The sequence below is a fragment of the Patiriisocius sp. 208BN25-11 genome, assembly GCF_058147145.1.
This window is the reverse complement of the sequence record NZ_JBYVJY010000008.1, coordinates 5,001-120,343: the sequence shown is the minus strand read 5'-3', so window position 1 is coordinate 120,343 and position 115,343 is coordinate 5,001. Positions and strand designations below refer to the sequence as shown.

Here is a 115,343-nt window from a genome sequence, read left to right as displayed (position 1 = left end):
ACTTTATAAACATCACTCCCTACATTAAGCACTAGGTAATATCTTTTACCATATCGGTTTTTACGAATTAAAAATTTTGGATTACTTTTTAATGTAACATTCTCAACTTTTAAATCACTTTGCTAAGGAGATGTTGCTTGAAAAAAACTAGCGAATAGCATTAATAGTGACAGTAAAATGCCTGCCACATATTTTTTCTTCTTAGTAGTAAAAGAAGCAGGACTTTTAGTTTTTGTCATCTCAAGATAGCACTGTTATCTACTATAATTTGGAGCCTCTTTGGTTATTGTTACATCATGAGGATGACTTTCATTAATACCACTAGCTGTTATTTTAACAAACTTTCCAGTCTCTTTAAGTGTTTCTATATCTACAGAACCACAATACCCCATACCAGCTCTTAAACCACCTATAAATTGCGTCATACTCTCTACTAGCTCTCCTTTGTAAGGCACACGACCTACGATTCCTTCAGGAACTAATTTTTTAATATCGTCTTCTACATCTTGAAAGTAACGATCTTTAGAACCTTGCTTCATCGCTTCTACAGATCCCATACCACGGTAACTCTTAAACTTTCGACCTTCGTAGATTATAGTTTCTCCTGGAGATTCTTTGGTTCCCGCTAATAAAGATCCTAGCATTACACAATCTGCTCCAGCAGCAATTGCTTTAGGAATATCTCCTGTGTATCGAATACCTCCATCTGCAATTACAGGGACTCCGGTTGCTTTAATTGCTGCAGCAACTTCTAGCACTGCGGAGAATTGCGGAAACCCTACACCAGCTACGACACGTGTGGTGCAAATTGATCCTGGTCCGATACCCACTTTTACAGCATCGGCACCAGCTTCGACTAGATACTTTGCTGCTTCTGCGGTGGCGATATTCCCTACCACTACATCTAGTGTTGGGAATTTTTTCTTTACTTCTCTTAGAACAGTAACCACTCCTTTGGTATGGCCATGGGCTGTGTCAATAATTACAGCATCAACATGTGCATTGACCAGAGCCTCTGCACGTTCTACAGCATCGGCTGTAACTCCTAAGGCAGCAGCTACTCGCAATCTACCATAGTTATCTTTATTTGCCGTTGGCTTTAAAGTAAGCTTTGTAATATCTCTAAAAGTAATTAATCCTAACAAAGTCCCATCTTCTTCTACAACGGGTAATTTTTCAATTTTGTTTTCTTGTAAAATAGCTTCTGCTTCTTGCAATGACGTACCTTTAGCAACCGTAACCAAGTTTTCTGAAGTCATAATATCCTCCAGTTTTCTTTCGTAGTTTTTCTCAAATCGCAAATCGCGATTGGTGACAATACCAATTAATTTACCCGCATCGTTTGTGATAGGAATTCCTCCAATACTATACTCACGCATCGTATTTTGAGCATCTCCAACCGTATTGTCTTTTTTAAGCGTCACAGGATCTTGTATCATCCCACTTTCTGCACGTTTTACTTTTCGTACTTCGGCAGCCTGTTGTGCGATGGTCATGTTTTTATGCAACACCCCAATACCACCCTCACGAGCCATAGCAATAGCCATAGCACTTTCTGTCACTGTATCCATAGCAGCAGATACAATAGGAACATTTAAAGTGATATTTCTTGTAAAGTTGGTTTTAATAGAAACCTCTCTGGGAAGTACTTCCGAAAATGCCGGTACTAAAAGTACATCGTCGTAGGTAAGTCCTTCTCCTAGAATTTTATTTTCGTGTGCGGTCATTGCAATTAAGATTTCACTTTCAAAAGAGCAGAAAGTAATTAGTGATTAATTGCGTGCAAATGTACTATTAATTATTGTAACGACGCAGCCCATAGAACAAGAGTTCTCCTTAACTTAATGACTGACTTTTTAAATACTACAACTTAAACTGCAGTAATGCATAAAAAGTTCTTGGCTGACTTGGTATAATACCGGGCCCTGGATACCCAGTAGCTCTCCTCGTGAAATAACTATTGTCTAGTACATTATTGATTCCAGACTCTAATTTGAACCATTTATAACTATAAGAAAGTGATAGATCTAAAATATCATACGAAGGTATTTCACCTACAATCCCACTCTGACTAGACAAATCTCTGGGAGAATTGGTTGCATCTGTAAACTGTTCTGTTAAATAGGTATATTGAATACTGCTCAAAAAGTTTTTATACCCAAAAGAAAGCCCTGTTTTTAAGTTAATTTTTGGAATAAACTCAACTTGTTTTCCTTCTACATTGTTTTCTTCAGAGCGTGTGTATTCACTTTCTGTGTAAGCAAGATTTACAAAGGTGTTCATTCTGAAATTTTCGTTGGTTGAAAAGGTTTCCCAAATATTAAAATCTACAAAACTCTCTAGACCATAGGTAATAGCATCTCCAATGTTTCCTCTAAACCGCTCCTCTTCAATATCACTTACCTCCCGAACAATGACTCCTAACCTGTCTTGATAACTTAATAAAAATGCACCTACATCGTAAGACAGATATTTTTTAAACCTACCACGCGCTCCCAAATCGAAAGTATACCCCTGCTCATCTGTAATATTTGGATCAACCGTTAATGATGGATTTGTTATGCGAATATCATTAAACGTAACAGATCTATAGTTTTGACTAACATTAGCATATAACTCTGTAGCATTACTTAGTTTATAACTACCACCTATACCAAATAACACGAAGTTTCTTTCAAAATCGCGGTTATCAGGAATGGTTTCATTAAGTATCGGGTTTCCAGCTAAATCAAAAATAATGTTTTTAAAAGCACCTTGACTTTCCGTTTTGATATACTCTACTCTAAATCCAGGAGTAATACTTAGTTTTTCTGAAATTTTAAAAATATGCTCCCCAAAGAAGGCAAGATTCAAATTTGGAAACGTAAAATTACTTTGTCGGGCATAGTCAGGAAATGATGCATCTGCAAAATTAAAATCAGCATCTGTACCATTGGTGCCTGGTCCTTGACGTTCAGAATTGTTAGACTGATAATATTTAGCACCTACTAGTAATGTCTGCTCTGTTTTAAATAAATTGTAGCGTGTTAACACACGAGCTTCTGCGCCCCAATTTTTAAAATTTCCCACAATGAGTTCTCTTGGAGCTTCTAAATCATCTACTTGTGAAACCCTGTTTTCTCTAAAACCAACAGATCTCCTCGCTGCATCCAACGCAAATACATTAAAGCTAATGTCTGTTTTTGGTGATAGTGCATGATCTAATCGTAACGAATATAATTTCCAGTCTACATCAAACCAATTTCGGGTTCTGTTACTAAACGTAGGATCTTCCTCAAATTGAGCATCGGTAAGACCACCAGGTTGTTGGGCTAGATAATCTAAAAAACTAAACTCAAACGTCACCTTCGTATTATCACTAAATGCATAATCTACATGCGCATAGGCGTTATAGGATTTAAATTGAGAATTAGGTCTAAAATCATTTCCTGTTTTGTAATTAAAATAGCCATAGTAACCTATTTTACCAGTAGTGCCACTCAAACTATTAAAACTAGTAAACAAGTTATTACTTCCAACAGATTGTCGTGAAACCCAGTCTATTTTTTTGGTCTTGTGAGGTTGCTTCAATTTAAAATTGATAAGCCCACCAAACTGAGTACCGTATTGTAACGAGGCAGCACCGCGCACTACCTCTATTTGTTCTATTGCTTCTGCAGGAGGGGTATAATAACTCTCTGGATAACCTAAGACATCTGCAGAAATATCATAACCATTTTGACGAGTATTAAAATTAGCGGTTCGATTAGGATCTAATCCTCTACCACCAATATTGAGCTGGAGTCCAGCATCATTATTTTCATATATATTCAACCCCACCACTTGCGCATATATTTGTCTTGCGTTTCCTCCAGCTAGATTTGCTGTAAGATTATCTAACACTACAACTTCACTTTTCTTTCCAGCATATATTGCTGTCCCTTCTACTTCTCTTAGTTTGCGTAGCGCAAATATTTTTTCTTTTCGTTTTGTAATTACAACCTCACTTAGGGTTTCTCCTAAAACTGGCAGTACAAAGGTTATGTTTGTATTTTCTGAAATTTCCTTGGTCACCTCCACTACTTCAAAAGCGAAAGAAAAGGCAACAAAAGTATAAGTACCTGCCGGAACATTTTCGAAGGTAAAGTTTCCCTGAGCATCTGTTACTGTAGAAGATGATAAGGTAGTATTATACACCTCTGTATTTGGAATGGGAGTCTTTGAATTTTCAGAAACAACAGTACCTGTTAGAGTATACTGCGCTTGTGCAACAGTAAGAAAAAAGAAAAGAAAAACACTTAATATTTGAGAAACATGCTTCATATAAAATACTATAATCCTTGTATGGTATCATTAAAATTCAAAATCCAATCTTTGTGCGCAAAGGTATCTTCTACTTGCAGTAAATCTACCTCAGGATCTATGTAGGGCTGACTCAATCTCCCATTAAGTGCTACATAACTCTCCACATAAACAGCAATATTTTGATGTCCTTGGCTTTTAAAATGCGACCCTAAATAATGTGCATACTCAACAATAAAATCTGGTTGAGTACTCATTTGTTTTTCTTGAAACGGCGTTAAAAAATCACTGTTATTTACTGCAAATCGGGCACCTGTTTCGGTATTTTCAATTGTAAATTGAGCGTATCCAGCTTTCTCCATTAACATCACACGCCAAGAAAAACGATAGCCCTCCTCTGTCCAAAACAATTCATCCGGATATGCCAAATAACGCCACGGCAAAAGTAATTGTACTACAAGGAACAAAGATACGACGTACCTCGAAACTTTAGTCCTTGAAGCTTGAGAACTATTTGAAATTTTAGCAGCTTTAAAAAGATTTATTTTCTTTAAAATTTCAGAAACAAACAAAAGAAAACGTTCGTGAAAAGAAGCATTAAAAAAAATAAGCGCACTCACGATCATGATGTAAGGAAACATGCCTATTGGGAAAAGAACCCGCGTTAGCACATGAAATACAACAACTCCAACAAATGCAATTGACCTCGTGGGTTTATATAATAACAAAAATGGAATGCTTAAGTCATATATTGCGCCTGCCCAACTAAAGGCATAATGCATCCATTCTTGTTGTAATGCATCTCCTAACAATGGCGTATCATATTTGGACGGAAGCCATATTTGTAGGGGCATTGCCTCCAACAACCAATCACTATTTAATTTTGCTAAACCAGCATATACATAAACAATACCTAGCAATAACTTAATACTATCAACAGTCCATTTGGGTATGTATCTGGTAGCTCCTTTATTATTTTTTAAAGCATCTACTGAGAAATACGCATTTGCTGGTAAGAATATAAGTAGAAAACTCAAGCAACTAATAAAGTAATAGTGATTTAGATATGTTGTTTTATCGAGTAACTCTATGTAGGTAAAACTCAAAAAGAACAATACTATAGCAATTCGATACTTATAACCTATAGCAACACATAAAGAAGAAATAGCACAAAGAACAAAAAGCACGTAGGTGTAATTACCAAGAGATGGTAGCCATTCAAAACCAAAATAAGAAAAAGAAAAAGTAGGTGTTATGTATAATTTTTCTATCCATCCATACCTCCAAAAACGAACAATGCTTATTAACATCATGATACCAAACAAAATACGAAAGGCCGCCAATGGGGCAGCCTTTGTCTGTTTTGTAAAATATGTTGATAGCAAATTATTCATTAATCACCATCTGCGTCAACATAATTAATATCGATACTCAAGGCTTGTAGCATGTCAACTTTCATGAGAATAACATTACGTTGCAATGCATCATACGCTTCAAGCATTTTTGTATTGTCTGTGGTAATTTGACTAACAAAGCTAGTATTTAATTCGCTTATTTCTGAAGAAGCGGCTTGGAATTGGTTATTAATCAATGTACTTAAATCGCTCCCATTCTTCACAACATTTAAAGCATCTAAATATGCTTTTAAACTTGTTCCAGAACCACCAAGACCAATCCCATTAAAAAAGTCTTTGGTAGCTTTTAAGGCTTCTTCTAGGAGTTGTTTAGAAATATCTTCTTTGTGAAGCGCTTCAACATTTTGAGGCAATGGACTTCCAGAAAAAACACCAGCAGGAATACCCACTTTTCCCGCTCTTAATGCTTTTTCATAGTAAAATAAAAAGGCATTTACAGTTTGATCAACCGCTCCTGTAACAGAAGAACTTGTATTTGCTACGTAAGTTTCTCTATACCCATTTTGCCAATCAGATAACACTTCGTTGGTTAAGGTTTGTATGATTTGCACTAAATCTGCTAAGTATTGTTTGTAATTTGCAGCGTTTGCATTTGTTGTATAAGCTGCAATAATTTCATCATCTGTTCCTAGACCATACAATAAGTAGTCTATGGCTGGAAAACCTTGTGCATCTAGTGTTGATGGCAATTCTAAATTCCAGGAACCAGAAGCTATTAGACCTTCAATCTCTGAAGTATTAGCTGGATATACATTTAATCTGTTTCTATAGTTTAACACTTCTGCTCTTCCAATTTCAAACATCGCTACCTTCTGAAAAGCTGTATAAGCAGCTAACCAATTTGAACGTGCTTCTTCTAATCCTATTAAAGAGGGAGTTGTGGTAAAAGAAAGTGTACTAGCTACTAAATTATCTGTAGTACTTGAAAGCGAAGTATACCCAGGAATGATACTGTTATCTGCCCAATTCGCCAACAAAGCAGCACGATCGAAAGTATCTGTTTGCTCAGGTATTGTAGTGGTTTCATCATCGCCACAAGCTGTTAAAAATAAAACTACTACCGGTAACCAAAAAAACTTAAAATTCATATAATTTAATTTTTTGCAAAAATAATCAAAAGCTACTGTTTTTCATAGGAATAAAACTGTTGCTCGATTACTAGCATTCGTGAAATTAATTTGTACTTGCTGCCTGAGCAACTGTAAAGCTAAATTTAGCTGCAATAGCCTCAGAAATAGCATCTAATGTTGCTGGTGTTACATCCCATAATCCATTAGCACCATCTGTCATTAAATCGTCGATAAACCCGTCCACTTCGGCTCTTGTGAAATAAGATGTGTTTGTTCCACTGCTTTTTGTATATCGTAGGCTTGTTAAGAAACCATACCCTTCTGATAAGTCATGAAAAGCAGCACCAAGATCTTCATTTTGGATTGCCATTTTACCATTTTGAAGGTAATAGATTGCTCTAATGGCTATAATTTCTGAAATTTTCTCTTGTATAAAAGCTGCTTGTACATCTCTAACATCGTAGTTTTTAGCTACAATTGCAGCACGACCTAATTTAAAAGCATCAAAAATATCTTTCGCGATTCCAGCAAAATCTGTGTCTCCTTCAACTCTACCTACATACTTATTTAAGAAATTGTCTGCTTCACCAATAGTAGGAATAGGATTTGCTGTATTCGCTGCAGTACCAAACAAATACCCGTAAGCTTCATCCCACTTATGCTCCATAGTAGTATATGGCTTATCTCCATCTAAGATATCATTATCATTATTTTCAACATTATTTTCTGCATCTAATACAGCAGGACTTAAATAATTATTCAATATCTGATCTGTCATTAGAGCTCCTATCAATCCTTTTGCAAAGGCTTGGTTGTATTCTAAACCATTTGCCGCAATGTATCTAGTAGAAGATCCATCTGCAATTTGTCCTGCGACACCTGGAGCAGCAACAGTATTCCAATTAGGAAAAACATCTGCTACTTGAATACCAATATAATTGTCGAATGTTGCCTTTATAGCTGCAGCTTCTGCTGTGTTAGCTGAAAAATAGTCCTGAGATGCAGCCGTTTTACTACGCACATTTTTTCCTGAAGCATTTAAAGATGCATCTTCAAAATTTGAAACACCTTCTTGATGATCAAACATCGATTGAATAGAAGCCTGTGTTGCATTGTCCACATCTTTAAATGCACTTACAATTTCTTCTGCCATTAAAATTCGTGTGGTTTGCCCACTAAAAGAGACCGTTGACACACCATTTCTTAAAAATGTATAGTCTATAGGAGCTGCTACTGGAATTTCCATTTGTACTGGTGTGGTATCATCATCATTGCCACAAGACATAAGTAACGTGGTAATCGATAAAGAGAGTATTGCTAGTTTTTTCATGTAAACCTTATTTAGACTTAATATAAATAACATATTATTTCAGATGCAAAAATAGAACTGAATCTTGGTTTACACAAGTTTATTTAGATTAAATTTAAATAAGGAATGTTACTAAAATGTAAAGCCCCTGATATTCGTAGCATTAGGACAAAAAAAATCCTAAAATTTAACATTTTAGGATTCACATTTTCAAAAGGGAGTTTTCTATTTACTCAAATCACCCATCTCTTTTTGATATTTTAATCGCGCCATCTGAGCCCAATCCAGGAGCAGTTTGGTGTCTTTATCAGACAAGTCACCATGCAACCAAGTATATGAGTCTAAAGGCATCTCCCCTTCTTCTACATACTCAATAAGTTCTTCTAGCTTGTGATCTTTCTTTTTTGCAGAATAACTACTCCATTCACTCACATTAAAATGTCCTTTCCCGTGTTCAATATGTTCGTCTAACCAATACGACACAGGTGCTATTTCTGCATACCAAGGATATTGGGTTTGGTTGCTATGACAATCATAACAATTGGTTTTAAGAATGGCAGCTATTTCTTTAGAAGGTACTGCTTCTTTTTCAAAAAGTGCTACGGTCTCATAACCACTAGCGTTCTTTTCAGGGCGTATAAACTGAATTACTACAAGCGCTGCTAAAGCAAGTATTAAAAAATATTTTATGTATTTCATGATTTCTATTTTAAAAACAAAAATAATTATTATTTAGAATTATTCTAAACAAATTGAAGTAAATTAAACTTATAAAGATTTCATATAATTTATCACGGCTCTTCGAATATCGTATGCGTCTTCAAAAGCAGTGGCTTTGTAAATGTTTTTAACGCCTGGATTGTCTGGTGTTAAAAAAGGAATATCATATCCCTTTAACAAAAAGTCACTAAAAGCTATAGTATAGACTTTGTCACTCACGATTCTCTTTTTATTTAAAAACCAGGCGTCTTCTTCTTGTAAAAATCCATGACGATGCAAATACGCGCCAGTACCTTTGGCAGCAAGACCATAGTCTAATACTTCTATGAGCAAAGCACCTGTAAGATCTACTTTTAAAACATCGCCCCCAAAGGGTAAGACTCTAAAAACATCTAAACTCACAATATCTCCAGACAACATATCGTCTAATCTAAAAGAACCTCCATTTACAAGAGCACCCTCAACAGGAGTATCAAAACTCAGTACCATGGCAGCTGTAATAATAGCACCTAAATTTGTTTGTGTGCTTCTATTGGGAGTATCTGTTCCGTCCAAAGGAACAGCTGCTTTATAGATCACCTCATCAGGGTTCTCAACCACTGTTTTAATCTCTTTTTCTAAAATTGCATCCCATTTAGACACCACTGCTTGCACAGAGGGTAAAGAAGGCACGAGATCTGTTACGGGAACTAACTCAGATTGGATGTCTAAACTTTCCGAAGCCACATCATACACAAGGGTATGCACATACATGGTCTTTGCATTGGCATCTGCTTTAGCTATGGTTGCTCCTTTTGTAGGCACTAACATATTATGGTGCTCGTGACCACCCATGATAAAATCGATATTGGGTAAGGCTTCTGCAACGTGTTGATCTTGCTCGACCTTTAGATGCGTAAGTCCAATTATAACATCACTTTGCGCTTGTTCTAAACTACTCACGGCAGAACGTGCTTCTAACATATAATCGCTGTAGTGCACAAAATCTTTTGGGTTAGAGTCTATAGTAACGCCAAAAAAACCAACGCGTATGGGGGCTTCCTTTCCTATATCGATGTCATAAAAAACAGTTTCTCGAATAGGAATGCTATCGCCTTCTTTAATACTATGAAAAACACGTACATCATCTCCACTTTTTTGAAATACATTGGCAGAGACCCACTCAAATGTACTTTCGTTTAAGCGTTCTTGTAATTCGGTTTCTTTAATGTCGAATTCGTGATTACCAAAAGTGGCTAGATCAAAGTCCATGGCGTTCATCACCTCAATCATTTGTCGTCCTCTCACACGTTTCCCATCTACTTTTAAGGTTCCTAGCAAGGACGGATTTAAAAAATCGCCAGCCATCACCAAGTAACTATTTGGGAATTGTTTTTTTATAGAATCACTTATATGCGCTACACGTGCCATACCTCCATATTTACCGCCACTTAAGGGCGCAATTTCATAGACATCATTTACTTGAATTAATTTTATAGTAACCGTTTCTTTTTTAGGTGCTTCGGACCCGCCTGACGTCGAGGCAGGATTTTTAGTGGATTTACATCCTTGCAGAAATAAGAACAAAGAGAAAAGAACAAAGAGCAAAGACATACTTTTGCCTTTAGCATATAATATATAGTGTATCGATTTTTTCATCTTAATTCTTGATTCTAGGTTCTTATAGCAAAGCGGTCTTGCTTCAAATCAACATAATTTTTAATGATAGGTATGAAATATCTTGCTTGCTTCGTTATGCGCGCTTTCAAAACTCATGGTACGAATGTTAGTATCCGCTTTTTCTGTGTTGAAATAGCTTAGCATTTTCTCTGTGGGCATATTCCCCGTAAGCTCATCTTTTGCCATAGGGCAGCCTCCAAATCCTTGAATGGCGCCATCAAATCTTCTACACCCTGCTTTATATGCTGCATCTACTTTTTCATGCCATGCAGTAGGCGTAGTATGTAAATGAGCACCAAACTCGATATTCGGATATTTCGGAATTAAATTCGAAAACAAATAGTCTATGGTTTCCGGGTTTGAAGTTCCTACCGTATCACTTAAAGACAAGATGGTAACGCCCATCTTAGCCAGTTTTTCTGCCCACTCTCCTACGATGTCAACATTCCAAGGATCGCCATAGGGGTTTCCAAATCCCATAGATAAATAGGTCACTACTTCTTTGTTTGCTGCTTTTGCGAGTGCTAAAATTTCAGCAAGTGTATCTATAGACTGTGCAATGGTTTTATGGGTATTTCGCATTTGGAAATTTTCTGAAATTGAAAATGGATAGCCCAAATACTGTATTTCTGGGTGCTGTACTGCAGCTTGTGCTCCACGAACGTTTGCTACAATTGCAAGTAATTTACTCTTTGTAGCAGACAGGTCTAATTGCGACAAAACCGCTGCTGTATCCACCATCTGCGGAATGGCCTTAGGCGATACAAAACTACCAAAATCAATCGTGTCAAAACCACAGCGCAAGAGTGACTGTATGTACTGCACTTTCTTCTCGGTAGGAATCCATTCTTTAATTCCTTGCATCGCGTCTCTAGGACATTCTATGAGTTTTACTTTTTGCATTATCGTAAAGATAAACCGAAATTGGAAATGACAAATAGAGTTTCTCTACTTTTTAGAATAAATTTAAAGAACTATTTTTTTACCTATATTTACGAAAAGAAAAATTTTATGAAAACTCGATTCTTATCACACTTCACAGTACTTGCTATTGCTATGTTATCGCTATTTTCTTCGGAAATAGTAGCACAATCTACCACTGCCGCTACTTCCGATTTTACGATCAATGTAGAAATTAATAACAATGCAGTAACACTAACCTGTACCAAAGGTTGTAATTGGAAAACCCTACAAGTGACTCCTAATACAACGAGTGTTGATGCCAAAGGAAAACAAAGTGTAGCAGCAAATGCTAAAGACTTTATGATTACCATTGCTAGTGATGAAAAAGGAATTGTTTTGAAAGGTTTAAAAGGAACCAATTGGACAGAACTTCCATTAGGTTGTAAAGGAGTATCTTGCAAACTAGCCATTAACCAATTTGGCTTATTACAGTAAACTTAAGGCACTAGAATATATACTGCAATCCCTACAAATACTATTATTTGCAGCCATTTTAAAAACACACTCACGTTTTTTTGTTGTTTTAGAAAGCTAGACACACGTCCCGCTAGTAGTGCAACAATTCCAAAAATTAAAAAGCTCACTAGCATAAAGGTTCCGCCAAGAATGTAAAATTGTGAAATAGTATGCCCCTCTGGTTCCCATAAAAAAGCAGGGAAGAACGCCAAAAAGAAAATCATCACTTTTGGGTTCAGCAAATTCATAATCACTCCTTGTTTAAATAATTTTGTATATGTCTTTTTAGGAGCATTTTCAGCAAAAGCAATGCGCGCATCACTTTTAAAAACTTGATAGGCCAAATAAAATAAATAGAGCGCTCCTAATACCTTAATGCCATAAAAAAGAGAGGGATTCGCGGTGATTATTGCAGAAAGTCCAAATGCCAACAAGGTAGTATGTACAATGCAACCGCTTATCAATCCAGCCGTAGTAGCCAAGCCACTTTTACTACCATTAACTAATGCTTGTGTTAAAACATACATATTATCTGGCCCAGGACTTATGGCCAATACACAGGTTGCTGCTACAAAAGATAAGAGGGATTCGAACATTTTTTAAAAATAATCAAACTTTTTTGTAAGCTACTAAAAAATGTCTCGACAACACTTATGGTAAAAATTGTTATAAGAAAGAGAGTTAAAAAATTTAGTCTTTGTGGAAACGCAAAGACTTTTTTTATGCGCTTGCTAATCTATTGAGCACGTATTGCTTTGTTGATCTTTTTAATCAAACTAGGTCCTTCATAAATAAAGCCTGTATAGATTTGAAGTAAGTCTGCTCCAGCATTTATTTTCTCTAAGGCATCTGCTGCAGAGTGTATGCCACCTACCCCAATTATTGGAAAGGCTTTACCACTCTTTTCTGATAAATGTTTTATTACGGCAGTGCTTTTATCTTTAATAGGTTGTCCGCTTAAACCTCCATTTCCTATTTCTTGTAGTCTTTCTTCGGAAACTTTAAGTCCCGAACGATCTGTAGAGGTATTACTAGCAATCACACCATCTAATTTTGTGTCTAGCACTAATTCGACAATCTCATCTAATTGTGTTGTATTTAAATCAGGTGCTATTTTTAGTAAAATAGGCTTTTGGGTTTCAAAAGTTGCATTGGCTTTTTGCACAGCTCCTATAAGTTCTTCTAAGTAGTCTTTGTCGTTTAGCTTTGCATGGCTTCCAACATTTGGACAACTTACATTGAGCACAAAATAATCCAGATAAGGATGCAGTGCATTAAAACAGGTAAGATAATCTTTGGTATAATCTTCTGGAAGGGTTTGGGTATTTTTGCCAATGTTACCACCAATAATGAGTTTGCCTTTGTTCCTTTTTAACTGCGTAATGGCTGCTTCAAGACCTTCGTTATTGAAACCCATTCTATTAATGATTCCTTTATCGTCTTTTAAACGAAATAATCGCTGTTTTGGGTTTCCTTCCTGACCTAAAGGCGTTACGGTACCAATTTCTATAAAACCAAAACCAAAATTGGCTAGTTCATTATACAATACTGCGTTTTTGTCAAAACCAGCAGCAAGGCCTACGGGATTTGAAAATTTCAGCCCAAATAATTCTCGTTCTAATGAAGGATTCTTTACCTGGTAGATACTTCTAAACAATCCGCCCAAGCCCAAACGATGTGCAAACTTTATCAGTGAAAAGGTAAAATAATGCACCTTCTCGGGATCAAAACTAAAAAGTAAAGGACGTAAAAGTGTTTTGTACATAAGGTAAAATCTTCTTGCAAAAATAAGGTTTAATGGCAATACTATATATAGTGATTATGTTTATTTTTATGCAATAAAAGAACTACTAATATTTCCGAAGCATGATTAACAAGCAACACCTCATTAATAGATTTATAAGTTATGTAACCGTAGATACAGAAAGTGACCCAGAAAGTGACACCACACCTAGTAGTGCCAAACAATGGGATCTTGCCAATGCCTTGGTAGCAGAGCTAAAAGAGATTGGTCTCGAAGACGTAACTATTGATGAGAATGCCTACATCATGGCAACCTTGCCAAGTAATGTTGATCACGAAGTACCAACGATTGGTTTTGTTTCGCATTTTGATACCACACCAGATTTTACAGGAAAAGATGTAAAACCACAAATAGTGGAGAACTACGATGGAAAAGACATTGTATTAAATGCCGAACAAAATATTGTACTGTCGCCTTCATACTTTGAAGACTTATTATTGTATAAAGGACAAACCCTTATCACCACAGACGGAACTACCCTGTTAGGCGCAGATGACAAAGCAGGTATTGCTGAAATTATAAGTGCTATGGAATACCTAGTACAGCACCCAGAAATCAAGCACGGAAAAATTAGGGTCGGTTTTACTCCAGACGAGGAAATTGGTCGTGGCGCTCATAAGTTTGATGTTGCCAAGTTTGATGCAGACTGGGCCTATACCATGGATGGGAGTCAGATTGGAGAATTAGAATACGAGAATTTTAATGCCGCAGGTGCCTTGGTTACTATTAAAGGAAAAATAGTACACCCTGGCTATGCCAAAGGAAAAATGGTCAATAGTATGTACATTGCAACCGACTATATCAATTCGCTTCCAAGATTAGAAACTCCAGAACATACCGAAGACCGACAAGGCTTCTTCCATTTGTATAGTGTGAAAGGAGAAGTAGATAGCACGCAATTACAATACATTATTAGAGATCACGACAAAGAGCATTTTGAAACTAGAAAAGAAATGATGTCAAAATTGGCTAATGAATTAAACTCTCAACTTGGTGAAGATCGCATTAGTGTTGAAATAAGCGATCAATACTTTAACATGCGTGAAAAGATAGCACCGGTGATGCACATTGTTGATTTGGCCGAAAAGGCTATGGAAAAAGCTGGTATTACACCTTTAATCAAACCCATTCGTGGTGGAACCGATGGTTCTCAATTAAGCTTTATGGGCTTGCCTTGCCCCAATATATTTGCCGGCGGACATAACTTTCACGGAAGGTTTGAGTACGTTCCTGTAGAAAGCATGCAGAAAGCCATTGAAGTGATTGTAAATATTGCGCAGTTGGTAGTGGAGGAATAATTGGTTATTGGTCTGGTCATATTTTTAAATTTCTAAAAAAAACATCCCCCTAACCCTCCCGTTTCATGAACGGGACAGGCTCTTCAAAGGGGGAATTCTTAATCTTTTAATCACCTAGCACTTAAACAAAAAAACCTCTAGCATTACACTAGAGGTTTTTTATATAATATGTGACTTGTTATTTTTTAGCTACTGCAGTTTTGATTTTCTTGCTAATCTCCATAGAGAGTGCAGAACGTTCAAACTTCATTTTACCCGCACCAGTTTCAATGATACAAGTTCCGTCGTCATTAAGACTAAGTAACTTTCCGTGTAAACCACTTTTGGTTACTACCTTGTCTCCTGCTTTTAAAGCTTCAAGATACTTTTTTTCTTGTTTTTGTTTTTGAATTCCTGGACGTATTAAAAAGAAATACATCACAACAAACAACAATAACAAGGGAAGCATACTGCTTATATCGCCCATAACAATTTATATATTTTTATTATTTAGAAACTCCTACTCCTGGAGTTGCAGCACCTTCTTTAGGGTTTACAAACGCTTTAATTAATAACGTTTCTTTACCTGCTTCAGTGTTAGCAGTAATCGTTACTGTTTTGCTTACTTGGTTTTTTCCACTACCGTTGAATTTTACTAATAACTCACCTGTTCCACCTGGAGCAACTGGCTCATTTGTAAATGTTGGTACTGTACAACCACAACTACTTTTTGCGTCTACAATTACTAAGTTACTTTTTCCTGTGTTTGTAAATTTGAAGATATGCTCTACTGGAGTTCCTTGTGTAATGGCTCCAAAATCAAATTGTTTTTCGTCGAAAGTCATTACTGGGAATTCACCAGCTTTTGAGTCACGATCTGCTGCTGCAGTTACGTTAGTTTCTGATACGCTTTCTGCTGCATTTTTCTTACAAGATGTAAATGCGAATAGTGCCATTACAGCTACTACCAAGATTGAATTTTTCATAGTATTATAATTAAAATTTTAAGTGGGGCTAAAATAACTATTTTTTGGTTACTAACGAAGTCCGCGCCCTATTTTATTCAACTTTTTAGAGGTTTCAAATTCTTTTACCAATTTATCCAAAATTCCGTTAATGAAAATGCTACTCTTGGGCGTAGAATACTCTTTTGCGATTTCTAGGTATTCGTTAATAGTAGCGCGAACAGGAATCGATGGGAAATACAAAAATTCTGAAATCCCCATTTTTAAGATAATCATGTCCATTTCTGCGATACGTTCCTTATCCCAATTAGGTGTTTTTCCTTCGATTTGTTCTGCCAATTTTTCGTCTTGTAGTACTACCTTTCGAAATAAATCTCTTGCATAATCTCTATCGTCTTCGTTTTTGTACAATTCAGGTAACAAGGTGCTTCCCACATTTTTTTCTGAAATTTTACCTAACATTTTAGCAATCGCTGTATTTACAATTGGAAAATCATCTACCCAAGTAAGTCTTTTATCTTCTATGTATTCATAGTACTTATCACTTGGAGCGATTACTTTCTTAAACATTGCAACCAAAAATTCTTGATCTTCTTTGTAGGTAGTTGCTTCTTTTTGTAAATACGCTTGGTAAAAATCTTGTCTTCTTAATTCTTTTAAAAGTAAGGTTACATATTCGCCATCCAGCTCCCAATAATCCAGCTTTTTGTTTTTAATATATTCGGCCAAGCCTTCGCTTTGCTCTATTAAATCAAGTGCTTTGTTATTTAAAAAAGTCTTACTAAAGTTCTTTTCTTCTTTAGTGGCTAAGTGTTTTTGCTGTGATACCACTAAGAATTTGCGGTCGGCATTTCTCATTTCTATGAGTAACTGTAAAGACAGTGCGTATAAGTCCAACATTTGGTCAATGCTGTAGAATAAAAACTTTTCTTGCTTGTCAAGATCTGGATTATTGCTCTGGCGTAATGCGTAAATAGATTGCAAAACCTTCACCCTAATATGTCTTCGTGTTAACATAGTATAAAAGAACTTAAATGATTGTTGATTTTTAAAATTTCCGAAGAAAAGACATTAAAAAACCGCACTAAAACAATAGTGCGGCACAAAGATACTACTTTAAAAAAACTGTTTACGCTTTTTCTGATTTTCTTGCATCAATTCTTCCTTGTGCAATATTTAAAGCTGCTTGATGTGTGGTCATATCTTCTGCTTCTGCCTTGTTTAAAATCTCCAAGGTAGTCGTGTAGATATTCTCAGTCTTTCTAATAATTTCTTGCTTTCCGTAGTTTTCTAACTCGGCATATACATTAATAATTCCTCCTGCATTGATTAAGAAATCTGGTGCGTATACAATTCCTCTTTCACGAAGTAAAACACCATGCTTGTTCTCATCTGCAAGCTGGTTGTTGGCAGCACCTGCGATTACTTTAGCTTGTAATTGGTTAATAGTAGTATCATTAATGGTAGCTCCTAAAGCACATGGTGCATATATGTCCATCTGCTCTGCATATATATTGTTTCCTGTATAAATGTTTACACTGTACTTATCTCTTACTTCTTCTAGACGTGCTTGGTTGATATCGGCGATAAACACATTTGCGCCTTCGTTGCTCAAGTGTTCTACTAGTGCTTCTCCTACATTTCCAATTCCTTGAACGTATACTGTTTTGTTTTCTAAATCGTCACTTCCAAAAGCGTATTTTGCAGAAGCTTTCATCCCCATAAAGGTACCGTATGCTGTGATAGGTGACGGATTTCCTGCGCCTCCTTTTTCTTCGCTAATTCCAGTTACATAAGGTGTTACTGTTCTTACCAAATCCATATCACTGGTTGCCATTCCTACATCTTCTGCGGTAATGTACTTCCCTCCTAGTCCGTGAACAAACTCACCAAACTTTAGCATTAATTCTGGTGTCTTTTGCGTTTTAGCGTCACCAATAATAACTGCTTTACCTCCACCTAGGTTTAATCCAGTAATTGCCGACTTAAATGACATACCACGAGACAAACGCAACACATCATTTAATGCTTCTTGCTCACTGTTATATTGCCACATTCTAGTACCTCCTAAAGCAGGTCCGAGGGTCGTATCGTGAATACCAATTATTGCTTTTAATCCTGTATCTTTGTCATTGCAAAAAACAATTTGCTCATGATTTTGAAAAGATAATTGTCCGAAAACGGGATCTATTTTTTGGATGTCTTTGGTAGAAATAACTTCTGTGTTCATAGGTTATATATTTTCAAATCCTTAAAAAGGGCGTGCAAAAATAGTATTTTACCATTCATTTATCAAAAACATTAACGTTAAATTACGAATTTGTTAATAACTTGCCCTAGCCTAGATGAAAGAACTACAGTACCTTAATAAATATTTACGCAAATATAGTGGTAGACTGCTACTCGGACTCGTAATCACTGTAATTGCCGCTGTTTTCAAACTAGTGATTCCCGTGAAAGTTGGTGACTCTGTGACTGTTGTAGAGCAAAAAATAAATGGAGAGCTTACAGATATTGCAGTAGTCGAAAGTCAGTTGCTACAAAATATACTAATCTTAGTAGGAGCAACCATCCTTGCAGCGATATTCACTTTTGTGATGCGACAAACCATCATTGTGGTATCAAGAAAAGTAGAATTTGATTTAAAAAACGAAGTCTACCAACAGTATCAAAAATTATCACTAGGATTTTACAAGCAAAACCGAACAGGAGACTTGATGAATCGCATTAGTGAAGATGTAGGTAAAGTACGTATGTATATTGGTCCGGCAATTATGTATAGCACTTCAACTATTACGCTATTTATTGTTGTCATTAGTTATATGTTCTCAACTGCTCCCGAATTAGCATTTTATGCCATTGCGCCGCTTCCTATTTTATCGATCATGATATACAGATTGAGCATTGCCATTCATAAACGGTCAACTGCGGTGCAAGAATACTTATCAAAACTCACCACCTTTAGCCAAGAAAGCTTCAGTGGCATTGGCGTAATAAAAGCCTACGGTATTGAACCGAGAATTACCCAGGAGTTTATTGAACTTTCAGAAGGAAGCAAAGACAAAAACATAGACCTCACCAAAGTGCAAGCGCTTTTTTTTCCATTAATGATGCTCCTTATTGGCGCAAGTAACATTTTGGTCATCTATATAGGAGGCACCAAATTTATCAACGGTGAAATTCAAGATTTTGGAACCATTGTTGAATTTTTAATGTATGTAAACATGCTTACTTGGCCTGTTGCTATTGTAGGTTGGGTAACCTCTATGATACAGCAAGCCGAAGCTTCTCAAAAACGTATTAATGAGTTCCTAAAAATAGAACCTGAGATTTTTAATACTTCGGAAATATTAACGCCTATTAAAGGTAGCATTGCCTTTAAAAATGTAAGCTTCACCTATGAAGACACCAACATCACTGCCTTAAAAAATATCAACTTTACAGTAGACCCAGGAGAAACCATCGTTATATTAGGAAATACAGGATCTGGTAAATCTACCATTTTGGAACTTATAGGAAGACTATACGATACTGAGGCAAATACACTTTATATTGATGACACTCCTATAAATGACCTTCATTTACAAAGCCTCCGAAATAGTATTGGCTATGTGCCTCAAGATGCTTTTCTTTTTAGTGAGAGTATCAAAGACAATATTAAATTTGGAAAAGAAGATGCAACAGACGAAGAGGTAATTGCAGCTGCTACTTTAGCTGCCGTTCATAATAATATCCAAGGCTTCACAAAGGGATACGACACCATTCTAGGAGAACGTGGTATTACTTTAAGTGGTGGTCAAAAACAACGTGTTTCTATTGCGCGCGCTTTAATTAAAGACCCAGCTATTTTATTATTCGATGACTGTCTCTCTGCAGTAGACACAGAAACGGAAGAAGAAATCCTTAGCAACCTCCATAAAATTTCAGAAAATAAAACCACCGTTATTGTAAGCCATAGAGTCTCTTCTGCTAAGAATGCCGATAAAATTATTGTGCTGGAAGAAGGGAACATTATACAGCAAGGCACTCATACTGAATTGGTAAACACAGAAGGCTACTACAAAGAATTGTACTTAAAACAACGTACCGAAAAAGAAATCTAAATATAGTTGGTGTATTTAGATTTTTTTATGATTTTTGAGTACTAATAAACCGTACAAACTTTTATTATGAGCGAGAAATACTCGATGGAGCAAGAAGAAATATTTAGCAAGGTGATGCGTGCCGGAAGACGTACTTATTTCTTTGATGTAAGAGCAACAAAAGCTGGTGACTATTACCTCACAATCACCGAAAGTAAAAAGTTTACCAATGACGATGGATCTTTTCACTACAAAAAACACAAAATCTACTTGTACAAAGAAGATTTTCACGAGTTTAAAGACAACCTAGAAGAAATGATCAATTATGTGATCAAAGAAAAAGGTGAAGAGGTCATTAGCGAACGCCACAGAAGCGATTATGTGCGTGAAGAAGAAAAAACCTTAGACACACCAAATGAAGCTGGAGCAACTATGGATCAACCTGCTGCAACCAATTTCACTGACATCGATTTTGATGATATATAAAATATAAACAAAAGCATATAGAAACCGATTCTTTAAAAGAGAGTCGGTTTTTTTATGCTGAAATTTTAACGCTCCAAATGATGGAGGTTTTGTATTTTTACTAGCAAACGAATTTCGTACACCTATGAAAAAAATTACATTAGCATTACTTGCTCTTTTTATAATAAGCGCAAACAGTATCGCACAAGACTACCAAGTAGGGCTTGATTACTATCTACCTAACAATGTCACTTACAATCAAGACATCCCTAAACCAAAAAGTGTGATTGGTCACGAAGTGGGAGATTGGCATATCACGCACGACAAGCTAGCACAATACATGTATGCACTAGCAAATGCCAGTGACAGAATTACTATAGAAAACAGAGGTACTACTTTTGAAGGACATCCACTACTCCTACTCACGATAACATCTCCTGCTAACCATGCTAATCTTGAAAATATAAGACAGCAACACCTAGCACTTACCCAAAAAAATGGTGGCAACACCAATGTAAGTAACATGCCTATTGTTGTACAACAAGGATTCTCCATTCATGGAAATGAACCCAGTGGCTCAAATGCCGCGCTTGCTGCTGCCTATCACCTAGCCGCTGCACAAGGACCAAGCATTGACGAACTACTACAAAATGTGGTCATCTTATTTGATCCATCTTATAATCCAGATGGTTTACAACGTTTTGCCTATTGGGCAAACACCAACAAAAGCAAAAACATCAATCCAGATCCAAACGACAGAGAATATCGTGAAGTCTGGCCTGGCGGACGTACCAATCATTATTGGTTTGATATGAACCGCGATTGGCTTCCCGTGCAGCTACCCGAAAGTCGCGCTCGTATTGAGACTTTTCATAAATGGATGCCAAATATCTTAACAGACCACCATGAAATGGGAACCAACTCTAGTTTCTTTTTTCAACCAGGTATTCCTTCAAGAACGCATCCTTTAACACCGCAACAAAATCAGGATTTAACAGGAGAAATTGGAACCTATCACGCTAATGCTTTAGACCAAATTGGTAGTTTTTACTACAGTAAAGAAAGCTTCGACGATTTCTACTATGGTAAAGGATCTACCTTCCCAGATATTAATGGAAGTATTGGAATTTTATTTGAGCAGGCCTCTTCAAGAGGACATGCGCAGGAAAGCGTCAATGGTATTTTAACCTTCCCTTTTACCATTCGTAATCAGTTTACGGCTGCGTTATCTACCCTAGAGGCTGCTGTTGCAATGCGCCCTAAAATTCTGCAATACCAGCAACAATTTTACAAAGATGCTTTTAGTGAAGCATCTAAAGGTGGTGCTATTGTTTTTGGTGACGAAAAAGATCCCGCGAAGGCCTATCATTTAGCTGAAATTTTAAAACGTCACAATATTGAGATTCATGAAGTAGCGAGCGATTTTTCTAGCAACGGAAAACGCTATACTAAAGGAACTAGTTATATCGTTCCTAAAAATCAACGTCAGCATAGACTTATAAATGCGATGTTCGAAAAACGTACTAGCTTTCAAGACAGCTTATTCTATGATGTGAGCGCATGGACCTTCCCATTAGCCTTTAACCTAGACTACGATGAAAAAGTAAGCCTGAACAAAGCAGGTGCAAAGATTACAGACCTACAAAAACCCTCTGCAAAAACTCCAGCCTACTCTCAATATGCGTATGTAATGGAATGGCATGATTACTATACGCCAAAAGCACTCAACATGCTTTTACAAAAAGGCATTAGAGCTAAAGTGGGCATGAAACCTTTTAGCAATGGAGCCAAGCAATACGACTATGGCACCATCCTAATACCGGTCCAAAATCAAGAGGTGACACCCGCTAATATTTCCGAAGCTATCAAAGAAATTGTGGCAGCCACTGGAGTACAATTTGACGCTGTAAGTTCTGGACAAACGCAAGGAATTAATCTAGGAAGTAACCAATTTAGAGCTCTTGAAATGCCAAAAGTAGCCATGATTGTAGGTGATGGTATTAATCCGTATGATGCTGGTGAAATGTGGCATTTATTTGACCAGCGTTATGACATGCACCTTACGAAGTTAGATGTTCGTAATTTTGGAAGGACTGATTTAAGTCGCTACACAGATATCATTCTCCCTGCTACTTGGGGAACCGCATTGGACAAGGATGATGCCCAGAAATTAAAAACATGGGTACAAAACGGAGGAACCTTAATTGGGTATAAGAGTGCCGGAAGATGGTTGGATCAAAATGAGTTTCTGAAAATCAAATTCAAATCTAGAAAAGATACCGCCACCAACATTAGTTTTGAGCAACGTGGTGATTATAGAGGCGCGCAAGTCATTGGTGGTGCTATTTTTGAAACTACCTTAGACCGCTCTCATCCTATCGCTTTTGGATATAAAAACAAGAAGCTTCCTATGTTTAGAAACACTACTACCTTTATGGAGGCAGATAAAAACAGTTACAACAATCCAATTCAATATACTGCCAACCCATTGTTAAGTGGGTATATTTCAAAACCTAATCTAGATGATTTAAAAAGCACAGTCCCTTTCAAAAAAGGAGGTCTAGGTCGTGGAAACGTGATCTACTTCACAGACAACACGAACTTTAGAGCCTTCTGGTACGGAACCAACAAACTCCTTATGAATGCCATTTTCTTTGGGGATGAGATGTAGGGGTTAGTCTTTGGTCTTTGGTCAAAATAAAAAAATCAAGAAGGACTCCCCTTTGAAGACCCTTTCCCGTTCATGAAACGGGAGGGTTAGGGGGTTGTTTTTGAGGGTAAAATTAAACAACAGCTAGAACATCCCCCTAGCCCCCTTCAAAGGGGGAATCCATATTCATGTAAAACATGAAATATTGCTTTTATAAGTTTAAAGTAAGTCTCCCTTTGAAGGGAGATTTAGAGGGATGTTTTACTATGGTAATTATTATATCCTAACCAATTACATAATCAACTTAAAACAAAAAAGCCCTCCTGTATAAGGAAGACTTTTTAAGGGTGGAAGACCGGGTTCGAACCGGCGACTTCTGGTACCACAAACCAGCGCTCTAACCAGCTGAGCTACAACCACCATGTAGCGCTCTTTTTCAAGAGTTAGCAATAAAACCAAAGCGTTTATAACTTTAGCGGGTGCAAAGATAGCATATCTGTTTTCTATCTGCAATTAAAAAATTAAAAAAATTATGTGTTTGTCATATTCCTTTGGCTATCAGCAGCTACGGACAGTGCGCTTATTTAAAATAGTTTCCTATACTCTTTTTCACGTAAAAGAAACGCAGTACACCAATAGTCAACAGCACACCAGCAACAGCCATAAAGAAATACCCTAACAATGTTAAGTTTTGAAAGGCATCAATTTTTAAAATCACAAAACCCGAACTCAAAAACACTATAAAGGTCCTAAAATACGCCAAAAAGGTTCGCTCGTTGGCTAACTTTGTACGTTCCAAAGCTAGAAAATCTGTTGTTTTCATTTGTTGTTGCTTCTTTTCTTGCTCCATAATTTTATACAATACTATTTTAAATCGAATAAAGAATCTACGGCAAGATATCGCTCTACGGTATAGCCCTCAGCTGCATCTGTACCAATAAGTCTTCCAAAATTTCGATCTCTGTACTTCATACTATCTGTGGCATTCTTTGAAGCAATTGGCGTCATTGGCTCATCACTATTTGGGTCAAAAAACTGACTCTTATAGGCGTAAACAGCTTCTAGTTTCGTTTCCTGAAAACCAGTAATATCAACCACAAAATCGGGTACACTATCTTTCCATTGAATGTAATGATATACTTGTTTGGGTCTCCAAGCTTCTTGAGTCTCTCCATTATCTAATGTTTCAATTCTGCGTAAACCACTTAAAAAACAGGCATCACTTGCCAAATCACTTCCTTTTGGATGATCGATATGCCTATCATCAACCGCATTGCATAGTACTATTTCTGGTTTGTATTTTCTAATAAAATGTATCACTTGCAACTGCGCGGCTTTGTTGTTTTCAAAAAAACCATCGGCTAAGGCTAGGTTGTGTCTTACTGAAATACCTAAAATCTTGGCTGCTGCTGCTGCTTCTTGATCACGTATTTCTGCACTACCTCGCGTCCCTAGTTCTCCTCGAGTGAGGTCTAAAATGCCTACTTTTTTACCTTTAGCAATTTCTTTGGCGATGGTTCCCCCACTGCTCATTTCTACATCATCTGGATGTGCGCCTATGGCTAGTATGTCTAGTTTCATATTCATTGCCCGCGTAGGCGGGTAACTTTTTGGTTTGTACTTATTCCGTTAAATTATAACTGTATATCTTATTCTGCATTTGCTAACTTTTCCCTCATACTCTTCTTAGTCACAACTTCAAAAGCTTGCTCAAAATCGGCTATTAAGTCTGCTTTTTCTTCAATCCCTACAGAAAAACGTAACAAACCGTCTGCAATCCCTTGGCTTGCTCTTTCTTCTGGAGTTAACAAAGCGTGACTGGTATGTGTGGGTGACAATATTGTAGACTCCACGCCTGCCAGGCTCATGGATTGCTTTACTAATTTCAAAGCTTTCATAAATTCGTTTGCGTCTATAGAAGGAATCAATTCAAACGACAACATTCCAGAAAAGCCTTTCATTTGCTTTTTAGCTAAGGCATGATCTGGATGTGATTTTAAGCCAGGATAATAGACCCGATCAACTAAGCTATGTTTCTCTAACCATTTTGCCATTTTTTTAGCATTTCGGTTTTGCGCTTTCACACGTAAGGCCATGGTTTTAATACTACGCTCCAACAGCCAAACCGTATAATCGCTTAAGCTACCGCCAATATTTTTTGAAATATTCCAGATTTTATCCATGTGCTCTTGAGACGCCGCCACGGCACCTGCACAAATATCACTATGTCCGCCCATGTACTTCGTGGCACTATGGATTATGATATCCATCCCAAAATCTGCAGGAGTCTGATTGATGGGCGAGGCAAAGGTATTATCAATCATAGAAACCAAGTGGTGCTTTTTTGCCAGGCTAGCAATCATAGTCAAATCTGTGACTTTCATCAAGGGGTTACTCGGGGTTTCCACATAGATCACTTTGGTGTTTGGTTGTATGGCACTTTCAAAATCATGTTCAGAAAAACCGTTCGAAAAAGTGTATTCAATGCCAAATTTATGAAACTCTTCAACCACAAAATTATAAGTCCCACCATACAAAGTTTGCGGCAACACAATATGATCCCCTTTTCCTAAAAAAGCCAGCAAACAATGACTTACAGCTGCCATTCCGCTGCCAAAAATCATTCCCATTTCGCTTTTCTCCAGTGCTGCAATTTTTTTTCCTAACGCTTCTTGGTTGGGTGTATTAAAATAACGCGGATACCGTTTTACATTCACCCCATCGTACTGATAAGAACTCGACATAAATAAAGGAGAAATTGCGCCTTGAAATTGTGTGTCTTGTACCTCACCAACATGCGTACAAATAGTATTAATGCCTATATTTTTAGATTTCATGATTCCATAAATTTTAAAGCTCTAAGGTATTAAAACGTTTCAAGGTTTGCTATATTTAACACATGAAATTATTGTTAAAAAACATCAAAGAACTTCTGCAAATTAGACCGCAAGCAACCAGAAAAGTGAGCGGTGAAGCCATGAAAGAACTTCCCAGCTTAAAAAATGCTTGGTTGTTAATTGAAGACGATGTTATTCATAGCTTCGGAAATATGAGCGCCTTACCTAACATTAGTAGTATTGAAACTATGGATTGTTCGGGTAAAATTGTCTTGCCTTCTTGGTGCGATAGTCATACCCATTTGGTCTATGCTGGAAACAGAGAGCAAGAATTTGTAGATAGAATTAATGGTTTGAGTTATCAAGAAATTGCAGCCAATGGTGGGGGTATCGTGAACAGTGCAAAAAAATTACAAAACACCTCTGAAGCCGATTTATTTGCACAATCTGAAAAACGACTAAAAGAAGTCATTCAATTAGGCACAGGTGCTATCGAAATAAAGAGTGGCTACGGACTCACCACAGCAGCCGAACTCAAAATGCTTCGTGTGGCTAAAAAATTAGGGGAGACCTATAACATTTCTGTAAAAACCACCTTTTTAGGAGCCCATGCCATTCCGCCAGCATACAAACACAATAAAGACGGCTACCTCGATTTGGTATGCGGGGAGATGCTAGAAAAAATTTCCGAAGAAAAACTAGCCAACTATATCGACATCTTCTGCGAAGAAGGATATTTTTCTGTAGCAGATACCAACCGAGTTCTCGAAGCTGGAAAGAAACACGGACTTACACCAAAAACACATGTCAATCAATTTACTGCCATTGGTGGCGTAGCTGCCAGTGTTGCTCACGGAGCTTTGAGTGTAGACCATTTAGAAGTGCTTACTCGAGAAGATATTGATGCACTAAAAAACAGTGAGACCATGCCGGTTGCACTTCCCTCCTGCTCGTATTTTTTAAGCATCCCTTATACGCCTGGAAGACAACTCATAGAGGCTGGCCTGCCTTTAGCTTTAGCAACAGATTACAATCCAGGTTCAACCCCAAGCGGCAATATGAATTTTGTAGTAGCAACCGCCTGTATCAAAATGAAACTCACCCCCGAGGAAGCAATCAACGCAGCCACAATTAACGGTGCATACGCCATGGGACTAAGCAAAACACACGGCAGCATTACCCAAGGAAAAAAAGCAAACCTCATCATTACCAAAGACATTCCGAGTTACGGATATTTACCCTATGCTTTTGGAAGTAATTGTATTGATATAGTGATTTTGAATGGTGTTGTAGTGTGATGACGGGTGACCGATGACAGATGACAGATGACGGATGTTGAATGTCAAATGTCGAATTTTGAATTTTGAATTTTGAATTTTGAATGAAATAATAACATAAAAAACTTGATCACAATTAACGATTAACGATTAACGATTAACGAATTTAAAAAAACTTTGATTCTTTGCATCTTTGACCCTTTGACCCTTTGCATCTTTGAACCTTTGAACCTTTAAAACAAAAACCATGTCCATCATTTTTTACTCTAGAGAAGACTTAAAAAAACACACCTCTTGGCGTTGGGGTGAAGAAAAGTTTGGCGATGCGGTGGGCGTTGTTGCTTCTTGGGAAGCGCTGCAAAAAAGTGATGCCACATACGCAATCCTAGGCATTCCTGAAGATGTAGGGGTGCGCGCCAATCAAGGCAGACCAGGTGCTGCCAAAGCCTGGAATAGTTGTTTAAGTGCCTTGTGCAACATTCAAGCAAATGCGCATACCAACCCAAGTAACAGTATTATTCTTGGTGAAATTGACTGCAAGAGCCAACAAGAAAATGCCAACGCATTGGACACAGAAGACCCTTTTTATCCAACCAAAATTGGAAGTCTTGTCAAGGAAATTGACGACATGGTAAGTGAGGTAATTGCTCAAATTGTGTTAGCAGACAAAATACCTGTCATTGTAGGTGGTGGTCATAACAATAGCTTCGGAAATATAAAAGGTGTGGCTACTGCTTTAGATGCACCTATCAATTGCATCAACCTAGATGCCCATACCGATTTTAGACCTCTAGAACACAGACACAGTGGCAACGGGTTTAGTTATGCCATGGAAGAAGGACATCTCAATAAATACTATATGCTGGGACTCCACAGAAACTACACATCAGATGCTGTTTTTGAAAACATGTACAGCAAGAAAAATCAAATTGCCTATTCGCTTTTTGAAGAATATGTAAAAGGCACCTCTTTTTCTGAATTATTAGAAAAAGCAAAAAAGTTCTGTGCTACCAAACCTTTTGGATTAGAACTAGATATGGATGCTATTGTGGCTATGGGAAGTAGTGCTATAAGTCCGAGTGGCTTTACGCTTGGACAAGCAAGGCAGTACATCTCCTATTTTTCAAGATTAAAAAACTGTCAGTACATTCATATTTGTGAAGCAGCTCCCAAACATGAGTTACACCATAACCAGGTGGCCAAAGCCTTGAGTTATTTGGTGAGTGATGTGATTGCTACAAAATAAACTTAGATGTCTGTTCGAGCACTCTCGAAGTTTCGGGAGAGAACTACAACTCACTGATAATCAATATAGGTTTCGACTGCGCTCAACCAGACACTTTGTATACGATTTAAAATAATCTCTTAATATTTCCAATGCAAGTATACTAAGCAGTAACTGTATACATTTTTTCGCGTTGTTCTTTAATTTTTGGGTCGTTCATGTACTCATCAAAGGTCATGTAACGATCAATCACACCATTAGGCGTTAACTCTACCACTCTATTACCCACAGTTTGTGCAAATTCATGATCATGTGTGGTGAGCAATACAGTTCCTTTAAAGTTTTTTAAAGAATTATTAAAAGCTGTAATCGATTCTAGATCTAAGTGGTTAGTAGGCTCGTCAAGCATTAACACATTGGCACGCATCATCATCATTCTACTTAACATACAACGTACTTTTTCTCCTCCAGAGAGCACGTTACATTTTTTTAGGGCTTCTTCTCCACTAAAGATCATTTTTCCTAAAAACCCTCTAATGTGAACTTCTTCTCTTTCTTCTTCGGTTTTTGCCCATTGGCGCAACCAATCTACCAAGTTCATATCGGTGCTTTCAAAGAAAGCATGGTTATCTAATGGCAAGTAACTTTGGTTTGTAGTGACCCCCCATTGATACTCCCCACCATCTGCTTTACTATTTCCATTAATGATTTGGTAAAAAGCTGTGGTAGCTCTAGAGTCTTTAGAATAAATTACAATCTTATCGCCTTTTGCAAGATTTAAGTGTATGTCTTTAAACAACAATTCCCCATCTAGGGAAGCAGACAGGTTTTCTATATTTAAAATTTGATCTCCTGCTTCACGCTCTCTATCAAAAATAATAGCTGGGTAGCGACGGCTAGAAGGCTTGATATCTGCTACATTTAATTTGTCTATCATTTTCTTTCTACTGGTAGCTTGTTTTGATTTTGCTACGTTAGCAGAAAAACGACGAATAAATTCTTCTAACTCTTTTTTCTTATCCTCGGCCTTTTTGTTTTGCTGCGCACGTTGTCGCGCTGCAAGTTGGCTACTTTCATACCAGAAGGTATAGTTTCCGCTAAAGTGGTTTATTTTTCCGAAATCAATATCACTAATATGCGTACAAACGGCATCCAGAAAGTGACGGTCATGCGATACTACAATCACACAGGCATCGTAATTAGCTAAGAAATGTTCTAACCAAGAAATGGTTTCATAATCCAAGTCGTTTGTTGGCTCATCCATGATCAATACGTCTGGACTTCCAAACAGGGCTTGTGCTAATAAAACACGTACTTTTTGTTTTCCATCAATATCTCCCATCAAACTATAGTGAAGACTTTCGTCAATCCCTAAGTTAGATAACAAAGCCGCAGCATTGCTATCGGCGTTCCAGCCATCCATTTCTTCAAAGACTACTTGTAGCTCTCCAATTTTCTCTGCGTTCTCATCGGTGTAATCGGCATACAATGCATCGATTTCACTTTTAATTTTGAACAGACTTTTATTTCCACGTACTACAGTTTCTAACACAGGAAACTCATCATAAGCATTGTGGTTTTGTTCTAGCACAGACATACGCTTACCAGATTCTAGGTGCACATGACCCGAAGTAGGTTCTTGTTTTCCAGAAATGATTTTAAGGAACGTTGATTTACCAGCACCGTTGGCACCAATAATTCCGTAACAGTTTCCTGCTACAAATTTTGTGTTTACTTCATCAAAAAGTACTCTTTTGCCAAATTGCACTGAAAGATTAGATACTGAAAGCATGTGTTATGAGGTATTAAAATTTTCGGCAAAAGTAGCTAATAATAGCCTATCAAAGAAAGATTCGTCTTTTTTAATTTGTTTTAACGGCATATTAACAATATGACGTATAACAGAGGTCTATATTTGCCCAATTAAGTCGACAAATTTTGAGCAAGTATCTACTATATTTATTAGCATGCAGTTGTCTTTTTTCTTGTAAAAACAAAGAAAAAGAGGGCCTTACTACATACATAGGTGGACAAATCATAAATCCGAAAATGGATTATGTGCTTCTTACACATCATGACAAAAGACACGACACCATTTCACTAAACAAATTTGGAGGTTTTGAATTTCAGTGTGAAAGTCTACAAACAAACCTCTACCTCATTCGACATCGTGAACTTCAATACATGTTTGTAGAACCCGGAGATAGTATTATGCTTCGTTTAAACACGGTAGATTTTGATGAATCTTTAGCCTTTAGTGGTCGTGGTGCAGAAAAGAATAATTTCTTAATGTACTTATTTCTACGTAACGAAGAAGAAGACAAAAAACTACCTGAGCAGTACAAGTTGTCACCCGCTGTATTTGAAGAAGAAATCTCACATTCTAGAGAGACCTTACATTCTGAATTGAATGATTTTATAGCATCTGAAAATCCGAGTGAGACGTTCATTACTATTGCCAAGTCAAATATTGATTACAATTATTATTCAAAAAAAGAATTGTATCTCGCAACAAAACAAGCTGCAAAAGATACAGTCTCACTAACCTTTCCTAGAGATTTTTTTACCTATAGAGATAGTATCGATATAAACAACGCACTCTTAAAAAATTATTACATCTACTATCAATTTTTGAATAGGTATTTAGACAACCTAGCTTACGACGCGTATAGAGATGAGCAAGCATATGACAAACAATCATATATACACCAAAAAGAAAAACTAGCCATTATTGACAAATGGATTACCAACGACCAACTTCATGACAATTTATTACACACCAATGTAAGACGTTATTTAGTTCTCGCTGATGACAAGAAAAAAGAAAAAGAATTAGTTGCGCTATTCAAAACATTAGATCATAATGAATCTCATCAAAAAGATATAGACACCTACGCGAAAAACACAGCAAAAATTAACGCTGGAAATATGATACCTAATGTAGAGCTTGTTGCTGCAAACCATAACACAGTATCACTACAAAAGATAACCAAATCAAAATCTGTATTCTTCTTCTGGACCAGAGAATCTATAAAGCACTACAAAGAAATCCATGTACGCGTAGCTGAACTCAAAAGCAAATATCCAGAATACGAATTTATTGGTATTAATATGGATGAAGACTATGTAGCATGGAAACAAGCAGTAGTTAGTTCTGGATACAATCAAGCAAATGAATATCAGTTTAAAGATGCTGCTTCTGCTAAGAATGCCTTATTTATTAATTCTGCTAACAAAGCAATGATTGTAGATAAAGGAGGAATCATCCTTGAAGGAAATTCTAACCTTTTCAATCAAAATTTTGAATCCCTATTACTGGGATACCTCAACAAAAAATAAGTTTTTAATTGCCTTTATTATAATCTTCTAAAAACTTAGCAAGACCTATATCTGTAAGTGGGTGTTTCAACAAGCCTTCTATAGAAGATAAAGGACCTGTCATTACATCTGAACCAATTTTAGCACACTCTAACACATGCATGGTATGGCGTACAGAAGCCGCTAGAATTTGTGTTTCAAATCCATAGTTATCGTAGATGTGTCTTATTTCAGCAATGAGATTGAGTCCGTCTGTTGAAATATCATCTAACCTTCCTATAAAAGGAGACACGTAGGTAGCTCCGGCTTTAGCAGCTAACAAAGCTTGTCCTGCAGAGAAAACCAAGGTGCAATTGGTGCGGATACCTCGATCACTAAAATATTTTATCGCTTTAACACCATCTTTAATCATAGGTATTTTCACTACAATTTGCTCATGCAATGCTGCAAGTGCTTCTCCTTCTTTAATCATGCCCTCCACATCTGTGGCAATCACTTCAGCAGACACATCTCCATCTACGAGTCCACAAATAGCAACATAATGTTTTAAAATATTATCATGACCAGTGATGCCTTCTTTAGCCATTAATGAAGGGTTAGTTGTAACACCATCTAAAACTCCTAAACTTTGAGCTTCTTTAATTTGTTCTAGGTTGGCTGTATCGATAAAAAATTTCATAGTAGTATATTAGATATGGTAAAAATACAGAAGAAAAAAAGAGTAGTATAGAAATTGTAAAAAAAAGCCGCTTCACAAATGAAGTGGCAGGATCATCAAAAAGGGTATACTATGAATTAGTGAATTTATAGTAGTCTATAATTGATAATGTGTCAAAATGTTAGGTTTTTGTTGAAAAATGCTAATATGCACTTTTTAAACATTTTAAAAAAAATCTTATTTATCGCACCAATTTCTTGTATTTAATTCGTTTTGGCATCAAATCACCGCCCAATCGTTTTTTCTTGTTTTCTTCGTACTCACTGAAACCACCTTCAAAGAAATACACTTGGCTATCACCTTCGAAAGCAAGGATATGTGTACAAATTCTATCTAAAAACCAACGGTCGTGACTAATCACTACAGCACAGCCTGCAAAGTTCTCAAGACCTTCTTCTAAGGCCCTTAATGTATTTACATCTAAATCGTTGGTAGGCTCATCTAGTAATAGCACATTCCCTTCTTCTTTTAGGGTCATTGCGAGATGCAAACGGTTACGCTCCCCACCCGAGAGTAAAGAAACCTTTTTATTTTGTTCGCTTCCACTAAAGTTAAAACGACTTAAATAAGCTCTAGAATTAACTTCTTTACCTCCCATCATCACTAAATCTTGCTCATCACTAAAGTTTTGCCAGATGGTTTTATCGGGGTCAATATTAGAGTGCGCTTGATCTACATACGATACTTTTGCGGTTTCACCCGTTGTAAAAGCACCTTTGTCTGGAGTTTCTTCTCCCATGATCATTCTAAAGATGGTTGTTTTACCTGCACCATTTGGTCCAATAACACCTACAATACCTGCTTGTGGGAGACTAAAATTTAAATCTTCATAGAGTAATTTATCTCCGTATGCTTTACTCACACCCGTAGCTTCTATTACATTGGTTCCAAGACGTGGCCCGTTAGGAATATAAATCTCCAGTTTCTCATCCAATTGTTTTTGGTCCTGGCTCATTAATTTATCGTAGTTCTTCAAACGCGCTTTTTGCTTTGTTTGTCTTCCTTTTGCACCCTGACGCACCCATTCTAGTTCACGCTCTAAGGTCTTTTGACGCTTGCTAGCTGTTTTACTTTCTTGCGCCATACGCTTTGATTTTTGATCTAACCAAGAAGAGTAGTTTCCTTTCCATGGAATACCCTCTCCTCTATCGAGTTCTAGAATCCAACCCGCTACATTATCTAAGAAGTATCGATCATGCGTTACAGCAATCACAGTTCCTTTGTATTGCGCTAAGTGATGCTCTAACCAATGTACACTTTCTGCATCCAAATGGTTGGTTGGCTCATCGAGTAATAATACATCTGGCTCTTGTAATAATAATCTGCACAAAGCAACACGCCTGCGCTCTCCACCAGAAAGTACTCCTATTTTTTTATCGCTATCTGGAGTACGTAAAGCATCCATAGCAATTTCTAGTTTCGTTTCTAACTCCCAAGCATTGCTTGCATCTATTTGATCTTGTAGTACTGCTTGTCGCGCCATCAACTTTTCCATCTTATCGGCATCGCTATAGACTTCTTCTAGACCAAATTGATCATTAATACTGTTGTATTCATCAAGAATAGCAACCGTCTCTGCAGCGCCTTCTTTAACGACATCTAATACTGTTTTCTCAGGATCTAATTGAGGATCTTGCTCTAAATACCCAACAGAATAACCCGGAGCAAATACCACATCACCTTGGTAGTTTTTATCGACACCAGCTATAATTTTTAGTAAGGTAGATTTACCACTACCATTCAATCCTAGAATACCAATTTTAGCACCGTAAAAGAAACTTAAGTAAATATTTTTAAGCACAGGTGTTTGTGCGTTCTGGAAACTTTTAGTTAATCCAGACATCGAAAAGATGACCTTTTTATCGTCCGACATTTTTGATAATTAATTAGTTAATTAAAATTTTAAATTGTGACCATTCAAGGATATTGATTTTTAAATTTTTTACCCTTACCCTAAAGGGAAATTTAAAAAATCTTTATTTCATCCTTTAGGACTGAGGAAAAAAAATAAAGTTTTTTTACCCAAATAAGTCATTACATTCTTCCCTTTAGGGCATTAAATACCCAAGCAATGGCAAAAAAGCCAATTCCAACAGCGGCAAATCCCCAACCCGCAACATCATCATATCTAAATGCACCAAGGCTTATGAGCGATAGTCCAACAATAATCATAATTAAAGTGGCATATCCTAATACTGTATTTTTATTCATCATAGGTAATCGTATTAATCTGTTTATGCTTTAAAACAGTTCTTTTTAGGTTTATTAGTGTCACTATCTCTGTAAAGATTTCTGAAATTTTAAAATTTCTAGAATTTTGCAGCCAATACAATGACTAGCAAACCTTTACTACAGAAAACCTATTTTTGGCTTACTAATATTTCAGCTAAAAAGACATTCGTTATTGAGGAGTGATATGGCAAATATCGTGAATTAAAAATAGTTTTGCCATATTGATAATAGCATAGTTTCGTATTTTTACAGATATAAATAAACACTATGGACCTTAACTTCAATAAAAACGAAGATCATAATAAATTACTTCTTTCAGATTTACGCAAACGCTTCACCAAAGTAAAATTGGGTGGCGGACAAAAACGTATCGATAAGCACCATGCAAAAGGCAAAATGACCGCAAGAGAGCGTATCGATTTCTTATTAGACGACAAAAAGAAATCAATAGAAATTGCAGCTTTTGCTGGTGATGGCATGTATGAAGAACATGGAGGCTGCCCAAGTGGTGGTGTGGTTGTTAAAATTGGTTATGTACAAGGAACACAATGTATTGTTGTTGCTAATGATGCCACAGTAAAAGCAGGTGCTTGGTTTCCGATCACAGGAAAGAAAAACCTACGCGCGCAAGAAATCGCTATTGAAAACAGACTTCCAATTATTTACTTAGTAGATAGCGCTGGTGTGTATTTACCAATGCAGGATGAAATTTTTCCCGACAAAGAGCACTTCGGACGAATTTTTAGAAATAACGCCGTAATGAGCAGTATGGGAATTACTCAAATTGCTGCTGTTATGGGAAGCTGTGTTGCTGGTGGTGCCTACCTACCAATTATGAGTGATGAAGCTTTAATAGTAGACAAAACAGGAAGTATTTTCCTTGCAGGAAGTTATTTGGTAAAAGCTGCCATTGGAGAAACTATCGACAATGAAACGTTAGGCGGTGCAACTACACACTGCGAAATAAGTGGTGTAACAGATTACAAAGCGACAAACGATAAAGATGCACTTACTAAAATTAAAAACATAGTCTCTAAAATTGGTGATTATGATAAGGCCGGATACAATAGAGACAAACCATTAAAACCAAAAAAGGATCCAAAAGACATCTATGGTATTCTGCCTAAATCTAGAGCAGACCAATACGATATGCGAGAAATCATCGCTAGATTGGTAGACGATAGTGATTTTGAAGAATACAAAGAGGGCTACGGGCAAACCCTTTTAACTGGCTATGCTCGCATTGATGGATGGGCAGTTGGTATTGTTGCTAATCAACGTACCCTCGTTAAAACTAAAAAAGGCGAAATGCAATTTGGTGGTGTTATTTATAGCGATAGCGCCGATAAAGCCACTCGTTTTATTGCCAACTGTAACCAAAAGAAAATACCTCTAGTCTTTTTACAAGATGTAACCGGCTTTATGGTAGGAAGTAAAAGTGAACACGGCGGTATTATTAAAGATGGTGCCAAAATGGTAAATGCTGTGAGTAATAGCGTAGTACCAAAATTTACAATAGTCATTGGAAACAGCTACGGTGCAGGAAATTATGCCATGTGTGGAAAAGCATACGACCCAAGACTTATTGCTGCTTGGCCAAGTGCTAATTTGGCTGTAATGAGTGGAAACAGTGCTGCCAAAGTATTATTACAAATAGAAACAGCCTCGCTCAAAAAACAAGGCAAAGAGATTACACCCGAAGTAGAAAAAGAATTGTATGATACCATTAAGGCTAGATATGACAACCAAATCTCGCCATATTATGCAGCCTCTCGTATTTGGACAGACGGCGTTATTGACCCGCTAGATACCAGAACATGGATATCTATGGGTATCGAAGCCGCAAATCATGCTCCTATTGAGAAACCCTTTAATTTGGGAGTGATACAGGTTTAAGGTTTTGAGTTTTGAGTTTTGAGTTTTGAGTTTTGAGTTTTGAGTGAAATTAAATTATTCTGGAACATTTAAACTCATAAACATTAGGTATTAGTTGAAAATAATAGAAAAACATTACCCCGAACCTAAAGGGTGGTTTTTCTAGAGCAAGTTAATTTTCACCCCTTTAGGGCTGGGGTAATGAAAATTAAGAAAAACAAAAATCACAATCTAAAATTTAAAAAATGGATCATGGACATTTGAATAATAAACCTAAAGCAGCTCATAAAAACCTCAACAATAAACAAAATTAAAAACCCAGCATCGAAAGAACCTCTAATCAAAAAAACTACCTATATCTCCTACTACTCATCCTAGCAGGTGAAGCTGTTTTTATATTACCATTTGTATTAACGCGTGTCTTTAGGTCTACGGTATTAGAGGTCTTTAACCTCAGCAATATTGAATTAGGTGAAGCGCAAGCTATGTATGGTATTGTTGCTGTATTTGCTTATCTTTTAGGAGGTCCTTTAGCAGATCGTTTTCAACCCAGAAAACTAATTGCTTTATCGTTATGGACCACTGCACTCGGTGGAATTGTATATAGTACCTATCCATCCCAGTTTGTTTTAAAAATACTCTATGGATATTGGGGATTCACTACCATATTTCTATTTTGGGCTGCTATGATTAAAGCAGCGCGTGTTTGGGGAGGAGCTACTTCACAAGGTAAAGCATTTGGCTTTTTGGATGGTGGGCGAGGTCTAGTAGGCGCGCTATTTGGACTTCTGGGTGTCCTCATTTTTTCACTATTTATTACGGGAGCCATTGAAACCATTGATTTTACAGAGCGTAAAGAGGCCTTTCGATATGTTGTTTTGGTTTCTTCGGGGATTGTTTTTTTAGTTGGAATTTTGGCTTGGTTCTTTCTCAAAACAAAAGAAGATACCACTGCTATTATTTTAATAAGAATTACAACAAAGGATATTAGTAGTGTACTAAAAATACCTGCAGTTTGGTTATTAATGATTATTATTCTGTGCGCCTATGTGGGTTACAAAACCACAGGGGTCTTTTCTCAATACGCAAAAGAAATTATGTTGTTTGACGAAGTCCAATCTGCAAAAGTGGGGACTTTTTTATTATTTATTCGCCCCATAGTTGGAGTCGTCATTGGCTTTCTAGCCGATAAAAGTCGTGTTACTTTTTGGTTAGTAATAAGCTTTGTTTTAAGTACCATTGGAGCACTTTTATTTGCTTCGGGAACCATGCAACCAGATGCAACCTCTTTGTTCTTCCTATCTATTTTAATTACTGCGACGGGTATTTATGCAGCTAGATCCTTATACTTTGCAGCCATGCAAGAAGGGAACATTCCGTTAACACTCACAGGAACTGCCGTGGGATTAATTTCACTTGTTGGATACACACCAGATATTTTTGCAAGTCTCAGCATAGGCTATCTGTTGGATGGAACCAAAGGAATTGAAGGCCATCAAAACGTATTTTGGATGCTCACAGCTTTCTCTATTGTTGGTGGTATTGCCGCAATCGTGTTGTATAAAATTTCAGAAAAAAACATTACCACGTAACAGCCTTAATAGCTTCCTGTCTTCCGTTGACATATCGAAATTTGGAAGCCCCCCAAAAGCCAGCCTCTTCTAACATAATACGAATATCTTTTTTCCATTCAGGAATGGTCACCGTAGTATTTAACTCAATAGCATACACCGTGTTTTCATGCAACGGGTAATCGCCATTTACCGGCACTCCGCCTTGACTATCCCACATGCCTAACGTTGTTCCCGAACTATGCCCATAAGTTCCCAATGGGTGCGTATAAATTGACGGTCTCAAGCCTTCTGCTTTTCCGTCTCGTAAAGACATTGCTAACACTTCATTACCAGTGCGACCTGTTTTAAAATTACTTGTAAAAATATCTTGCACCCTATTTCCTTTTGCAAAGGCTTCTTGCAAGAAATTAGGTACTTCTGTTTCACCTTCTTTTAAGACATAGGCATGTTGCTGACAATCGGTATTAAGCGTTACGTAAGTAATCCCGAAATCGCAGTGCAACAAATCTCCTGGAATAATTACTTTCTCTTTCTCACCTTTAGAAAAAGAATAAATATGACTCTTTAATTCCTCATTATTACGTTGTACATCAATCGTTGGATGAAACCATGTTTCTAGCCCTAGATCGGTTACTTTTTGGCGCATCCACCATACCACATCGTCTGTGGTAGTTTTCCCTGGTTTAATTACCTTACTTGAAAATGCCTCATCAATGATATCATGGGTAACTTCTACAAGGGTATTGTATAATTCCATTTCTTTGGGCGTTCTGGTTTCTATCCAACCAATCGCAAGTTTTTCTGCGGAAATTACCTTCGCATCAAGATCGTTAGGTAAGGCATTCATGAGTTCTTCATAGTCTGTTTTTACGAGTCCGTCGGCGATGTTAAAATGACTAGACATGTTTACCCCTATGGTTCCCGGATTGCGTTCTTGTATAATTTCTACAAGTCTTGCCCACTGGTCTGGTTGCTTTTCTTTGTCCCATGCAGAGGTAATGTTTTCTCCTACATCATAACGTGCAACTGCTAAACGCTCTACTGTACTGGTAGCCTTATCTCTGCTAAAAACTAAAATAGTTCTTCTGCGTGCGTTGAGCCATTTGGCAGGTAACATGGTTCGCATGACTGGATCTTCGTTATATTCTCTCGCAATGACCAACCACATATCGATACCCGTGTCTTCCATAAGTTTTGGAAGTACATTTTCGAACCTATCTTTTAAAATTTCATCTCTTAAGGTAGCGCGATCTCTTTCACTAAGAATTTGTGCAGTGAGGTTACTACTCGAAAAAAACAGAATAAAAAGTAGCAATGGTATTTTAATTCCTTTTATCATATCTTTATGTATTATGCGAATTCTCATTTTTATATTTTTTGTTGTTATTGGATGTTCATCATCAACAGGTGAAATACTACCCATTATTGAAATTAATAACGACCAAGATACCCATCAAAATGATTCTCCTAACAATATCGTAAACATTTTGTTTTTTGGCAACAGTCTAACGTTTTTTAATGAAGGAATTGACACGCATGTGCAGTCATTTTATGATCAGGGAAACCAAAATGTAACAGCAAATTCTTTACGAGTTGCTTTTCCTAACTATACATTGAATGATCATTTAAATAATGACCAATCTATGTCAACATTACAAAGTGAGGATTGGGATTATATTATTTTACAAGAAAATGGAGTTTTGGCTACTACCAATCCAACCGAAATGTTAGCGTCTATTGCGACTTTTAAAACATTAATAAATACTTCAAACACTCGCGTATTTCTTTTTCTTACTTGGGCATACGAAGGCATGCCAGAAATGACAAAACAATTGCTGGAAGTATACACCCAAGCTGCAGAGGAAAACAATTTTACAATGGTACCCGTTGGTCTTGGTTGGCGCGACTTTTATACTTTAAATAGCGATATCGACTTATTAAGTCTTGATGGCGTGCACCCCAGTAAATCTGGTACTTTTTATAGCGCCTGTATGTTTTTTAGCGTTCTATCTAATCAATTTATAGAAAACAATAGCTATCAGTATGATTTGACACAAGAAAATGCCGATTTCATCAAAAGCCATGTTACAGCATCACTTTCATTATATTATTAAAAAATTCGACAAACAAAGCTACTTTCATAGCTAGGTTTGCCGAATTTAAAACAACTAAACAAAAACTTACAATACTGCAATACGATCAATCATTTGTATATCATCAGATTTTGATAGCCGTATCACTTTCACTTTTTTGGTTTGATTTTTCGCACCATAATTTTGAAAGGTAGTGATCTTCATAAATGTTGGGTTCTCAATTTTTTGGTAGCGATCATCAAAATAATCGACCTTCACATAATAAGAACCTTTGGTAGCTTTTTCTTGAGTATATTCTTCGGGTCCAAAACCTTCTGTCATATCCTCTGAAATTTTACCGCCCGTGCTTGTTGTTGAGGCACCATAAAAACAAGTCTCTAAATTAGGATCAATAATATGTAAATCTATATCGGTGTCATTGTGATTCCAATCAATTACTACACGCACATCGAGTTCCTTTTTTTGGAATACTTTTAATGGCAAGGTCATGTCAGACACCCTCATTTGGTTTACCTGTATGAGATTACGAATTTCGTTGGTGGTAATGGCTACCATGCCTTCAAAATCTCTTCGTTGAGTTCCATCAATTAATGAATTATTGGCAATCTTTGTCAATAAATCTAACGCCTCTTGAACCGCTCCTATTTCCGCTAAAGCTAGAGCCAAATCACGATATGATTGCGTATCCTCGGTTCTCAACTTTAAAACTTGTCGATACACAAATACTGCCTGCTCATAATCACCTTTCTCCTCTAACTTATACGCCAACACTTTAAGCAACTCATAGTTATCTTGATCTATCTCTGCAATATTTGAAAGAATTCTATTGGCGAACTCTTTGTTTTTATCCTTCATAAAATCGTATACATCTACAAAATAGGCAGGATGATCTATAAACGCTTCTCGTTGCGACAAATAAGCTTCATACAAATCTTCTATAGTCACCTCTTTTAGCTTAGAAATATAAGGTATCGTCCATTCTTTCTCATTCCATGTAGGTTCCCCTGCCAATTCAACTCTTTGCTTTTGTTGTTTGGCAATTTCTGCAGCTCTGTCTACAGCATAATTTCCTGTTTTTCCAGTATAGCCTGCTCCAGTTTTGGTTGTTATAATAACTACCCCATTTCTACCTTGCTGACCGTACAATACCGAAGCGCTTAAACCTTTTAATATTTTCACGCTAGCTACATTATTAGGATCTAAATCTAGAAAACGACTACTTGTTACCGAACTTCCTCCTATAAAATCTGTTTGTTGATTTGTACCTGAATCAAACGGAACACCATCGACGATAAACAAAGGAGTATTATCTCCATTTATAGAACTTCTACCACGAATTACAAAATTAGTTCCCGACCCGGTAGCACCGCTATTTCCAGTAATTTGAACTCCAGCCACTTTTCCATTTATGGATCTTACAATATCAGACTCTGGTTTGTTTTCAATTTCTTCTGTTTCAAGCGTTGTAACACTATAGCCAACAGACCTGCGCGCTCTGGTATCACCCCCATATCCAGTAATAACAACCTCATCAAGTGCTTCTCCTGCACTCATTCTCATGTTCACTCTTCCAGAACTTTGAATGGTAGTTTCTAAAGTATCGAAACCAACATAACTAAAAACCACATCCTGCCCTTGCTGAACAGCAATACTATAATTCCCATCAAAATCTGATTGCGTACCCGTTGTTGTGCCTTTAACAATAACATTAACTCCAGGTAGTGGTGATCCAGAAGCATCTGTTACGGTTCCAGAAATGGAAACAGTACCACCCAAGGTTCTTGGAGATGTTGCTGTGTCATCCTCAATTGTTCTTTCAGTTTCTGCAGCAACTGGATCCTCTAAAATCTCTTTTGGCTCCATAGTAGCGATTGCTACTTTAGTTTGTTCCTCTTTTTCTTTTTTAAGCCGCAAGTATTCTTTTAGCAATTCTTTTGGTGGTGTAATGTTGTAGGTCAAATAATCTCTTACTGTTTCTAATACGATGAGCGAAGTGTGGTTTGACACTAGATTGTATTGTTTTGCAACCTGTACTATTTCGCTTCTATTCTCATCGCTTTTTTGCTGTAAAAAATTAATATTTGCCTGTGCCCATAGTACTCCTAAATCTTTAAAAGCAGTTTCTTGTATAGGAACTTCAAGCGGTATACGTTGGGTAACTTTGTTTCCATAACCAAAAAGTAAGATGATTTTTTGCCCCGCATCAACTCCCTTAGCAGTAATTGAAATAGTAGTATACACAGGAGTATTTTTCTTTGGAAATAGCGAAGTAACTTCCGCATCACTTTCATACCCTAAAAAGAGTAAAGGTTGGGTAAATGTTTTAGTGACAGCATCTTCTATAGCTGTGTTTTGTAAGTTGATATACGCTGCACCGCTAGCATTAGAGACTACTTTATTTTGGTTATGATTTGCTTTTCTTTTACTATTAATAATATACGTAGGGTTATTTTCGCTTGCAAACTCTTTACTGTAGGTTGGCAATCCGTCTGTAAACAACAGTATTTCTGCGTTAGAATTCGTTTTTTCGAAAAGCCCTTTAAATGATGTTGCTCCATCATAGACTTGAGCTTCTAAAAATTGCTGAAGTCTTTTCCAATTACCATTTTTAATCTTGAAAATATCATTGGCCACAATAACATCACTAAAAGCAATGGCTTCAATTTCGATATTTTTAATCTTATTAAAATAAGCCTCTAAATACGCTATTTCCTTTTTTAAATCTCTATCCTTCATTGACAATGAAACATCCCAATACAAAATAGCATGCGCAGGGTTTTCTTTTTCAACACTAGTACTCTTTACGTTTTTATAGGCATATAAATACCCTTCATTTGTAAGTGTTTTTAGGTTTCCTGTTGTTGGAATTTCTACTAAAAAATCTACACTTGGAGTCATGTTTTTTTGAGAGGTTTGATAAACATAATCTGCTTCTGTTTTTACAAAACGAGCTCCTTTGCTTTTACCTTTAAGAATCCTAGGCGGTATCTCTTGATTAAATACCCGAACCGAAAGACTATAGGCTTCTAATTGATTTTTAAATGCCAAAGGAATTTTTAATTGAAGTGCTTCTTGTGCAGATGATAGTTCTTCTTGATAGGCTAGTACAACACGTTTATATCCTTTAGCAGGAATTGGGTAAATTCTAGCCTTGTAAGTATTTCCTGTTCCCTTTTCTAATAAGGCAGGATCAACACGTCTTCTTACCACGGCTTCAAAAGCAATTCTTCCTTGCTCCTTTTCTACAACTACTGCTTCCCGTAATGACCCCATGACATCTAGCGCAAATCGTTTTACAGATTGATTTTCTCCTAACGGAAATATGAGTTCCCCTTCCAATACAGAAGTACCCGGATTGTAAAATTGCATATCAAATGTTGTGGTGGCTATGTTTCCAACCACAGTAACATCAACCGCAAGTTTGGTGACCCCTAGATTTTCTTTGTCCACTTTTATATGCGGAATTCGTTGCCCCCATGCTGTAGCACTGATGAACATAAAAACGATAACATGTAGAAACTTTTTCATAATAGATGGTTTTAAAAATTATAAAACAAACCTACAATCTCAAAGAAGCAAAAAATAACTCGAATGAGTGAACTCGTCCTATTGATTAGGCATCGTCACTTTTAGTTTAGCCTATAAATTTAAAAAGGAATTAAAAAAGTATGCTTCTATTCTATAGAAGTTGAATAGTATGGAAATTGTATCTTTAAGCCGTGAATATTAAAATTTCAGAAGCATATAAAAAATACCGTCAAGAGCTACTTGATATTGTTACAAACTTTGATACTAAGGGAGCTAACTTTATCGTTGGACAGCGTAATACCATAAAGCTTTTTACACTAGATGATCTTCAAATAAATAGTAAGCGTTTTAAAGTCCCTAACGTATTAAATAGAGTAGTCTATCGGTATTTCAGAAAATCGAAAGCACAACGTTCTTTTGAAAATGCCATGTATCTTCAAAGCAAAGGAATAGGAACGCCTTCACCCATTGCATATATAGAAAATTCGAAAGGATTTCTTCTAGGGCGCAGTTATTATCTATGCAAACATCTTAAAGTAGATTTAATGTATAAAGATCTTTTAGAAAACCCCGACTATCCAAAACGTGAAGAAATTTTAAGAGCATTTGTTCATTTTACGCACAAGCTGCATGAAAACCAAATTCTATTCAAAGACCACTCGCCAGGCAATACCTTAATACAAAAAAACGGAGATGATTTCTCGTTTTACTTGGTAGATCTCAACCGAATGAAATTTAAATCATTGTCACTAGAAGAACGCATCACAAATTTCACCAGGCTGACTCCCCATAAAGAAATGGTTGCTACAATGAGTGATGAGTATTCAAAAATAACAGGAGTTCCTTACGATGATATCTTCAACCTAATGTGGGGACTTACTGAAAAATTTCAGAAAAAATTTTATAGAAAAATTGCATTAAAAAATAAATACCTATTCTGGAGAAAGAAAAGGAATTGATTAGGAATCCTTTTCGTTTTTATGGAGCTCACGCAATTTTGAGTATTTTAAAAACGTAATGTTTGCCGTTTGATAGCAAATCACAAAACCATTAAAGCCATCTAAAAAACCTTTCCTTAAAAAATACGATTTAAAAAAGGCCCAAAAAGTATTCAATACAATTTTCCAAACAGGTGCTTTGCGTCCCATATCATAATAAGACTGAGCAGAAATAGATGAAAAATGATCTGTTTTTAAATTAAACTCCCGGTAGGTAGCGTAATTCCAATGCAATAAATCTCCTTTCAATTTTGCATTAGTAGCGCCCGGATTCATTTTATAACTATCATGCGGATTTATGCCTTTCCAGGTTCCCGTTCCTTTTTTGAAGAGTCGTAATTTTCTGTCAGGATACCAATTAGAGTGCTTTATCCATTGTCCGCAAAAATTATTAAATCGATTCACATAATACCCATCAAATGCAAGGTTCTCTTTCAATTTTAATAGGGTTTCGGCGAGCTCTGGAGACAGTGCTTCATCTCCATCAAGTGATAAAACATATTCGTGACTTGCTTGTGAAGCAGCAAAGTTTTTTTGTTCTATATATCCCAAAAAAGGTTGCTCAATAAATTTTACTTGGTAGCGACTACAAATCTCTTTGGTAGCATCTGTAGAAAGCGAATCGACCACTACTATTTCATCTACAACAGGTTGCAAAGATTCTAGACAACGCGCTATCTTTTTCTCTTCATTAAACGTAATAATTACTGCTGAAATTTTATGCATCCAAACACTTTAAAGTAAAATTGAAGTGTAAATATACCCTATTCACTGTATTTAAAATAAGATTTTAGGTGATAGAAGTACTTTCAACAATTTCACGAATGGCTATTGAAATCCTTGAATAATATTTTTTATGGCAGTTCGCTTGATCTTTCCTGTTTCGGTTAACGGAAACTTTGAAAGCGTATATACTTTTTTAGGAGTTTGATACGAAGGTAACGAAGAAAGTGCTCCCTTATATTGTGCCGCTTTTGACGGATCGTCTAATTCTAACACCAAGACAAGTTGTTCGCCTAATGCTTCATTTTCTAAGGAAGAAATAATAAAGGGAACCGTAATAGCTGCCATTAATTGTTCTTCTATTTTTTCTGGAAACAGCTTCACGCCGCCACTATTAATTACATTGTCATACCTTCCTAGCCAATCAAAACTCGTTGGACTTCTTAGATTAACAATATCATTTGTTACAATTTCTTGGTTACTTAGCTTAGGTGCGTTTATCACCAAACAATCCCTACTATCTTTAGAAAATGTAACATTTGGCAACGCACTATAAGTACTAGTTTTACCTGCACCATTTACACGACGTACCGCTACATGTGTAATAGTTTCTGTCATACCATAGGTTGCAAAAACCTCTGTGTTTTTAGATTGTAATTTAGACTCCAGATCGGGAGCAATGACACCACCACCAATGATCAATTTTTTTATTTTATCAAGTTCATCTAGTGTATGATATACTTGATAGGGCACCATTGCCGCAAAATCATACTTGTTATCGTATTGTGTAATAGCATCTTTTTCTGGAGCTACTACGTGTAAATCCCAACCCATTGTCAAGGCACGTACCAGCATCATTTTACCAGCAATGTATTTTGCCGACAAGCATAAGAGTGCCGTATTATCAGCGCCCATTTTAAAATATACGCCAGTAGCAAAAGCACTATTGACCATGTGTTCTTTTAGGATTTCTATTTTTTTAGGGTCCCCAGTAGAGCCCGAGGTTTTTACTTTTATATACGGTTTATCATTAAACCATTTCATAATAAAAGATGCAATCGCTCGCTCATAAGGAGCTCCCGTCTCTTTAAGTTTTTGAGCAAAGAGTACAATTTCTTCAGCGTCTTGAAACTGAAGTCCGTTAAATTTAAAAGAAGGATGTAAGGTTTGTGAGGGTTTCAAAAGTGGTTAATTTACGACATCTTATTTTGGTTTGTAGGTGTTATAAAAATTTGGGGGGACTTCAATATAGACTTAAATTATGAATCTTGCACAAGTAACGAATCATCTTCTTCTTTAGCAACAGTAGGTGGTGTCACTTTTCCGAAAAGCTTTTGAGACCATTGGGTCCACTTGTACTTTTTTGCAAAAACTAATAAAATAATAGGATATACTACTAAGACAGGAACTAAAATATCTACCAAAGAGGTGCCCGCTTCTTCTGCTGTATATTTAAAAACTGCATCGGTTTGTAGTGCAGACCACTCTGATGTTATGAGTGTAGCAGCTAGTAAATTATTCCCAAAATGAAACCCTAGTGCCAATTCTAATCCTTCATCCATTAAGGTCATGATACCCAACAACAAACCTGTGCCAATATAATAGACCATCATAATAAGCCCCATCTCAGCAACTTCTGGGTTGGCACTATGAAATACACCAAACAAAACAGAAGTAACAAGTAACGGGAACCACCTGTTCTTTACTAAAACACCTAAGTGTTGCATCATATACCCTCGAAATAAATACTCTTCAAGCCCTATTTGTAATGGAAATAATATAAGACTTACTAGCAGTAAAATCCCAAACTTTAAAGGATCAAATTGCAATTCAATTAAGGAGGGATCACTGTAATACGAAAGCGCAAAAGATGCCAATGTAATAAGTACAATAATTAAAAAAGCAAAAAAAACACGCCCCCAATCGATGCGAGCTCTAGAGGTTGTCAAAGACAAAATACTACGATCGTGTAGGTATTTCACCAATAAAAATAGGAGTCCGAGTAAAAAAGCAAAGGGTAACAAATTAACAGCCAACCAGAAGTTTTTGCTAGGTATCATTTCTAGTAATTTTTGTTGCTCTGCGGCAACATCAAGACCATCACTAAAAAAAAGAAAAAATATGAGGTTAAAAATAAAAAGCCCTGCGGTTAAAACAAAGGTTAGAATAAACATCCACGATTCGTTTTTACCTTTGTATGCTTGCTGAATATAATTCATAGGTTATATCTTAAGGTTCCAATGTTTACTTGGGTTGTATTGTATAGCACCCTTTTCAATTTCAAGAGGTGCCGTAATATTATTTGTGTACAAACTACCTGTACCCAATCCTTGAGGCAATGTACTATTTTTTGTAAAAGTATACTGCGAAATTGCGTTTAATCCTACATTGCTCTCTAAAGCCGAGGTAATCCACCAGCCAATATCTTGTGCTTCGGAAATGTGAATCCACGCATCGCTTCCTGCAAAACCTCCAATAAAGCTGGGTTTTAAAATAATAAATTGCGGCTGAATATGACGTATCAATTTTTGCTTATATTCATCTGCAAACACTCCTATCAACTCTTCGTCTAAAGCGATAGCTAACGGACTTTTATCACAAAGAGATGCCATTTCATCCCATTGTTTCACAGCGATAGGTTGTTCTATGGAGTGCAAATCTAGCTCTGAAAGTATTTTTAGCTTTTCTAATGCATTTTTAGGATCAAACGCACCATTGGCATCAACTCTCAGTTCAATTTCTGAAGCCGAGAATTCTTGTCTAATACTTTTTAGCAACTCTATTTCGGTATCAAAATCAATCGCCCCTATTTTCATTTTAATACAGCTAAAACCAGCAGCGATTTTTGCTTCTATTTGTTCTTTCATGAAAGCTGTATCTCCCATCCATATTAAGCCATTAATAGGCATGGAAGCTTCCCCTTTTGAAAAAGAAGAAGGAAATATTTGAAACGGATCATTTGCTTTTATTGATAAAAAAGCCGTCTCTACGCCAATTTGTATGGATGGAAATTCTGTAAGTGTATTGTATAAAGCTTCTTTGCCTAAATGAATATGATCACACACCCATTGCAGTGTTGCTTCATAATCTGGGCGATCATCGATACTCAAGCCACGAAGCAAACCACATTCTCCATAGCCTACTTTACCTTCATCTTCAAGAATAAGATACCAAGCTTCTTTGGTCTTTAGAATACCACGAGAAGTACCGCTGGGTTGTTTAAATTCTAGGATGTGTTTTTTGTAAGTAGCTTTCAAGTTTTTGGTCTTTGGTCTTTGGTCTCTAAATATTCAAAAAAATAAAAACGTTAAATTTCAGGTAAATTAAAATCTCTAAACTTCCAAACTATTTCCAATGGGCAATAAAACTAACTCCTTTTCTGCTTCAGAAAATTTCCGAAGTGCAGCTGCGCTATCAATTTCTATGTATCCAAAAGTATCGTAATGTACTCCTAATACCTTGTTGCATTCTACAAAGTTACTGGCTATGATGGCATCATCTACGCCCATGGTAAAATTATCTCCAATAGGTAAAATTGCCAAATCCAATTTGGTTTGCATTGGAATGAGTTTCATATCCATTGTTAAGGCGGTATCTCCTGCTATGTAAATAGACTTATCTTTAGTTGTAATTACAAATCCGCCTGGTTGCCCCCCATAACTTCCATCTGGGAAGGCACTGGTATGAACAGCATTTACATATTTAACATTTCCGAAGCGAAAGGTCCAATTTCCACCATGATTCATAGGATGCACAGTACACCCTTTTGCCTGGTAATGCATGGCAATTTCATAATTACTCACAATAGTGGCCTCAGTGTTTTTTGCAATGGATTCTGCATCTAAAATATGATCTTCATGGGCATGCGTAAGTAAGATAAAATCTGCTTGTAAGGTGTTGATATCAATTTGGTCCTTTGCTAACGGATTGCCCGTAATAAAGGGATCTACCAAAATATGCGTATCATCTATTTGAATACCAAGGCTATTCTGACCGTAATATGTAATCTTCATGGTGTGTGAATTAAGATCTTAAAAATACAATTTATTACCTTAAAAAAAACTAGTCGTAAAAAGGAGTACAGCAAACAAGAAAGTGCTTAATGCTACTTTTTTTAACTCAGGATCTAAGTTAGCTGGCTCACTATTTTTAAATACCGTAACCAAATTCAAAAACAAGGGAATAAATGCTACCAAAGATATGTATTGAAGTAAAGGAGCCTCTGACAAAAACAAATAGCCTCCGGCTGTTAAAAAAGCAATTACAATTAAAAAGGCATGGTAGTTTTTTACCTTTTTTTCTCCCAACACTACTGCTAGTGTATTTTTATGCACCTTAGCATCTTCTACCCGGTCACGCATATTATTTAAATTGAGCACGGCGGTACTCATACAGCCAATTGCGATAGCAGGAAGAAAAACGTAGCCTCCAAACTGTTTGGCAAACAAAAAATAACAACCTACTACACCCACCAAACCAAAGAATAAAAATACAAACACATCACCCATGGCTCTGTACCCATAGGCGTTGGCACCAACCGTATACTTTACTGCGGCAATGATAGCGGCTATTCCAAGATTAAAAAATATAAACGCGAGAAGCATTTGATCATTTCCAAAAGCGGTAAAGATTAATAATGAAGCTAAAAACAAGGTAATTACAGCTGTAACAATCATCCCCTTTTTTAATTCCTTAGCTGTGAGTAATCCACTTTGTAAGGCACGTTTTGGCCCCACTCTATACTCATTATCGGTCCCCTTTACACCATCTCCATAATCGTTAGCAAAGTTTGAGAGTATCTGAAAACCGAGGGTTGTAAGTAAGGCGAATACTAAAATAGGAAGCGTAAACACATCGTTTTTTACAGCTACAGCACCCGCAACTAAAATACCAGAAATTGATAACGGGAGTGTTCTAAGTCGTGCGGCAGAAATCCAAGCGCTCACTTTGGTCATAGGTAATTTGTTTTTGTAAAAATACATCATATTACCAATATCATCTCATGGAAAACAATTCAAATTTGTTTCTTTTAAAATCTGAAATAGTAAAAACTTTCCTATTTTTAAACTGAATTTTTAACACCCCATTTTTATGACTTCTACCTACCACATTGGACTCCTATTATTACGTTTCACATTCAGCGGCATGATGCTTACTCATGGCATTCCAAAACTCTTGAGACTTATTCAAGGAGATATGTCTTTTGGAGACCCTATTGGCATTGGTGCTACCCCATCTTTTATACTTACCGTATTGGCAGAAGCGATTTGTCCTTTACTTATTATTATTGGATATAAGACAAGATTGGCTAGTATCCCGGTACTCATTACCATGGCCGTTGCAGCATTCATCGTGCATGGAGCAGACCCTATTGGAACGAAAGAAAAAGCGTTGTTGTACTTATTTGCCTTTGGTGCCATTGCCTTATTAGGTGCTGGAAAGCATAGTGTTGATAGAAAATAGTTGCTTTTTTCTGCTTAAAAAACACCATATTTAAAAAATGGCATAGCGATTGAAATGTACTATTCATAACCAATACCTTTATACTATGAAAAAGTTACTACCTATTTTTAGTTTGGTATTGTTGCTAGTAAGTTGTAACAGTGTCAAAAGAAATCAAAAATTACTTGCTCAAGGAGACTATGAGCGAGCAATAGAACTAGCTGTAAAAAAAATACAGAAAGACAAGACTTCACAAAAAAACGACGCCCATATTGTAATGCTTGAAGAAGCCTTTGAAAAGGCTGTTGCTGAAGACACGAGACGAATTTCTTTTTTAGAAAAACAAAGCAATGCTTCTGGTGCTAAAGAAATCTATTATACGTACCAGAATATGGAGTACATACAAGATAGAATTAGACCTTTATTACCACTATACAGTGTAACATTAGGAAGAGATGCCAATTTTATTCTGAAAGATTACAGCTCGAACATTTTAGATGCTAAAGATAATTATATAGCATACCTCTATGAGGAGGCTGCAATATATATGAACAGGCAGACAATAAAAGATTACAGAACCGCATATCATGTATACTGTGAGATAGAAGAAGTGCAAGCTAATTACAAAGATGTTGCAACCAAAAAAGAGGATGCACGATTTTATGGGACTAACTTTGTTTTAGTGGATATCAAAAACAGCACCTATCAAATACTCCCGTACCGTTTGGAGCAAGAATTGTTAAATATAAACACCTATGGTCTTGATGAGTTTTGGACACAATATCATGCGCAAGCAGAACGAGATATTAGTTATAATTATGGCATCACACTCGAATTTAGAGATATTGCCGTTTCACCAGAACAACTTAGAGAAACAGAAGAAAGACGTACCAAACGAATCAAAGATGGCTGGGAATATGTGCTCGATAGAAGAGGAAATGTTGCCAAAGACAGTCTAGGAAATGATATTAAAAAAGACAAATACATCACTGTGACGGCAAGGGTAACCTATACCGAACAAATTAAATCTGCCTTTGTGGGTGGAGATGTAATCTATACAGATCTTTTAAACCGAAGAGTATTGAATCGTTTTCCCATGTCGAGTGAATTTGCTTTCGAAAATACGTTTGCTAGGTTTAGAGGAGACAAAAGAGCATTAACAAATGAAGATAGAGAATTTCTTAGATATGACTTTATTCCATTTCCTCCAAACGAACAACTCGTATACGATACAGGGGAAGATGTTAAACTGAAATTGAAAAACATTATCAATAATAACTCTTTTTGAAAAAAGGAACTCTTAAAAAGTGGGTTTAGATGTCTGTTCGAGCACTCCCGAAGCTTCGGGAGAGAACTACTACATTAAGATATTTTAAAATAGGTTTCGACTGCGCTCAACCAGACAAAAAATAATCCTCCATTTATTAGACTAGACCCTTGCTTTTAATTATTTTCTTAAGCATTCTTACACAAAGTTTTCTAGTTCACTTGCCTGTATGCCATGATGCGATGCATGTGCTACGGCAACTCCATTTTTTATGATAATGATTTGCGGACTTTGGTGTAATACTTGAAATGCATATCCAACTTCATCAGATAGTTCTCTATGTGCCAACAAGTCTAAGTAATATAACTTCATTTTATTAGCATCTATACTATAGGTACTTTCAAAATTTCTGAGAACCATTCTACTAATACCGCAACGAGTAGAGTGTTTAAAAATTGCAACTGGAGTGGTTTTTGACTCCTCGGTTATTATAGCTAACTGTTCTTTTCTATTTAAAACCAACCACGGTATTTCATTCATTTTTTTTGCTTCTTTTTTTGAATCTCCGCTTTTAAATGCACTAAATAATCCCATATCTCTCTTTTTTTCAAATATCGTACTTTATTGTAAATATTAGTACTTTATTGTAGTCAATTGATATTGTAGGAATTTGATGTATAACCTTACAGCAACTACTCTTAATTGTTAAAAACTAAGAGGTATTTATAACCGTTAGCAGAAATAATCTGTTTTTTATCTAAAAAACTATTTTAACATAAATTCTAGTTAATATTTCGCTATCTTGAGGCAAATTAATTTTATAACCTTATCATAATATGAAAAAAATTACAACGCTATTGATGCTAGTGCTTGCAACCACATTTGGTTGGCAAGTGAGCGCTCAAAATGGTGGTGATGACTGCGCAAGTGCCGTCATTGCCATGGAAGGAACAATTACACAAACAACTATCAATGATGCAAATGCAGGTACAAACAATGGAGATTCTGCATGGTTTGTCTACACTCCTGCTGCAAGTGGTACTATTGATGTAGCTTCTTGTTTAGGAGGTTCAGACACTCGTCTGTTCATTTGGAATGATTGCGCAGATCCTGCAGCTGCAGCAAACAATGATGATGCATGCCCTTTTGCTCCAGATGGAACAGGGAGTTCTTTTGCATCTCAAATCTTAGAATTTGCAGTAGTAGGTGGAGAAGATTACTTTATCCAATGGGATGATAGATGGAATGTTGACCCATTTGACTGGACTATTACTTATACTGCACCACCAGCTTGTCCAGAACCAGCAAATGTAATGGTTACGGCCAATGCCTTTGATGCAGATATTTCTTGGGATGCAGTTGCTGAAGCAACAATAGGATACATTGTAAATGTTTTTGATGCAGGAGCAGATCCTACTATGGACACGCCAGTATACACAGAAAATGTACCAACAGGAACACTTATGACAAGTGCTACTGGTTTAACACCAGAAACAGCTTATGATGCATATGTAATTGCAGATTGTGATGCAAATGGTATTTCTTTAGCCGACCCTATCTTTTTCCAAACGCTAGTAGCATGCCCTGCACCTGCAAATTTATCTGTAGACATGATTACAGAGTCTGACGCTGTGCTTATGTGGGATCCTGTTGCTGAAGCTTCGATTGGATACAACGTTAGAGTATTTACAGCAGGAGCAGATCCCACTATGGATACACCAATCTTTACAGAAGATGTTGCTGCTGGTACAACTACTTCAACCGTAACAGGATTGATGGGAGATGCTGGATATGATGCTTATGTAAATTCAGATTGTGATGCTAATGGATTATCATCTCTTAGCTTTGTAAACTTTAATACACCATTCCCACCTGCTGCTTGTGGAGGATTATTCATAGATTCTGGTGGATCTGCTGGAAATTATACTCCAAATGAAGTAACAACAACTACGATTACTCCAGATAACCCAGGAGAAGCTGTAACAGTTACCTTTACCTATGTAGATATCGAAACATCTACTGGTCCTGGATCACAAGGTGGATGTTGGGATTTCTTAACGGTTTATGACGGTCCAGATACAACATTCCCTGTATTAGCAATGACGTTATGTGGTGAAGAAAGTGGTGATGGAGGAGTTCCTAGTGACGCAAATAGTTTACTTTCTATAGGTGACTCATTTACTTCATCAGATCCAAGTGGAGCACTTACTTTTGTATTTACTTCTGACGGTTCTGTGCAAGAAACTGGATGGTCAGCTGATGTTACCTGTGCAATACCACCTCCAGGATGTGATGGTTTATACTTAGACTCGGGTGGAGTTGATGGAAATTATATGGCTAACGAAGTTACAGAAACAACTATTTCTCCAGACAACCCAGGTGATTTAGTAACAGTTACCTTTACCTATGTAGATATCGAAACATCTACTGGTCCTGGATCACAGGATGGATGTTGGGATTTCTTGACTGTATATGATGGTCCTGATACATCATCTCCTGTTTTAGCAATGACACTTTGCGGTGAAGAAAGTGGTGATGGAGGAGTTCCTAGTGACGCAAATAGTTTACTTTCTATAGGTGACTCATTTACATCATCGCACCCTTCTGGAGCGCTAACATTTGTGTTTACATCTGATGGATCAGTACAAGAAACAGGATGGTCTGCAGATATTACATGTGCACCAGTTGTGTTGCCATGTCCTGATGTAGAAAACTTTGCAGTAAGTGATGTGATGGAAACAACAGCAACACTTTCATGGGATGCAGCTCCTGGAGCAGTTAGTTATAACTGGGGCGTATTTATTGCAGGAGCAGATCCTGATGTAGACACACCAGTTTCATTTGAATTGGCTACAACCAATTTAACAGGAATGGCTCAAGGCTTAATCCCTAATACTGCTTATGATGCTTACATTAGAACAAACTGTGATGTGAATGAAAGTGATGGCGTTGGTCCAGTTTCATTTACTACAGCTGAATTAGGTGTAAACGATTTTAACACAAATACATTTGTATTTGCTCCTAACCCAACAAATGGTGTTATCAATGTTCAATCAAGAACAGCAGTAAGCACTATTACAATTGTTAACATGTTAGGACAAAATGTAATGACCATCTCTCCAAACAGTGATGCTTTTACTATAGATACTACTGGATTATCAAGTGGTGCATACTTTATCAATGCAACTATAGATGGTGCACAAGTAACTAAAAAGCTTATTAGAGAATAATAATCTTTTAAATATATTTGAAAAGCCGCTTCTTGCAAGCGGCTTTTTTTATGTCAAAATGTCTCCAAAACCCCTTGATTTCAAAGACATTTTGTCGCTTTTTGGAAATGGTGCGACTTTTGAAATAGTGTTTCAAAATTGATTACCATGAATTTTAACAACTATACTATAAAATCTCAAGAAGCTATTCAACAAGCACAGCAAATAGCTCAAGAAAATGAACATCAACAAATAGAAAACGAACATATACTAAAAGCGATTCTTGAAATTGATGAACATGTTACACCATTTATTTTAAAAAAACTCAATGTAAACATTGAACTTTTAAAGCAAGTATTGGAAAAACAACTCCAAACATTTCCTAAAGTAAGCGGCACAGATATACTCCTTTCTAGAGAAGCCGGAAAAACAATTAATGAAGCGAGCATTATTGCTAAAAAAATGGAAGACGAATTTGTTTCTATTGAACATCTTCTATTAGCCATTTTTAAAAGTAAAAGTAGCATTGCGCAATCTTTAAAAGACCAAGGTGTTACAGAAAAAACACTGCTACTTGCCATAGAAGAATTACGCAATGGAGAAAAAGTAACTTCTCAAAGTGCAGAAAACGCATACAACTCACTAGACAAGTATGCAAAAAATCTCAACAAACTAGCACAAGATGGCAAACTAGATCCTGTTATTGGTCGTGATGAGGAAATACGCCGTATTCTTCAAATTCTCTCTAGACGTACTAAAAATAATCCAATGTTAGTTGGAGAACCTGGAACCGGAAAAACAGCAATTGCAGAGGGACTAGCACACCGCGTGGTAGATGGTGATGTACCTGAAAATTTAAAATCAAAACAAATCTATTCACTTGATATGGGTGCGCTTATTGCTGGTGCCAAATACAAAGGTGAATTTGAAGAACGACTCAAAGCTGTCATAAAAGAAGTAACCTCTAGCGATGGTGATATTGTACTTTTTATAGACGAAATACACACCCTAGTGGGCGCAGGAGGTGGCCAAGGAGCTATGGATGCTGCTAACATCTTAAAACCAGCACTAGCAAGAGGAGAACTAAGAGCCATTGGAGCCACAACTCTAGATGAATATCAAAAGTATTTCGAAAAAGACAAAGCACTAGAACGCAGATTCCAGAGAGTCGTTGTAGACGAACCTGACACAGAAAGCGCCATCTCTATTTTGCGAGGCATCAAAGAAAAATACGAAACGCACCACAAAGTTCGTATTAAAGATGAAGCCATAATCGCTGCTGTAAATCTATCGCAACGCTATATTACCAATCGTTTTTTACCAGACAAAGCCATCGACTTAATTGATGAAGCCGCAAGTAAATTAAGAATGGAGATCAATAGCAAACCAGAAGAACTAGATGTATTAGACAGAAAAATAATGCAGCTAGAAATTGAAATTGAAGCCATTAAACGTGAAAAAGATGAAACCAAACTAAAAACGTTACGCAGTGAATTGGCAAATCATAAAGAAATTAGAAACGAACTACACGCAAAATGGCAAAGTGAAAAAGACCTTGTAGAAGCGATTCAAAAGCACAAAACGGATATCGAATCCTATAAAATAGAAGCCGAAAAAGCCGAAAGAGAAGGAGATTTTGGTACTGTTGCTGAACTTCGCTACGGAAAGATTAAAGACACCCAAGAGTTGTTAAGGGATCTAGAAAAACAAGTGGCCGAAAAAGAAAGTGAACAATCCCTCATTAAGGAAGAAGTCACCAATGAAGACATAGCCGAAGTGGTTGCTAAATGGACAGGAATTCCAGTCACAAAAATGCTACAAAGTGATCGTGAAAAATTATTATCTCTCGAAAAAGAATTACACAAAAGAGTGGTAGGACAAGAAGAGGCCATCATTGCTGTTAGTGACGCCATTAGAAGAAGCAGAGCTGGATTGCAAGATGTTAAAAAACCCATTGGTAGCTTTCTATTTTTAGGAACCACTGGAGTTGGAAAAACCGAACTCGCCAAAGCCTTAGCGCAATATTTATTCGATGATGAAAATGCAATGACACGAATCGATATGAGCGAATACCAAGAACGTCATAGTGTAAGCAGACTTGTTGGAGCTCCTCCAGGATACGTAGGGTATGATGAAGGTGGGCAATTAACCGAAGCTGTTAGAAGAAAACCTTACTCTGTTGTACTCTTAGATGAAATAGAAAAGGCGCATCCAGATACGTTTAACATCCTTCTACAAGTATTAGATGAGGGAAGACTAACTGATAATAAAGGGCGTATAGCAGATTTCAAAAATACCATTATTATCATGACTAGTAATATGGGAAGCACCATTATTCAGGACACGTTTGAGGCCGTAAAGGACATTGACACCGCTATAGAGCGAGCGAGAGTGGATGTTTTAGGACTCCTAAAACAAACCGTACGCCCAGAATTTCTAAATAGAATAGATGACATCATTCTCTTTACACCGCTTTCAAAAAAGGATATTACAGAAATTGTTTCCTTACAAATAAAAGGAATTACCAAAATGTTAGCGCAACAACAAATTACGTTTGATGCTACCACTGAGGCAATAACATATTTAGCCGAAAAAGGATTTGATCCACAATTTGGGGCTAGACCCGTAAAAAGAGTACTGCAAAGAGAAGTGTTAAATAAATTGTCTAAGGAAATCCTAGCTGGAAAAGTAACTACAGACAGCATCATTTTATTAGATTCTTTTAATAACAACTTAGTGTTTAGAAATCAAAATGATGTAGTACCCACATAATCATAGGGCCGAGCTACCCTGAATGTAATTTTTGTATTCAATAGTTCATTTTTCATAATTGGTTGGTTAGTTTGAAAACCGTCTCATCTTTGATAGATAGACGGTTTTTGTATTTTGTCTAAAAAAAACGACTCATACATGTAACAATATCAGGCACTTAACGTCATATAACTGTAACCATTAAAATCAATCAAAATGAAAAATCAAAATCAAATCACCGTAATTCCTGAACCTAAACAAAGGCGTAATAATGCTTTAGCCATCTATATGCTAAGCATTACAACAGTAGTAATAAGCTATTCAATTTACATGGCACAAATTCACTTATAGTTTTACATTCGACTATAGAAAATCCGCTCTAATTCAATATTGGAGCGGATTTTTTTTACATTTACACAAAAACAATAGATGACTTACTTCGGAAATTTGAAAGCCTCAATTGCTGTTATTTTACTACTTATTAGTATTAATTCATGCACAAATAGCCCAGACAAAGACGCTACCACCTTATATTTTATTCGTCATGCTGAAAAAGACCGAAGTGACAAACTAAACAATGACCCAGCACTTACAGCAGAAGGAAAACAACGTTCTAACAACTGGGCTACGTTTTTTGAAGACAAAAATATTGATGCCGTTTACAGCACAGATTACAATAGAACCCGAGAAACTGCCATCCCAATTGCTAAGAAAAACAACTTGGAAATTGTATTGTATACGCACAAGAGTTTTTTATCTGAAAATTTCATAACAAAAAATAAAGGAAAAAACATTGTTGTTGTTGGACATAGTAATACGGTACCATTACTTGTAAACAAGCTTCTTGAAAAAGAAAAATACCAAAATATTGCCGACGAAGACAACAATGATTTGTTTATCGTAACACACAAAAACGATCAAACATCTGCAACGAGAAAAAAGGTAGACTAAACGCTACCTAAATTCTTTTTATAAGCCCTATTTTTGCAGGCATGGCGCTCCAGAAAAACATAAAAATTAAAAATCGAAAAGCTAGATTTGAGTACGAAATCCTAGACAAATACACTGCGGGTATAGTTTTGGCAGGTACAGAGATAAAAGCCATAAGAGAAGGACAAGCCTCTATTGCCGAAAGCTTTTGCGAGTTTAATGAACGTGGCGAATTATTTGTAATCAATATGACCGTACAAGAATACAGTCATGCCACACATTTTAATCACAATCCTAAAAGCGAACGCAAATTATTGCTTACTAAAAATGAGTTAAAGAAACTCGCAAAAAATGTAAAAACATCGGGGCTCACAATTATACCCTTACTCCTTTTTACAAACGACAAAGGGCTTGCCAAAATGGAAATAGCTTTATGTCGAGGAAAACGTGAGTTTGATAAAAGAGATAGCATTAAAGACCGTGATAACAAACGTGATCTTAGCAGACTAAAAAAGAACTTTAACAACTAGCTACTCTGCCCGCTTAGTAATCATTCTTATTTGCCCCATGTGGTTGGCTTGATGCTCCATAACATGATACCATGCCCAATGGTAATTCATTCCAGCACGTCTTTCTTTTAGCCAAGCATCATCCTTAGTCTTTAATAACTTTTTAGTGTCTTTGCGAACCGCATCCCAAATATCTAAGTAATATGAAATTGGTTTGCCTTGTAAGGCTTTGCGACCTTCATCTCCTAAGTTCATTGCAGGACCCCATTCCTTCTCTTCGGCAGCATTAAAATTTCTTCCTTCAAACGTATAGACTTGATAATACTTTTCTGTTGCTGCCAAATGATAAATCATGGCACCTATCCTATTGGCATTTTCATCTAACAGAAAGTCGGTTGCATTTTGATCTAAATTCCCAACCGTTCTAGTAATTCGCTGCTTCAAATCATCAAGCATAGAAACCAAAACGCCCACATTAGAGGAATACCCTTTTTCTTCTTTGATGATATTTTGAGAACTAACTGGCAGTATGTACAAAAACAAAACAATGAGTATAAATACTTTTTTCATGATGATGGTTTTAAAGAGTGATACTATTATAAACAATTAAAATAGTAAAAAGTATCTAATATTTCAGCATGAATTAAACTAAAACCCTGTAAAAGAGTGAATTCAAAGCAAAACAAGTATTCTAAGAAGTTAAATCTGTGATAAATTGTTCTTGTCAAAGAGCATCAATTAGTATCTTCGTTATAGTAAATGGGTACTATTTCATGAAAAAAATACTGTTTTTAATACTATGCTGCTTTCTATTTCAAGGTCAAGCACAAATTATAGGAAAAATAACCAATACCGCTAATGAAGCATTGCCCTATGTAAACATCTATGTTAAAAACACCTACACGGGGACGACCTCAAATGATGATGGAAACTACGAATTAAATGTCGAAAAACTAGGAACCTATAGTATCATCTACCAATTTTTAGGCTACAAAAAGATTACAAAAGAAGTAACTATTGAACGTTTTCCTTTTATCCTAAACGTATCATTAGAAGCAGAAACTACCAGCCTCGATGAAGTTGTGATTACTAGTGATGAAGATCCAGCCATCCGCATTATAAGAGCTACCATCGCTCAGCGAAAAGAAAACCTAGCAAAAATAAGCGAGTACACTGCAGATTTTTACTCCAGAGGATTATGGAAAGTAAAAGATGTACCAGAAAAAATACTAGGAAGAGAAGTAGGTGACTTACAAGGAGCATTAGATTCTACCAGAAGCGGTATTATTTATCTTTCAGAAAGCATTTCAAAAATATCCTACCAACAACCCAACGATTTTAATGAGCGTATTATCGCTAGTAAAGTGAGCGGTAATGACAATGGTTTTAGCTTTAACAGCGCGCAAGAATCTACCTTTTCGTTTTATGAAAACACCATAGATTTAAACACAGCTATTGTATCTCCTATAGCCAATAATGCATTTAGCTATTATGACTATAAATTGGATGGAGTTTTTTATGAGGGTAGTAAACTAATTAATAAAATAAAAGTCATTCCAAAAAGACCAAAAGATCGTGTTTTTAAAGGCATCATTTATATTGTAGAAGATGATTGGCAATTATATGGCGTAGAAATCTCAACGACGGGCGCAGCGATTCAAGTACCCTTTATCAAAGAATTGGTCTTCAAGCAAAACTTTAAATATGATGAAGCCCACGATTTTTGGGTAAAACTATCACAAACCATAGATTTTGGTTTTGGTTTTATGGGGCTTAATGGAGATGGTCGTTACATTTGTGTATACAGTAATTACGACTTTGAACCCGACTTCAACAAACGATCTTTTAGCAATGAGGTGCTTTCTTTTGAACCGGAAGCTAATAAAAAAGACAGTCTATTCTGGACAGGAACACGTCCAGTTCCGCTTACAAATGAAGAACTTGACGACTATATAAAGAAAGACAGTATACAAACCCTTAGGAGGTCTAAACCTTATTTAGACTCGTTAGATCAGGTCTCTAATAAATTTAGCCTCTTAGATCCATTACTTGGCTATTCATTCGCGAACAGCTACAAAAAATGGAGAATTAGCTATGATGGACCTGTTGAAGGAATAGCATTTAATACCATACAAGGCTATAATAGTAATGCAGGGATTCGTTTTTACAAATGGTACAATGAGAGCCAGACAAAGTGGTTGGCGGCAAATATTAATGCTACCTATGGTATTTCGGAAGACAAAGTTCGCTTTACAGGTGGCATCACTAAAAATTTCAATAGAAAAAACAACCTTAGAATATCGCTTGCAGGAGGTAGTAGGATTGCACAATTTAATAGTAGCGAACCCATATCGCCGCTTATAAATAGTATTTCGACCTTGTTCTTTGAAAGAAATTTTCTCAAAGGCTATGAACTTGATTTTGCGCAATTAAATTATAGACAAGAGCTATTTAATGGCTTTGAAGCCTTTGCTAGAGTTGGCTATGAAAACAGGAGCGCTCTATTTAATACTACCGATCAATATTACATAAACAATGAAGGTGTAAGCTTTACCTCTAACAACCCAATAGCGCCGCAAGATTTTAGTTCTCCAGGTATTGCAAATCACAGTATTTTTAAATCACAATTGACTGCTCGTATTGTGTTTGGACAAAAATATTTCTCCAATCCAGATATGAAGTTCAATATCGGAAATGAGTTATACCCGAGGCTTGATCTCACCATTGAGAATGGATTAGGCGCTTCAGATAGCAAGTATAATTTCACCCAACTAAGAGCAGAAATCTATCAAGATTTTGGTCTTGCAAACAAAGGAAGGTTTTACTACAGATTAAAAGGAGGAACTTTTTTTAATGCAGACGATATCTCTTTTGTAGACTACCAACACTTTAACGGGAATCAAACCAGAGTTGGAACTACTGTCACATACACCAACATATTTAACCTGCTTCCTTATTACGATTTAAGCACCAATAAAAGTTATTTGGAAGGGCACCTAGAGCATGATTTTAAAGGGTGGATTTTAGGTAAAATCCCAGGGATAAACGAGTTAAACTTCAATTTGGTTGTTGGAGCACATGTATTGGCTACAGAAACTAGAAAACCGTATTCAGAATTCTCTATAGGAATAGACAATCTCGGTTTTGGTGATTATCGTTTGCTTAGAATAGATTATGTGCGCTCAAATTATAATGGTGTGCAAGACGGCGCTTTTATTTTTGGGTTGAAATTTTTAGACTTATTAGGTCTTTAATAGGTTATTCTGAAATGTTAGTTCTCTAATTTTTGTCCTCTAACAAGGGGACAAATCTAAATTCTCCAAAGGTTTCTTTGTTAAATTCTGTTTCTGAAGCTCTTGTAAAAACCGTCATTATTTGCACTTTATCACCGACTGGAATCACAAGCTTTCCTCCTACTTTTAATTGCGCTAACAAGGGTTTAGGTACAAAAGGAGCCCCTGCAGTTACAATAATCCCATCAAAAGGTGCTTCTTCTTGCAATCCAATATAGCCATCACCAAAAATGAGTTTTTTAGGACGATAGCCTAGCTTTGCTAAAAAGAGTTTTGTTTTTTTAAAGAGCTCGTTTTGGCGCTCTATACTAAATACTGTAGCACCCACTTCTAATAGAACAGCTGTTTGATAACCACTCCCCGTTCCTATTTCTAATACTTTAGCTCCTTTTTTGAGATCCAGCAATTCTGTTTGTCTAGCAACTGTATAGGGTTGCGAAATGGTTTGATCTGCCGCAATTGGAAACGCTTTATCTACATAAGCATGATCTACAAAACCACTATCCATAAATAAATGTCTGGGAATGGTGTTGATTGCCTTTAAAACCAACCGATTAGAAATCCCTTTTTTTTCTAGGACTTCAACCAATCGTTTTCGCATGCCTTGGTGTGTAAAGGTGTCTTTCAATAGTGGGGTTTTGATGCATGCAAAATACTAAAAAGCAGTTTAATTTTTTAAAATTTCCGAAGATATCGAGCTCAAAAAATAAGTGTTTGCTTTGCTTGAGTATACCTATCTTTGTGGCATGGCAAATCATCCAGACTCTATTAGATTAAACAAAGCGATAAGTGATAGCGGCTATTGTTCTAGACGCAAAGCAGATACGCTTATTGAACAAGGGCGCGTTACTTTAAACGGAACTCCCGTATCGCTTGGAGACCGAGCAATGCCTGGTGATGAAATCCATGTAGATGGTCATCTTATTACAGAAAATACAAACCTAGTCTATATTGCCCTAAACAAACCAGTGGGAATTACCTGTACCACAGACCAGCGTGTGGAAGGAAATGTCGTAGATTTTATTGGACATAAAGAGCGTATTTTTCATGTAGGACGTCTTGACAAACCAAGTGAAGGTTTACTGTTAATGACTAATGATGGTGATATCGTCAACAAAATTTTACGTGCTGGTAACAAACACGAAAAAGAATACATCGTTACGACAGACAGGCCCATTACAGATGATTTTATTCGTAGAATGAGTAGTGGAATACCTTTAGCAGAGTTAGAAACCACTACAAAAAAGTGTCATGTAGAACGTTTGAGTAGATTTGTTTTTAAGATTGTATTAATTCAAGGACTCAACCGCCAGATTCGTAGAATGTGCGAATATCTTGAATATGAAGTACTCGCTTTAAAACGAGTAAGAATTATGAATATTGACCTTGGAAGCCTTGCTATTGGGACTTGGCGTGATCTAACAGAAGCAGAAGTACAAGGATTACAAGAAGCAGTCTCGGAGTCAAACAATAGTTCTTTTGTAGATCAAACTCTAAAACACAAGCAAACAAATACTGGTTCTAGAAAAGAAACTAAACAACATTTTTCGAGAAATACTACTAGGGAAGTTGGGACTAACGGCAGACGCCGAAGAGGTAGAAATACTTAAAAAAAATAACCACACGCCGACTAGGTAACGTGTGATCTTTCAACTAACTAACCAAATTAAATTTCAATTACGAAATTTCCCAGCCTTTTGCTCTCTATTCAATTATGAATACGACTTGTAAAGAATCTCACTAACTTTACTTCGCACTGCAAAATTAAAATAATTATTACAGTACTAGAAGTATTCTATTTGTCCTAAATCTAACAAAATGTGTCAATGGTCGAAAACCATGCTGACATTTATAAAAATAGACAATATAATACTATTTCTAATGAATCAAAACATACTAAAAACATACTAATAAAACACAATTCGATGCATTTCAGCGATTTAAAAACCTTGTTAATTATAGTAGGTATTAAATATGTCTTTTATCTCATCTATTGGAATGGTTGTATTTTCATATACTTCCATTTTATGTAACATTTGATCCATAACTCCTTGTCGAATTCCCATTTTTAAACCAAAGTTTCGCACCGCTTCAATCTCACTTTCATCTGCTTCATTATCGATGTGCATGAGTAGCATCATTTTATAAAAATGTGTAATACGAGCTACTTCGGTATTAGGTATTTGTGAGGGTAATGGATTTTCGAATAAAATTTTAACCTCATCATCGTGAATATCCATACGATCTGCTATGCTCATAATAAAATCGTACTCTTCAGCAGTAATTTTATTATCAGCTTTTGCGATCACAATTAAATCGCTTAACAACGCCTGTTTTGTCTTATCCATCCTTAAAGATAAAAAAAAGCCTTGAATCTATATTCAAGGCTTTCCAAAAATATCTAATGTTTTATTCCAATTAGCTCAAAACAGCCTGTACTTTATCTGCTGCTTCTTGAAATTCAATAGCACTTTGTACATCTAAACCACTATTGTCTATCAATTCTTTTGCGATATCTGCATTGGTTCCTTGTAAACGAACAATTATAGGTACATTGATAGTCCCCATGTTTTTATAAGCATCTACAATACCTTGTGCTACTCGATCACAACGTACAATACCTCCAAATATATTTACAAGAATTGCTTTTACAGCAGGATCTTTTAAAATAAGGTTAAAAGCCGCTTCAACACGTTCTGCATCTGCAGTACCTCCAACATCCAAGAAGTTTGCTGGCTCACCACCTGCCTGCTTGATTAAATCCATAGTAGCCATTGCCAATCCAGCACCGTTTACCATACATCCTACGTTACCATCAAGGTCAACATAGTTTAATCCAACAGCTTTTGCTTCTACTTCTACTGGGTTTTCTTCACGTAAATCACGCATTGCTTCATAATCTTTGTGACGGAATAATGCATTATCATCGATACTTACTTTTGCATCAACTGCAATAATTTTATCATCGCTTGTCTTTAACACTGGGTTAATTTCAAACATAGAAGAATCACTACTTTCATACGCTTTTACAAGCGCAGCTACAAATTTTGTCATTTGCTTAAAAGCTTGTCCGCTTAACCCTAAGTTAAAAGCTACTTTTCTCGCTTGAAAAGGAAGTAATCCTGTTGCAGGATCAATCTCTTCATGAAAAATTAGGTGAGGTGTTTCTTCGGCAACGGTTTCAATATCCATTCCACCTTCTGTAGAATACATGATCATGTTTCTACCTGTTACACGGTTTAACAAAACACTGATGTAAAATTCTTCTGGTTCACTATCACCTGGGTAATACACATCTTCTGCCACCAATACTTGGTGTACTTTTTTACCTTCAGCACTCGTTTGAGGCGTGATAAGGTTCATTCCAATAATATCGTTAGCGATACTTTTTACTTCATCAAGGTTTTTGGCTAATTTAACACCACCACCTTTACCACGTCCACCAGCGTGAACTTGGGCTTTAATAACATGCCATCCAGTACCCGTTTCTTCGGTTAACTTTTTAGCAGCTGCTACTGCCTCTTCGGGAGTTTGAGCAACAATACCACGCTGTATTTGAACGCCAAAACTATTTAAAACTTCTTTTCCTTGATATTCGTGTAAATTCATATGTATGCCCGCATTATCGGGTTGCTATTAAATGACTAAAAAATATGGTACTAAGCGATTCGCTTAAACGTGCGACAAAAATAATAAATGTTATGAGAATGCACTAATTTTTTAATGGAGGTTCTCTTCTGAAATAGGATTGGGTCGCAATTGTTTTTGGTACTTAAAATTTCAGAAAAAATAGCGACACTAGCTATCTTTTTTTTTCTTCTCAGGCATAGGGCCTCGTAAATGAATAATAAGACCATTTAAGAAATTACGGAGTATTTGGTCACCACATTCCATGTACTTTGGATGTGTTTCATTTCTAAAAAAAGCACCAAGCTCACTTTTACTTACTTTAAAATCTACTAGTTCTAGGATTTTAACAATATCATCGTCGCGAAGTTTATGAGCTACACGTAGTTTTTTAAAAATATCATTATTGTTAAGTGGCATACAGTTGTTTTTTACAAAGATATCAGTATCTCAATGGTATGCCTTATTCTGGAAGATCTTTTACAAAAAAACGTTTCAAGAAGCCGTAGAAAACACTTTTCTTGTAGCGCTTTTTTCCCAAATAACGATCTGCTTGCATTTTATTTGTTACATACAATAACAATAAAAGTATTGCTATGATAAATAAAATAAATAAGATGATTATTTTCAAGGTAAGAGGTTTTTTAACATTGCAATATACATTAAAAGTGATAATTAGATTTATTTAGATCTTCTTTATTATCATTTTTGAACGTTTTGGGTTACATCTTAAACAAAAAGAAAAAAGTGTTAAACATAGCCATGTTGAAATAAATTTAAAAGAACGATTGGCAAAATTATAATTACGCAAGCACTTCTTTTCCATTTAGAGCTTCGAACTCGGTCATTATTTCTTTCACTATCGCTGCAGCTGGTTTGATATCGTGAATAAGACCTGCCACCTGACCAATTTCAAGTTCTCCATCTTCAAGGTCACCCTCAAACATACCTCTTTTGGCTCTTGCTCTGCCTAATAATTCTAAAAGTTGTTCTTTACTTGGGTTTGTTTTATATAAGGCCATTACCTCATCAAAAAACTTATTTTTAAGCAAACGTACGGGTGCCAATTCTTTTAAGGTTAAAAGTGTATCTCCTTCTTTAGCATTTATTACTTCCTGCTTAAAAGCTTGGTGCGCACTACTTTCTTCACTCGCTACAAACCTACTGCCAATTTGAACAGCATCTGCTCCCAATATCATAGCTGCTAACATCCCACGTCCAGTAGCAATACCACCTGCCGCAATTAATGGAATGCTTATTTGCTCTTTCACCATAGGGATGAGTGTAAAGGTTGTTGTCTCATCGCGGCCATTATGACCTCCAGCCTCAAAACCTTCGGCTACCACAGCGTCTACACCTGCTTCTTGTGCTTTTAAAGCAAATTTCACACTACTCACCACATGTACAACCACAATACCATGAGACTTTAATCTAGCCGTATGTGTTTTAGGATTTCCAGCCGATGTAAATACAATAGGCACTTTTTCATTGATGATAATTTCAATAATCTCCTCAATATTTGGATATAACATGGGTACATTGACAGCAAATGGCTTTTGCGTTGCTGCCTTGCATTTGGTGATATGCTCTTGCAACACATTAGGATACATAGATCCAGCCCCAATAATACCAAGGCCTCCTGCATTGCTTACGGCACTTGCTAATTTCCAACCACTGTTCCAAATCATTCCAGCTTGAATGAGCGGGTATTGAATTCTAAATAATTTTGTAATGTTATTTTCCACTATTGTTTAATAAGTTTAAAAGAGTTTTGTGTGATGCCATCAGACACATTTGCTAGATACATTCCAGTCGCTAAGCTAGAAACATCTAAAGTGTTTTGACCCTCTAAAATTTCCGAAGAAAAAAGAAACTGTCCCTGTATGGTGTACATATTGACTATTGCTCTCCCTACTGTTTTTGGGATGGCAAATGAGACGTATTTGTTTGCAGGGTTTGGATACATTGCAAATTGTGAAGCTAGAAATTGATCTTCGACAGCAAGCTGTTGTAGCGCTACATAAGCATCTTCAAAATTTGGTATTCCATAACCCATCTGGTCTGTTGGAGCATCAAATAAGTTTGCAGACTCCCTCACAATTTGCATAAGCTGCGCATTGGTAACCTCTGGTCTTGATTGCCACAAACTAGCCATAGCTCCAGCCATAATGGGCGAACTAAATGATGTTCCACTATTAAAATCTACCGCACCATTTTGATCCACTACGGCGGCAGTAACGCCTTGCGCCATCACATCGGGTTTAATCAATCCACTTGAATTTGGCCCGAAAGAACTAAAAGAGGCATAGTTTTCTTCTGCATCTACTGCACCTACAGAAAAAGAACCAGGTGCATCTGCAGGAGTTGCTACAAAGCCAAAACTGAGTCCGTCATTTCCAGCAGAAGTGACCAACAACATTCCTTTTTCAAAGGCATGATTTGCACCACGCGCTGCAATGGTTGTGAACCCGTCTAAATCTTCATAGACATGTGTATATTCTGGTTTATCATAATCTTGATACCCCAATGATGTATTTACAATACGGACCCCCAAACTATCGGCGCGCTCTAATGCTTCTACCCACCAAGCCTCTTCAACAGGGTTTTCTTGGGTTACATCTTCTGTAACATACAAATAGTAAGAAGCATCTGGTGCGGTGCCAACAAATTGATCTTCAATAAAACCACCCATATCACTAAAAGTTCTTGAACCATGAGAACTAGGCGCATCCCCGGTAGCTTCTCTAGTCACAAAATTATAGGTTCCTAGAAGTCTCCCTTCATCTCTAAGGCTTTGGTATGCAGGATTTGTAAGCACTCCAGGAAAGCCGCTATCTAGCACTGCAATATCAATACCAGCACCCGTAAAATCTTCTTGGTGCAAAAAGTCAGCTGCAATCATCTCTACCTGATTGGCAGCAGCTCCGTAGTCGTATACAATTCTATTGGTTTGCTGTTCTATTTCAAACTTATTTGTTGGCACACCATCGGGTATCGGTGTTCCATTTAAGCTTTTATCTGCAAACTCTATGGCAGTAACAAAAGGAAGTGTTAGCAATGTTTCAATGTCTGTTTGAGAACCTCTTACATACACACAGTTCATCCACTTCGATTTTGCGAATACTGTAATGCCTGTTGTGTTTTTTATTTCTGAAATATACGTTTCATTGACCGGCACGTCTCTTTCATCTATAGGGGTATTGTGCAATTGTTTTCTATCTATTGCTTTTTGCGTTAAAATGGAAATTGGATTTGCTAAGGCTTCAGTAACATTTTCTTTGTCTGCAAAAAAGACCAAAGCATCTTCTTGAGCAGTCATCTGTTGGATACAGAGTATCGCAAGCAATAGGAGTATTTTTTTCATAGCCGTAATTTTTCTTTTGAAATAGACGCCTCATAGCAAAAGCGTTCTATAAAGATAAACATATTTAGATTATGAAATTACACCACTCCCCAAACATTCATCTTCATGATACCACGCTACAAATTGCCCTTCAGTAATGGCAGATTGCGGGTTTGTAAAAATAACATACAATCCATGCGCTGTTTGATGTAAGGTCGCCTTTTCTAGAGGCTGTCTGTATCTAATACGCGCCATCACTTCTAGTGTTTGCCCTTCTTCTAGTCTAAGATCTTCACGGATCCAGTGTACTTCATCTTTAGCCACAAACAAACCACTGCGGTATAAACCAGGGTGATTTTTACCTTGTCCAGCGTAAATAACATTTTCTTTTACATCGGTAGCAATTACAAATAAGGGTTCTTTAGTCCCACCTACGGCAAGGCCCTTACGTTGCCCATTGGTAAAATAGTGTGCGCCATCATGCTCTCCTACCTTTTTACCATCGGCAATTGTATAGGTTGTTTTTTCTGAAATATGCTGCAACCTATCTATTTCCGAAGAAAAAGATGGTGCTACCACTTGGTATTTTTCAAAATCTGAAGGCACCTCAACAATCACTCCTTTTTTAGGGGCCAATTGTTGTTGCAAGAACTCTGGTAATCTAACTTTTCCTATAAAACAAAGTCCTTGAGAATCTCGTTTTTCGGCAGTAATTAAATCTTGCTCAGCTGCTATCTTACGCACATCGGGTTTTAAAATTTCACCAATAGGAAATAAAGTTTTAGCCAATTGTGCTTGGGACAACTGACATAAAAAATAACTCTGATCTTTATTGGGGTCTTTTCCAGACAACAAGCTGTAGACTTCTTTACCATCTACTAGTTGTGTCCCTTTTCTACAGTAATGCCCTGTAGCCACATAATCTGCACCCAAATCAAGTGCAATTTTCATGAACACATCAAACTTTATTTCGCGATTGCAGAGTACATCTGGATTGGGTGTTCTGCCCATCTCGTATTCTCTAAACATATAATCTACAATACGCTCTTGATATTGTTCGCTTAGATCGACAGTTTGAAAAGGAATGTTTAATTTTTGTGCCACAAGCATGGCGTCATTGCTATCTTCTAACCACGGACATTCTTCACTAATAGTAACAGAATCGTCGTGCCAATTCTTCATAAATAGCCCGATCACTTCATAGCCTTGCTCTTTTAAAAGATAAGCAGCAACACTAGAATCTACACCTCCACTAAGACCAACAACAACACGTTTCATTTATAAAAAATTAGGAGTGCAAAGATACGAAGAAATACAAAGTCTCTTTACTAGTTTCTATCTTCTGGTCTAGGAAATACCTCTTCAAAAAGAAATCTTCCTTCTTTGTAATATTTCCAGATACCGTGATTGACACCATTTTTATAATTTCCTTCCATAGTGACTCTGCCTTTTGCTGAATAGTACACCGCAGGGCCATGCAGCAAATCATTTTTGTAGGTAACCTTTTTTAGTAAGATACCTTCTGGAGCATAATAATTACTCAATCCCTCTTTTTTCCCGTCTACATAAAGCGTTGTTTCTACTACTTCCCCAGATGGAGTATACACCGTTCTAGTATCTGTTAATTTACCATCACTAAAAAACTCGCGAGTCATCACCGTAGTAGCATTTTCATGAAAGGTAAGCCACTCTCCTACACGCTTTTTCCCTTGCATTTTTCCTTTGCTCACCAATGCGCCTTCTTTGGTAAAGTAAGAAACATTAGACATGCCGTCTTCAGAAAATTCTTTGACACAAAAGGGTTGTGTACCGCAATTTTCACAATAAAACTTAAAAGTACCTACTTCTTTATCGTCTTTAAACTGACCCTCATACCGAAGCTGTGTAGAACTTGGATACTTCTTTTTCCAGACGCCTTGACGTAAACCATTGGCGTCTTTTTGATTAATTCCCTGTGCAAAAAGATTTCCTGCCGAAAAACACAAAACAAAAATAAATACAATACAATTTCTCATGCTACTAAAAGATTTGTGATATAACGTAAAAGTTACGTCACTATTGAACACGGTATTCACTTTTCAAAAAAAATGCCAAAGTTTAAAATAAAAAAACACCAACAGTTACTGCCAACTGAGCACTACTTTTTCTTCTGCTGTGCCTTTTTCTGTGCTTCGGCTTGCTCCATCATGTCTGCCATTTTCTTCTGAAACTTATTTTGTTTCTTAGGCTTGGATTTGTTGACTTGAATTTGCGCCTTTATTTTCTCTTCATCGATAATTACATTTTTAATCACTAGCATAATACCAATGGTAATTAGGTTAGAGATAAAATAGTACAATGATAAACCACTGGCGTAGTTGTTAAAGAACACCAACATAAACAATGGTGACAAATACATTAGTATTTTCATGTTAGGCATACCAGGCTGTTGCTGCGCTTGCATGCTTTGTCCCATGGTCATAGTCATGTACCAGAAAATAGCTAAAGAGGCTAGAATCGGGAATAAACTCACGTGATCTCCATAAAATGGAATATTAAAAGGAAGATCAAAAACCGTATCATAACTCGATAAATCGTCTGCCCACAAGAAACTCTTCTGTCTTAAATCAAAGGCTGTTGGGAAGAAGGTAAACAAGGCATAGAAAACCGGAATTTGAAGAATTGCTGGCAAACAGCCCTTGAGCGGACTCGCCCCGGCAATGGTTTGCAACTTCATGGTTTCCTGTTGGATCTTCATTTTATTATCACCATGCTTCTCTTTAATAGCATCGATTTCTGGTTTTAAGACCTTCATCTTTGCTTGCGCTAAATACTGCTTGTACTGCACTGGAGACAAGGCTAGTTTTAACAAGATGGTCAACACAATAATAGCGATACCTGCTGGCAAGAATCCACTTAAGAATCCGAATAATGGGATGATTACATACTTGTTAATCATTCCAAAAATCCCCCAACCTAATGGCATAGCCTCATCTAGATTACGATCGTATTTTTTAAAGATTTTATAATCTGTTGGGCCGTAATACAAATTCATGTTTTGAGCAATAGCACCCCCTTTAGGCTCTATCAGTATTTTGGCTCCGTACTGCTTTGTGAATACAGTATCTATAGTTTCATCTTTTACAAGATCATTAGAACTAAACGCTACTTCTTTAAACGAAGTATCGGTCAATAACATTGAACTAAAGAAATGCTGACGGAAATTTAACCAGTTTACATCTACCTCAACTTCTTGGTCTTCACCTGTTGGAGATAGTTTGGAGTGTTTGTCTCCTTCATACTCATAGGTCAAACGAGAGTATCTGTTTTCGTAGCTAATACTCTTAGCATGACGATATCCTTTTAACCTCCAATCTAAATACATAGGCTGGCTTGTCGTTAATACATTTTCTAATCCTTGTGACTTAATGCTAAAGTTGGTCATGTATTCACCCGGAATCAATTCATATCGATACTCAATATAAGAATCAGCCGAAGCTTTTAAACGCATGGTCAACACTTGGTTATCTCCATTTTGAGAAACCCTTGGCTCAAAATACAAGTCTTGGGTGTTGAGCAGTCTATTCTCTGCAGAGAACTGGAAGTTTAAACTAGAGTTCCCATCTTTTACTAAATACACAGGAATAGAATCGTAGGTAGTGTGTTGCTTTAGACGCGCTTCAGTAACATAGCCACCTTTATTACTAACCGTTAATGACAATACATCATTTTCTATTACCGTAGTAGCATCTGTGGCAGAAGGCAAGGTTCCAGAATAGGCAAAAGAACCTAATCTGTTTTGTAATTTTAAAAGTCCTAAAGAATCAGTGGCAGCTACAGCTGTCATCTCAGTGGTGGCTTCTGCTAATGTTATATCTGCCTCTTTGGCTTTTTCTTCAGCTTCGGCAGCTTTTGCAGCAGCTTCTTTTTTAGCCTCTTCGGCAGCAATCTCCTCTTCGGTTGGTTGTTGTAAGTATAACATCCAAATAAAGATGGCTCCAATTAATACAAATCCTATAATAGAATTGAGGTCAAATTTCTTTTCTTCCATAATGATACTCCGCTTTTAGTATTTTCTGCGGAAATTTTAAAACCATTTCTAATGGTCTAGGTTGTTTAACATTTCAGAAACTGTTCTGAAAATACTGTAATTGTTTGTCAATAATCTCGCCCAAATGAAAGGTGCGACATATTGTCTTATTTATTTTTTGAAAATTCATGAGCTGCTCTTACCAAACTCACAAACAAAGGATGTGGATTAGCAACGGTACTCTTGTATTCTGGATGGTATTGCACACCAACAAACCAAGGGTGGTCTTCAATTTCAACAATCTCTACCAAGTTGGTTTCTGGGTTAATCCCTGTTGTTTTTAGCCCAGCTGCTTCTAGTTGTTCTCTATACGCATTGTTGTATTCAAAGCGATGGCGGTGTCTTTCCTTTATATTGGTTTCGCCATACACTTCTTTTACAATACAATCTTCCATAAGTTCACAATCCCAAGCACCTAAACGCATGGTTCCTCCTTTATCTATAATGGTTTTTTGCTCTTCCATTAAATTGATTACCGGATGAGCGGTGCTTTCATTCATTTCGGTAGAATTAGCGCCTTCTAGACCAAGGATATTTCGGCTATATTCAATAACAGCCATTTGCATTCCTAAACATATTCCCAAAAATGGTAATTTTTGTTCTCTAGCATAACGTACTGCTTCAATCTTTCCTTCTACACCACGTTCTCCAAATCCAGGAGCCACTAACACGGCATCTAAATCTTTCATTTGCTCCTCCACATTAGAAGCATCCAAAAATTCTGAATGTATTGAAGCCACTTTCACCTTCACTTCATTGGCAGCGCCAGCATGAATAAAGGCTTCTAAAATAGACTTGTAACTATCTTGTAGCTCGACATACTTCCCAATCAAGCCAATAGTAACATGTGCTTTTGGATTTTTAAAACGTTTTACAAATTCATTCCAAGTGCTTAAACTTGGAGCCCCTTCGTCTTTCAATCCTAATTTTTGAAGTGTCACCGTATCTAAACCTTCTTCTAACATTAAATTAGGTACATCATAAATGGTGGAAGCATCTATAGATTGTATCACAGCATCTTTGCCTACATTACAAAATAAGGCTAATTTATGACGTAGTTCGTCACTTAATTCATGCTCGGTACGACAGACCAAAATATCTGCTTGAATACCACTTTCCATAAGTGTTTTTACAGAATGCTGCGTCGGTTTTGTTTTTAACTCTCCAGCCGCAGACAAATATGGAATTAATGTTAAATGGATTACCAAACTATTTTGAGATCCTAGTTCCCATTTTAGTTGTCTAACAGACTCTATATACGGTAAAGATTCAATATCTCCCACAGTACCTCCTATTTCAGTAATCACGATATCATAATCGCCACTATTTCCTAAAATTTGGATTCGTTCTTTAATTTCGTTGGTAATGTGCGGTACTACTTGTACGGTCTTCCCTAAAAACTCACCACGACGTTCTTTTTGTATCACGCTTTGATAAATTCTACCTGTGGTTACATTATTGGCTTGTGAAGTTGGTACGTTTAAGAAACGCTCGTAATGGCCTAAATCTAAATCTGTTTCTGCTCCATCATCGGTCACATAACATTCGCCATGCTCATATGGATTTAAAGTACCTGGATCTACGTTAATATACGGATCCAATTTTTGAATGGTAACGCGATAGCCTCTTGCTTGAAGTAATTTTGCCAGAGAAGCTGCAATGATTCCTTTTCCTAACGAAGAAGAAACCCCGCCCGTAACGAAGATATATTTTGTAGTACTCATGAGTGCCTTAACTTAATTTCTATACGGGATGCAAAGGTAGGTATTTAAAGTCATACCCACATAGTATTTTTAAAGAAAGGCAGTGCTTTTTTTACTTCGGAAATATTAGTTTTCGAAGTGCCGTTAGTTGTAAAAAGCAAGAAATATTAGTCGTTCCCAATGGGAACCTGGTCACTTAGGGTGACATTGTTTTTCTTTAGGAGTGCAAGAGCAAAATAGGCAGTAGTCCCAAAGTAAGAAACTCCAAAAGCAATCATTAGCCATCCTCTAGGATAAAGTGTTTCTAGGTTTACGAGGTCTGAAAAAATTGCTAACATCATGTATAGACACAGTAACATGAAAACTACAGAAAGACCGATACCAAAAATCTTGTTTTTAAATCGCAATTGAGCCACTAATGAAGCAAGCAATACAATTGCAATAGGATTCACCAACGTAGAAGACAAGGCCCAATAAACAACCACAGAAATAATCAAGAAGATTTCTGGGTACCATTTAGAAACAGATTTTGCTATCAAATACATAGTTTGTTTGCTGTATACGTATCTAAGATGTTCAATTATTTGAAGGGTTGCGTGGTTTTTTTTAAAAATTTGGAGATTTGATGATTTCGTAATTTGAAGATGTAGCAATTTGAAGATGTGATGATGATTGTCTAAATTAAATAATTCATAGAAAAACAATTTTCCCTCCCGAAGTGTCGGGACTAAAGGGAGGTTTTTCTATCATGAGTTAATTTTCACACCCTTTAGGGCTGGGGAAATGAAAATTAACGAAATAAAAAATTCACATTAGAAACATTAACAAACTGAAACTTGGACAAATTTTTAACTCATCCCCAAAACTTATAAACTCCTAAACACCTCAATTCATAAACTTTTGACTATTGTTTATTGGAAAGAACAGAATATGAAGTATGGAACATGGAAAGATTTTTAACGCATACCCAAAACTTATAAACGCATAGCTCTTGGTTCTTGGTTCTAAAGAAATGAATTATTACCAACTTATAAACTCCTCAACTCATAAACATATAAACTATTTTCTAATCAATGGGCGAATCAAATCTTCTAATCCATTGAGTTTGATCTCATACATTTCTTGGAGTAAGTTTCCTAGTGTTCCTTTTGGGAAGCCTTTTTGCTTGAACCAGACGTAGTAGGGCTCTGGGATATTAACCAAGTACTGGTCTTTGTATTTGCCAAACGGCATTTTATAATTTGCCAGTCGAACTAAATGATCTGGAGGAGAAAGTGGTTTTTTATTCTTTCCAGGCATCATAGGCTTTTAGTTCGTTTGCTACAAAAATACGCCATGCCTTTTCTTCTACCTCATTTCTAGAATGATCAGATTCCTCATCATATAGATGCTGCATCGCAACGCGTTCTTGCTCATTTTGTTTGTATACTTTTTCGGCTTTAGCCTTGAAATTGTTATCTCGCGGAATTTCAGAAAACTTTTGTTTCAGCTTTCGCGCAAACAGTTCCGAAATATCAAAATGGGTTTGTTCATGCGCCAATACATAGGCATTCACATTTCCGCGTTTATACCAAGAAGCATTTGGATAAAAATAACTTTTCACCGTATAATCTACACTCACCACACCATCACGGGTAGCGACTGAAAAGGACAAAGAAATTCCCGAATTTGTACTCGCTACAAACCCAGACACATTTTCTGGATTTCCTTTAAACATCGCCCAAGAAAGTTTTTTTCCTTCTTTCCAAGCAACTTTCTCTTTATCATTTACCGGAGTAAACGACAACAAAAACATCGTAATGTAAATAATGAGTTTCATTAGATACCTAACGATTACAAATTTGATTTATTGAGTACTTTTTCAAAACAAACACTATCTGCAACATTCTCATACTGCCCATAATTATCAATTTGTTGATATCCAAGAGCAATATATAGCCCTATAGCATCGGGTTGGCGCACGCCTGTTTCAAGTTTACAGGAAGCATAGCCCAAAGAGAAAGCCCAACTTTCTAGTTCTTTTAAAATTTGTTTTGCATAGCCCTTACCTCTAGCTTCAGGAATGGTATACATTCGTTTAACTTCCATGCTATTAGCATCTAATTCTTTAATAGCGCCACAGGCAACAGCACGATCATCTTGATACACAAGCACCACATGTTTAATCGCATCTAATTTATTGAATTGATCATAAAAAGCATGATCTTCACCATCGGTAACAGCTAGATAGTTATCTAAAGCTTTCACTAAAGCAACAAAGTCTTTGTTGTTTGCATCTGTTCTAAGCAGTGTTCCCATGTTAGCCCCAATGATATGTTATTAACTTTTCTATGTCTGGGTGTAAACTATAATGTACTGGACATGTGTTTGCAGTGTTTTCAAGAATTTTTTGAGATTTAGCATCAACTCCTGCAGGGAATGTTAAGACCACTTCAATTTTAGAAATTCGTCTTGGGTTGCTCGCCATTGTTTTTGTTACCAAAGCAGTAGCACCATCAATTAAAACCCCTTCTAAGGTGTTTGCTTTGATTCCCATAACGGTTAGCATACAACTTGCCAAACCAGTAGCAATGGTATCGGTGGGAGAAAACGCCTCCCCTTTTCCGTTATTATCTGTAGGCGCATCTGTGATGTAGGTATTTCCCGATTTTAGATGTTCGCAAGAAGTTCTTAAATTTCCTTGGTAAGTTACTTTGGCTGTACTCATTATTCTATTACTTCAAATTGAAGATCGTCTTTGTATTTTATTATATAGAAGGCGTTGTTTTGATATCCAGATAAAAACTTCTTAGAATAACGAAACTTATTTTCTATGTATTGGGTCTCGAAGTCTTCTTCAGAAGCTTCGTAAATATCTTCGGCACTTGCCAAACGCAACAATACGTCATAGGTTAAATCGAAACCACGCACTGCAAAACGATTTGGCAACACACCATATTTGTTTTTGTAGCTCACTAAAAATGCTTTCTTGTCTTTATAGTTATAGCTTTTATTTACAGATGGAAATGTGAAATTCAACTTCGCTAAATGCATATTAGAAACATCATGATAATCATAGGCATCATTCTTATCTAAACTAAACAAACGCAACTTATACTCTGCTGGGAGTCCATTTAAAACTCCAACAACATTACTTACAATAACCGGGTCTTCAGACTCAAGAATCACCCAATTTTCTTTTGTTTTATCAATTTGGTCTTCAATATCTTTCACATACAAAAAGCCTTCTTCACGAGGAGAAGCCGTTTTTGCGCCAGGAATCGCCGCCATAATTTTTGAACGCTGCGCCGTTCTATTCTTGTCAGCAATAAGGATTAGGTTTTTACCTTCTATTCGAGATTTAATAAAATCTATCATCCCTTTTTCTAGCATCTCATCGCCTGGTAAGGTCTGGAAAACGTTTCTAGAAATTTTAATCTCTTTGTTACTCAATGGTGAAAAAACAGGTACTTTGTTATTCTTCAACATACCCGCAGCTTTCTCAACATTTTTTTGTCCTAAGGGGCCAATAACCGCATCAAAATCATCAAAATTATTACCACTAATAATACTACTTACTTTGGCGCTGCTGTACTCGGTATCATACACATCTAACTGAGTAGAAATCCCTTTGTCTTTTGCAAACTCTGTCGCCATCAATACACCACTATAAAAATCTAAAGACAGCGACATCAATCTATTTTTCTTTATCTCATTTCGCTTAGCTTTTAGAGAATCTGATGTTGCTTTGTTTAAACGAAATGGCAATAAGACCGCTATTCGTTTTGGAGATGTATTGATAATTGCATTTTCTAAATCTCTTTTAATTGCTTCTCCAACCAAAGCTCCTGAGGCACTCGTTGGAATTTTTAAAATCATCCCCTCTTTTAAACCATCTTTAGCATATGGATTTAAGGCTACGATTTCTTCTTCGGTGAGTCCTGTTTTTACTTTTAATCTGTAGAATCCTTCTTTAGGTTGTACAGCATAAAACATAAATCCTTCTTCGGGCACCGCTGTTTTCATAACAGTCTCTGCAGGAACATTAATAATAGCACCTTCAGAAAGCCCTTCTCCTAACTGTGGATTAATTTGTTCTAGTTGCGCGATGGTAATACCATACATTCTAGCAATTCCGTAGCGAGTTTCTTTAGGTTGTACTGTATGACTGGTAAGGTTTGACAAATCTACACTCACTGGAGTTGGATCTACAGAAACCGGTATGGTAGTATCTTTCGGTGTTTCTGTTGCTGTTGTATTTTTTTCAGAAAATACAGGGATTTGTAATTTATCACCCTTTTTTAATTGCCGTGAATATAATTCTTTATTATAGCGCTTAATATCATCAATAGAAACGCTGTACAATTGAGAAATCCCAAATAAGGTTTCTTTACGCTTTACCTTATGCTTTAAAAAAGAAGATGGTTTCCCCGGATTTGAAACAATTACCTTGGTATTAGGAATCACCAAAACTGTTTTGGCTTTTACCCTTCTTCTAATGGTGGGATTCAATTCTCTAATAGCTGCTTCAGTAACACCGTAGGTTTGTGCTATTTGAGCTAAGGTTTCTCTTTTTTGTACGGTATGCGTTCTGTAGTCTTTTTGAGCTGTTGCCAAGCAGCTAACAAAAAAGATACATACCATACATAGGGACATTAAGTACTTCATGTTTGTTTTTTTATGTTTTTGTACCCCTAAAATTAAGGGAATATATTCTGAAATTTTAAAACGATACACGTCGTTAGGTATTCAATGTAATGAATACTAGAGTAACGAAAAAACGTTTTACAAAGTGTTCTTTAACAAAACCAATGCCAATGCTCTAAAATTTCCGAAGAAAACAAAATTACATTGTCTTGTATTAAAAGGCTACTCCCACTCAATAGTTGCCGGTGGCTTACTACTAATATCATACACCACTCTGTTAACACCTTTTACACGATTTATGATATTATTACTCGTTTCTTGTAAAAACTTATAAGGTAAATCTACCCAATCTGCCGTCATACCATCGGTACTCTCTACAGCACGCAGCGCTACTACTTTTTCGTAGGTACGCTCATCTCCCATCACACCCACACTATTTACAGGAAGTAACATAGCACCAGCCTGCCATACCTTGTCGTACAAATCCCAAGCGTGTAATCCATCAATAAAAATAGCATCTACCTCTTGAAGGATACGGACTTTTTCGGCGGTAATATCACCCAAAATCCGAATCGCCAATCCAGGTCCTGGAAATGGGTGACGCCCTAACAATTGTTTGTCTATCCCCATCTCTGCACCTACACGTCTTACCTCATCTTTAAATAAAGCACGCAAAGGCTCCACAATTTTGAGTTTCATAAAGTCTGGTAATCCTCCTACATTGTGATGCGACTTAATCGTTGCCGAAGGTCCGCCTGTGGCAGAAACACTTTCTATGACATCTGGGTAAATAGTTCCTTGCGCTAAAAAGGTAACATCTGTAATCGAAGTTGCCTCATCATCAAACACTTCAATAAAAGCATTTCCGATTGCCTTCCGTTTTTTCTCTGGATCACTTAAACCTTTCAAAGCCGTTAAAAAACGCTCTGAAGCATCTACTCCTTTTACGTTTAAGCCCATGCCTTTGTATTGCTCTAAAACACTATCGAACTCATTTTTACGAAGGAGTCCGTTATTTACAAAAACACAATATAAATTTTTGCCAATGGCTTTGTGCAATAGGACAGCAGCTACTGTGCTGTCCACGCCGCCACTTAAACCGAGCACTACTTTTGCATCTCCAATTTTTTCTTGCAATTCGGCTACGGTAGTGTCTACAAAAGCCGCTGGAGTCCAAGTTTGGGCTACCTTAGCAATATGCACTAAAAAGTTTTCTAGCAACTGCTTTCCATCTGTGGTATGGTATACTTCTGGGTGAAACTGGATGGCATAGGTTTCTTCCCCTTCAATTCTATAGGCTGCATTTGCTACATCATTGGTACTTGCCAAACGTACAGCATTTTCAGGCAATTCACTAATGGTATCACTATGGCTCATCCATACTTGAGTATCTTCAGAGATACCTGCAAACAAGCCTGTGTTGTCATGAATAGTCGTAAGATTCGCTCTTCCATATTCTCGTATGTTTGAAGGAGATACTTTACCACCAAAAAAGTGCGCCATATATTGCGCTCCGTAGCAAACTCCTAATAAAGGCAATGTACCCTTAATGTTTGATAAGTCTGGTTTTGGTGCATCTTCTGCACGCACAGAAGAGGGACTTCCCGATAAAATAACAGCTTTAAAGCTAGCTAAGTCTTGTGGTATTTTGTTATAAGGATGGATCTCGCAGTAGATGTTTAACTCTCGAACACGCCTAGCGATAAGCTGTGTGTATTGCGATCCAAAATCAAGAATAAGGACGTTGTTTTGCATAAGCAAAAATACTTCAAAAAAGTAATTTTGCTAGCTCGAGCATCATTAATTTCAAGCAAATTTTAACAAAGATGTGAACAAACTATCTCCCAAGTAAAAAACACATCTCAAAGAATGTATTTTTTATCGATTATCCCTTTAGGGTTTGTGGAAAAATCGATAAATTTTTTTTTCATTTCTCTTAAAAATTGCTTTTTAATATTTAGTGAAAAGCTATAGTAAGAAGTATCCCGCCCTAAAGGGTTTCTAGAATTTGGAGCTACAAAACAACCACTGTAAATTCACCAGCTAAGGGACTTAGACTTTGTTTAATTTTAGGGATCAATGCTGGACCATATTCTAGATAGTATTCAGAAAAGTTGGTGATTCGCTCTTGTAAATTTCCTTTTGGAAACACATCATTACGCAGTTGCAGTAATCTATCTAATTGCTCCTTATGCCTTTTCTTTTGTGCTTTCAGTAAACGCTTCTCCAAATGATCTAAGCCATTAAGTTGCTTTTTTTCTTGGGCAGCAACAGCACCAACAAAAGAAGCATCAGTTAGCTTAGCCAAGTCATACATCTCCTTAAACTGTTCTTGCAAATGACTTTTTTGGGTAGAAAAATCGATCTTGATTTCAGAAACTTTATGCGTAAACCATGCAGCAAGTGCTACCTCTTTTTGAAATATAGCTTCTATAGATACCTCAAGTCGTTCTAATGTATTTGCTATTTTTTGAGGCATCAACAAAGCGCTATTTCGCATCAAGAGTATGGGAAAAGGAACGGCAACAGATTTAAAATAATCTTTTAGCTGAAACCAATAGGCCATTTCACCTCCTCCACCTATATAACATAGGTTTGGCAAAATAACTTCTTGATACAAAGGGCGTAATAACGCATTGGGAGAAAAACGCTCTGGATGTGCAGCCAATTCTTCTTTGATCGTTGCTGCAGAAAAAACCAATTCGGTGTTATTGACAAAAAATTGCGCTTCACTTTCTATAATACGTTCCCGCAAGCCATCTTTGATATAGAATAGATTGATCTCTCTAGGATGTACTTGTTCTGCATATCCTGCAGCAACTAATTGTTGCGTTGTTTGCGTTATTTCTTGAAAGCCTTTTTGATCAAACAATTCTTTTGATGCATAGGGTACAAATTGCTTTTTTAAAGCAGCATCATCACCATCCACAACAACAATTCCATAAGCTCCAAAGAGTTCGTTTGTAATATAGCGGGTGGCAGCGGTTAGCGTTTCATGCTCGGCATAGGCCTTTTTGAAGAGTTCTAATAAATAGTTCGCATTAGTAGTTGTTCCAAGTGCTTTTTCTAAAATAGGAACGAGTGCTTCTAAAGAGGAAGTGTCAATTCTACCCACAGGACCTCCTTCTGGTCCATCCCACTCTATTTTATTTCCTTTGAAATTAAAATAATTAATTTCTTCAAAATCGTGATCTTCTGTTGCCATCCAAAATACAGGTACGATGGTATTTTTTGGATAAGCAGCTTTCATTTCTTCGGAAAGATTAATGACCGAAAGTATTTTATATACATAATACAAAGGCCCCGAAAACAAATTAAGCTGGTGTCCCGTTGTGATTGTAAATGTATGCTCTTGCGCTAATGCCGTGATGTTGTTTTGTGTAGCTTCGGAAATATGAACTCCTAGATATTGTTTTTGTAACTGCGCTACTAGGGTCGCTCTCGAAACTAGGCTAAACTGTTGTTGCTTTTCATCTAATTGCGTCTTGAGATTCTCTAGCGATGGAAACCTCCCGTAAAAAGGAGCTAGTGAAGGGTGCTGCTCTAGATAATTACACATCATCTTAGAAAAATAGCCTGTAGCTTGATACGAAATATTGGTTGTTGGCATAGGTAGATTGTCTTATGATTTCAAAAATACCCTTTAATTGGTAAAAACATTTTAAGACAGGATATTTTAGAAAAAATTAACACAGCTATAGACGATTTACAGGCACTAAACTTTCATGTAGAGCTACTGTTTTATGAAAATTCAAGGTATATTAGCACCTAAAATTTCCGAAGCGTACACTAAAATAATTAAGATAGTGTAAAAAAAGAACCTCTATGAAAAAATTGATCAGTTTACTTGTGCTTTTTATTAGCATTTCAATGCATGCGCAATTACAATCTCCAAGCGAATTTCTTGGTTACGAAATAGGAACTCAATTTACACGTCACGCAGATGTAGTGGACTATTTTGAGCATGTAGCAGCCAATAGCAACATGGTAACTTATGATATGTATGGAAAAACAAACGAGCGCAGAAAGCTCACTTATGCTGTCGTATCTAGTGCTGCTAATATTGCAAATGCTGAGCAAATACGTCAGGACAATTTAAAAAATACTGGAATTTTAGTTGGAAATGCCAATCCGCAAAAAGCAATTGTTTGGTTGAGTTATAATGTACACGGTAATGAAGCTTCAAGTACCGAAGCAGCAATGACCACCGTCTACGAATTAATCACAAAAAAGCAAGCATGGTTAGAAAACACGGTAGTCATTATAGATCCTTGTGTAAATCCAGACGGACGTGACCGCTATGCTAACTGGTACAACCAAGTAAAATCTACTCCGTATAACCCTATACAAGATGCAGCCGAGCATGATGAGCCATGGCCGGGAGGAAGACCCAACCATTATTTATTTGATCTCAACAGAGACTGGGCTTGGGCAACGCAAGTAGAAACACAAGAACGTCTGAAAGTTTACAATCAGTGGATGCCACATATTCATGTAGATTTCCACGAGCAAGGGATTAACGAACCGTATTATTTTGCACCAGCTGCAGAACCTTTTCATGAAATTATCAGCGATTTTCAGCGTGATTTCCAGACACAGATTGGAAAAAACCACGCCAAGTATTTTGATCAAGAAGGCTGGTTATTTTTCACACGCGAACGCTTCGATTTATTATACCCAAGTTATGGAGACACCTACCCTACTTTTATGGGAGCTATTGGTATGACCTACGAGCAAGCAGGTCATGGTCGTGCAGGGTTAGGGATCCATACAGACGAAGGCTACGAACTCACCCTAAAAGATCGTGTTGCGCATCATACCACTACCGGACTTTCTACCGTAGAGATGGGCGCTAACAATGCAGCACAGATAAACACAGAATTCAAAAAATTCTTTACCAATAACTTGAAATACAAAAGCTATGTCATGCAAGGACATCCTGATAAAATAGATGCTTTGACTCAGCTATTAGACAAACACGAAATTAAATACGGATTTGCAACTAGTGGTTCTGTATCTGGATATAATTACAACACTGCAAGCAAAGGATCTATGAATGCAAGTGGCGCTTTAGTGGTAAGTACTAATCAACCCAAAGGAAAAATGATCAAAGCCTTGTTTGAGCCCAATGCCAAACTAGACGAACCACTTACCTATGATATCACCGCATGGAGTGTTCCGTATGCTTACGGACTAGAAACGATCGCATCCGAAAGTTTGGTTGCTGCTTCCGGAACAAAGAAAAATAGCTTCAAACAAAACACAAATAATACAGCAGCGGGCTATATAGCTACATGGAATACCGTTAAAGATGCCGCATTCTTATCAGATTTATTACAAAACAACATCAACGTTCGTTTTACAGAAAAGAAGGTACGTTTTGGAGGGAACAATTTTGAACGGGGGAGTTTAATTATCACAAAAAGTGATAACAAATCGAACCCAGACTTCCATAAGACCTTAAATGAAATTTCGCAAAAGCACCAACGTACTTTGTATGCCTCTAGTACCACTTTTGGAGACACGAGAACCGATATGGGTTCGCCAGATGTTAAAATGATTAATGCACCAAAAATTGCAATGCTTAAGGGTGATGGCGTTTCTTCATTAAGCTATGGTGCTACTTGGCATTTCTTTGAAACACAGTTACAATATCCTGTCACACACATTGACACCAGAAGTATGTCTATGGCCAAATTATCTAAATACAATGTCTTGGTACTACCAGAAGGATGGTATTCAGAAATGATGAATGATGACAACATCAAGGATTTAAAAAAATGGATTCGTAGTGGAGGGAAAGTGATTGCTATTGGAGGTGCAGGCAGGAGTTTCATAGACAAAAACGGTTTTGATCTAAAAAATAACAAAGCCGAAGAAAAGAAAGACAAAGAAGAAAAAGGAAATCTTACTGCATACGATCAAAGAGAGCGAGAAAGTGTGACCAATTTTATTACGGGAAGTATTTATAAACTTACACTAGATCCTTCACATCCTTTGGCCTTTGGTTATGGAGACAGCTACTATACATTAAAGCAAGGGAGTACTTCGTACCAATTTATGGAAAATGGGTATAATGTAGGATATATAAAAGGAGATGCTCAGAGTGTTTCTGGCTTCTCTGGAAATGCCGCCAAAGCTAAGCTTAAAAATTCTATGGTTTTTGGCGAAACTAGAATGGGAGCAGGAAGTGTAGTCTATTTAGTAGACGATGTATTGTTTAGATCTTTCTGGGAAAACGGAAAACTATTCTTTGCCAATGCTATATTCTTTGTAAACAATAATAAGTTTACATTATAATTATATAACAAACCTAAGTATGACTACTTAAAACTATTATTTTGAAAAACAATCCCTTATACTTTATTTTATTCATTTTTTATTTTGTTGGTTACTCACAACCCTCAAATACAGCACTTCTTGATTGGCAACAAGTAAATCTTGGCACCGACCAACAGCTTAACCAAATCTATTTTACTAATAATGATACTGGGTTTATTGTTGGAAATACTGGAACCCTTTTAAGAACTATAAATACGGGTGAAACTTGGAATAGCATCTCAACAACAGCTACCCAAGATCTTAGAGCCATCACATTTGCAAATGAAAACGTTGGTTATATTAATGGACTAAAAACTATTGACGGAGGGGAAACTTGGACCACTCAAGAAGCTACCGAGCTTTTCTCTTTTATGCATGCTTACTCAGAAGAAGTTATAATAGCTGCGACCCCTTTTTTAACCGGTGAAATTTATAGATCTACTGATGGCGGTGAAACTTGGTCATTAGACTTTATAGACAATGATATTGCTTTTAATGTTGATGAAATTTATTTTATAACCAGCACCCTTGGATATTTTGTAGGATATTCTCCACTTAGTAGACATTTCTATAAAACAGAAGACGGTGGAGACAGTTGGACTAGAATTGAAATAAACAATGCAGAAGGTGCAACGTTAGATTCTGGATATACTGGAGTTGTATACCCTACTGAAAACATAGGTCTTTTAGCACATGATTATGGTGTAATAAAAACTAACAATGGAAATGCTTCTTGGTTTGAAATTTTACCAGACGACAGGCCCTCTAATTGGAACCCTCAAAGTATTTTCACAAATAATGAAAACAATTATATTGTAGTAGGAGCAACTTTATTTAATGAAGATAACCTAGCTAAAATATATGAAACCCCAGATGGTGGAACTTCTTGGACCTCTGGAGGATTTACAAATGAATTTTTATTTGATGTAATTTGCAATGAAGAAAGTTGTTTTGCGATAGGTTCTGGCGGAATATGTTTTAAAAGAGACAATGTACTTTCGGTACCCGAAAATGAACTCATTGATATTAACATCTATCCAAACCCATCTAATGAATTTATTACCATCAATACAAAAGAAGCAAGTATTGACAGCCTACAAATCTCTAACATTACTGGTGCTATCGTTTTTAAATCTAACAATGGCACTGCAACTATTGATATTTCAAATTTAATGAACGGGATTTATTTTATCAAAGTAACAATTGATACACAAACCAAAATTGTAAAATTTGTAAAGAAGTAAATTAAAATCAATTCATAAAAATAGCGACACTAAAATGTCGCTATTTTTTTTTTGCAGTAAAATTTATAAAACACTTACTCCAAATCATTCAAAAATGTTTCTGCGTTTTGAGTAATCTTTTTATACCAACCTATTCCCCATTTAGAAAAAACAAGCATAAAAACAAACCCAAAAATAATGGCTCCCCAAAAAGAAGGTTTTAGTTCATTTAGAAAAAAGTCATTCCCGTTTAATAGTTTATCGGCAACAGGAATTGCAACAAACATCATTACAAAGCTTGCAAAAACACCTATTTTCTGGAAGTTAATAGTTCTCTTTTTCAATCGCTGAAAATGTTCTAAAGTTTCAATAAAACTATACTTTGAAACAGATAGGTTTGAAATATCCTTTAAGGCTTTTAAAGAATAAAACGGAAGCACAAACAAAAATACCATTACTAAAATACCACACAATAACAAATACCAAGTGTCTAGTTTTGTTACATTATATAGTACAAAAAAGCCCATTAAATAACAAATTACTGCACCACCTCTTTCATAATTCGTGAGGGTACTAAAACTGTTTTTATATTTTAATTGTGTAATTTCTTTCACTTTTTTTTCATTAATTAATTCTAGAGCCGCCACTCTTTGGCTCATTGCTTCCCACTGTGTTTTCATATCTTCTAGTTCCATACTTAAGGTGTTACTATTTTCTTTAACTTTTGCTTGATACGAGACATTCTAGTTCCAACATTGCTCTCTGTAAAGCCTGTGATTTCAGAAATCTCTCTGTAGTTTTTCCCTTCCAAGTAAAGCAACACAACACCACGCTCTATAATTGTTAATTGCTTAATGGCGCTATACAATTGTTGCGTTAGCATTTCAATTTCAGAAGTGCATTCTTCTTCAAGGTCTGGAAAATTTATACTAGTAAATACACTGCGTTGTTTCTTACTCTTGTTTAAAAAAGCAATGGCAGTATTCATGGCCACACGGTACATCCAAGTAGACACTTTAGAATTGCCTTTAAAATTTCCAAAGGACTTCCACAACTGATATACAATCTCTTGATACAAATCCTTTTGATCTTCATGATTATCTACATAGATTCTAGAAACCTTATAGATAAGCGCTTTATGTTCTAAAATAAAAGATGTGAATTGTTGTGTATTTTGCATGCTAACTAATATGCTACATAAGTATGTAACATGATACAAAAATCACACTTTGTAGTGACTTTTTTAAAAAAATACATCTAATAAGCTTATAATCAACTAAAAGAAAAAGCTGATGTACTATAACTGGGAAGGAATTAAGATTCTTCAAATAAAACCTCAATAGATTTTATTTGACGTTGCAATAATTCTTCTATTGCCCTGTCGTAATCTTTATTGATTGGTTTTTTTGAATTGATATTTGCATCCCCGTGTTCTTTCATAATTGTAATTTTTACATGTTTGGGGATTTAGTTTTTATAGGTGTATCAAATATATAAAAATTTATTTAACAAGAAAATACGTACAAATACGTGTTTTTTATCGAAGATACTTACACTTTATTTTTCAGCTCAATCCACTTGCTCAAGTACTTTGTGGCTTGTAGGCTTTGGTGGTGCAGTATTTGACCTATAAAATGCTGTTGTCTATGCTCCAGCAATACATCTTTTAAAATCACTACACGTTTTATAAGAGCTTCGGAAATTTGAGTACTATTGTACCGTTCCCTTAGTACTTCAAATCCTTCTTTACTAGACTTTTGCCAAGCATCTATGTCTTTATACAACTTTACAGATGCATCTGAAAATTCGATTGCATCATCTGCAACACTAACCGCTTCTTGATATACGCCATACATTCCTTCGGCTCCGATAGAAGTGGTTACCGCTGGAGTACCATACAGCATTGCGTCTAAAAGCTTTCCTTTTAAACCAGCCCCAAAACGCAAAGGAGCTAAGCAAACTCTTGATTGTTGCATGACTTCTTGCACAGTTGGTGCCCATCCCATAATTAAAAAGCCTTCTTCTTCGTTGTGAAGCTCTTTTATTTGTTGGGGTGCATAATTTCCATATACCTTTAATGTAACCTCAGGAAGTTGCTTTCTAATCCTAGGCCAGATATCCTTTTTTAAAAACAACACACTATCGAGATTAGGGGCATGTAAAAAGTTTCCTATGGTAATAAAATCTACTCTAGCATCAAACGAAGGAAGTGCTTCGAGGCTGGGAATTTCAGAAACCATAAAGGGAAAATAGTAGAGGATCTCTTCGGAAATTTTAAAACTCTCTATTAATAGCTGCATCTCCACTTCTGAGATAATCAACGAAAGATCGCATCGCAATATACTTGCCAACTCTCTTTTTGTGTCATCGGTATAAAGATTAGCATATTGAGCAGAGCCCGTATTTTTAAAAGCGATGTGTCTTGCCTTTCTAAGAAAGTGTAGGTCTTCTGTATCTAAAATGCGTAGCGCATTTGGGCATATCTCTGCAACACGCCACCCAAATTGTTCTTCAGTAATAAAGCGATCAAATAGCACTATTTCGGGATCGATCTGTGCTACAAATTCGTCAAAAGACGGATGGTTGAGCACTAAGATTTCCGAAGAAATTCCTAAAACATCTAACGCAACACTTTTATCTGAGGTACTTGCTGTGCTAGCAAACGTTATGCTGTAGCCATCTTTTTGAAACAAGCTAATTAATTGCATCATTCGTGTACCTGCTGCCGTAGTGGTAGGCTCAGGAAAAGTATGACCAATGATAAGTAGTTTTTTCAATTTTATTTTTTTCTAGTCTATCAATAGTATAAAGACGTATTCGAATTTAAAAAAACGACACTTAGAGTTCTGTAATATTTACACTAGCAGTTTTAATCTCAGGAATATCGTCTTCACCTAATAAAGTCATTGCAGCAAAAATTTTACCATCTAACATTTCAATTTGGGGAAATCCAGTAGCTCTACTCCCGCTCGTTTTTTGAATAGTAATGGGCTTACCAACAGTTCCATCACTTGATACTTTTGCAATTAAAATATAGGATTCGTCATCTTGTTCACGTTCCATCCAAGAGATAACAGCTTCGGTTTCATTAAGCATTACGACATCTACTCGTCCTAAGGTTTCTCGAGAATTAATTAGAATAGCATCACCAAAAGTAGCACCAGCATCTTGTGAAAAAGCTATTTGCACTTTCCCTTCATCATTAGCAACAGTAAACCAAGCTACCGCAACATTGCTCCCAAAAGCATCTATAGAAGGTCCATTTACTGGGCAGCCTGCAATTTTCCAATTATCATTATATACAGACTTAGGAGTTGTCCAGGTATTATTTACTTCACGAACAATAGAAATATCACGAACTTCATCTTCACTCCTATCTCGATACACCACCACTGGACCATTACTTGTCATAGCGGCACTAGTTTGACAACAATCACAAATTCTATTATCTAATGCCACATCTTTTATCACGTTCCCTTGAGGTGTAATGTAGGCTCCTCTTAAAGTCATTGCACCCAATCCGCCATGAGCGCCATTTTCATGAGTAGCATGATTAGCAGAAGCAGTATTTCGACCATCCAACCAAGTAATAAAAAACTCATTCTCATCAAAAGAAGGAATTACAGAAACAAATCCGTGTTCAGTTTTTGTTCCATCTTGATGCAAAATAAAATTGGTTTTCCAGGTTTTGGCATCTCGATGTTTATAGTTTAACTTAATATCATATGCATAGGTGTCTTTTGCAGATTTCTGTAAAAAATTAGTAATAACACTTCCTTCATTTTCTGCAAAAGCTGGAAAATCTGCCCAATTTGAGAACCAATCATTACCATAAGCGATCATTTCTGGCTCAGACCAAGCTCCATTTTTATAACTAGCATACCTTAAATGATCGATATCATCTCTCAAGGTAACCCAAGACATAAAGAGCTCTTTCCCATTACTAAAAAGCCTAGGAGTTTGACTGTCAACAGCAGTTGGGTTTTCTAATGAAGTAACTAGTGATGCTTTAACATCACTACTCTCTATTGCCTCTTTTGTTTTTTGTTTACAAGAAAGAAAGGACAAAGAAAATGCGAGTAGGAATAGGGGTGTACTTTTCATATGCCGAAAATACAAAACAAATAGATAGTATCGCAACACCTATTTAAGGCTATTACTTTACAACCTCAGCATATAGATCAAAGTCTTCGGCAGCAGTAATTTTCACGTTAAAAAACTCACCTGTTCTTAGGTAGCCTTCTTCGGCATTAATTAACACTTCGTTGTCTACATCTGGGCTATCAAATTCGGTTCTACCTACATAGTAGCTTCCTTCTTTTCGGTCAATGATGACATTGAATTCTTGTCCGATTTTTTGTTGATTCAATTCCCAAGAAATTTGAGATTGAATTTCCATAATAGCATTGGCACGTTCCATTTTCACGTCTTCAGGAACATCATCTTCTAGATTGTAAGCATGGGTATTTTCTTCATGCGAGTAGGTAAAACAGCCTAAACGCTCAAAACGCATTTCCTTTACCCAATCTCTTAAGGTTTCAAAATCCTCCTGTGTTTCACCAGGATATCCAACAATTAAGGTGGTGCGAATTGCCATAGTAGGCACAGCGGCTCTAAAGTCTTGTAATAATTTTGTGGTCTTTGCTTTGGTAGTACCACGGCGCATTGACTTTAAGATAGGATCTGCAATATGCTGTAATGGAATGTCGATGTAGTTACAAATTTTAGGCTCTTTATGCATCAACGCTAACACATCCATTGGGAATCCTGTTGGAAATGCATAATGCAAACGAATCCATTCAATACCAGTAACAGCTACTAACTTTTCAAGCAATTCTGCTAGGTTTCTTTTTTTATAAAGATCCAAACCGTAGTATGTTAAATCCTGTGCAATTAAAATCAATTCTTTTACACCATTCGCTGCTAATTTTTCAGCTTCCACCACTAGGTCTTCTATTGGAGTAGACTTGTGTTTTCCTCGCATAATTGGAATGGCACAAAAAGAGCAAGGTCTATCGCACCCTTCTGCAATTTTTAAATACGCATAGTTTTTGGGGGTTGTTGTTAAACGTTCTCCTATTAACTCATGCTTATAATCGGCGCCCAATGCTTTTAACAAGCCCGGTAATTCTGTAGTACCAAAATATTGATCCACATCTGGAATTTCTTTTTGAAGATCTGGTTTGTAGCGCTCACTTAAACAGCCTGTCACAAAAACCTTATCCACCAATCCTTCTTCCTTTTTTTGCACAAACTCAAGGATAGTGTTTACACTTTCTTCTTTTGCATTGGCAATAAAGCCACAGGTGTTAATCACTACAACATTCCCTTCTTCTTCATGAACCACCTCTTTGTTGTTGGCTTTTAATTGGCCCATGAGCACTTCACTATCGTATACATTTTTAGAGCAACCAAGGGTTACTACATTGATTTTATTCTTTTTAAGTGTTTTAGTACGCATATATAAAAGCTTTAAGCTTTAAGCAGACAGCTGTAAGCTATTATTATTTAAAGAAAGAATCTACAAATTCAAATTTATTGAATACTTGTAAATCGTCGATTCCTTCCCCTACACCAATATATTTTACTGGGATTTGGAATTGATCACTAATACCTATGACAACACCTCCTTTAGCGGTACCATCTAGTTTGGTAACAGCTAATGAGGTGACTTCGGTAGCGGCAGTAAATTGTTTTGCTTGTTCAAAAGCGTTTTGTCCTGTAGAACCATCTAGTACGAGTAATACATCGTGTGGCGCATCTGAAACCACTTTTTGCATCACACGTTTGATTTTAGTAAGCTCATTCATGAGATTTACTTTATTATGGAGACGTCCAGCAGTATCAATGATAATAACATCTGCATTTTGGTTGACACCACTTTGTAGGGTATCAAAAGCAACACTGGCAGGATCACTTCCCATATCTTGCTTTACAATAGGAACACCTGTACGATCTGCCCAAACTTGAAGTTGGTCAATGGCAGCAGCTCTAAAGGTATCTGCAGCACCTAAAACGACATTGAGTCCTTGATTTTTAAATTGATTGGCCAATTTACCAATGGTTGTTGTTTTACCAACTCCATTGACACCTACCACCATAATTACATGTGGTCCCGTTTCATGTGTAGGTACCACAAAATCTGTTTCGTTACCCGAATCAATTTCACTTAAAAGACCTGCAATTTCTTCACGAAGGATGGCATTCAATTCATCGGTACCAACATACTTATCTTTTGCTACTCTAGCTTCGATACGATCGATTACTTTTAATGTTGTGGTTACACCTACATCACTAGAGACTAACACCTCTTCAAGATTATCGAGTACATCATCATCAACCTTGCTTTTTCCAGCAACAGCCTTATTTAATTTGTCGAAAAAAGAAGACTTAGACTTTTCTAATCCTTTGTCTAAGGTTTCTTTTTTTTCTTTACTGAATATTTTTTTAAAAAAGCTCATAGATATAGCTAACGTTGATTGGTCTTAGAATGCTCAAAAATACCCCTACTTTCATTGATATGCAAGGGAAATAGTAGATACACAAAAAGCCACTTTATAAAGTGGCTTCTAGATATTGTATAAAAGTAACGTATTACTTTTTGCTCATCCAAGCATTAACTTGGTCTGGAGCCATGATCGCTTCTGTAAAAATATAAGCACCCGTCTTCTCAGACTTAACCATTTTGATAGCTTTGGTTAAACGCTTAGATCCTGTTTGTAACGATGCAACTGATTTCTTTGCCATAACGTATAGTTTTGTTCTTTTTAACCTGTAAAAAGAATAATTATTTAATTTCTTTGTGAACAGTCATTTTCTTCAAGATTGGATTAAATTTCTTTAACTCCATTCTATCTGGTGTGTTCTTCTTGTTCTTTGTAGTAATGTAACGAGAAGTTCCAGGCTTTCCTGTCTCTTTATGCTCTGTACATTCTAATATTACCTGTACTCTGTTTCCTTTTTTAGCCATTGTAATTGACGTTAATCGTTATGCAATTATTTGTTTAAAAAACCTTTTTCGCGAGCTTCTTTAACAACTGCAGAGATTCCTCTCTTGTTAATATTTTTTAATGCTGAAGTAGATACCTTAAGTGTAATCCACTGATCTTCTTCAGGAATGTAAAAACGCTTTTTCTTTAAGTTTACATTAAACTTGCGTTTCGTTTTATTCATCGCGTGAGAAACGTTGTTTCCAACCATTGCTCTCTTTCCGGTAAGCTCACAAACTCTAGACATTTGTATATAATTTAGTTATTTTTAAACAGGGTGCAAATTTAAATAATATTATTGGTTTGCACAACAAAAGAATTTCAGTTTTTTGAAATTTCTTTTAAAAGCATCTCAAAAGCTTTATTTGTAGCTTTTCTGATAATACGTTCTCTAGAATTTCCGAAGTTAAATTCTTTAGAGAAAACACCTTTCGGACTAGCAATAGCGATACATACAGTTCCAACATCTGCATCTGTATCACCCTTGGTAGGTCCAGCTACACCTGTTGTTGCAATAGCATATTCACTCTTAAAAACTTTCGTACTTTGAATTGCCATTGCTTCTGAAACTGCCAAACTAACTACAGAATGTTCTTTTATTAGATTCGCATCCACCCCCAAAACACTAATTTTCAAATCTGTTGCATAGGGTATCATGCCCCCTTTATAATAGGAAGACGCCCCTTGCTTTTCTGTGATTTCTTGTGCTATGGCGCCACCCGTACAGCTCTCTACCACACTTAAAAAAGCATTTTGAGATTGCAGCTTAGCACTAATTTGCTCTTGAATACTCGTTTCATCTTCATAACCAACTGCAATATCACTTAACAGACTATGTAGATGACTCATTTGTCTATCAACATCATTCTTCAAAGCAATTTCATTGGTACTAGTTGAAGAGAGGCGCAAACGAACACGCCCCAAAGAAGGCAAGTAGGCTAATTTAATATCTTCTGGCAAGGCATCCTCCCACTCTTGAATTTGATCTTGAATTTCACTTTCACCTCTACCATAAGTAAGTAAGGTTTTGTGATAAATATAAGGTCTCTTAAACTGAGCTACTACCCTAGGTACTACCATATTTGTAATAAGCTGTCTCATTTCCATAGGAACACCTGGCATAGAAACAAAAACGGTGTTGTCTTTTTCCATCCACATACCAGGAGCGGTACCAATTGGATTTTCTAAAACGATTGCTTTTGATGGGACCATAGCTTGCTCAAGATTAGATGGCAAGGGATCCTTATCCAGGTATTTTTTGAAGATATCCTTAATATTCTGCAACACCATTGGATTCTCCACCAGGGTATCATTAAAGTATTCTAAAAATGTTTTTTTGGTAATGTCATCTTTGGTAGGACCTAGGCCTCCTGTAACGAGTACTAGATCTACGCGATTCTTAGCATCCTCTAGGGCAGTAAGAATATGTTGGCGTTCATCTTGCACCGAAGTAATTTGATACACCTGAACGCCAATTTTTTGTAATGCCTTGGCAATAAATACAGAATTGGTATCTACAATCTGACCAATGAGTATTTCATCACCAATGGTTATTATTTCTGCTAGCATTTAACTTGGGAAGTCTTTCTTCAATTCTTCAAAAACATGATGTAAAACATTTGATAATGTTTCTATGTTTGCCTGTATGGTACTATTATTTTTTGATGACTTTGTCCAAGACTCAATACTGGTAACATCTTTTTGCACTTCAATACCAAACATTTCTAAGTTTGGTTTCATTTTGTGCGCAAATTGATATGCTAATTCTTTATTATCATTTTGAATTGCTTCTTCAAGCGCTGCGAGGTCTGGGGGTATTTCCTCTAAAAAAGTTTGTGCTACTACAGACATAAAGTCTTCATCTCCTCCTGCAATTTCACTCAAACTTGCTTTAGAATAATGTGTATCCATTTACTGTATTTATTTAATTTTTATTTTGAAATTTTCTTCTCCTTCTATATATCCCGTCAAAACATCGTTGGGAGCTACTTTCGCTACGCCACTTGGTGTCCCCGTAAATATAACATCTCCTATCTTTAAAGTAAAATATTTTGAAATATATTCGATTAACGCATCAATTTTCCACAACATATGCGAAGAATTACCATTTTGAACAGTTTTTTCGTTGTTTTTTAGTAAAAAAGATATATTATCAATATCCTGAAATTTAGACTTTGAAACAAATTTTCCAATAACAGCTGAACCGTCAAAGGCTTTTGCCTTCTCCCATGGGAGTCCTTTTTGTTTCAATTCTTGTTGTAAATCTCTTGCCGTAAAATCGATCCCTAAACCTATTTCATCATAGTACTTGTGTGCAAATTTTTTATTGATGTGCTTTCCTAATTTATTGATTTTCACCAAAAGTTCTACTTCATGATGTACATCATTGCTAAAATCAGGAATAAAAAACGGCTGCTTCTTTAATAAAATCGAAGTGTCTGGTTTCATAAAAACCACAGGATTTTTCGGACGCTCATTTTCAAGCTCCGCTATATGATCAGTGTAGTTTCTACCAATACAAATAATTTTCATAATCTATAATCCGATGTTAAGAACACAAAAGCGAGTTATTTATTGTAAGAAATTTCTTGAAAAACACAGGAAGCAGCTAATTAGTTATGAACTAGCTTTGTATCCAGATATTTTTTTTCTGAAATATTAAAACTTTGTGTTCAGGCTACTTAATTTTATTCTTGTCAATACCTTCTTTGTATACAAAGGAAAATCTGCATTGAGCAACCAACCAAAATAACCTGGTTCTTTTTCTAATACTGTAGTTACCAATTTTCCTTTGTGCTTCCCGAAGCTAAAGATCTCGTTCCCTTCTTCATCATACCCTATATACCCAGCAAAATCTGCAAACTTTTTATGCGCGCTAAACTCGGCCAATGTAGCCATGTTATTTTCTAAATCTTCGTAGCGATTTAATTGCGCTTTTAACACTTCATAGGTCGCATTTGTATCTGCTGCAGCGCTATGAGCATCTACGAGTGTTTTATTGCAATAAAATTTATACGCAGCTTCTAAGGTTCTTTTCTCCATTTTATGAAAAATGGTCTGCACATCTACCGACAGATTTTTTTTCATATCAAAATCAACCTCTGCTCTTAGTAATTCTTCAGCTAATAAAGGAATGTCAAAACGATTGCTATTAAAACCACCTAAATCACTATCTTTTATTAGATCATACACCTTTTTAGACAATTCCTTAAACGTAGGCTCATTTGCCACCATCTCATCTGTAATTCCATGCACTGCAGTGGTTTCTGCAGGAATGGGAACCGTTGGATTCACCCTCCAGGTATGACTCTCTTTATTTCCATTCGGAAATACTTTTAAAATTGAGATCTCTACAATTCTGTCGTTGGCAATATTAATCCCTGTGGTTTCTAAGTCAAAAAAGCAAATGGGTTTGGTAAGTTGTAATTCCATGGTATGATTTATGGTACAAAGGTACTTAGAAAATTCTTTCTATAACTACAATACAAATAGAAGCTAAAAAACCAACTTCATATCATTTTTAAAACCAATTAGTATCTTTACAATCATGAAATTAGCAACTACATTCGCATCACTTTGCTTGGTATGTATGTCCACATTAGGATGGGCACAAGAAGATCGCATCATTATTAAAGAGGAAAAAAAAGGGAAACGTATTGTTTTAAAAGCCCAAAATACAACAGACCAGCCCTTAAACATTTTTGTTCTTGTAAATTCTAATGGATATAGAAGAAGTGCTGACAAACCAATTTTAATGGATGTGCCTGCCAATAGCACAAAACCTGTCACCACACTTATTGCCTTAAACGAACCTAATGCCTCTTACACCTACGAACTCATCATTAACGAGAAACTAGACAACATTAAAAACATCGAATTCAGTAAGGCAGCTAGCGATATTGAAAAAGTGATCAAAGACAAACTTGTTCTTTTCACCAAGCTTGGCTGCGATAGGTGTAAACGACTCGAAGAAGAACTTACCTTTAGGCGCATTAAATACAGAAGCTTTAATCTCGATGAAGACCCTATACTCTACAAACAATTTATGGCATTCATAGAAAGTTCTTTTACAGAAAAAACACAAATACGCTTTCCTGTGATCTGGAATAAAACCGATGCTATTTTTGGCTATGATGTTTTAGACGAGGTTGTGGAACAGTTGAAATGAAGAATGTCGAATGTCGAATGTCGAATGTCGAAATTTAAATATCTTTCTTTAAAAATAACATTTCCGAAGTTAGAATAAATAAACAGTAGCAATTGGTAGGGAGATGATTTGAAGCTATTTCCAGATGACCGATGACGGGAAAAAAGTCAAAATGTAAAATTCAAAAGTTTAAAGTCAAAAATACTAATACCTCCAACGACCAAAGACTAATGACCAACGACTAAAAAAGGATGCAGTGCTCAGTGGCAGTTGGCAGAATTGTTTCATTTGAAAATAAACTTGTCATGCTGAGCTTGCCGAAGCAGCTTTTTTAAACTATTTCAAAATCACCAATAACAATACGAACCCTTCGACAAGCTCAGGGTGACAAAAGAAACAAATGATGAAAAATTAAAAAAGGAGCTACTTTTAAACACATAAACTCTTAAACTTCTTCCAACAACTAACATTTCAGAAGTAAACACAAGTAAACAGTACTCAGTGGCAGTTGGCAGCATTTTTTGATTTGAAAATGTGACAATTTGAAAATATTTTTTCTTTGTCTCTTTGTCTCTTTGTCTCTTTAAAACGAATCATAAAATTAAAAATAAAGCCATAAAAAAAGTCCCATTTCCTAAGAAACGAGACTTTCATTTATACTAATTACCATTACCGCTCACTGAGCACTAAAAGCTATACTTCTCTATTTACATCCCACCCTTCTAGGTAGTCTGCAACTGCTTTTACAAATTGTCCGCCAAGGGCTCCGTTTACTACTCTATGATCGTAACTATGACTCAAGAACATCTTGTATCGAATGCCAATGAAATCACCTTCTGGCGTTTCAATGACTGCAGGTACTTTTCTAATGGCTCCTAACGCAAGAATTCCAACTTGAGGCTGGTTGATAATAGGCGTCCCCATAATACTCCCAAAGGTACCTACATTAGTTACGGTATAGGTTCCTCCAGAAATTTCGTCTGGTTTTAATTGTCCGTGTCTAGCACGTCCTGCTAAATCATTTACAGCTTTACTCATGCCTACCAAGTTAAGTTGGTCTGCATTTTTAATCACTGGAACAATTAGATTTCCATCTGGCAATGCTGCTGCCATCCCTAGGTTTATATTTTTACGCTTGATAATCGTATCTCCCTCTATAGAAATATTCATCATTGGGAAGTCACGTAAGGCTTTTGCCACGGCTTCCATAAAAATAGGAGTAAATGTTAGGTTTTCACCTTCACGCTTTTTGTAGCTATCTTTTACTTTTTTACGCCAGTTCCAGATGTTTGTAACATCGCACTCTACAAATGATTGTACATGTGCACTGGTTTGCACACTTGCAACCATATGATGGGCAATTAATTTACCCATTCGCGTCATTTCTATAATTTCATCTCCACCATTTACAGACACTGGAACTGCTTTTGCAGCAGGAGTAGATACCGCAGGAGTTACTGCTTTTGTCACTGCTGGTGCAGCACCTCTATTTTTAATGTAGGCTAGCATGTCATTTTTAGTCACACGCCCATCTTTACCCGTTCCAGGTACTGTATCTAATTCTGCTTGCGCAATATTTTCTTCTTGTGCCATTTTCTTCACCAATGGCGAATAAAATCTTCCTTCTGTGCTTGTAACTGCTGCTGGTGTAGCTACTGCATCTTTTGCTGCCGTTACTGTTGCCGCAACAGCTGCTGCTTCTTTAGGGGCTGGAGTACTTGCTGGAGCACTAGCTACATCTGCTGAAGCTGCATCTCCATCGGTTTCAATAATCGCAAGTGTTTGGCCTACTTGAACAACATCATCTGTATTAAATAAAATTTCAACCAACACACCATCTACTTCACTAGGCACTTCACTATCCACCTTGTCGGTAGCAATTTCTAGCACTGCCTCATCGGCTTCGATAGTATCGCCTACATTTTTTAACCAGTTGGTTACCGTAGCTTCGGCAACACTCTCGCCCATTTTAGGAAGTTTTAATTCAAATTTAGCCATAGTGGTATGCTATAATCGCGTTTAAAGTTTGAGGGTGCAAAATTAAGGAATTTTTTAAGGAACTGATTTACTTTTTTCTAAAAAACCAACACACTACCTTTTTGATCACTTTGATCACTTCCTAACAAGAAATTTGATTGTGGCGGACGTATCCTAAAGTGATTGCCACGTCCCTTTAATTGTTGCATCACATCAAACATTTGGGCATAAGACATGTACGATGCATCAAACACAAATAATGTGTTATGATATAAGGTATCTTGCAACATACTTTTGGAGGCAGCTTTTAATGGTATATCTAATACTGCGGAAATTTTAGAAAACAAGTCTAAGTTATCTGTTAATACAAAGCCATTTTCAGGACTATGATGTATTCCTGAAACATTTGAAACACCAGAAACTCTATTCATTTTAAATTGAACCCCTAATGTAACAAAAATATCTAGCAAGAAATTGGAAGTAAAATGTTTCCCATAAAAAATACGCATGGCACCATAAAAGCGCTCTAAATACACCCTATCTTTTGTAGTACTTTCTCCTTTATAATGCAATGTTTTAATAGTTCCTAAATAATGATTTTGATACCCTGCTTTTTCTAACTTATAGGACAAGTCGATATCTTCTCCATACATAAAGTAATCTTCGTCAAAACCTCCGACCTCATTGTAAATCTCTCTCTTTAGAAGCATAAACGCGCCTACTAATACCGATACTGGTCCTTGGCTTTCTTCGGAAATATGAGTAGCGTAGTACTTTTTAGTGAAACCCGCCAATTTTAAAGCCGACACCTTAGGAGTAGGAAGGTTTCTTTTACTCTCGGGCAAATAACTACCTGTGCCGTCCATGAGATAACACCCTAAGGCACCAAGACTTTCTATGCCAACTGCATGTTGTAGGGCTTTAGAAAAGGCATCTTCTGCAACGGCCGTATCTGGATTTAAAATACAGACATAGGTTCCTTTAGCAATAGCAACCGCCTGGTTATTTGCTTTGCTAAATCCTACATTCTCTTTATTCTCTATAAGGGTTAGCTCTGGAAATCTATCCTTCACCATTTGACAACTATCATCTGGAGAATTATTGTCAACTATAATAATTTCGGACTCAATGGCGTTGGTTGCTTTTTGAACACTTAAAATACATTGCTCCAAAAAATAGCGAACGTTATAATTGAGAATAATGACAGAGAGTTTCAATAGACTAGTTGTTTTTTAGGGAGTTCTCGAACGGAATTCTATTAACGATACTTCTTCCTAAGGTTACCTCATCTGCATACTCTAGTTCATCTCCCACAGAAATACCTCTTGCAATGGTGGTGGTAGTGACTTGGTAGTCTTCAATTTGCTTAAAAATGTAAAAGTTAGTGGTGTCTCCTTCCATGGTAGAGCTAAGTGCGAAAATGAGTTCGGTTACTCTTCCTGCTTTCACCTTTTCTACCAAAGACTGAATGTTTAAATCTAAAGGTCCAACCCCATCCATAGGCGAAATTTTTCCTCCCAAAACATGATAATGCCCTCGGTACTGACTTGTAGCCTCAATGGCCATCACATCTCTAATATCTTCTACCACACACACCAATTCTGGAATACGATTATGGCTTGCGCATATTTCACACAATGTTACATCACTTAAATTATGGCAGTTACTACAAAAATTCACTTCTGTTCTTACTTGCACCAAACTATGTGCTAAGTTTTCAATTTGCTGCGGAGGTTGCTTCAACATATGCAAAACCAAACGTAATGCCGTACGCTTACCAATACCTGGTAATTGCGACATTTCGTTCACAGCATTTTCGAGAAGTTTTGAAGAAAAATCCATTGGTGGAAAGATAAAAAAAAGCTTCGGAATAAAGAATATTTCCGAAGCATTCTAGATAAAGAGCACTCTTTTTTTTATCTAGCATAAGAATGTAACCTCGCATAAAATAAATAGATTTGATACTAATCGATTATGAAACTTTTATATTTTTACGGAATACATAATATTTCAGAAAAACGCCTATGCAACCATTACATATTCTACTTCTTATTGGAGGTTATTTTGGTTTACTCCTTTTAATATCATTTATTACAAACAAAGGGGGGAGCAATGCAGATTTTTTTAAAGCTGGAAAACAATCCCCTTGGTATCTAGTTGCTTTTGGAATGATTGGCGCCTCGTTAAGTGGTGTTACATTTATCTCTGTTCCTGGCGCTGTTGAAGCTGATAGTTTTAGTTATTTTCAAGTGGTATTAGGATATACTATTGGATATGCGGTTATTGGACTAGTATTGCTCCCTTTGTATTACCGACTTAATCTCACTTCTATTTATACGTATCTAGAAGGTAGATTTGGAGTTGCATCATACAAAACTGGGGCTTCCTTTTTCTTATTATCAAGAATTACGGGGGCTAGTTTTAGGTTATACTTAGTCGCAATTGTACTTCAAGATTTAGTTTTTAATGCTATGGGAGTTCCGTTTTGGGTAACCGTAACCATAACAATACTGCTTATCTGGCTGTATACTTTTAAAAGTGGTATTAAAACTATTGTATGGACAGACACACTACAGACACTTTTCATGCTCATAGCTGTTGGCGTGGGCATCTATTACATTGCAGATGGTTTAGGAATCGGTGACGAAGGCATTATTGGTTTTATAGCAGATAGTGATCTTTCACAAATTTTCTTTTTCGATGATTACAAAAGCAGTCAATACTTCTTCAAACAATTTATTAGCGGAATTTTTATTGCCATAGTAATGACAGGCTTAGATCAAGACATGATGCAAAAGAATCTAACCTGTAGAAACTTAAAAGATGCACAAAAAAACATGTTTTGGTTTACCATTGTACTCACTGTTGTAAACCTCATATTCTTAGGCCTAGGACTGCTTCTTACCATCTACGCAGAACAAAATGGAATCGATGCGCACAAAGACAAATTATTTTCTACCATAGCTATGAATGGTAATTTTGGTTTAGGCATTGGGGTCTTCTTTTTACTCGGACTAATTGCAGCAGCCTATTCTAGTGCAGATAGCGCTCTTACTTCCTTGACCACATCGTTTAGTATTGATATTCTAGATATAGAAAAAAAGTACAGTCCAGAAGACCAGGTTTCCATTCGTAAAAGAGTACACATCGGAATGTCTTTGGTACTCGTGTTGGTGATTATTAGTTTTAATTACTTGATTGGAGACGCATCAGTTATTACAAAGCTGTTTGTCTTTACTGGTTACACCTATGGGCCTTTATTAGGTTTATACGCATTTGGTTTATTTTCTAAACAACAAGTGAAAGACAAGTTTGTGCCAATAGTTGCTATTCTCACTCCTTTTATAGGATATGCAATAAGCCATTACAGTAGTTTGTGGTTTAAATTCGAATTCGGATTCTTTATCTTGATTTTAAACGGACTATTAACCTATGTAGGTTTAGTACTGATTCGTTTCCAACAAAACTAAGGTACAAGCAACTTCGTAGTTGATACCATTTGTTTGCAACAGCTCATAGAAATCTGGATTTTCAGTTCCCGGATTAAAAATTACACGTTTAGGTTGTAGTGAGATAATGTACTCATAATATTCCTCTTGTCTTGAAGGATTAAGATATAAGCTCACAGTATCTACAGCTTTAAAAGGTGCTTTTTCTTTTACAATAGTCACATCTACCACAACACCTTCACGAAGGCCAATCGCTAACACCTCATGATTAAAGGCTCTTAATCTATGGATAGCAATATTTGAATATCTATTTTCTTTAAGGCTAGCTCCTATCACAAGTGTTTTTTTCATAAATGTTTTTTTTACTTCGGAAATATAATAGCTCCAAAACGTGTCTTCAAATTAACAATAGTCGATTTTAAAATTTCAGAAAGTATTGTTAAAAAAAGAAGGAACTGTAACAAGTTTACAAATAGAGCGTCTATTACATAGAAACGTTTCGGCTTTGTTGTGAGAAATTTTACGTTGATGGTTAGTGTTAATAATTGCAGCAAAGTTATACCCCCAAAATTCTAGATTTTGGGGGTATTTTTTTGCATTCATTAAAAAGTTCGCTGCATTTAGCCAAGCTTATGTTAAGGTGTGTTACAAAAACGTTAAATACTCATTTTACTGAAACGTTTGGTACACTTTTTACGTCTATTAAATAAAGTTGCCTAAAGCACATGTTATAATTATTTGAATTAGCCATTCACAAAATATATAAACGTTCATATTTAGGTTTGTTTAAGTAGAAACGCCTCTCAAGATTCATTTTTTGAGAGGTGTTTTTTTTATCCCAGATACCGGGTATTGTCTTAAGAACAAGTAACGCCTATCTTTGAAGAACCTTAAATATTTTTTATGATAATTAACAAACTTAAAGTAACATCGCTTGCAATGCTTGCTATCTTTTTAGTGAATTGTGGTAGTGATGACAACGCAGACACCCCCATGATGGATGACGACACCATGATGGAAGACCCGCAAGCAATATTAGACATGCAACGTACAGAAAACATTGAAAACATCACTGGAGGAGCTACAAAGGTCTGGAAAATTAGCAATGCATTACTTGAAAACAATGGCAACAACATTGACCTAAGTAGCAATTTTAATGTAACCGATGATGAATTTATCTTTTCTGGCACAGCCAACAACGGAATGTTAGAATGGAGACCAGGAAACGCTATTAATCTAGAAGGTACTACAAATCAAGAAACATTACTAGATTACTATCTAGGTCCCATTAACTCGGCGGTTACTTTTCTTCCTGAGAGCGCTACCAACGTAACAACCCTAGACGGTGGTTTTGTTTTTGAAATTATTGACGAAAATACCATTACTGGAATCATTAGAACCTCTGGAAGATCTCAAGCCAATGGAGACTTAACAGTTACCTTGAGCCCAAAAACAGTTACCGACTACCTAAGTATCCCACAAAATGGTTTAAATTTTTCTTTACTTACTACTTTTAATTCTGGAAATACATCTATTCTTCTTAACGAAGGTCCTACTGGATTTAGAGGAAGCTATTCAGACAATAGCTTTTATATTGTAAGTAGAGACGATAGTCAGAATTCAGGAAATGGCTCTCCAGAACAAATTCTAAAATACAATATCGATAGCAATAGCTTCGAAGAAAACCTGTTTTTCCAACAACAATTTGTTACGAAAAGACTGAACATTATTAATAATGAATTGGTCGTATTTGGCGGACAATTTGTAAATACCTATCCATTAAATCCTAATGGAGACCCAACATCTGTATTCCAACACGATTTGTTTTTAACTCGATTTGGATTTGCTATACAAGGAGATTTAGGATACACAGCAGGTGGAGATACCCAAGACGCTAACGGAAATCAAAATCCAAACGCCATCATTAGAAGTTACAACTACCTTACTAATGAATTTCAAACGATCACAACCCTGCCAAAGCCTCGATATTATGGCGCTGCCGAGATCGTAAATGATAAGTTGTATCTCTTTGCAGGACGCTCATCATTTCCAGGAGAAGGAAATACAGATACCGAAAGTTTTATCGTTGACGTGAACACAGGTGCTGTTTCTAGTTTTAATATGCCAGAACCTGCGTACATCTCTTATGCTTCAAGAAACGAACATCTAATCTACGTAGGCTATGAAACAAGAATAGATGATGGAAGTGGAAATGTAGGCGATTTTGACAGAACTATTAATTTTGGAGTTTATAACACACTAGACGACACTTTCACTGTCTTAGCTCATAACTTAGATGATACTGAGCCATATACAACCATTGGAGCAATTACAGTGTTTAACAATAATCTTTATGTTATTTATGGAGATCTCTTAAATGCTGGAGAAGTGAGTATTTATAGTGCTCCGATTTAAAAATCAGATTTAATTACTTAGCCTAATATCCGTTCTTTTTACATGTAAAGAGCGGATTTTTTTTATGCTGAAATTTTATGGGGTGACTCCTATTTCAGAAGAAAAAAAATAACTACTACCACCTCACAATCGCAGATCCCCAAGTAAAGCCACTACCAAAGGCAGCTAATACAACAAGATCACCTTCTTTAATTTTTCCTGCTTCCCAGGCTTCAGACAAAGCAATTGGAATGGAAGCTGCTGTAGTATTCCCATATTTTTGTATGTTATTAAACACCTTTTCATCTGGCAATTGCATTTTCTTTTGTATAAATTGAGAAATACGTAAATTGGCTTGATGCGGTATGAGCATATCAATAGCATCTTTATCGAGATTATTGGCTTGTAAGCCTTCTTGAATCACCTCGCTAAAACGAACTACAGCATGTTTAAAGACAAACTGCCCGTTCATATACGGATAATATGGTATGTCTTCCTGCGGATTTTGAGCAATAATCTCCGGCACCCAATGTCCTGTACTTGGCCCTTGTAATGCTAACTCATCTTTGTGTTTTCCTTCGCTATGTAGATGGGTAGATAATATTCCCCCTGTTCCAGATTCATTTCTAGATACCACCACAGCTCCTGCTCCGTCACCGAATATTACTGAAACACCACGGCCTCTTGTGGTAAAATCGAGTCCGCCACTGTGATTTTCACTTCCAATGACTAAGACATTTTTATACATTCCTGTTTTAATAAACTGGTCTGCTACAGATAAAGAATACACAAAACCACTACATTGATTACGAACATCTAAGGCAGGCACAGTTTTCATATCTAACAATTCTTGCACTTGCACGCCACCTCCGGGAAAATACATATCTGGACTTAGCGTAGCAAAGACAATCATATCGATATCATCTTTAGAAACACCAGCACGCTCCATAGCAATTTTAGATGCTTTAACCCCCATGACAGAGGTTGTATTTCCATCTCCATTTTTAATATGTCTTCGTTCTTGAATACCTGTTCGTTCTTGAATCCAGGCATCATTGGTGTCCATTACTTTAGAAAGATCGTCATTGGTAACTACATTTTCTGGAACATAATGACCCACACCCGAAATTTTAGAACTGTACATATAGTATTGGTTTAAATTGCTCGGGCAAGATACATATTTAGCAATTTTTGCAGTTTAGATTGCTTGGCTTTCGCTATGCATGCATAACAATTAAATAAAGTACTACAGCCATTTAAAATTTCAGCACAAAAATTAATTGCTATTTTTATTTGCTAAAATTTTAACTCACTACTATAAATTAGTTATCTAAAAGGTTGTTACATTCCAAAAATTAGGTATTTTTGCACCCACTTAATTCAACCTCTGGCGAGAAACGTGTATGTTGCTTTAAATTAACACTATAAATTAAAAATATGGAATCGTTAATTAAATTTGTTCAAGACGAATTTGTTACAAAAAAGGACTTTCCAGAGTTTTCGGCAGGTGATACTATTACTGTATACTACGAAATTCGTGAAGGTGAAAAAACAAGAACACAGTTTTTTAGAGGTGTTGTAATTCAAGTTAAAGGAACTGGATTATTAAAAACTTTTACTATCAGAAAAATGTCTGGTACTGTAGGTGTAGAACGTATCTTCCCAGTAAACATGCCAGCTTTACAAAAAGTTGAAGTGAACAAAAGAGGTGCTGTACGTAGAAAACGTATTTACTACTTTAGAGGACTTACTGGTAAAAAAGCAAGAATTAGAGAGAAGAGATACTAATCTTCTATCAAATACTATACTAAAGCGGCTTTCTAAAGCCGCTTTTTTTATGAACAAAAGTTGACAACTCATGTTTATAACAGGTTGAAAACAAAAGAGTTAAAATCCTTTGCTATCTCTTTTTTGTTTTATATATTTACCTCAGTAATAACAGATATAGTTGTTATTGCATAAAGACGTTCTTTATAATACTGCTTTTTAACTGTTGAGGACTCCCTTCAAAAAGGGTTGAGATAGTACCAGAAAGTAGTATGTGTATTTGTTTTGCTAGTCTCATAGAATACAACATGTATTGAAACTTAAAAAAACAAAACACTGTTTGTGAAATAAATAACGATAGCAGCCTTTAATAAACTGCATCATAGACAACAATAGTCAATTGGTAAACATTTATTTCACACAAAGCCATAGCACTGTAGCAATACAATGATATGGCTTTTTTGTTTTAATATAGTAAAAGTGTTTACTACAATTAAAAACGTACCCACAACTATTTAAATGAACAACCTAAAGAAAGCCATAGAAAATCATTATCTTAAAGAAGGACTTTATGAAGACATTATCAATCGTTTAAAAGATCAAAATATTGGGTTAGATAATGTTAAAAGGTCTGATATTGCTGGTGTTGATGAATTTCATGTTCGAGGCGCTACTGTTTCCAGAGAACTAGCTAATAGTATTAACATTAATGGTTTAAATGTACTTGATGTAGGTTGTGGTTTAGGTGGCCCTTGCAGAATGCTTGTAGATGAATTCAATTGCAATACCACAGGAATTGACCTATGTAAAGAATATATTCGAACAGCTACTAAATTATCTGAACTTGTTAAGTTAAATAATAAAACAACTTTTATTCAAGGAGATGCTACTGAACTACCATTCGAAGACAAAACCTTTGATGTAGTCTGGACACAACATGTTCAAATGAATATTCCAAATAAGAAAAAATTCTATTCTGAAATTAATCGAGTTTTAAAGAATGATGGATATTTTCTTTTTTATGATATTCTAAGAAAAGGAAATGGAGAAGTTAAGTACCCAATGCCTTGGGCTAGTATAGCTAATCATAGCTTTTTATCTAAGGTAGAAGAGATGAATAGCTTTTTAAATGAACTTGGTCTAACCAAAGAACATTCTACAAACCAAACTCAAGCAGGAATTGATTTTTTTGAGAACCTCACAGCAAAATTAACAGCATCAGAACCTCCAAAAATAGAACTAAATGTTTTAATGGGTAAAACCACTACATCTAAGCTAATGAACCTCTTATCACATTTAAAAAATGGAGTACTTGAACTTAGAAGTGGGGTTTACAAGAAATAGTTGAACACAATAAAGGTTAAAATACTAAATCAGTAATTTCAAATCCGCAAAATGTGAATCCCTTAAAATTTCCAAAGAAAAAATAACACATTCGCAACAACTAAGATTCCTTGTACATTAAGCGCCTACTCGCTTTTAAAAGCCTATTCAAATCTGTATATTTGCACTTCTTTTAAAACACGAAATCGATGAGTAAAACTGCCAAAATCATATATACAAAAACAGATGAAGCGCCATTCTTGGCTACACATTCTTTTTTACCTATTGTTAAATCATTTACTGCACCTTCCAATATCGCTATCGAAACGAGAGATATTTCATTGGCCGCTAGAATATTAGCCAATTTTCCGCAGTACTTAACAGAAGACCAACGTGTAAATGATGCCTTGACAGAATTAGGGGTACTGGCAAAAAGTCCAGATGCCAACATCATTAAATTACCAAACATTAGTGCTTCTATCCCACAGCTTACTGCGGCCATAGAAGAATTACAAGCCAAAGGTTTTGCTATTCCAGACTATCCTGAGGAAGCTACAACAGATGAAGAAAAATCGGTAAAAGCAACCTACAATAAAATAAAAGGAAGTGCTGTAAATCCTGTATTACGTGAAGGAAACAGTGACCGTCGTGCTCCTAAGGCTGTAAAAAATTACGCTAAGAAAAATCCACACCGTATGGGTGCTTGGTCTAAGGATTCTAAAACACATGTTGCTACGATGAGTGCAGGTGATTTTAGAAATAATGAGAAATCTGTGACCATTGCTGAAGCAGGAACTGTTAAAATTGAATTGACAGATACCGCTGGCACCAAACACACCTTAAAAGAAAGTGTACCTGTATTGGCTGGTGAAATTATTGATGCTTCGGTAATGAACAAAAAAGCATTGCTATCGTTTTTACAAGCACAATTTAAAGATGCTAGCGAGCAAGGATTGCTACTTTCATTACACATGAAAGCAACCATGATGAAAGTAAGTGACCCTATTATTTTTGGACATGCTGTAGAAGTTTACTTTGCAGACCTGTTTAAAAAATACGCTTCAGAGTTTGAAGAAGTAGGTGTCGATGTACGTAACGGTTTTGGAGATCTTGTAAGCAAATTAGAAGAATTACCTTCAGATAAAGCTGCTGCTATTCAAGCAGATATTGCTGCCATTATGAAAGAGCAAGCAGACCTTGCCATGGTAAACAGCGACAAAGGAATCACCAATTTACATGTACCAAGTGATGTCATCATTGATGCTTCTATGCCAGCGATGATTCGCACCTCTGGACAAATGTGGAATGCAGAAGGAAAACAACAAGATACCAAAGCAGTCATTCCAGATAGTAGCTATGCCCCTTTATACCAAGCTACCATAGATTTCTGTAAAGAACACGGAGCTTTTGACCCAACTACCATGGGTACTGTACCTAATGTTGGTTTAATGGCGCAAAAAGCAGAAGAGTATGGATCGCATGATAAAACTTTTGAAATTCCAACAGCTGGTATTGTAAATGTGGTAGATGCTTCAGGAAATATTCTTACCTCTCACAATGTAGAAGAAGGAGATATTTGGAGAATGTGTCAAGTAAAAGACTTACCAATTCAAGACTGGGTAAAACTTGCTGTTTCAAGAGGACGCGCAACAGGATGGCCTGTTATTTTCTGGTTAGATGAAGACAGAGCCCATGACGCAGAACTTATCAAAAAAGTAAATGTATATTTAAAAGACCACGACACTAGTGGCTTAGAAATTAAAATACTTTCTCCAGAAAAAGCAACACATTACACACTTGCTAGAGTTAAAAATGGAGAAGACACAATTTCTGTTACTGGAAATGTATTACGTGATTACCTTACCGACCTCTTCCCTATTTTAGAAGTAGGTACTAGTGCAAAAATGTTATCTATTGTTCCTCTTATGAATGGTGGTGGATTATTTGAAACGGGTGCTGGAGGTTCTGCTCCAAAACACGTACAACAGTTTGTTGAAGAAGGACATTTACGCTGGGACTCTTTAGGAGAGTTTTTAGCGTTAGCAGTTTCTCTTGAACATTTAGGGGCTACTTTCAACAATGATAAAGCTATTGTACTTTCTGAAACCTTAGATGATGCAACAGAGAAATTATTAGAAAACAATCAAGGTCCTTCCAGAAAAGTAAACGAATTAGACAACCGTGGTAGTCATTTCTATTTATCATTATATTGGGCAGAAGCGTTGGCTGCACAAACAAAAGATGTAACATTACAAAACCGTTTTCGTCTTATTCATGAAAAACTAGAGGCAAACAAAGAGACTATTTTACAAGAACTGATTGATGCACAAGGAAGTGCTGTAAATATTGGAGGATATTACGAACCCACCGAAGCATTGGTCAACAAGGAAATGAGACCAAGTGAGACGTTTAATCAAATACTCGCAGAAATAAAATAAATAAAGTTTCGTTAAAGCCTTTAGTAATAAAATCTAAAGGCTTTATTTTTATCTAAAACTTTCATTTTTGAAACACATACTTACCTTTCTCCTTCTTTTACTTAGTATAACAGTTGGAGCCCAAGAAAAATTTACCCTCAGCGGTACTATTTCAGAAGCAGCGTCTGGAGAAACCATGTTTGGAGTGAACATACTCATTCCGGCTTTACAAACAGGCGTAATTACCAACGAATATGGTTTTTATTCTATCACACTACCCAAAGGCACACATGAAGTAATCTATTCAAGTCTTGGTTTTGGCGATTACAAAGAAACAATTATACTAGAAAGCCCTCTTACAAAAAATATTACCTTATTTGAAAGCACGGAAACACTTGATGTAGTAATATTAGAAGCCGATGTAGAAAAAACAAATATCAAAACACCACAAATGAGTGTAAACACTCTCAAAGCAAGCACCATAAAAAAGATTCCTGTAGTCTTAGGAGAAGCCGATGTTATTAAAGCCATTACCTTATTACCAGGTGTTACCAATGCGGGTGAAGGGGCTAGCGGTTTTAATGTGAGGGGTGGAGCTGCAGATCAAAATTTGGTATTGCTCGATGAAGCTACACTCTACAACTCATCACACCTTTTTGGATTTTTCTCTGTATTTAATCCAGATGCAATTAAGGATCTTACTTTATACAAAGGAGGTATTCCCGCTAGGTATGGCGGTAGAATTTCTTCGGTATTAGACATCTATCAAAAAGATGGAAACAAACGTAAATATGGAGCTACAGGAGGAATTGGTTTATTAGCAAGTAGACTTTTAATTGAAGGGCCAATAGTAAAAGACAAAGCTTCTTTTTTGGTAGGTGGTAGAAGTACCTATGCCCATTTGTTTTTACCTCTTTTTATTCCTGATAATGACAATGCTGCTTATTTCTATGATCTAAACACCAAATTGAGTTACGATTTAGATGACAACAACAAACTCTTTTTGTCAGGATATTTTGGAAGGGATACTTTTAATATTGGAGAGGTTTTTGGAAATACCTTCGGAAACACAACGCTTAACCTACGATGGAATCATTTATTTAGCGACAAATTATTTAGCAATTTATCTTTGATTTACTCAGACTACTACTACGGATTAGAGCTAAAATTTGTAGAATTTCAATTTGATAGTGGCATTCGAAACTTTAACCTAAAGTATGATTTTACCAATTATATTTCAGATAAAGTAAAATTACAATTCGGATTAAATAGCATCTATTATAAATTCAATCCTGGAGAAGTTAAACCCACCACAGAAACCAGTGCCATTAATTTTAGAAAATTAACAGACCAATATGCATTTGAAAATGCGATTTATGCTGACGGAAATTTTAAAATTTCAGAAAAATTAAATATTCAAGCTGGGTTGAGGCTTTCAAGTTTTAATAGATTAGGACAAGAATCTATTTACGTGTATGAAAATGATAACCCAATAATTTATGATGAGAATATTGATGTATATCAGCAAGCAACACCTATAGATACTATTTCTGCTTCAAGAGGCACATCAAGAGATATGTTTTTAAATCTAGAACCAAGAATTGCTGCTGCCTACCAGCTTAATGAAACTTCTTCCATAAAAGCTAGCTACAATAGAACAGCGCAATACATTCACTTAATTAGCAACACATCTTCTCCTACACCATTTGATGTGTATACACCAAGTGGAGAATTTATAAAACCCCAAGTAGCAGACCAAGTAGCTCTAGGTTATTTTAAAGCTTTTGACAATTTTAGCTTAGAATCTGAAGTGTATTACAAAGAAGTCCAGAATAGAATTGATTATGTAGATGGTGCAGATTTAATTGCAAATGATGCCATAGAAAGAGTTATTTTAAATGGTGAAGCAAGAGCCTATGGATTAGAACTTTTAGCTCGAAAGACAAAAGGAAGATTACAAGGTTGGATATCGTATACGCTTTCTAAATCAGAACAAAGAACACCAGGAAGAACACCGGAAGAAGTGGGTATTAATAATGGAGAATGGTACAATACAGCTTGGGACAGAACACACGACTTCTCTATAACCGCACAATATGAACTCAGTAAAAAATGGGATTTTGGTGCTAATTTCATCTTTCAAACAGGTCGTCCCAACACCTTTCCTACAGGACAATATCAATACCAAGGACAAACAATTCCTGTTTATGAACCAAGAAATAATAGCCGACTTTCAAGTTTTCATCACTTAGATGTTTCAGCAACTTGGAAACTTGGAACACAAAAAGAAAAACGCTGGAAAAGTGAACTTGTTTTTAGTGTTTATAATGTGTACAACAGAAGAAATGCTGCTTCTGTTTCATTTCAAGAGAATATAGATACAGGACAAAACGAAGCTGTTAGACTTTCTATTTTTGGAATCATTCCGTCCATTACTTATAACTTTAAATTTTAAGCCATGAAAAACTATCTATTTATACTTCTGGCCACTTTATTAGGTATTTCTTGTGAAGACGTTGTTGAAGTTGATCTTGAAAACAGCGAACCTAAATTAGTCATTGAAGCTACTATAAACGTTTTGGAAGATGGTACTACTTCTTCTATAATTAAGCTTACTGAAACAGCACCTTTTTTTAACAATATAGTCCCGCCTGTAACAGATGCAAACGTAACGATTACTTCAGAAAATGGTGAAACTTTTAATTTTTCACATACCGAAAATGGTATATACACTACAGATTTTAATCCTGTACCAAATACAAATTACGTCTTAGAGATAGTCCATAATGGTGAAACGTTTACAGCAACAGAAGCGTTAAATACTGTAGTCCCTATTGACGAAGTAACACAAGGAATTATTACTTTTTTTGGTGAGGAAGAAATAGAATTAAAAGCATTTTTTACAGATCCAAGTGGAGTAGAAAATTACTATCTCATAGAAATACTTATAAATGATAGTCAGACAGATGAAGGTTTAGAAGCATTTTCTGATGAGTTTTTTGATGGAAATATCATTCCAATTTTCTATGTTGATGAAGATATTGAGCCTGGAG

100 protein-coding genes and 1 tRNA gene (2 of these 101 cut by a window edge) are annotated in these 115,343 nt (G+C 36.3%); 30 read left to right on the top strand and 71 right to left on the bottom strand.

Annotated features, from left to right (window positions below; all coding sequences use genetic code 11):
* The 9 genes from ACY2RS_RS10820 to ACY2RS_RS10780 all read right to left on the bottom strand — a co-directional run.
* Positions 1-32 carry the 5' end (the start) of a hypothetical protein gene (locus ACY2RS_RS10820; protein WP_490098669.1) on the bottom strand. 373 nt of this gene lie to the left of the window's left edge, so the window shows 32 of its 405 coding nt (coding positions 1-32); it begins with the start codon at positions 30-32; its stop codon lies off the left edge, out of view.
* A gap of 222 nt (positions 33-254) precedes the next feature.
* Complete coding sequence (gene guaB, locus ACY2RS_RS10815; protein WP_490098668.1) at positions 255-1,727, bottom strand: IMP dehydrogenase; 1,473 nt, start codon at positions 1,725-1,727, stop codon at positions 255-257.
* A 136-nt stretch (positions 1,728-1,863) separates the two neighbouring features.
* Positions 1,864-4,302: a TonB-dependent receptor domain-containing protein gene (locus ACY2RS_RS10810; RefSeq protein WP_490098667.1), complete on the bottom strand. Its 2,439-nt coding sequence runs from the start codon at positions 4,300-4,302 to the stop codon at positions 1,864-1,866.
* Between the two features lie 8 nt (positions 4,303-4,310).
* Complete coding sequence (locus ACY2RS_RS10805; protein ID WP_490098666.1) at positions 4,311-5,675, bottom strand: HTTM domain-containing protein; 1,365 nt, start codon at positions 5,673-5,675, stop codon at positions 4,311-4,313.
* Positions 5,675-6,784 (bottom strand): imelysin family protein, encoded by a 1,110-nt coding sequence (locus ACY2RS_RS10800; RefSeq protein WP_490098665.1) that lies wholly within the window; start codon positions 6,782-6,784, stop codon positions 5,675-5,677. The genes ACY2RS_RS10805 and ACY2RS_RS10800 overlap by 1 nt, the downstream gene beginning before the upstream one ends.
* An 85-nt stretch (positions 6,785-6,869) precedes the next feature.
* Complete coding sequence (locus tag ACY2RS_RS10795) at positions 6,870-8,096, bottom strand: DUF4856 domain-containing protein (protein ID WP_490098664.1); 1,227 nt, start codon at positions 8,094-8,096, stop codon at positions 6,870-6,872.
* 204 nt (positions 8,097-8,300) lie between these two features.
* Positions 8,301-8,774 carry a heme-binding domain-containing protein gene (locus ACY2RS_RS10790; RefSeq protein WP_490098663.1) on the bottom strand — a complete coding sequence of 158 codons (474 nt, stop codon included), beginning with the start codon at positions 8,772-8,774 and terminating at the stop codon, positions 8,301-8,303.
* Between the two features lie 69 nt (positions 8,775-8,843).
* Positions 8,844-10,388, bottom strand: coding sequence for a bifunctional metallophosphatase/5'-nucleotidase (locus ACY2RS_RS10785; protein WP_490098662.1), 1,545 nt, complete (start codon positions 10,386-10,388; stop codon positions 8,844-8,846).
* A 105-nt stretch (positions 10,389-10,493) separates the two neighbouring features.
* Complete coding sequence (locus ACY2RS_RS10780) at positions 10,494-11,357, bottom strand: hydroxymethylglutaryl-CoA lyase (protein ID WP_490098661.1); 864 nt, start codon at positions 11,355-11,357, stop codon at positions 10,494-10,496.
* A 108-nt stretch (positions 11,358-11,465) separates the two neighbouring features.
* On the opposite strand from ACY2RS_RS10780, the gene ACY2RS_RS10775 reads away from it, so the two are divergent.
* On the top strand, positions 11,466-11,852 hold the full coding sequence (locus ACY2RS_RS10775) for a hypothetical protein (protein WP_490098660.1): 387 nt from the start codon (positions 11,466-11,468) through the stop codon (positions 11,850-11,852).
* A gap of 2 nt (positions 11,853-11,854) precedes the next feature.
* Here ACY2RS_RS10775 and ACY2RS_RS10770 read toward each other — a convergent pair whose 3' ends face one another.
* Positions 11,855-12,469: a LysE family translocator gene (locus ACY2RS_RS10770; RefSeq protein ID WP_490098659.1), complete on the bottom strand. Its 615-nt coding sequence runs from the start codon at positions 12,467-12,469 to the stop codon at positions 11,855-11,857.
* Between the two features lie 140 nt (positions 12,470-12,609).
* Entirely contained in the window at positions 12,610-13,638 is a 1,029-nt protein-coding gene (locus ACY2RS_RS10765) for a quinone-dependent dihydroorotate dehydrogenase (RefSeq protein ID WP_490098658.1), read from the bottom strand.
* 101 nt (positions 13,639-13,739) lie between these two features.
* Here ACY2RS_RS10765 and pepT point away from each other — a divergent pair, with 101 nt between their 5' ends.
* On the top strand, positions 13,740-14,975 hold the full coding sequence (pepT, locus tag ACY2RS_RS10760) for a peptidase T (RefSeq protein WP_490098657.1): 1,236 nt from the start codon (positions 13,740-13,742) through the stop codon (positions 14,973-14,975).
* Between the two features lie 178 nt (positions 14,976-15,153).
* Here pepT and yajC read toward each other — a convergent pair whose 3' ends face one another.
* From yajC to ACY2RS_RS10740, 4 genes are all read right to left on the bottom strand, one after another.
* Positions 15,154-15,441 (bottom strand): preprotein translocase subunit YajC, encoded by a 288-nt coding sequence (gene yajC / locus ACY2RS_RS10755; protein WP_490098656.1) that lies wholly within the window; start codon positions 15,439-15,441, stop codon positions 15,154-15,156.
* Positions 15,442-15,460: 19 nt separating this feature from the next.
* Positions 15,461-15,940 (bottom strand): DUF1573 domain-containing protein, encoded by a 480-nt coding sequence (locus ACY2RS_RS10750; protein ID WP_490098655.1) that lies wholly within the window; start codon positions 15,938-15,940, stop codon positions 15,461-15,463.
* Between the two features lie 51 nt (positions 15,941-15,991).
* Positions 15,992-16,936 (bottom strand): transcription antitermination factor NusB, encoded by a 945-nt coding sequence (gene nusB / locus ACY2RS_RS10745; RefSeq protein WP_490098654.1) that lies wholly within the window; start codon positions 16,934-16,936, stop codon positions 15,992-15,994.
* A gap of 112 nt (positions 16,937-17,048) precedes the next feature.
* On the bottom strand, positions 17,049-18,149 hold the full coding sequence (locus tag ACY2RS_RS10740; protein ID WP_490098653.1) for a Leu/Phe/Val dehydrogenase: 1,101 nt from the start codon (positions 18,147-18,149) through the stop codon (positions 17,049-17,051).
* A gap of 115 nt (positions 18,150-18,264) precedes the next feature.
* Between ACY2RS_RS10740 and ACY2RS_RS10735 the strand changes: the two genes are divergently transcribed.
* The 3 genes from ACY2RS_RS10735 to ACY2RS_RS10725 all read left to right on the top strand — a co-directional run bounded on the left by ACY2RS_RS10735 (position 18,265) and on the right by ACY2RS_RS10725 (position 23,137).
* A complete protein-coding gene (locus ACY2RS_RS10735) occupies positions 18,265-20,022 on the top strand; it encodes an ABC transporter ATP-binding protein (protein ID WP_490098652.1) in 1,758 nt (585 codons plus the stop codon).
* Between the two features lie 66 nt (positions 20,023-20,088).
* On the top strand, positions 20,089-20,487 hold the full coding sequence (locus ACY2RS_RS10730) for a PUR family DNA/RNA-binding protein (protein WP_490098651.1): 399 nt from the start codon (positions 20,089-20,091) through the stop codon (positions 20,485-20,487).
* A gap of 124 nt (positions 20,488-20,611) precedes the next feature.
* Positions 20,612-23,137 carry a M14 family metallopeptidase gene (locus tag ACY2RS_RS10725; RefSeq protein ID WP_490098650.1) on the top strand — a complete coding sequence of 842 codons (2,526 nt, stop codon included), beginning with the start codon at positions 20,612-20,614 and terminating at the stop codon, positions 23,135-23,137.
* Between the two features lie 324 nt (positions 23,138-23,461).
* Here ACY2RS_RS10725 and ACY2RS_RS10720 read toward each other — a convergent pair.
* From ACY2RS_RS10720 to ACY2RS_RS10705, 4 genes are all read right to left on the bottom strand, one after another.
* Positions 23,462-23,537: transfer RNA gene (locus ACY2RS_RS10720), tRNA-His, on the bottom strand.
* A gap of 159 nt (positions 23,538-23,696) precedes the next feature.
* The gene (locus tag ACY2RS_RS10715) at positions 23,697-23,966 is read right to left on the bottom strand and encodes a DUF202 domain-containing protein (RefSeq protein ID WP_490098649.1); all 270 of its coding nucleotides are present in this window, start codon (positions 23,964-23,966) and stop codon (positions 23,697-23,699) included.
* 14 nt (positions 23,967-23,980) lie between these two features.
* Entirely contained in the window at positions 23,981-24,697 is a 717-nt protein-coding gene (gene bshB1 / locus ACY2RS_RS10710) for a bacillithiol biosynthesis deacetylase BshB1 (protein WP_490098648.1), read from the bottom strand.
* 68 nt (positions 24,698-24,765) lie between these two features.
* Complete coding sequence (locus tag ACY2RS_RS10705) at positions 24,766-25,953, bottom strand: trans-sulfuration enzyme family protein (protein ID WP_490098647.1); 1,188 nt, start codon at positions 25,951-25,953, stop codon at positions 24,766-24,768.
* Positions 25,954-26,015: 62 nt separating this feature from the next.
* On the opposite strand from ACY2RS_RS10705, the gene hutI reads away from it, so the two are divergent.
* Together hutI and ACY2RS_RS10695 are read left to right on the top strand one after the other, a co-directional pair.
* Positions 26,016-27,251 (top strand): imidazolonepropionase, encoded by a 1,236-nt coding sequence (hutI, locus tag ACY2RS_RS10700; protein ID WP_490098646.1) that lies wholly within the window; start codon positions 26,016-26,018, stop codon positions 27,249-27,251.
* A 226-nt stretch (positions 27,252-27,477) separates the two neighbouring features.
* Positions 27,478-28,476, top strand: a complete 999-nt coding sequence (locus tag ACY2RS_RS10695) for a formimidoylglutamase (RefSeq protein WP_490098645.1) — start codon at positions 27,478-27,480, stop codon at positions 28,474-28,476.
* Positions 28,477-28,618: 142 nt separating this feature from the next.
* On the opposite strand, the gene ACY2RS_RS10690 is transcribed toward ACY2RS_RS10695, so the two are convergent.
* Entirely contained in the window at positions 28,619-30,247 is a 1,629-nt protein-coding gene (locus ACY2RS_RS10690) for an ABC-F family ATP-binding cassette domain-containing protein (RefSeq protein WP_490098644.1), read from the bottom strand.
* Positions 30,248-30,504: 257 nt separating this feature from the next.
* Here ACY2RS_RS10690 and ACY2RS_RS10685 point away from each other — a divergent pair, with 257 nt between their 5' ends.
* The gene (locus ACY2RS_RS10685) at positions 30,505-31,794 is read left to right on the top strand and encodes a TlpA family protein disulfide reductase (protein WP_490098643.1); all 1,290 of its coding nucleotides are present in this window, start codon (positions 30,505-30,507) and stop codon (positions 31,792-31,794) included.
* A gap of 4 nt (positions 31,795-31,798) precedes the next feature.
* On the opposite strand, the gene fsa is transcribed toward ACY2RS_RS10685, so the two are convergent.
* From fsa to ACY2RS_RS10670, 3 genes are all read right to left on the bottom strand, one after another.
* The gene (gene fsa, locus ACY2RS_RS10680; RefSeq protein ID WP_490098642.1) at positions 31,799-32,452 is read right to left on the bottom strand and encodes a fructose-6-phosphate aldolase; all 654 of its coding nucleotides are present in this window, start codon (positions 32,450-32,452) and stop codon (positions 31,799-31,801) included.
* 220 nt (positions 32,453-32,672) lie between these two features.
* Positions 32,673-34,364: an energy-dependent translational throttle protein EttA gene (gene ettA, locus ACY2RS_RS10675; RefSeq protein ID WP_490098641.1), complete on the bottom strand. Its 1,692-nt coding sequence runs from the start codon at positions 34,362-34,364 to the stop codon at positions 32,673-32,675.
* Positions 34,365-34,525: 161 nt separating this feature from the next.
* Positions 34,526-34,702, bottom strand: coding sequence for a CAL67264 family membrane protein (locus ACY2RS_RS10670; protein ID WP_490098684.1), 177 nt, complete (start codon positions 34,700-34,702; stop codon positions 34,526-34,528).
* 288 nt (positions 34,703-34,990) lie between these two features.
* Here ACY2RS_RS10670 and ACY2RS_RS10665 point away from each other — a divergent pair, with 288 nt between their 5' ends.
* Positions 34,991-36,619 carry an acyl-CoA carboxylase subunit beta gene (locus tag ACY2RS_RS10665; protein ID WP_490098640.1) on the top strand — a complete coding sequence of 543 codons (1,629 nt, stop codon included), beginning with the start codon at positions 34,991-34,993 and terminating at the stop codon, positions 36,617-36,619.
* 302 nt (positions 36,620-36,921) lie between these two features.
* Positions 36,922-38,190: an MFS transporter gene (locus ACY2RS_RS10660; protein WP_490098683.1), complete on the top strand. Its 1,269-nt coding sequence runs from the start codon at positions 36,922-36,924 to the stop codon at positions 38,188-38,190.
* On the opposite strand, the gene ACY2RS_RS10655 is transcribed toward ACY2RS_RS10660, so the two are convergent.
* On the bottom strand, positions 38,180-39,538 hold the full coding sequence (locus ACY2RS_RS10655) for a M24 family metallopeptidase (protein WP_490098639.1): 1,359 nt from the start codon (positions 39,536-39,538) through the stop codon (positions 38,180-38,182). The two genes, ACY2RS_RS10660 and ACY2RS_RS10655, sit on opposite strands and share 11 nt — an antisense overlap.
* Between ACY2RS_RS10655 and ACY2RS_RS10650 the strand changes: the two genes are divergently transcribed.
* Positions 39,525-40,286 carry a hypothetical protein gene (locus tag ACY2RS_RS10650; protein WP_490098638.1) on the top strand — a complete coding sequence of 254 codons (762 nt, stop codon included), beginning with the start codon at positions 39,525-39,527 and terminating at the stop codon, positions 40,284-40,286. The genes ACY2RS_RS10655 and ACY2RS_RS10650 overlap by 14 nt on opposite strands.
* A 66-nt stretch (positions 40,287-40,352) precedes the next feature.
* On the opposite strand, the gene ACY2RS_RS10645 is transcribed toward ACY2RS_RS10650, so the two are convergent.
* Positions 40,353-43,793, bottom strand: a complete 3,441-nt coding sequence (locus tag ACY2RS_RS10645; RefSeq protein ID WP_490098637.1) for a DUF2135 domain-containing protein — start codon at positions 43,791-43,793, stop codon at positions 40,353-40,355.
* 191 nt (positions 43,794-43,984) lie between these two features.
* Here ACY2RS_RS10645 and ACY2RS_RS10640 point away from each other — a divergent pair, with 191 nt between their 5' ends.
* Complete coding sequence (locus ACY2RS_RS10640; protein WP_490098636.1) at positions 43,985-44,752, top strand: lipopolysaccharide kinase InaA family protein; 768 nt, start codon at positions 43,985-43,987, stop codon at positions 44,750-44,752.
* On the opposite strand, the gene ACY2RS_RS10635 is transcribed toward ACY2RS_RS10640, so the two are convergent.
* The 6 genes from ACY2RS_RS10635 to menA all read right to left on the bottom strand — a co-directional run bounded on the left by ACY2RS_RS10635 (position 44,753) and on the right by menA (position 50,469).
* Complete coding sequence (locus ACY2RS_RS10635) at positions 44,753-45,517, bottom strand: glycosyltransferase family 2 protein (protein ID WP_490098635.1); 765 nt, start codon at positions 45,515-45,517, stop codon at positions 44,753-44,755.
* Between the two features lie 102 nt (positions 45,518-45,619).
* Positions 45,620-46,696, bottom strand: coding sequence for an AMP-binding protein (locus ACY2RS_RS10630; protein WP_490098634.1), 1,077 nt, complete (start codon positions 46,694-46,696; stop codon positions 45,620-45,622).
* A 77-nt stretch (positions 46,697-46,773) separates the two neighbouring features.
* A complete protein-coding gene (locus ACY2RS_RS10625; RefSeq protein WP_490098633.1) occupies positions 46,774-47,733 on the bottom strand; it encodes a CPBP family intramembrane glutamic endopeptidase in 960 nt (319 codons plus the stop codon).
* Positions 47,734-47,736: 3 nt separating this feature from the next.
* Positions 47,737-48,771, bottom strand: coding sequence for an o-succinylbenzoate synthase (locus ACY2RS_RS10620; protein WP_490098632.1), 1,035 nt, complete (start codon positions 48,769-48,771; stop codon positions 47,737-47,739).
* A gap of 75 nt (positions 48,772-48,846) precedes the next feature.
* Positions 48,847-49,527 (bottom strand): metal-dependent hydrolase, encoded by a 681-nt coding sequence (locus ACY2RS_RS10615; RefSeq protein ID WP_490098631.1) that lies wholly within the window; start codon positions 49,525-49,527, stop codon positions 48,847-48,849.
* 39 nt (positions 49,528-49,566) lie between these two features.
* Complete coding sequence (gene menA / locus ACY2RS_RS10610; protein ID WP_490098630.1) at positions 49,567-50,469, bottom strand: 1,4-dihydroxy-2-naphthoate octaprenyltransferase; 903 nt, start codon at positions 50,467-50,469, stop codon at positions 49,567-49,569.
* Between the two features lie 136 nt (positions 50,470-50,605).
* On the opposite strand from menA, the gene ACY2RS_RS10605 reads away from it, so the two are divergent.
* Both ACY2RS_RS10605 and ACY2RS_RS10600 read left to right on the top strand, forming a co-directional pair.
* Positions 50,606-50,977 (top strand): DoxX family protein, encoded by a 372-nt coding sequence (locus ACY2RS_RS10605; protein ID WP_490098629.1) that lies wholly within the window; start codon positions 50,606-50,608, stop codon positions 50,975-50,977.
* Positions 50,978-51,062: 85 nt separating this feature from the next.
* On the top strand, positions 51,063-52,244 hold the full coding sequence (locus ACY2RS_RS10600) for a hypothetical protein (protein WP_490098628.1): 1,182 nt from the start codon (positions 51,063-51,065) through the stop codon (positions 52,242-52,244).
* 177 nt (positions 52,245-52,421) lie between these two features.
* On the opposite strand, the gene ytxJ is transcribed toward ACY2RS_RS10600, so the two are convergent.
* Positions 52,422-52,817 (bottom strand): bacillithiol system redox-active protein YtxJ, encoded by a 396-nt coding sequence (ytxJ, locus tag ACY2RS_RS10595; protein ID WP_490098627.1) that lies wholly within the window; start codon positions 52,815-52,817, stop codon positions 52,422-52,424.
* A gap of 242 nt (positions 52,818-53,059) precedes the next feature.
* Between ytxJ and ACY2RS_RS10590 the strand changes: the two genes are divergently transcribed.
* From ACY2RS_RS10590 to smpB, 4 genes are all read left to right on the top strand, one after another.
* Complete coding sequence (locus tag ACY2RS_RS10590; protein ID WP_490098626.1) at positions 53,060-55,453, top strand: T9SS type A sorting domain-containing protein; 2,394 nt, start codon at positions 53,060-53,062, stop codon at positions 55,451-55,453.
* A gap of 147 nt (positions 55,454-55,600) precedes the next feature.
* Positions 55,601-58,204 (top strand): ATP-dependent chaperone ClpB, encoded by a 2,604-nt coding sequence (clpB, locus tag ACY2RS_RS10585; RefSeq protein WP_490098625.1) that lies wholly within the window; start codon positions 55,601-55,603, stop codon positions 58,202-58,204.
* Between the two features lie 408 nt (positions 58,205-58,612).
* Positions 58,613-59,134 carry a SixA phosphatase family protein gene (locus ACY2RS_RS10580; RefSeq protein WP_490098624.1) on the top strand — a complete coding sequence of 174 codons (522 nt, stop codon included), beginning with the start codon at positions 58,613-58,615 and terminating at the stop codon, positions 59,132-59,134.
* Positions 59,135-59,175: 41 nt separating this feature from the next.
* Positions 59,176-59,643, top strand: coding sequence for an SsrA-binding protein SmpB (gene smpB / locus ACY2RS_RS10575; RefSeq protein ID WP_490098623.1), 468 nt, complete (start codon positions 59,176-59,178; stop codon positions 59,641-59,643).
* Here smpB and ACY2RS_RS10570 read toward each other — a convergent pair whose 3' ends face one another.
* Positions 59,644-60,192: a mycothiol transferase gene (locus tag ACY2RS_RS10570; RefSeq protein ID WP_490098622.1), complete on the bottom strand. Its 549-nt coding sequence runs from the start codon at positions 60,190-60,192 to the stop codon at positions 59,644-59,646.
* A gap of 203 nt (positions 60,193-60,395) precedes the next feature.
* Here ACY2RS_RS10570 and ACY2RS_RS10565 point away from each other — a divergent pair, with 203 nt between their 5' ends.
* On the top strand, positions 60,396-62,876 hold the full coding sequence (locus tag ACY2RS_RS10565) for a DUF5686 and carboxypeptidase regulatory-like domain-containing protein (RefSeq protein ID WP_490098621.1): 2,481 nt from the start codon (positions 60,396-60,398) through the stop codon (positions 62,874-62,876).
* Between the two features lie 25 nt (positions 62,877-62,901).
* Here ACY2RS_RS10565 and ACY2RS_RS10560 read toward each other — a convergent pair whose 3' ends face one another.
* Entirely contained in the window at positions 62,902-63,543 is a 642-nt protein-coding gene (locus ACY2RS_RS10560; RefSeq protein ID WP_490098620.1) for a protein-L-isoaspartate(D-aspartate) O-methyltransferase, read from the bottom strand.
* Between the two features lie 118 nt (positions 63,544-63,661).
* Here ACY2RS_RS10560 and rluF point away from each other — a divergent pair, with 118 nt between their 5' ends.
* Positions 63,662-64,525, top strand: a complete 864-nt coding sequence (rluF, locus tag ACY2RS_RS10555; RefSeq protein WP_490098682.1) for a 23S rRNA pseudouridine(2604) synthase RluF — start codon at positions 63,662-63,664, stop codon at positions 64,523-64,525.
* Between the two features lie 342 nt (positions 64,526-64,867).
* Here the strand turns inward: rluF and ACY2RS_RS10550 are convergent, their stop codons facing one another.
* The 18 genes from ACY2RS_RS10550 to bshC form a co-directional block, all read right to left on the bottom strand.
* Entirely contained in the window at positions 64,868-65,263 is a 396-nt protein-coding gene (locus tag ACY2RS_RS10550) for a tellurite resistance TerB family protein (protein WP_490098619.1), read from the bottom strand.
* A 70-nt stretch (positions 65,264-65,333) separates the two neighbouring features.
* The gene (gene sucC / locus ACY2RS_RS10545; RefSeq protein ID WP_490098618.1) at positions 65,334-66,524 is read right to left on the bottom strand and encodes an ADP-forming succinate--CoA ligase subunit beta; all 1,191 of its coding nucleotides are present in this window, start codon (positions 66,522-66,524) and stop codon (positions 65,334-65,336) included.
* Between the two features lie 189 nt (positions 66,525-66,713).
* Positions 66,714-66,962 (bottom strand): DUF1456 family protein, encoded by a 249-nt coding sequence (locus ACY2RS_RS10540; RefSeq protein WP_490098617.1) that lies wholly within the window; start codon positions 66,960-66,962, stop codon positions 66,714-66,716.
* A 43-nt stretch (positions 66,963-67,005) separates the two neighbouring features.
* Positions 67,006-67,173: a hypothetical protein gene (locus tag ACY2RS_RS10535; RefSeq protein WP_490098616.1), complete on the bottom strand. Its 168-nt coding sequence runs from the start codon at positions 67,171-67,173 to the stop codon at positions 67,006-67,008.
* Positions 67,174-67,345: 172 nt separating this feature from the next.
* Positions 67,346-68,287 (bottom strand): NAD(P)H-dependent flavin oxidoreductase, encoded by a 942-nt coding sequence (locus ACY2RS_RS10530; protein ID WP_490098615.1) that lies wholly within the window; start codon positions 68,285-68,287, stop codon positions 67,346-67,348.
* The gene (locus ACY2RS_RS10525) at positions 68,287-69,906 is read right to left on the bottom strand and encodes a S8 family serine peptidase (RefSeq protein WP_490098614.1); all 1,620 of its coding nucleotides are present in this window, start codon (positions 69,904-69,906) and stop codon (positions 68,287-68,289) included. Before ACY2RS_RS10525 ends, ACY2RS_RS10530 begins: the two co-directional genes overlap by 1 nt.
* A gap of 69 nt (positions 69,907-69,975) precedes the next feature.
* Positions 69,976-71,163, bottom strand: coding sequence for a tRNA 2-thiouridine(34) synthase MnmA (gene mnmA, locus ACY2RS_RS10520; RefSeq protein ID WP_490098613.1), 1,188 nt, complete (start codon positions 71,161-71,163; stop codon positions 69,976-69,978).
* Between the two features lie 50 nt (positions 71,164-71,213).
* The gene (locus ACY2RS_RS10515; RefSeq protein ID WP_490098612.1) at positions 71,214-71,900 is read right to left on the bottom strand and encodes a toxin-antitoxin system YwqK family antitoxin; all 687 of its coding nucleotides are present in this window, start codon (positions 71,898-71,900) and stop codon (positions 71,214-71,216) included.
* A 122-nt stretch (positions 71,901-72,022) separates the two neighbouring features.
* The gene (gene yidC, locus ACY2RS_RS10510; protein ID WP_490098611.1) at positions 72,023-73,915 is read right to left on the bottom strand and encodes a membrane protein insertase YidC; all 1,893 of its coding nucleotides are present in this window, start codon (positions 73,913-73,915) and stop codon (positions 72,023-72,025) included.
* A 146-nt stretch (positions 73,916-74,061) separates the two neighbouring features.
* Positions 74,062-75,678 carry a CTP synthase gene (pyrG, locus tag ACY2RS_RS10505; protein WP_490098610.1) on the bottom strand — a complete coding sequence of 539 codons (1,617 nt, stop codon included), beginning with the start codon at positions 75,676-75,678 and terminating at the stop codon, positions 74,062-74,064.
* A 146-nt stretch (positions 75,679-75,824) separates the two neighbouring features.
* A complete protein-coding gene (locus ACY2RS_RS10500) occupies positions 75,825-76,202 on the bottom strand; it encodes a hypothetical protein (protein WP_490098609.1) in 378 nt (125 codons plus the stop codon).
* A gap of 514 nt (positions 76,203-76,716) precedes the next feature.
* Entirely contained in the window at positions 76,717-76,959 is a 243-nt protein-coding gene (locus ACY2RS_RS10495; RefSeq protein WP_490098608.1) for a DUF3820 family protein, read from the bottom strand.
* On the bottom strand, positions 76,940-77,476 hold the full coding sequence (locus ACY2RS_RS10490) for a DUF922 domain-containing protein (RefSeq protein ID WP_490098607.1): 537 nt from the start codon (positions 77,474-77,476) through the stop codon (positions 76,940-76,942). Before ACY2RS_RS10490 ends, ACY2RS_RS10495 begins: the two co-directional genes overlap by 20 nt.
* Positions 77,477-77,490: 14 nt before the next feature.
* Positions 77,491-77,955, bottom strand: a complete 465-nt coding sequence (locus ACY2RS_RS10485) for a GNAT family N-acetyltransferase (RefSeq protein WP_490098606.1) — start codon at positions 77,953-77,955, stop codon at positions 77,491-77,493.
* Between the two features lies 1 nt (position 77,956).
* Positions 77,957-78,364, bottom strand: coding sequence for an OsmC family protein (locus ACY2RS_RS10480; protein WP_490098605.1), 408 nt, complete (start codon positions 78,362-78,364; stop codon positions 77,957-77,959).
* Complete coding sequence (locus ACY2RS_RS10475; protein ID WP_490098604.1) at positions 78,364-80,304, bottom strand: amino acid ABC transporter substrate-binding protein; 1,941 nt, start codon at positions 80,302-80,304, stop codon at positions 78,364-78,366. The genes ACY2RS_RS10480 and ACY2RS_RS10475 overlap by 1 nt, the downstream gene beginning before the upstream one ends.
* A 201-nt stretch (positions 80,305-80,505) precedes the next feature.
* Positions 80,506-82,038: a glutamine-hydrolyzing GMP synthase gene (guaA, locus tag ACY2RS_RS10470; RefSeq protein WP_490098603.1), complete on the bottom strand. Its 1,533-nt coding sequence runs from the start codon at positions 82,036-82,038 to the stop codon at positions 80,506-80,508.
* Positions 82,039-82,297: 259 nt separating this feature from the next.
* Complete coding sequence (gene bshC, locus ACY2RS_RS10465; protein ID WP_490098602.1) at positions 82,298-83,893, bottom strand: bacillithiol biosynthesis cysteine-adding enzyme BshC; 1,596 nt, start codon at positions 83,891-83,893, stop codon at positions 82,298-82,300.
* A gap of 215 nt (positions 83,894-84,108) precedes the next feature.
* Between bshC and ACY2RS_RS10460 the strand changes: the two genes are divergently transcribed.
* Both ACY2RS_RS10460 and ACY2RS_RS10455 read left to right on the top strand, forming a co-directional pair.
* Complete coding sequence (locus tag ACY2RS_RS10460) at positions 84,109-86,583, top strand: M14 family metallopeptidase (protein WP_490098601.1); 2,475 nt, start codon at positions 84,109-84,111, stop codon at positions 86,581-86,583.
* Between the two features lie 41 nt (positions 86,584-86,624).
* Positions 86,625-87,848, top strand: coding sequence for a T9SS type A sorting domain-containing protein (locus ACY2RS_RS10455; RefSeq protein WP_490098600.1), 1,224 nt, complete (start codon positions 86,625-86,627; stop codon positions 87,846-87,848).
* A 74-nt stretch (positions 87,849-87,922) separates the two neighbouring features.
* On the opposite strand, the gene ACY2RS_RS10450 is transcribed toward ACY2RS_RS10455, so the two are convergent.
* The 14 genes from ACY2RS_RS10450 to ACY2RS_RS10385 form a co-directional block, all read right to left on the bottom strand.
* Positions 87,923-88,522: a hypothetical protein gene (locus tag ACY2RS_RS10450; RefSeq protein WP_490098599.1), complete on the bottom strand. Its 600-nt coding sequence runs from the start codon at positions 88,520-88,522 to the stop codon at positions 87,923-87,925.
* Between the two features lie 2 nt (positions 88,523-88,524).
* Positions 88,525-89,007, bottom strand: a complete 483-nt coding sequence (locus ACY2RS_RS10445; RefSeq protein WP_490098598.1) for an RNA polymerase sigma factor — start codon at positions 89,005-89,007, stop codon at positions 88,525-88,527.
* 134 nt (positions 89,008-89,141) lie between these two features.
* Positions 89,142-89,267 carry a hypothetical protein gene (locus ACY2RS_RS10440; RefSeq protein ID WP_490098597.1) on the bottom strand — a complete coding sequence of 42 codons (126 nt, stop codon included), beginning with the start codon at positions 89,265-89,267 and terminating at the stop codon, positions 89,142-89,144.
* A gap of 110 nt (positions 89,268-89,377) precedes the next feature.
* Positions 89,378-90,604, bottom strand: coding sequence for a glycosyltransferase family 4 protein (locus tag ACY2RS_RS10435; protein ID WP_490098596.1), 1,227 nt, complete (start codon positions 90,602-90,604; stop codon positions 89,378-89,380).
* 61 nt (positions 90,605-90,665) lie between these two features.
* A complete protein-coding gene (locus ACY2RS_RS10430; RefSeq protein WP_490098595.1) occupies positions 90,666-91,931 on the bottom strand; it encodes a hypothetical protein in 1,266 nt (421 codons plus the stop codon).
* 52 nt (positions 91,932-91,983) lie between these two features.
* Positions 91,984-93,288 carry a 30S ribosomal protein S12 methylthiotransferase RimO gene (gene rimO / locus ACY2RS_RS10425; RefSeq protein WP_490098594.1) on the bottom strand — a complete coding sequence of 435 codons (1,305 nt, stop codon included), beginning with the start codon at positions 93,286-93,288 and terminating at the stop codon, positions 91,984-91,986.
* Positions 93,289-93,331: 43 nt separating this feature from the next.
* Positions 93,332-94,288 (bottom strand): signal recognition particle-docking protein FtsY, encoded by a 957-nt coding sequence (ftsY, locus tag ACY2RS_RS10420; protein ID WP_490098593.1) that lies wholly within the window; start codon positions 94,286-94,288, stop codon positions 93,332-93,334.
* Between the two features lie 133 nt (positions 94,289-94,421).
* Positions 94,422-94,574, bottom strand: coding sequence for a DUF4295 domain-containing protein (locus ACY2RS_RS10415; RefSeq protein WP_490098592.1), 153 nt, complete (start codon positions 94,572-94,574; stop codon positions 94,422-94,424).
* A 40-nt stretch (positions 94,575-94,614) separates the two neighbouring features.
* Positions 94,615-94,797 (bottom strand): 50S ribosomal protein L33, encoded by a 183-nt coding sequence (gene rpmG, locus ACY2RS_RS10410; protein WP_073219786.1) that lies wholly within the window; start codon positions 94,795-94,797, stop codon positions 94,615-94,617.
* A gap of 26 nt (positions 94,798-94,823) precedes the next feature.
* Positions 94,824-95,063 carry a 50S ribosomal protein L28 gene (rpmB, locus tag ACY2RS_RS10405; protein ID WP_490098591.1) on the bottom strand — a complete coding sequence of 80 codons (240 nt, stop codon included), beginning with the start codon at positions 95,061-95,063 and terminating at the stop codon, positions 94,824-94,826.
* A 74-nt stretch (positions 95,064-95,137) separates the two neighbouring features.
* Complete coding sequence (locus tag ACY2RS_RS10400; protein WP_490098590.1) at positions 95,138-96,385, bottom strand: CinA family nicotinamide mononucleotide deamidase-related protein; 1,248 nt, start codon at positions 96,383-96,385, stop codon at positions 95,138-95,140.
* Positions 96,386-96,727: an Hpt domain-containing protein gene (locus ACY2RS_RS10395; RefSeq protein ID WP_490098589.1), complete on the bottom strand. Its 342-nt coding sequence runs from the start codon at positions 96,725-96,727 to the stop codon at positions 96,386-96,388. It abuts the gene before it with no gap.
* Positions 96,728-96,736: 9 nt separating this feature from the next.
* The gene (locus tag ACY2RS_RS10390; protein ID WP_490098588.1) at positions 96,737-97,348 is read right to left on the bottom strand and encodes a fumarylacetoacetate hydrolase family protein; all 612 of its coding nucleotides are present in this window, start codon (positions 97,346-97,348) and stop codon (positions 96,737-96,739) included.
* A 126-nt stretch (positions 97,349-97,474) separates the two neighbouring features.
* Positions 97,475-98,248, bottom strand: a complete 774-nt coding sequence (locus ACY2RS_RS10385) for an exonuclease domain-containing protein (protein WP_490098587.1) — start codon at positions 98,246-98,248, stop codon at positions 97,475-97,477.
* 115 nt (positions 98,249-98,363) lie between these two features.
* On the opposite strand from ACY2RS_RS10385, the gene ACY2RS_RS10380 reads away from it, so the two are divergent.
* A complete protein-coding gene (locus ACY2RS_RS10380) occupies positions 98,364-98,984 on the top strand; it encodes a glutaredoxin family protein (RefSeq protein ID WP_490098586.1) in 621 nt (206 codons plus the stop codon).
* Between the two features lie 672 nt (positions 98,985-99,656).
* Here ACY2RS_RS10380 and ACY2RS_RS10375 read toward each other — a convergent pair.
* The 3 genes from ACY2RS_RS10375 to recR form a co-directional block, all read right to left on the bottom strand.
* Entirely contained in the window at positions 99,657-100,961 is a 1,305-nt protein-coding gene (locus ACY2RS_RS10375; protein ID WP_490098585.1) for a dihydrolipoamide acetyltransferase family protein, read from the bottom strand.
* 77 nt (positions 100,962-101,038) lie between these two features.
* On the bottom strand, positions 101,039-102,157 hold the full coding sequence (locus ACY2RS_RS10370) for a glycosyltransferase family 2 protein (RefSeq protein WP_490098584.1): 1,119 nt from the start codon (positions 102,155-102,157) through the stop codon (positions 101,039-101,041).
* Between the two features lie 4 nt (positions 102,158-102,161).
* Positions 102,162-102,782: a recombination mediator RecR gene (recR, locus tag ACY2RS_RS10365; RefSeq protein WP_490098583.1), complete on the bottom strand. Its 621-nt coding sequence runs from the start codon at positions 102,780-102,782 to the stop codon at positions 102,162-102,164.
* A 182-nt stretch (positions 102,783-102,964) separates the two neighbouring features.
* Between recR and ACY2RS_RS10360 the strand changes: the two genes are divergently transcribed.
* Entirely contained in the window at positions 102,965-104,410 is a 1,446-nt protein-coding gene (locus ACY2RS_RS10360; RefSeq protein WP_490098582.1) for a sodium:solute symporter, read from the top strand.
* Here the strand turns inward: ACY2RS_RS10360 and ACY2RS_RS10355 are convergent.
* The gene (locus ACY2RS_RS10355) at positions 104,381-104,740 is read right to left on the bottom strand and encodes a CoA-binding protein (RefSeq protein WP_490098581.1); all 360 of its coding nucleotides are present in this window, start codon (positions 104,738-104,740) and stop codon (positions 104,381-104,383) included. The two genes, ACY2RS_RS10360 and ACY2RS_RS10355, sit on opposite strands and share 30 nt — an antisense overlap.
* 552 nt (positions 104,741-105,292) lie before the next feature.
* On the opposite strand from ACY2RS_RS10355, the gene ACY2RS_RS10350 reads away from it, so the two are divergent.
* Positions 105,293-106,804: a Kelch repeat-containing protein gene (locus tag ACY2RS_RS10350; RefSeq protein WP_490098580.1), complete on the top strand. Its 1,512-nt coding sequence runs from the start codon at positions 105,293-105,295 to the stop codon at positions 106,802-106,804.
* A gap of 115 nt (positions 106,805-106,919) precedes the next feature.
* Here ACY2RS_RS10350 and ACY2RS_RS10345 read toward each other — a convergent pair whose 3' ends face one another.
* Positions 106,920-107,927, bottom strand: coding sequence for a 3-oxoacyl-ACP synthase III family protein (locus tag ACY2RS_RS10345; protein ID WP_490098579.1), 1,008 nt, complete (start codon positions 107,925-107,927; stop codon positions 106,920-106,922).
* 293 nt (positions 107,928-108,220) lie between these two features.
* On the opposite strand from ACY2RS_RS10345, the gene rplS reads away from it, so the two are divergent.
* From rplS to ACY2RS_RS10320, 5 genes are all read left to right on the top strand, one after another.
* Positions 108,221-108,571, top strand: a complete 351-nt coding sequence (gene rplS / locus ACY2RS_RS10340; protein WP_490098578.1) for a 50S ribosomal protein L19 — start codon at positions 108,221-108,223, stop codon at positions 108,569-108,571.
* A 498-nt stretch (positions 108,572-109,069) separates the two neighbouring features.
* Entirely contained in the window at positions 109,070-109,894 is an 825-nt protein-coding gene (locus ACY2RS_RS10335; protein WP_490098577.1) for a methyltransferase domain-containing protein, read from the top strand.
* Positions 109,895-110,082: 188 nt separating this feature from the next.
* Positions 110,083-112,311 (top strand): NADP-dependent isocitrate dehydrogenase, encoded by a 2,229-nt coding sequence (locus ACY2RS_RS10330; RefSeq protein ID WP_490098576.1) that lies wholly within the window; start codon positions 110,083-110,085, stop codon positions 112,309-112,311.
* Between the two features lie 67 nt (positions 112,312-112,378).
* Complete coding sequence (locus ACY2RS_RS10325) at positions 112,379-114,745, top strand: TonB-dependent receptor (protein WP_490098575.1); 2,367 nt, start codon at positions 112,379-112,381, stop codon at positions 114,743-114,745.
* A gap of 3 nt (positions 114,746-114,748) precedes the next feature.
* Positions 114,749-115,343: the 5' portion of a DUF4249 domain-containing protein gene (locus tag ACY2RS_RS10320; RefSeq protein ID WP_490098574.1), read on the top strand. 215 nt of this gene lie beyond the right edge of the window; 595 of the gene's 810 nt are visible here — the first part of the coding sequence; it begins with the start codon at positions 114,749-114,751; its stop codon lies beyond the right edge, outside the window.

Bases quoted from the DNA above. Each gene is read 5' to 3' on its own strand.
- guaB (WP_490098668.1), bottom strand. From the start codon at position 1,727: ATGACCGCACACGAAAATAAAATTCTAGGAGAAGGACTTACCTACGAC.
- ACY2RS_RS10810 (WP_490098667.1), bottom strand. From the start codon at position 4,302: ATGAAGCATGTTTCTCAAATATTAAGTGTTTTTCTTTTCTTTTTTCTT.
- ACY2RS_RS10805 (WP_490098666.1), bottom strand. From the start codon at position 5,675: ATGAATAATTTGCTATCAACATATTTTACAAAACAGACAAAGGCTGCC.
- ACY2RS_RS10800 (WP_490098665.1), bottom strand. From the start codon at position 6,784: ATGAATTTTAAGTTTTTTTGGTTACCGGTAGTAGTTTTATTTTTAACA.
- ACY2RS_RS10795 (WP_490098664.1), bottom strand. From the start codon at position 8,096: ATGAAAAAACTAGCAATACTCTCTTTATCGATTACCACGTTACTTATG.
- ACY2RS_RS10790 (WP_490098663.1), bottom strand. From the start codon at position 8,774: ATGAAATACATAAAATATTTTTTAATACTTGCTTTAGCAGCGCTTGTA.
- ACY2RS_RS10785 (WP_490098662.1), bottom strand. From the start codon at position 10,388: ATGTCTTTGCTCTTTGTTCTTTTCTCTTTGTTCTTATTTCTGCAAGGA.
- ACY2RS_RS10780 (WP_490098661.1), bottom strand. From the start codon at position 11,357: ATGCAAAAAGTAAAACTCATAGAATGTCCTAGAGACGCGATGCAAGGA.
- ACY2RS_RS10775 (WP_490098660.1), top strand. From the start codon at position 11,466: ATGAAAACTCGATTCTTATCACACTTCACAGTACTTGCTATTGCTATG.
- ACY2RS_RS10770 (WP_490098659.1), bottom strand. From the start codon at position 12,469: ATGTTCGAATCCCTCTTATCTTTTGTAGCAGCAACCTGTGTATTGGCC.
- ACY2RS_RS10765 (WP_490098658.1), bottom strand. From the start codon at position 13,638: ATGTACAAAACACTTTTACGTCCTTTACTTTTTAGTTTTGATCCCGAG.
- pepT (WP_490098657.1), top strand. From the start codon at position 13,740: ATGATTAACAAGCAACACCTCATTAATAGATTTATAAGTTATGTAACC.
- yajC (WP_490098656.1), bottom strand. From the start codon at position 15,441: ATGGGCGATATAAGCAGTATGCTTCCCTTGTTATTGTTGTTTGTTGTG.
- ACY2RS_RS10750 (WP_490098655.1), bottom strand. From the start codon at position 15,940: ATGAAAAATTCAATCTTGGTAGTAGCTGTAATGGCACTATTCGCATTT.
- nusB (WP_490098654.1), bottom strand. From the start codon at position 16,936: ATGTTAACACGAAGACATATTAGGGTGAAGGTTTTGCAATCTATTTAC.
- ACY2RS_RS10740 (WP_490098653.1), bottom strand. From the start codon at position 18,149: ATGAACACAGAAGTTATTTCTACCAAAGACATCCAAAAAATAGATCCC.
- ACY2RS_RS10735 (WP_490098652.1), top strand. From the start codon at position 18,265: ATGAAAGAACTACAGTACCTTAATAAATATTTACGCAAATATAGTGGT.
- ACY2RS_RS10730 (WP_490098651.1), top strand. From the start codon at position 20,089: ATGAGCGAGAAATACTCGATGGAGCAAGAAGAAATATTTAGCAAGGTG.
- ACY2RS_RS10725 (WP_490098650.1), top strand. From the start codon at position 20,612: ATGAAAAAAATTACATTAGCATTACTTGCTCTTTTTATAATAAGCGCA.
- ACY2RS_RS10715 (WP_490098649.1), bottom strand. From the start codon at position 23,966: ATGGAGCAAGAAAAGAAGCAACAACAAATGAAAACAACAGATTTTCTA.
- bshB1 (WP_490098648.1), bottom strand. From the start codon at position 24,697: ATGAAACTAGACATACTAGCCATAGGCGCACATCCAGATGATGTAGAA.
- ACY2RS_RS10705 (WP_490098647.1), bottom strand. From the start codon at position 25,953: ATGAAATCTAAAAATATAGGCATTAATACTATTTGTACGCATGTTGGT.
- hutI (WP_490098646.1), top strand. From the start codon at position 26,016: ATGAAATTATTGTTAAAAAACATCAAAGAACTTCTGCAAATTAGACCG.
- ACY2RS_RS10695 (WP_490098645.1), top strand. From the start codon at position 27,478: ATGTCCATCATTTTTTACTCTAGAGAAGACTTAAAAAAACACACCTCT.
- ACY2RS_RS10690 (WP_490098644.1), bottom strand. From the start codon at position 30,247: ATGCTTTCAGTATCTAATCTTTCAGTGCAATTTGGCAAAAGAGTACTT.
- ACY2RS_RS10685 (WP_490098643.1), top strand. From the start codon at position 30,505: ATGGATTATGTGCTTCTTACACATCATGACAAAAGACACGACACCATT.
- fsa (WP_490098642.1), bottom strand. From the start codon at position 32,452: ATGAAATTTTTTATCGATACAGCCAACCTAGAACAAATTAAAGAAGCT.
- ettA (WP_490098641.1), bottom strand. From the start codon at position 34,364: ATGTCGGACGATAAAAAGGTCATCTTTTCGATGTCTGGATTAACTAAA.
- ACY2RS_RS10670 (WP_490098684.1), bottom strand. From the start codon at position 34,702: ATGAATAAAAATACAGTATTAGGATATGCCACTTTAATTATGATTATT.
- ACY2RS_RS10665 (WP_490098640.1), top strand. From the start codon at position 34,991: ATGGACCTTAACTTCAATAAAAACGAAGATCATAATAAATTACTTCTT.
- ACY2RS_RS10650 (WP_490098638.1), top strand. From the start codon at position 39,525: ATGCGAATTCTCATTTTTATATTTTTTGTTGTTATTGGATGTTCATCA.
- ACY2RS_RS10655 (WP_490098639.1), bottom strand. From the start codon at position 39,538: ATGAGAATTCGCATAATACATAAAGATATGATAAAAGGAATTAAAATA.
- ACY2RS_RS10645 (WP_490098637.1), bottom strand. From the start codon at position 43,793: ATGAAAAAGTTTCTACATGTTATCGTTTTTATGTTCATCAGTGCTACA.
- ACY2RS_RS10635 (WP_490098635.1), bottom strand. From the start codon at position 45,517: ATGCATAAAATTTCAGCAGTAATTATTACGTTTAATGAAGAGAAAAAG.
- ACY2RS_RS10625 (WP_490098633.1), bottom strand. From the start codon at position 47,733: ATGAATTATATTCAGCAAGCATACAAAGGTAAAAACGAATCGTGGATG.
- ACY2RS_RS10615 (WP_490098631.1), bottom strand. From the start codon at position 49,527: ATGAAGATTACATATTACGGTCAGAATAGCCTTGGTATTCAAATAGAT.
- menA (WP_490098630.1), bottom strand. From the start codon at position 50,469: ATGACCAAAGTGAGCGCTTGGATTTCTGCCGCACGACTTAGAACACTC.
- ACY2RS_RS10605 (WP_490098629.1), top strand. From the start codon at position 50,606: ATGACTTCTACCTACCACATTGGACTCCTATTATTACGTTTCACATTC.
- ACY2RS_RS10600 (WP_490098628.1), top strand. From the start codon at position 51,063: ATGAAAAAGTTACTACCTATTTTTAGTTTGGTATTGTTGCTAGTAAGT.
- ytxJ (WP_490098627.1), bottom strand. From the start codon at position 52,817: ATGGGATTATTTAGTGCATTTAAAAGCGGAGATTCAAAAAAAGAAGCA.
- ACY2RS_RS10590 (WP_490098626.1), top strand. From the start codon at position 53,060: ATGAAAAAAATTACAACGCTATTGATGCTAGTGCTTGCAACCACATTT.
- clpB (WP_490098625.1), top strand. From the start codon at position 55,601: ATGAATTTTAACAACTATACTATAAAATCTCAAGAAGCTATTCAACAA.
- ACY2RS_RS10580 (WP_490098624.1), top strand. From the start codon at position 58,613: ATGACTTACTTCGGAAATTTGAAAGCCTCAATTGCTGTTATTTTACTA.
- smpB (WP_490098623.1), top strand. From the start codon at position 59,176: ATGGCGCTCCAGAAAAACATAAAAATTAAAAATCGAAAAGCTAGATTT.
- ACY2RS_RS10570 (WP_490098622.1), bottom strand. From the start codon at position 60,192: ATGAAAAAAGTATTTATACTCATTGTTTTGTTTTTGTACATACTGCCA.
- ACY2RS_RS10565 (WP_490098621.1), top strand. From the start codon at position 60,396: ATGAAAAAAATACTGTTTTTAATACTATGCTGCTTTCTATTTCAAGGT.
- rluF (WP_490098682.1), top strand. From the start codon at position 63,662: ATGGCAAATCATCCAGACTCTATTAGATTAAACAAAGCGATAAGTGAT.
- ACY2RS_RS10550 (WP_490098619.1), bottom strand. From the start codon at position 65,263: ATGGATAAGACAAAACAGGCGTTGTTAAGCGATTTAATTGTGATCGCA.
- sucC (WP_490098618.1), bottom strand. From the start codon at position 66,524: ATGAATTTACACGAATATCAAGGAAAAGAAGTTTTAAATAGTTTTGGC.
- ACY2RS_RS10540 (WP_490098617.1), bottom strand. From the start codon at position 66,962: ATGCCACTTAACAATAATGATATTTTTAAAAAACTACGTGTAGCTCAT.
- ACY2RS_RS10525 (WP_490098614.1), bottom strand. From the start codon at position 69,906: ATGAAAAAAATACTCCTATTGCTTGCGATACTCTGTATCCAACAGATG.
- mnmA (WP_490098613.1), bottom strand. From the start codon at position 71,163: ATGAAACGTGTTGTTGTTGGTCTTAGTGGAGGTGTAGATTCTAGTGTT.
- ACY2RS_RS10515 (WP_490098612.1), bottom strand. From the start codon at position 71,900: ATGAGAAATTGTATTGTATTTATTTTTGTTTTGTGTTTTTCGGCAGGA.
- yidC (WP_490098611.1), bottom strand. From the start codon at position 73,915: ATGGAAGAAAAGAAATTTGACCTCAATTCTATTATAGGATTTGTATTA.
- pyrG (WP_490098610.1), bottom strand. From the start codon at position 75,678: ATGAGTACTACAAAATATATCTTCGTTACGGGCGGGGTTTCTTCTTCG.
- ACY2RS_RS10500 (WP_490098609.1), bottom strand. From the start codon at position 76,202: ATGTATTTGATAGCAAAATCTGTTTCTAAATGGTACCCAGAAATCTTC.
- ACY2RS_RS10495 (WP_490098608.1), bottom strand. From the start codon at position 76,959: ATGATGCCTGGAAAGAATAAAAAACCACTTTCTCCTCCAGATCATTTA.
- ACY2RS_RS10490 (WP_490098607.1), bottom strand. From the start codon at position 77,476: ATGAAACTCATTATTTACATTACGATGTTTTTGTTGTCGTTTACTCCG.
- ACY2RS_RS10485 (WP_490098606.1), bottom strand. From the start codon at position 77,955: ATGGGAACACTGCTTAGAACAGATGCAAACAACAAAGACTTTGTTGCT.
- ACY2RS_RS10480 (WP_490098605.1), bottom strand. From the start codon at position 78,364: ATGAGTACAGCCAAAGTAACTTACCAAGGAAATTTAAGAACTTCTTGC.
- ACY2RS_RS10475 (WP_490098604.1), bottom strand. From the start codon at position 80,304: ATGAAGTACTTAATGTCCCTATGTATGGTATGTATCTTTTTTGTTAGC.
- guaA (WP_490098603.1), bottom strand. From the start codon at position 82,038: ATGCAAAACAACGTCCTTATTCTTGATTTTGGATCGCAATACACACAG.
- bshC (WP_490098602.1), bottom strand. From the start codon at position 83,893: ATGCCAACAACCAATATTTCGTATCAAGCTACAGGCTATTTTTCTAAG.
- ACY2RS_RS10460 (WP_490098601.1), top strand. From the start codon at position 84,109: ATGAAAAAATTGATCAGTTTACTTGTGCTTTTTATTAGCATTTCAATG.
- ACY2RS_RS10450 (WP_490098599.1), bottom strand. From the start codon at position 88,522: ATGGAACTAGAAGATATGAAAACACAGTGGGAAGCAATGAGCCAAAGA.
- ACY2RS_RS10445 (WP_490098598.1), bottom strand. From the start codon at position 89,007: ATGCAAAATACACAACAATTCACATCTTTTATTTTAGAACATAAAGCG.
- ACY2RS_RS10440 (WP_490098597.1), bottom strand. From the start codon at position 89,267: ATGAAAGAACACGGGGATGCAAATATCAATTCAAAAAAACCAATCAAT.
- ACY2RS_RS10430 (WP_490098595.1), bottom strand. From the start codon at position 91,931: ATGAAAAGTACACCCCTATTCCTACTCGCATTTTCTTTGTCCTTTCTT.
- rimO (WP_490098594.1), bottom strand. From the start codon at position 93,288: ATGCGTACTAAAACACTTAAAAAGAATAAAATCAATGTAGTAACCCTT.
- ftsY (WP_490098593.1), bottom strand. From the start codon at position 94,288: ATGAGCTTTTTTAAAAAAATATTCAGTAAAGAAAAAAAAGAAACCTTA.
- ACY2RS_RS10415 (WP_490098592.1), bottom strand. From the start codon at position 94,574: ATGGCAAAGAAATCAGTTGCATCGTTACAAACAGGATCTAAGCGTTTA.
- rpmG (WP_073219786.1), bottom strand. From the start codon at position 94,797: ATGGCTAAAAAAGGAAACAGAGTACAGGTAATATTAGAATGTACAGAG.
- rpmB (WP_490098591.1), bottom strand. From the start codon at position 95,063: ATGTCTAGAGTTTGTGAGCTTACCGGAAAGAGAGCAATGGTTGGAAAC.
- ACY2RS_RS10400 (WP_490098590.1), bottom strand. From the start codon at position 96,385: ATGCTAGCAGAAATAATAACCATTGGTGATGAAATACTCATTGGTCAG.
- ACY2RS_RS10395 (WP_490098589.1), bottom strand. From the start codon at position 96,727: ATGGATACACATTATTCTAAAGCAAGTTTGAGTGAAATTGCAGGAGGA.
- ACY2RS_RS10390 (WP_490098588.1), bottom strand. From the start codon at position 97,348: ATGAAAATTATTTGTATTGGTAGAAACTACACTGATCATATAGCGGAG.
- ACY2RS_RS10385 (WP_490098587.1), bottom strand. From the start codon at position 98,248: ATGGAATTACAACTTACCAAACCCATTTGCTTTTTTGACTTAGAAACC.
- ACY2RS_RS10380 (WP_490098586.1), top strand. From the start codon at position 98,364: ATGAAATTAGCAACTACATTCGCATCACTTTGCTTGGTATGTATGTCC.
- ACY2RS_RS10375 (WP_490098585.1), bottom strand. From the start codon at position 100,961: ATGGCTAAATTTGAATTAAAACTTCCTAAAATGGGCGAGAGTGTTGCC.
- recR (WP_490098583.1), bottom strand. From the start codon at position 102,782: ATGGATTTTTCTTCAAAACTTCTCGAAAATGCTGTGAACGAAATGTCG.
- ACY2RS_RS10360 (WP_490098582.1), top strand. From the start codon at position 102,965: ATGCAACCATTACATATTCTACTTCTTATTGGAGGTTATTTTGGTTTA.
- ACY2RS_RS10355 (WP_490098581.1), bottom strand. From the start codon at position 104,740: ATGAAAAAAACACTTGTGATAGGAGCTAGCCTTAAAGAAAATAGATAT.
- ACY2RS_RS10350 (WP_490098580.1), top strand. From the start codon at position 105,293: ATGATAATTAACAAACTTAAAGTAACATCGCTTGCAATGCTTGCTATC.
- ACY2RS_RS10345 (WP_490098579.1), bottom strand. From the start codon at position 107,927: ATGTACAGTTCTAAAATTTCGGGTGTGGGTCATTATGTTCCAGAAAAT.
- rplS (WP_490098578.1), top strand. From the start codon at position 108,221: ATGGAATCGTTAATTAAATTTGTTCAAGACGAATTTGTTACAAAAAAG.
- ACY2RS_RS10335 (WP_490098577.1), top strand. From the start codon at position 109,070: ATGAACAACCTAAAGAAAGCCATAGAAAATCATTATCTTAAAGAAGGA.
- ACY2RS_RS10330 (WP_490098576.1), top strand. From the start codon at position 110,083: ATGAGTAAAACTGCCAAAATCATATATACAAAAACAGATGAAGCGCCA.